The sequence below is a fragment of the Bacillus sp. AFS029533 genome (genome assembly GCF_002585125.1).
GTDB classification, from domain to species: Bacteria; Bacillota; Bacilli; order Bacillales; family Bacillaceae_G; genus Gottfriedia; species Gottfriedia luciferensis_B.
Genome location: NZ_NUQC01000014.1, coordinates 1 through 82938 on the forward strand (window position 1 = coordinate 1; position 82938 = coordinate 82938).

The 82938-nt window shown below is 32.7% G+C and carries 92 protein-coding genes, 1 pseudogene and 1 riboswitch; of the genes and pseudogenes, 29 read left to right on the top strand and 64 right to left on the bottom strand.

Going from position 1 to position 82938, the window contains the following annotated elements:
* The first annotated feature begins 266 nt into the window (after positions 1 to 266).
* Positions 267 to 956, top strand: a complete 690-nt coding sequence (locus tag COE53_RS07220) for an MgtC/SapB family protein (RefSeq protein WP_091023560.1) — start codon at positions 267 to 269, stop codon at positions 954 to 956.
* Positions 957 to 1019: 63 nt separating this feature from the next.
* Positions 1020 to 2012 carry a potassium channel family protein gene (locus tag COE53_RS07225; RefSeq protein ID WP_180242398.1) on the top strand — a complete coding sequence of 331 codons (993 nt, stop codon included), beginning with the start codon at positions 1020 to 1022 and terminating at the stop codon, positions 2010 to 2012.
* A 233-nt stretch (positions 2013 to 2245) separates the two neighbouring features.
* On the opposite strand, the gene COE53_RS07230 is transcribed toward COE53_RS07225, so the two are convergent.
* The gene (locus tag COE53_RS07230; RefSeq protein ID WP_069034796.1) at positions 2246 to 2650 is read right to left on the bottom strand and encodes a YugN family protein; all 405 of its coding nucleotides are present in this window, start codon (positions 2648 to 2650) and stop codon (positions 2246 to 2248) included.
* A 121-nt stretch (positions 2651 to 2771) separates the two neighbouring features.
* Positions 2772 to 4124, bottom strand: coding sequence for a glucose-6-phosphate isomerase (locus COE53_RS07235; RefSeq protein ID WP_069034797.1), 1353 nt, complete (start codon positions 4122 to 4124; stop codon positions 2772 to 2774).
* Between the two features lie 202 nt (positions 4125 to 4326).
* Here COE53_RS07235 and COE53_RS07240 point away from each other — a divergent pair, with 202 nt between their 5' ends.
* On the top strand, positions 4327 to 4560 hold the full coding sequence (locus tag COE53_RS07240; RefSeq protein ID WP_056468643.1) for a DUF378 domain-containing protein: 234 nt from the start codon (positions 4327 to 4329) through the stop codon (positions 4558 to 4560).
* A 71-nt stretch (positions 4561 to 4631) separates the two neighbouring features.
* Here COE53_RS07240 and COE53_RS07245 read toward each other — a convergent pair whose 3' ends face one another.
* Positions 4632 to 5018, bottom strand: coding sequence for a CvfD/Ygs/GSP13 family RNA-binding post-transcriptional regulator (locus tag COE53_RS07245; RefSeq protein WP_056468646.1), 387 nt, complete (start codon positions 5016 to 5018; stop codon positions 4632 to 4634).
* A gap of 321 nt (positions 5019 to 5339) precedes the next feature.
* Between COE53_RS07245 and COE53_RS07250 the strand changes: the two genes are divergently transcribed.
* The gene (locus tag COE53_RS07250; protein ID WP_483295425.1) at positions 5340 to 6176 is read left to right on the top strand and encodes an alpha/beta fold hydrolase; all 837 of its coding nucleotides are present in this window, start codon (positions 5340 to 5342) and stop codon (positions 6174 to 6176) included.
* 37 nt (positions 6177 to 6213) lie between these two features.
* Here the strand turns inward: COE53_RS07250 and COE53_RS07255 are convergent, their stop codons facing one another.
* The 6 genes from COE53_RS07255 to kapD all read right to left on the bottom strand — a co-directional run bounded on the left by COE53_RS07255 (position 6214) and on the right by kapD (position 11593).
* Complete coding sequence (locus COE53_RS07255; RefSeq protein ID WP_286162544.1) at positions 6214 to 7620, bottom strand: sensor histidine kinase; 1407 nt, start codon at positions 7618 to 7620, stop codon at positions 6214 to 6216.
* Entirely contained in the window at positions 7617 to 8291 is a 675-nt protein-coding gene (locus COE53_RS07260; protein ID WP_069034799.1) for a response regulator transcription factor, read from the bottom strand. Before COE53_RS07260 ends, COE53_RS07255 begins: the two co-directional genes overlap by 4 nt.
* Positions 8284 to 9270, bottom strand: coding sequence for a YncE family protein (locus COE53_RS07265; RefSeq protein ID WP_069034800.1), 987 nt, complete (start codon positions 9268 to 9270; stop codon positions 8284 to 8286). Before COE53_RS07265 ends, COE53_RS07260 begins: the two co-directional genes overlap by 8 nt.
* 110 nt (positions 9271 to 9380) lie before the next feature.
* Positions 9381 to 10127: a FixH family protein gene (locus COE53_RS07270; protein WP_069034801.1), complete on the bottom strand. Its 747-nt coding sequence runs from the start codon at positions 10125 to 10127 to the stop codon at positions 9381 to 9383.
* Positions 10128 to 10339: 212 nt separating this feature from the next.
* On the bottom strand, positions 10340 to 10522 hold the full coding sequence (locus COE53_RS07275) for a hypothetical protein (protein WP_069034802.1): 183 nt from the start codon (positions 10520 to 10522) through the stop codon (positions 10340 to 10342).
* Between the two features lie 450 nt (positions 10523 to 10972).
* On the bottom strand, positions 10973 to 11593 hold the full coding sequence (gene kapD, locus COE53_RS07280; RefSeq protein WP_069034803.1) for a 3'-5' exonuclease KapD: 621 nt from the start codon (positions 11591 to 11593) through the stop codon (positions 10973 to 10975).
* 241 nt (positions 11594 to 11834) lie between these two features.
* Here kapD and COE53_RS07285 point away from each other — a divergent pair, with 241 nt between their 5' ends.
* Entirely contained in the window at positions 11835 to 13706 is a 1872-nt protein-coding gene (locus COE53_RS07285; protein WP_091023551.1) for a transglycosylase domain-containing protein, read from the top strand.
* A 51-nt stretch (positions 13707 to 13757) separates the two neighbouring features.
* Here COE53_RS07285 and COE53_RS07290 read toward each other — a convergent pair whose 3' ends face one another.
* The 7 genes from COE53_RS07290 to COE53_RS07320 all read right to left on the bottom strand — a co-directional run bounded on the left by COE53_RS07290 (position 13758) and on the right by COE53_RS07320 (position 18685).
* A complete protein-coding gene (locus COE53_RS07290; protein ID WP_098947619.1) occupies positions 13758 to 14315 on the bottom strand; it encodes a DUF5366 family protein in 558 nt (185 codons plus the stop codon).
* Positions 14316 to 14594: 279 nt separating this feature from the next.
* Positions 14595 to 14981: a PaaI family thioesterase gene (locus COE53_RS07295; protein WP_025671788.1), complete on the bottom strand. Its 387-nt coding sequence runs from the start codon at positions 14979 to 14981 to the stop codon at positions 14595 to 14597.
* Positions 14982 to 15193: 212 nt separating this feature from the next.
* On the bottom strand, positions 15194 to 15655 hold the full coding sequence (locus COE53_RS07300; protein ID WP_098947621.1) for an SRPBCC family protein: 462 nt from the start codon (positions 15653 to 15655) through the stop codon (positions 15194 to 15196).
* A gap of 3 nt (positions 15656 to 15658) precedes the next feature.
* The gene (locus tag COE53_RS07305) at positions 15659 to 16306 is read right to left on the bottom strand and encodes a 3D domain-containing protein (RefSeq protein ID WP_069034807.1); all 648 of its coding nucleotides are present in this window, start codon (positions 16304 to 16306) and stop codon (positions 15659 to 15661) included.
* A gap of 90 nt (positions 16307 to 16396) precedes the next feature.
* Positions 16397 to 16714, bottom strand: coding sequence for a YuiB family protein (locus COE53_RS07310; protein ID WP_056469021.1), 318 nt, complete (start codon positions 16712 to 16714; stop codon positions 16397 to 16399).
* A gap of 94 nt (positions 16715 to 16808) precedes the next feature.
* Complete coding sequence (locus COE53_RS07315; RefSeq protein WP_098947623.1) at positions 16809 to 17288, bottom strand: NUDIX domain-containing protein; 480 nt, start codon at positions 17286 to 17288, stop codon at positions 16809 to 16811.
* Positions 17289 to 17467: 179 nt separating this feature from the next.
* Entirely contained in the window at positions 17468 to 18685 is a 1218-nt protein-coding gene (locus COE53_RS07320) for an NAD(P)/FAD-dependent oxidoreductase (protein ID WP_069034810.1), read from the bottom strand.
* Positions 18686 to 19078: 393 nt separating this feature from the next.
* On the opposite strand from COE53_RS07320, the pseudogene COE53_RS07325 reads away from it, so the two are divergent.
* Positions 19079 to 19243: pseudogene (locus COE53_RS07325) on the top strand (ferredoxin--NADP(+) reductase); the annotation flags it as partial.
* A gap of 379 nt (positions 19244 to 19622) precedes the next feature.
* Here COE53_RS07325 and COE53_RS23890 read toward each other — a convergent pair.
* The 3 genes from COE53_RS23890 to COE53_RS07340 all read right to left on the bottom strand — a co-directional run bounded on the left by COE53_RS23890 (position 19623) and on the right by COE53_RS07340 (position 21417).
* Complete coding sequence (locus COE53_RS23890; protein ID WP_069034812.1) at positions 19623 to 19976, bottom strand: HesB/IscA family protein; 354 nt, start codon at positions 19974 to 19976, stop codon at positions 19623 to 19625.
* Positions 19977 to 20843: a diaminopimelate epimerase gene (gene dapF, locus COE53_RS07335; RefSeq protein WP_098947625.1), complete on the bottom strand. Its 867-nt coding sequence runs from the start codon at positions 20841 to 20843 to the stop codon at positions 19977 to 19979.
* A gap of 337 nt (positions 20844 to 21180) precedes the next feature.
* A complete protein-coding gene (locus COE53_RS07340) occupies positions 21181 to 21417 on the bottom strand; it encodes a YuzB family protein (RefSeq protein ID WP_056468696.1) in 237 nt (78 codons plus the stop codon).
* 196 nt (positions 21418 to 21613) lie between these two features.
* On the opposite strand from COE53_RS07340, the gene COE53_RS07345 reads away from it, so the two are divergent.
* The gene (locus COE53_RS07345) at positions 21614 to 22681 is read left to right on the top strand and encodes an NAD(P)/FAD-dependent oxidoreductase (protein WP_069034814.1); all 1068 of its coding nucleotides are present in this window, start codon (positions 21614 to 21616) and stop codon (positions 22679 to 22681) included.
* A gap of 71 nt (positions 22682 to 22752) precedes the next feature.
* Here the strand turns inward: COE53_RS07345 and COE53_RS07350 are convergent, their stop codons facing one another.
* From COE53_RS07350 to COE53_RS07360, 3 genes are all read right to left on the bottom strand, one after another.
* Positions 22753 to 23718: an SPFH domain-containing protein gene (locus COE53_RS07350; RefSeq protein WP_217493010.1), complete on the bottom strand. Its 966-nt coding sequence runs from the start codon at positions 23716 to 23718 to the stop codon at positions 22753 to 22755.
* A 15-nt stretch (positions 23719 to 23733) separates the two neighbouring features.
* Positions 23734 to 24153, bottom strand: coding sequence for an NfeD family protein (locus COE53_RS07355; RefSeq protein WP_069034815.1), 420 nt, complete (start codon positions 24151 to 24153; stop codon positions 23734 to 23736).
* A gap of 661 nt (positions 24154 to 24814) precedes the next feature.
* Positions 24815 to 25117 carry a YuzD family protein gene (locus tag COE53_RS07360; RefSeq protein WP_069034816.1) on the bottom strand — a complete coding sequence of 101 codons (303 nt, stop codon included), beginning with the start codon at positions 25115 to 25117 and terminating at the stop codon, positions 24815 to 24817.
* A gap of 122 nt (positions 25118 to 25239) precedes the next feature.
* Between COE53_RS07360 and COE53_RS07365 the strand changes: the two genes are divergently transcribed.
* On the top strand, positions 25240 to 25467 hold the full coding sequence (locus COE53_RS07365; RefSeq protein WP_025671774.1) for a NifU family protein: 228 nt from the start codon (positions 25240 to 25242) through the stop codon (positions 25465 to 25467).
* Positions 25468 to 25508: 41 nt separating this feature from the next.
* Here COE53_RS07365 and yutH read toward each other — a convergent pair whose 3' ends face one another.
* Positions 25509 to 26507 (bottom strand): spore coat putative kinase YutH, encoded by a 999-nt coding sequence (gene yutH / locus COE53_RS07370; protein WP_069034993.1) that lies wholly within the window; start codon positions 26505 to 26507, stop codon positions 25509 to 25511.
* Between the two features lie 499 nt (positions 26508 to 27006).
* Here yutH and COE53_RS07375 point away from each other — a divergent pair, with 499 nt between their 5' ends.
* Entirely contained in the window at positions 27007 to 27528 is a 522-nt protein-coding gene (locus tag COE53_RS07375) for a phosphatidylglycerophosphatase A family protein (protein WP_069034818.1), read from the top strand.
* Positions 27529 to 27643: 115 nt separating this feature from the next.
* Here COE53_RS07375 and COE53_RS07380 read toward each other — a convergent pair whose 3' ends face one another.
* Both COE53_RS07380 and COE53_RS07385 read right to left on the bottom strand, forming a co-directional pair.
* Positions 27644 to 28414, bottom strand: coding sequence for a TIGR01457 family HAD-type hydrolase (locus COE53_RS07380; protein WP_069034819.1), 771 nt, complete (start codon positions 28412 to 28414; stop codon positions 27644 to 27646).
* A gap of 78 nt (positions 28415 to 28492) precedes the next feature.
* Entirely contained in the window at positions 28493 to 28942 is a 450-nt protein-coding gene (locus COE53_RS07385; protein WP_069034820.1) for a DUF86 domain-containing protein, read from the bottom strand.
* Between the two features lie 149 nt (positions 28943 to 29091).
* On the opposite strand from COE53_RS07385, the gene glpX reads away from it, so the two are divergent.
* Positions 29092 to 30060: a class II fructose-bisphosphatase gene (gene glpX / locus COE53_RS07390; protein WP_098947627.1), complete on the top strand. Its 969-nt coding sequence runs from the start codon at positions 29092 to 29094 to the stop codon at positions 30058 to 30060.
* Positions 30061 to 30074: 14 nt separating this feature from the next.
* Positions 30075 to 30344: a DUF3055 domain-containing protein gene (locus tag COE53_RS07395; protein ID WP_025672291.1), complete on the top strand. Its 270-nt coding sequence runs from the start codon at positions 30075 to 30077 to the stop codon at positions 30342 to 30344.
* Between the two features lie 271 nt (positions 30345 to 30615).
* On the opposite strand, the gene COE53_RS07400 is transcribed toward COE53_RS07395, so the two are convergent.
* The gene (locus COE53_RS07400) at positions 30616 to 30891 is read right to left on the bottom strand and encodes a YutD family protein (RefSeq protein WP_056468720.1); all 276 of its coding nucleotides are present in this window, start codon (positions 30889 to 30891) and stop codon (positions 30616 to 30618) included.
* A 91-nt stretch (positions 30892 to 30982) separates the two neighbouring features.
* On the opposite strand from COE53_RS07400, the gene COE53_RS07405 reads away from it, so the two are divergent.
* Entirely contained in the window at positions 30983 to 31594 is a 612-nt protein-coding gene (locus COE53_RS07405; RefSeq protein WP_091023535.1) for a YhcN/YlaJ family sporulation lipoprotein, read from the top strand.
* A 41-nt stretch (positions 31595 to 31635) separates the two neighbouring features.
* Here the strand turns inward: COE53_RS07405 and lipA are convergent, their stop codons facing one another.
* Positions 31636 to 32520 (bottom strand): lipoyl synthase, encoded by an 885-nt coding sequence (gene lipA / locus COE53_RS07410; RefSeq protein ID WP_069034823.1) that lies wholly within the window; start codon positions 32518 to 32520, stop codon positions 31636 to 31638.
* Between the two features lie 186 nt (positions 32521 to 32706).
* Here lipA and COE53_RS07415 point away from each other — a divergent pair, with 186 nt between their 5' ends.
* On the top strand, positions 32707 to 33696 hold the full coding sequence (locus COE53_RS07415) for a M23 family metallopeptidase (RefSeq protein ID WP_091023533.1): 990 nt from the start codon (positions 32707 to 32709) through the stop codon (positions 33694 to 33696).
* Between the two features lie 105 nt (positions 33697 to 33801).
* On the opposite strand, the gene yunB is transcribed toward COE53_RS07415, so the two are convergent.
* The 11 genes from yunB to sufC all read right to left on the bottom strand — a co-directional run bounded on the left by yunB (position 33802) and on the right by sufC (position 44786).
* Positions 33802 to 34626, bottom strand: a complete 825-nt coding sequence (gene yunB / locus COE53_RS07420) for a sporulation protein YunB (protein ID WP_175495625.1) — start codon at positions 34624 to 34626, stop codon at positions 33802 to 33804.
* A 68-nt stretch (positions 34627 to 34694) separates the two neighbouring features.
* Positions 34695 to 35798 carry an HD-GYP domain-containing protein gene (locus COE53_RS07425; protein ID WP_098947629.1) on the bottom strand — a complete coding sequence of 368 codons (1104 nt, stop codon included), beginning with the start codon at positions 35796 to 35798 and terminating at the stop codon, positions 34695 to 34697.
* Positions 35799 to 35922: 124 nt separating this feature from the next.
* Positions 35923 to 36225 (bottom strand): YunC family protein, encoded by a 303-nt coding sequence (locus tag COE53_RS07430; protein ID WP_069034827.1) that lies wholly within the window; start codon positions 36223 to 36225, stop codon positions 35923 to 35925.
* Positions 36226 to 36297: 72 nt separating this feature from the next.
* On the bottom strand, positions 36298 to 37701 hold the full coding sequence (locus tag COE53_RS07435) for a bifunctional metallophosphatase/5'-nucleotidase (protein ID WP_091023527.1): 1404 nt from the start codon (positions 37699 to 37701) through the stop codon (positions 36298 to 36300).
* A gap of 17 nt (positions 37702 to 37718) precedes the next feature.
* Complete coding sequence (locus tag COE53_RS07440; RefSeq protein WP_098947658.1) at positions 37719 to 38540, bottom strand: sulfite exporter TauE/SafE family protein; 822 nt, start codon at positions 38538 to 38540, stop codon at positions 37719 to 37721.
* A gap of 221 nt (positions 38541 to 38761) precedes the next feature.
* Positions 38762 to 39286, bottom strand: coding sequence for a DinB family protein (locus COE53_RS07445; RefSeq protein WP_069034829.1), 525 nt, complete (start codon positions 39284 to 39286; stop codon positions 38762 to 38764).
* A gap of 283 nt (positions 39287 to 39569) precedes the next feature.
* Positions 39570 to 40967 carry a Fe-S cluster assembly protein SufB gene (gene sufB / locus COE53_RS07450; RefSeq protein ID WP_025671514.1) on the bottom strand — a complete coding sequence of 466 codons (1398 nt, stop codon included), beginning with the start codon at positions 40965 to 40967 and terminating at the stop codon, positions 39570 to 39572.
* 47 nt (positions 40968 to 41014) lie between these two features.
* Positions 41015 to 41464 (bottom strand): Fe-S cluster assembly sulfur transfer protein SufU, encoded by a 450-nt coding sequence (sufU, locus tag COE53_RS07455; RefSeq protein ID WP_025671513.1) that lies wholly within the window; start codon positions 41462 to 41464, stop codon positions 41015 to 41017.
* Complete coding sequence (locus COE53_RS07460; RefSeq protein ID WP_091023525.1) at positions 41454 to 42674, bottom strand: cysteine desulfurase; 1221 nt, start codon at positions 42672 to 42674, stop codon at positions 41454 to 41456. The genes sufU and COE53_RS07460 overlap by 11 nt, the downstream gene beginning before the upstream one ends.
* Positions 42674 to 43981, bottom strand: coding sequence for a Fe-S cluster assembly protein SufD (gene sufD, locus COE53_RS07465; protein ID WP_091023522.1), 1308 nt, complete (start codon positions 43979 to 43981; stop codon positions 42674 to 42676). Before sufD ends, COE53_RS07460 begins: the two co-directional genes overlap by 1 nt.
* 19 nt (positions 43982 to 44000) lie before the next feature.
* Entirely contained in the window at positions 44001 to 44786 is a 786-nt protein-coding gene (sufC, locus tag COE53_RS07470) for a Fe-S cluster assembly ATPase SufC (RefSeq protein ID WP_091023520.1), read from the bottom strand.
* A 242-nt stretch (positions 44787 to 45028) separates the two neighbouring features.
* On the opposite strand from sufC, the gene COE53_RS07475 reads away from it, so the two are divergent.
* Complete coding sequence (locus COE53_RS07475; protein ID WP_069034833.1) at positions 45029 to 45274, top strand: DUF2164 domain-containing protein; 246 nt, start codon at positions 45029 to 45031, stop codon at positions 45272 to 45274.
* Positions 45275 to 46007: 733 nt separating this feature from the next.
* Here COE53_RS07475 and COE53_RS07480 read toward each other — a convergent pair.
* A complete protein-coding gene (locus COE53_RS07480; protein ID WP_091023516.1) occupies positions 46008 to 46724 on the bottom strand; it encodes a DUF3298 and DUF4163 domain-containing protein in 717 nt (238 codons plus the stop codon).
* 108 nt (positions 46725 to 46832) lie between these two features.
* Entirely contained in the window at positions 46833 to 47936 is a 1104-nt protein-coding gene (locus tag COE53_RS07485) for a serine hydrolase domain-containing protein (protein WP_098947631.1), read from the bottom strand.
* A gap of 268 nt (positions 47937 to 48204) precedes the next feature.
* On the opposite strand from COE53_RS07485, the gene dltX reads away from it, so the two are divergent.
* The 6 genes from dltX (at position 48205) to COE53_RS07515 (ending at position 53861) form a co-directional block, all read left to right on the top strand.
* Entirely contained in the window at positions 48205 to 48348 is a 144-nt protein-coding gene (dltX, locus tag COE53_RS07490; RefSeq protein ID WP_069034836.1) for a teichoic acid D-Ala incorporation-associated protein DltX, read from the top strand.
* 11 nt (positions 48349 to 48359) lie between these two features.
* Positions 48360 to 49874, top strand: a complete 1515-nt coding sequence (gene dltA, locus COE53_RS07495; protein ID WP_098947632.1) for a D-alanine--poly(phosphoribitol) ligase subunit DltA — start codon at positions 48360 to 48362, stop codon at positions 49872 to 49874.
* Positions 49871 to 51022: a D-alanyl-lipoteichoic acid biosynthesis protein DltB gene (gene dltB / locus COE53_RS07500; protein WP_091023510.1), complete on the top strand. Its 1152-nt coding sequence runs from the start codon at positions 49871 to 49873 to the stop codon at positions 51020 to 51022. The genes dltA and dltB overlap by 4 nt, the downstream gene beginning before the upstream one ends.
* A 15-nt stretch (positions 51023 to 51037) precedes the next feature.
* Complete coding sequence (gene dltC, locus COE53_RS07505; protein WP_069034839.1) at positions 51038 to 51277, top strand: D-alanine--poly(phosphoribitol) ligase subunit 2; 240 nt, start codon at positions 51038 to 51040, stop codon at positions 51275 to 51277.
* Positions 51274 to 52491, top strand: a complete 1218-nt coding sequence (gene dltD, locus COE53_RS07510; RefSeq protein WP_098947634.1) for a D-alanyl-lipoteichoic acid biosynthesis protein DltD — start codon at positions 51274 to 51276, stop codon at positions 52489 to 52491. Before dltC ends, dltD begins: the two co-directional genes overlap by 4 nt.
* 398 nt (positions 52492 to 52889) lie before the next feature.
* The gene (locus COE53_RS07515) at positions 52890 to 53861 is read left to right on the top strand and encodes a 2-hydroxyacid dehydrogenase family protein (RefSeq protein ID WP_098947636.1); all 972 of its coding nucleotides are present in this window, start codon (positions 52890 to 52892) and stop codon (positions 53859 to 53861) included.
* Between the two features lie 86 nt (positions 53862 to 53947).
* Here COE53_RS07515 and metQ read toward each other — a convergent pair whose 3' ends face one another.
* The 11 genes from metQ to COE53_RS07570 all read right to left on the bottom strand — a co-directional run bounded on the left by metQ (position 53948) and on the right by COE53_RS07570 (position 64804).
* Positions 53948 to 54769 carry a methionine ABC transporter substrate-binding lipoprotein MetQ gene (gene metQ / locus COE53_RS07520; protein ID WP_069034842.1) on the bottom strand — a complete coding sequence of 274 codons (822 nt, stop codon included), beginning with the start codon at positions 54767 to 54769 and terminating at the stop codon, positions 53948 to 53950.
* 21 nt (positions 54770 to 54790) lie between these two features.
* Entirely contained in the window at positions 54791 to 55459 is a 669-nt protein-coding gene (locus COE53_RS07525; RefSeq protein ID WP_091023502.1) for a methionine ABC transporter permease, read from the bottom strand.
* Between the two features lies 1 nt (position 55460).
* Positions 55461 to 56465 (bottom strand): methionine ABC transporter ATP-binding protein, encoded by a 1005-nt coding sequence (locus COE53_RS07530; protein ID WP_069034844.1) that lies wholly within the window; start codon positions 56463 to 56465, stop codon positions 55461 to 55463.
* A 139-nt stretch (positions 56466 to 56604) separates the two neighbouring features.
* Positions 56605 to 56715: riboswitch (SAM riboswitch) on the bottom strand.
* A 77-nt stretch (positions 56716 to 56792) separates the two neighbouring features.
* A complete protein-coding gene (locus tag COE53_RS07535; RefSeq protein WP_091023499.1) occupies positions 56793 to 57155 on the bottom strand; it encodes a hypothetical protein in 363 nt (120 codons plus the stop codon).
* Between the two features lie 202 nt (positions 57156 to 57357).
* Positions 57358 to 57681 (bottom strand): thioredoxin family protein, encoded by a 324-nt coding sequence (locus tag COE53_RS07540; protein WP_098947639.1) that lies wholly within the window; start codon positions 57679 to 57681, stop codon positions 57358 to 57360.
* A 15-nt stretch (positions 57682 to 57696) separates the two neighbouring features.
* Complete coding sequence (locus tag COE53_RS07545; RefSeq protein ID WP_091023583.1) at positions 57697 to 58047, bottom strand: ribonuclease M5; 351 nt, start codon at positions 58045 to 58047, stop codon at positions 57697 to 57699.
* 214 nt (positions 58048 to 58261) lie between these two features.
* Positions 58262 to 58645, bottom strand: coding sequence for a glycine cleavage system protein GcvH (gene gcvH / locus COE53_RS07550; RefSeq protein WP_069034848.1), 384 nt, complete (start codon positions 58643 to 58645; stop codon positions 58262 to 58264).
* Positions 58646 to 58690: 45 nt separating this feature from the next.
* Positions 58691 to 59047, bottom strand: a complete 357-nt coding sequence (locus COE53_RS07555) for an arsenate reductase family protein (RefSeq protein WP_091023496.1) — start codon at positions 59045 to 59047, stop codon at positions 58691 to 58693.
* A 323-nt stretch (positions 59048 to 59370) separates the two neighbouring features.
* A complete protein-coding gene (locus COE53_RS07560; RefSeq protein ID WP_069034850.1) occupies positions 59371 to 61155 on the bottom strand; it encodes an acyl-CoA dehydrogenase family protein in 1785 nt (594 codons plus the stop codon).
* A 70-nt stretch (positions 61156 to 61225) separates the two neighbouring features.
* The gene (locus tag COE53_RS07565) at positions 61226 to 62401 is read right to left on the bottom strand and encodes an acetyl-CoA C-acetyltransferase (RefSeq protein WP_098947641.1); all 1176 of its coding nucleotides are present in this window, start codon (positions 62399 to 62401) and stop codon (positions 61226 to 61228) included.
* A 21-nt stretch (positions 62402 to 62422) separates the two neighbouring features.
* On the bottom strand, positions 62423 to 64804 hold the full coding sequence (locus tag COE53_RS07570; protein WP_098947660.1) for a 3-hydroxyacyl-CoA dehydrogenase/enoyl-CoA hydratase family protein: 2382 nt from the start codon (positions 64802 to 64804) through the stop codon (positions 62423 to 62425).
* Between the two features lie 249 nt (positions 64805 to 65053).
* Here COE53_RS07570 and COE53_RS07575 point away from each other — a divergent pair, with 249 nt between their 5' ends.
* Positions 65054 to 65194: a YuzL family protein gene (locus COE53_RS07575; protein ID WP_091023494.1), complete on the top strand. Its 141-nt coding sequence runs from the start codon at positions 65054 to 65056 to the stop codon at positions 65192 to 65194.
* A 172-nt stretch (positions 65195 to 65366) separates the two neighbouring features.
* On the opposite strand, the gene COE53_RS07580 is transcribed toward COE53_RS07575, so the two are convergent.
* On the bottom strand, positions 65367 to 66284 hold the full coding sequence (locus COE53_RS07580) for a proline dehydrogenase family protein (RefSeq protein WP_069034853.1): 918 nt from the start codon (positions 66282 to 66284) through the stop codon (positions 65367 to 65369).
* A gap of 188 nt (positions 66285 to 66472) precedes the next feature.
* Entirely contained in the window at positions 66473 to 66736 is a 264-nt protein-coding gene (locus tag COE53_RS07585) for a DUF2573 family protein (RefSeq protein ID WP_069034854.1), read from the bottom strand.
* A 264-nt stretch (positions 66737 to 67000) separates the two neighbouring features.
* Between COE53_RS07585 and COE53_RS07590 the strand changes: the two genes are divergently transcribed.
* The 4 genes from COE53_RS07590 to COE53_RS07605 all read left to right on the top strand — a co-directional run bounded on the left by COE53_RS07590 (position 67001) and on the right by COE53_RS07605 (position 70633).
* Positions 67001 to 67804: a formate/nitrite transporter family protein gene (locus COE53_RS07590; protein ID WP_069034855.1), complete on the top strand. Its 804-nt coding sequence runs from the start codon at positions 67001 to 67003 to the stop codon at positions 67802 to 67804.
* Positions 67805 to 67919: 115 nt separating this feature from the next.
* The gene (locus COE53_RS07595; RefSeq protein ID WP_098947643.1) at positions 67920 to 68738 is read left to right on the top strand and encodes a GDSL-type esterase/lipase family protein; all 819 of its coding nucleotides are present in this window, start codon (positions 67920 to 67922) and stop codon (positions 68736 to 68738) included.
* Positions 68731 to 69648 (top strand): ABC transporter ATP-binding protein, encoded by a 918-nt coding sequence (locus COE53_RS07600; protein ID WP_091023489.1) that lies wholly within the window; start codon positions 68731 to 68733, stop codon positions 69646 to 69648. The genes COE53_RS07595 and COE53_RS07600 overlap by 8 nt, the downstream gene beginning before the upstream one ends.
* Positions 69649 to 69673: 25 nt before the next feature.
* Positions 69674 to 70633, top strand: a complete 960-nt coding sequence (locus COE53_RS07605) for an ABC transporter permease (protein ID WP_286141630.1) — start codon at positions 69674 to 69676, stop codon at positions 70631 to 70633.
* A 59-nt stretch (positions 70634 to 70692) separates the two neighbouring features.
* Here the strand turns inward: COE53_RS07605 and COE53_RS07610 are convergent, their stop codons facing one another.
* From COE53_RS07610 to COE53_RS07640, 7 genes are all read right to left on the bottom strand, one after another.
* Complete coding sequence (locus COE53_RS07610; RefSeq protein ID WP_069034996.1) at positions 70693 to 71577, bottom strand: cation diffusion facilitator family transporter; 885 nt, start codon at positions 71575 to 71577, stop codon at positions 70693 to 70695.
* A 126-nt stretch (positions 71578 to 71703) separates the two neighbouring features.
* Positions 71704 to 72402 carry a tryptophan 2,3-dioxygenase family protein gene (locus COE53_RS07615; protein ID WP_025672328.1) on the bottom strand — a complete coding sequence of 233 codons (699 nt, stop codon included), beginning with the start codon at positions 72400 to 72402 and terminating at the stop codon, positions 71704 to 71706.
* A gap of 13 nt (positions 72403 to 72415) precedes the next feature.
* The gene (gene kynB, locus COE53_RS07620) at positions 72416 to 73039 is read right to left on the bottom strand and encodes an arylformamidase (RefSeq protein ID WP_098947645.1); all 624 of its coding nucleotides are present in this window, start codon (positions 73037 to 73039) and stop codon (positions 72416 to 72418) included.
* A gap of 13 nt (positions 73040 to 73052) precedes the next feature.
* On the bottom strand, positions 73053 to 74327 hold the full coding sequence (gene kynU, locus COE53_RS07625; RefSeq protein WP_091023483.1) for a kynureninase: 1275 nt from the start codon (positions 74325 to 74327) through the stop codon (positions 73053 to 73055).
* Positions 74328 to 74500: 173 nt separating this feature from the next.
* Complete coding sequence (locus COE53_RS07630) at positions 74501 to 75295, bottom strand: ABC transporter permease subunit (RefSeq protein ID WP_069034860.1); 795 nt, start codon at positions 75293 to 75295, stop codon at positions 74501 to 74503.
* A 23-nt stretch (positions 75296 to 75318) separates the two neighbouring features.
* The gene (locus tag COE53_RS07635; protein WP_069034861.1) at positions 75319 to 76116 is read right to left on the bottom strand and encodes an ABC transporter permease subunit; all 798 of its coding nucleotides are present in this window, start codon (positions 76114 to 76116) and stop codon (positions 75319 to 75321) included.
* 6 nt (positions 76117 to 76122) lie between these two features.
* Positions 76123 to 77007, bottom strand: coding sequence for an ABC transporter ATP-binding protein (locus tag COE53_RS07640; RefSeq protein WP_098947647.1), 885 nt, complete (start codon positions 77005 to 77007; stop codon positions 76123 to 76125).
* A 160-nt stretch (positions 77008 to 77167) separates the two neighbouring features.
* On the opposite strand from COE53_RS07640, the gene COE53_RS07645 reads away from it, so the two are divergent.
* The gene (locus tag COE53_RS07645) at positions 77168 to 77761 is read left to right on the top strand and encodes a TetR/AcrR family transcriptional regulator (protein WP_098947649.1); all 594 of its coding nucleotides are present in this window, start codon (positions 77168 to 77170) and stop codon (positions 77759 to 77761) included.
* A gap of 160 nt (positions 77762 to 77921) precedes the next feature.
* Positions 77922 to 78164 (top strand): hypothetical protein, encoded by a 243-nt coding sequence (locus tag COE53_RS07650; protein WP_069034864.1) that lies wholly within the window; start codon positions 77922 to 77924, stop codon positions 78162 to 78164.
* Between the two features lie 38 nt (positions 78165 to 78202).
* Here COE53_RS07650 and COE53_RS07655 read toward each other — a convergent pair whose 3' ends face one another.
* Both COE53_RS07655 and COE53_RS07660 read right to left on the bottom strand, forming a co-directional pair.
* Positions 78203 to 79168, bottom strand: a complete 966-nt coding sequence (locus COE53_RS07655) for an ABC transporter permease (RefSeq protein WP_069034865.1) — start codon at positions 79166 to 79168, stop codon at positions 78203 to 78205.
* Complete coding sequence (locus COE53_RS07660) at positions 79161 to 80084, bottom strand: ABC transporter ATP-binding protein (protein ID WP_091023475.1); 924 nt, start codon at positions 80082 to 80084, stop codon at positions 79161 to 79163. Before COE53_RS07660 ends, COE53_RS07655 begins: the two co-directional genes overlap by 8 nt.
* Before the next feature lie 109 nt (positions 80085 to 80193).
* Here COE53_RS07660 and COE53_RS07665 point away from each other — a divergent pair, with 109 nt between their 5' ends.
* Positions 80194 to 80436, top strand: a complete 243-nt coding sequence (locus COE53_RS07665; protein WP_025671225.1) for a transporter suffix domain-containing protein — start codon at positions 80194 to 80196, stop codon at positions 80434 to 80436.
* A gap of 461 nt (positions 80437 to 80897) precedes the next feature.
* Here COE53_RS07665 and COE53_RS07670 read toward each other — a convergent pair whose 3' ends face one another.
* Positions 80898 to 81482, bottom strand: coding sequence for an LOG family protein (locus COE53_RS07670; protein ID WP_069034867.1), 585 nt, complete (start codon positions 81480 to 81482; stop codon positions 80898 to 80900).
* A gap of 99 nt (positions 81483 to 81581) precedes the next feature.
* Here COE53_RS07670 and COE53_RS07675 point away from each other — a divergent pair, with 99 nt between their 5' ends.
* Positions 81582 to 82568: a Gfo/Idh/MocA family protein gene (locus COE53_RS07675; protein ID WP_098947651.1), complete on the top strand. Its 987-nt coding sequence runs from the start codon at positions 81582 to 81584 to the stop codon at positions 82566 to 82568.
* A gap of 190 nt (positions 82569 to 82758) precedes the next feature.
* Here COE53_RS07675 and COE53_RS07680 read toward each other — a convergent pair.
* The coding region (locus tag COE53_RS07680) for a hypothetical protein (RefSeq protein WP_180242399.1) at positions 82759 to 82938 on the bottom strand (180 nt) is incomplete at its 5' end.

Consider the following 82938-nt stretch of genomic DNA (forward strand, 5'->3'; position numbering starts at 1 on the left):
GTTCACTTTGTCGCGTCATTTGCGACTTTTTCATATTAACATCTCTTAGAAAGCGAGTCAACATTTTTTTTATTTTTTATTACTTCATTTCGTTTTTTGTCGAACCATCTTGGCGACGTATATAAATATAACATCCTAATTAGGTTATGACAAGCCCTTTTTTTCATTTTTTTTTATAAATGATAAAAAAATTATAAATAGTACGAAGGAAGTGTAATACGTAATGTCGAATTAGCAATAAACTATATAGAAAAGGGGTTTAGAAAATGGATCTACAACCAGATATCCTCATAAAATTACTAGTATCAGCAATGTTAGGTTCCGTTATCGGTTTAGAAAGAGAGTTAAAAAGAAAACCTCTTGGATTAAAGACATGCCTTGTTATTTCAATAATGAGTTGCCTATTAACAATTGTTTCTATTAGTTCTGCCTTTTCATTTCATGGAAGTGATTATTTAAATATAACAATGGACCCGTTACGATTACCGGCTCAAATAGTATCAGGAATCGGTTTCGTTGGAGCTGGTGTAATTCTTCGAAGAGGTAATGATACAATAGCCGGGTTAACAACAGCTGCTATGATTTGGGGCGCATCGGGTATCGGAATAATTGTTGGGGCTGGCTTTTACGCCGAGGCTTTAGCAGGTGTAGGTTTATTAATAATAAGTGTAGAATTAATTCCTTACTTAATTAACAAGCTTGGTCCTAAAAGATTAAAAGAAAGAGATATAAGTTTAAAGCTAACAGTAATAGGAAGAGAAAATATAAATATTGTCATTGATCAAATTACCGCTCAGGATATTACAGTTAAAAACATTAAAATAAAAGGATTAAATAATGATGAACATTATGTCCAAATGAAATTATTAGTGTTTAATAAACGAAGAACGACAGAAATTTATTATGATATTGAACAAATAGAAAACATCCGTGGAATTGAGATAGAAAGTATATAGTAGTGATAAGTTATTACTTATTGGTAAAAATAAGTGTTACGAAATTGCGATGGAGGTATAAGCTTGAAAGTATTTCGTAACCAACCAATCTATTTTAAATCCTATACACTATTTAAAATTACGTTAATTCTATTATCGTTGATTGCTATTTTCGGATCAATCATCCATTTCGCTGAGCCATTTACTTTTCCAACTGTTTGGGACGGCATGTGGTGGTCAATAGTAACTACATTTACAGTAGGTTACGGTGATTACGTACCCCTATCTCCAGTTGGACGTTTTTTTGCAGTTATATTAATTTTACTAGGTACTGGATTTGGTTCTTATTATATGATTTCATTTACAGCACAAACATTTAGGAATCAAGACGCGGATTTTAGAGGTGCACTTACATTTACGAAAAAGAACCATATTATAATAGTAGGTTGGAATGAACGAGTTAAAAATGTAATTAAACAACTACGTGCATCTTCAAACCAGGTCTATATTGTATTAATTGATGAAAGTTTAGAGCTATTACCACCTGATTTAGAAAAGGTACACTTTGTAAAAGGCTCTGCCTCCAATGACTCAGTACTAGAAAGAGCAAATATAAAATTTGCCAATACAATCTTAATTACAGCTGATCAAAATAAAAATGAGCAAGATGCCGATATGCAAACAATTTTAACAATCATCGCTACAAAAGGTCTTAATCAGTCAATTAACTGTATCGCAGAAATCTTAACCAAAAATCAAGTCATTAACGCAAATCGAGCTGGCGCGAATGAATTAATTGAAGCGCATTTGTTAACTTCCTTTGTCATGTCAGGTTCGATTATGCATAGAGGATATTCAGATGTAGTGCTTAAGTTAACAAATCAACTAGAAAACTTTACAGTGAAAATATTGGAAGTTGAACAAAAAATGATTGGAAAATTTTATTTTGATATTGTTGTTGAAGAATTAAACAATGATAAAATGATTATTGGAATCATTCGTGATAAACAAACAATCATCAGACCCGATAAAAGTATTAAAATTACAAAAGATGATTTTCTGATCTTACTTACTTAACAATTGCTATCAAAAAAGAGCCAATCCAAAAGGTTTGGCTCTTTTTTGATAGACAAATTCTAAAACTTGATTTTCAGACTGATTGCAAGCGCTTGTCTTTCGAGGCGCGAAGCCTGGTGAGGAGCGGAGTTACCTAAAACGGTAATGAGCACCGCAGACAGGCGAAGCAACGAAGAAAGCGAGCGTTTGGCGGGCAGTCTAAAAGAGCCAATCCAAAAGGTTTGGCTCTTTTTTTATAAAAGTTCGTCCTCAATTCTCTTAAGAATTTCAAACCCTTTTATTTGATATTTTCTAGGAACTTTTCCATCTTTTTCAATTGGTTCTTGGAACTGGTTTAATGATCCAGTTAAATTCCCCTCTAAACCAACATTATCATCTAGCCCCTCATTATAAATATGAGTTAATAAAAAGGGAGTCTCAAATTGTATAACAGCCCCATTCATATCTAATGAACCTGAAGTAACATTAAAAGGTAATCTTAAATATTGATACCCGTCATCATCCTGCATTAATAAGTCAAAACTCCCATGATCATATTCCCAGTTTGCTCCAATTACAAATCCATGATTTTTTAATTTCCCCTCAATGTCATTAAGCGGAAATATTGCATTCTCTAATTTTGATTTTAAAGGATACATGCTTTTCTCCTCCTTTTTTCAATAGTATTTTCTTATTAAGTAAAAACATGAATTTTAATTTTAATTTCAAAAAAAAACCGTTGTTAAAGTCATTTTTAACAACGGTCTTTTAGTCATAATATTATTTTAATCGTTCTTCTAATTGCATTTTTAGTTCTTCAAATCCTGGTTTACCTAATAATGCAAACATGTTCTTCTTGTATGCTTCGACACCTGGTTGATCAAACGGATTTACTCCAAGTAAATATCCACTCATCGCACAAGCTAATTCAAAGAAGTATACTGTATAACCGAAAGTATACTCATCTAATTTTGGTAAAGAAACAATTAGATTTGGTACTCCACCGTCAGCATGAGCTAAGATCGTACCTTCAAAAGCTTTTTTATTAACAAAATCTACAGTTTTACCAGCAAGATAATTTAATCCGTCAGAGTCGTTATCCTCAAGTTCAATTGTTAATTCATGGCGAGGATTTTCAACAGATAAAACTGTTTCAAATAGATCACGTCGACCTTCTTGTACATATTGTCCAAGAGAATGTAAATCCGTTGAGAAGTTTGCTGAAGATGGATAGATACCTTTTTGGTCTTTCCCTTCACTCTCTCCAAATAATTGCTTCCACCATTCTCCAAAATATTGTAATGATGGCTCATAGTTAACAAGCATCTCGATTGTTTTACCTTTGTTGTATAAAACATTTCGAACAACTGCATATTGATATGCTTGATTATCTTCTAATTCTGAAGAGTTATATTCTTTATATGCATCTTGTGCACCCTTCATCATTTGTTCAATATCAATACCCGCTGCAGCAATAGGTAATAAACCTACTGCAGTTAATACTGAATAACGTCCACCTACATCGTCAGGAATAACAAATGTTTCATAACCCTTTTCATCAGCAACAGTTTTTAATGCCCCACGTGCTTTATCAGTTGTAGCGTAAATACGATGTTTAGCTTCTTCAGCACCATATTTTTCCTCTAACAGTTTTCTAAAAATACGGAATGCAATAGCTGGTTCAGTTGTTGTCCCAGATTTTGAGATAACATTAATAGAAAAATCCTTATCCTTTAAAACTTGAGTTAAATCATGCATATATGTAGAACTAATATTATTTCCTACGAAGAAAACTTGAGGTGCTTTTCTTTCTTCTTTAGAAGCGATATTAAAAAATGAATGTTGTAACATTTCAATTGCAGCACGTGCACCTAAATAAGATCCACCGATACCAATTACTAAAAGAACGTCTGAATCTGATTTAATTTTCTCTGCTGCTTTTTGAATTCGAGAAAATTCTTCTTTGTCATAGTCATTAGGTAACTCTACCCATCCTAGAAAGTCGCTACCTGCTCCTGTTTTTTCATGAATTGTATGGTGAAATAATTTCACTGCATCCCTTAAATAAGATATTTCATGATCTTGAAAAAACATTTTTGCTTTTGAATAGTCAAATTTAATATGAGAAGTCATACTTCAAACCTCCTTAAATAGTTGTAATACCTTTACAATGTACCTAATTAAATAATTGAAAGCAAGTAAATGCAATTATATTTATGTGAAAAAATTAACAAAAAATTTAAAGACATTTCTTCTTATAATTTTTTTTGAGTACATAAACAAAAATAAATGAGGAAAGCTATGTTAGAAGGTCATAAAAAGGAGGTTAACCTATATGAGTACATTACAACGTATTGCACTTATTTTTACAATCATTGGGGCTATAAACTGGGGCTTAATTGGATTTTTTCAATTTGATTTAGTTGCAGCAATTTTTGGTGGTGCAGATTCTGCTTTTGCTCGAATTATTTATGGTATCGTTGGTATTTCAGGATTAATTAACCTTGGCTTATTATTTAAACCTTCAGAAGAGCTAGGAACACATCCTGAAACAAATGAAGTAAGATAATTGTAGACGAAATTAGTCTCTTATCTATACTTTTCTAAGAATTAAAAAGGAAGGGTAAATTCCCTTCCTTTTTAATTCGTCATATTTTCTTTCTTCATCTCAACGCGAAGCCATTCATTTAATTTTTTATGCAGGGTGCTAAATCCATCTGGTTTAAGCTCTCTTAATAGTCTAGCTGCATGTTTTAAGTTCTCGTCACCATTAAATCCTTGATCGATACTTGCTCCTTTTAAAGACAAACTTATTTTTCCTGTCATCTCATCAATAGACAGTACACGTACATTTACTAATTGCCCAACAGAAATATAGTCTCGAATATCGCGAACATATCCATTAATAATTTCGGAAATATGTACTAGTCCTTGTGTTTGGTGATCAAGTGAAATAAAGGCACCATACGTTTGAATCCCTGTTACTTTACCAGTGTAAACTTTTCCAATATTGTAGTTTTGTGCCATTCAAAACACTCCTAATTTTCGTTCAATTCCACTAAATAAATTTTAGCACACACAGACCAACTTTTAAAGTTTGCTTACTACTCATAAATGGCACTTCTTTTCTAAAATCCTTTTACTTATTATAGTCACTTTAAAGGTTGGGCTATTTCAATTATTTTAAATAAATACTTGTCTCTATTAGAATTGACGAAAAACTTATAATTTAAAAGTATTTTAGCAATTTGCATATCATATGGTGACATACAGGGCATTACTAGATAAAGCATGTATTCCTTCCGTTTGGACATAATAATCCAAAAAATAAGAAGGAGAGTTTGGATGATGAATCATTCTGGAACAATGCAGTCAACATATAAGGTTTCTGGACTTGATGTATATTATGAACTTTACGGATACCATAATAGCAATAAGCAAGATTCAAAAGTATTTGTATTAATTCACGGTTTTTTATCATCTTGCTTCAGTTTCCGAAGACTAATCCCTTATATCTCAAAAGATCATGTTGTTGTCGTAATTGACCTACCCCCATTTGGTAAAAGTGGAAAACATTTAAATTTTAAATATTCGTATGATAACTTTGCAAACGTCGTTATCTCTCTTGTAAATCATTTAAATTTGCAAAACATTTATTTAGTCGGACATTCTATGGGCGGGCAAATTGCTTTATATGTAACAAAAAAAGAACCGGAGCTTGTAAAAAAAGTGATTTTATTATGTAGTTCAGGTTATTTAGGAAGGGCAAATCCACATTTAATAATTTCATCTTATTTTCCTTTTTTCTATCTATATATTAAAAGGCATTTAGCTAAACAAGGTATTATGAACTCACTCATTTCAGTTGTTCATAATCAGAAGTTAATTGATGATGAGATGATAAACGGATACAAGGAACCTTTTTTGCAAGATGAGATTTTTAGAGCATTAACAAAGATGATTCGTGATCGAGAGGGTGATTTAAGTCCTGAAGATTTACAAAATATATCTGTACCTACATTATTAATTTGGGGTGAAAAAGATAAAGTAGTTCCATTAGAAGTAGGAGAAAGATTGCATCGCGATTTAAGGTATTCAACTTTATATACTTATCCTGAAGCAGGACATTTAATTCCTGAAGAAATTCCTGAACATATTTATGAACGGATATCAAATTTTGTATAAGAAAAAGAGTCCTCAAAATTGGGACTCTTTTTCACATTTATTCTATTTCAAATATCGGCAAAGTAATAATAACCTTCAATCCTTTACCATCTATATTCACAAATTTTATCTTACCTTTGTGTTGGTCAATAATATGCTTTACAATAGCAAGTCCTAATCCGGTTCCACCTTCGTTTCTAGATCTTGCTTTATCTACTCGGTAAAACCTTTCTCCTAAATGCGGAATCTCTTCAGACGGAATTCCCTTTCCTTCATCTAAAATTTCCAACGTGACTTGTTTATCTTGAAATAGTGAAATATAAATCGTTTTACCTGTAGGTGTATAACGAATTGAGTTATCAAGTAAATTGTGGATTACCTGTTGAAAACGGTCTGGGTCAACATTTGCGATAATCGTCTCATCTAAATTCTTTTGAATTTTAATATTACGTTTAATGAGGATTTGAGAATATGTTTCGATTGTATCTTCAATTAACTGAGCAATTACGTTAGGTTCTTGACTAAGTGGAAATTGCTGGCCATCTAATGTAGCCAAGTCAAGTAAATCTCTAACTAATCTTTGCATCCGACTAGCCTCTTTCTGAATGATACCAACATATTTTAGTTGTTGTTCTTGTTTTATTACACCATCTAGTATTGCTTCACTATATCCTTTAACATAACTTAACGGTGTTCTTAATTCATGAGAAACATTGGCTAAAAACTCTTTTCTATTTTCATCTTCTTTTTGTAAAGAATCAGACATTGAGTTAAACGCAGTAGCTAGTTTTCCTATTTCATCACCACTATTGTAGTGGATCCGTTCGGTGTAATCACCATTTGCCATTTTATAAGATATTTGCTCCATTCTTGATAAAGGCTTAATCATTTGTTTTATTATACTTCTGCCAATTAAAAGAATAATGAAGGCAAATAACAATGTACTAATCGTAAAGATCCATTTTGATTGTTGGATTAATTCAGTAACACTCCTTAAAGGTAAGTGTAAGTATATAATCCCTTCTAGTTTTTCTTTTTTTACAACCGGAACAACAACTCCGATTATTTGATGCTTAAATCTTTTTTCAAATCCTGTCTTCGTAATCACTTTTCCTTTTAATAAAGTTTCACGATCGTCTTCAGTAATGAAAGATTCGTGGCTTACATTATAGGGGATACATGCACTTAAATCTCTTGGATTGCTAATAAATAAAACATTAGCATTTGAAACAGCATCAAATTTTGAAACAAATTCTGAAAAGTCATTAACATTATTCGTTTTATGATAATGTTTTACTAAACTTGTACCTTCTTGGATTAAAGTGGAACGAACATACGAAACATATAATTGCTTATATGCAAACTGAAACATTAAAAAGAAAAAGATTGTTGTACAGATTACGATTAAACAAATCGTTAACCAAAGCTTTTGTAAAAACGATAACGAATAGAGTAATTTCCTCATCCGTTTATCCCGAATTTATATCCTACACCCCAAACCGTAGAAATATAATCTGCATCCTGTCCTAATTTAATTCTTAATGTTTTTATATGTGTATCGACTGTTCTAGCTGTACCAAAATAATCAAAACCCCAAACCTTTTCTAAAATTTGTTCGCGGCTAAAAACGTGGTCTTGGTGCTTACAAAAGAAGAGAAGCAAATCATATTCTTTTAAAGTAAGCGATAAAGGTTTATCCGATACAAAAGCATTCCTAGACTTTTCATTTATTTTGATTTTGCCTATCTGTAAAACGGTAGCATCCGTGTTTTTCGTTCTTCTTAAAACTGCATCTACCCTTGCAATTAATTCTCCTGGACTAAATGGTTTTACGATATAATCATCCGCTCCCATTTTTAATCCATTTACCTTATCCCACTCTTCACCTTTTGCTGTTAAGAAAATCACTGGTACATTTGATGTTTCCCTAATCTTTTTACAAAGGGTCCATCCATCCATTATCGGCATCATTATATCTAAAATTAATAAATCATAGTTTGATTGACTTATTTTTAATAATGCGCTCTCACCATTATTTGCTCCATCCCAACTATATCCACTATTTTCTAAATACATTCCAACCAATTGACAAATTTCTTGTTCATCATCAACAATTAATATCTTTCTTTCAATCATGTCGAATACCCTCTCTTAACAATAATTGAAAAGGTCCTCTTCCTACTGCAACTTCTTTTTCAATTTTCATCGTTGTCGTATTTATTTGGTACAGCTTGTTTAAATCATAGCTAGCTGCATATGCGGTATGTTTAAAACCAATAGCCGTATATGGATTCGATCCAACTTCAATAAACTTAGTCTGATTAACTACATTCGGATTTAGCTTATAAATTTGATTTGTTCCATGGGCGATTGTAAATAATCCATCTTCATTTTGAAAAAACGAAATAGGCATTAATGGCGTATGAAGAGTCTTTTGTTGCTTACCAGTGATAGTTGAATAAACTTTTACGTTCTCATTTTCCACTTCACCATTTCCATGTCCCCCAACAAATAGTTCAGATGAGTCTTTGTTTAATAGTAAGCCTACCGATGTGTAAGGCACTTCGATCGTTTGTTCAATTTTAAAACCATCCAAGTTAATACCAATCACTTTTCTCTCGTTAAACAAACTAACATATAATTTATGATGAATCGTATCTTCAACCATCGAAATTGGATTTCTACCTATTTTAATTTTTTTAAGAACTTTACCCTTACGATTAAAAAATGTAATGTTATTCTTCTTTCCATTCGTTACAGCAATCACCTGATTACTTTTTAAAGAAATTATATTAGTAATACCAGTACCAGCATTCCAACTATCGACATGGTCCCCTGTTGAAAGATGATAAATATCTATTTTGGGATTTGTTGGATGATATACGGCAATATCTTCTCCGTTTTGTAATAATACCGCTCCACTTACATCCCTATTTAAATTCCAATCTGTTACTTTATGTAAATCATCTAAATTCAGGAACGTTAAACTTCCCACTTTTTTGTTTACTGAAATTAGGACATTTTCCGAATCCTTAATATGTGACATATTACTTGGCACACAGCCGGTACAAAATAAGAAAAGTAAAATCGTACTGAAAATCGAAATCTTTCTCAAAATATTCACCCCCATAAAAGCGATATCAGTCAGTAGCTCTTGACTTCAAGCTTTTATATAAAAGAGGCTATCCTTCTATTCATCAAAGATCGGATAGCCTTCATTATTATTTAATTTACTGTGACTTCTTTTTCAGTATGGTCATGTAGTTCCCCTTTTTCAACATGAACCTTTACTGTATTTGTTCCTTTTTCTTTAAAGGTATACTTAACATCATATTCACCTGGTGCAACTTCTTTTGCATCAGTATAGTCATGTTTGCCTTGCTCATCTTTCCATGTTTCAATTCGCACATTCGCTTTTTCAAGCGGTTTTCCATCATTCGTCATAAGATGAATCGTAAAGTGATTTTCTTTATTTACATCTATATTTTCAGTGCCCATTAAATGAATCATTACATCGCCATGATGATCATCTCCACTGTGAGTTTCATGCTCACTCTTTTCACCATTACTATTGCTAGTTGAGGTAGTAGTTTGAACTTTAAAATCTTTTTTAGGCATTGAATGTTGATCCCTTGCAGTGACATGTGCAATTACATAATAATCTCCTGGATCAGTAAATTTGTATGTAGCCGAATAAATACCATCTGCACCGTTTTTTGCATCAAGCATGGCAATACTATCTTCACCATTTTTACCAATTTCAAATTGAACTTCATCAGCGTCAGAAACAGCTTTATTATTTTGACTAACTTCAGCCCGTATTGTAATTTCTTTATTTAAATTAATATCGGATGTCGGCAGAAGTATATTTACATCAACTGGTTTTTCGACTACTGGTTCCTTCTTCTTTTCATTAGAACATCCTGCAGTTATCATAATACTTACAATTAATAAACTTAATAATTTTTTCATATGTATTACCTCCTAAGATTCTGCTAAATTTATACAGATCTTAAATTTTAGATCGATAAAGTTAATGTTTAAAAAGCGCTTGGTTGATCAGATTTTAGTTAGTCTATGTAGTTAATAAATTCACAAAAATAAATCTATCACAAAAATGTGATAAAAATGTGATGTAAATAAAAAAAGAGACCTTCCTTAGTAAGTCCCCATTTTGAATTACTTTATTCACGTAATGATTTTTTTTCTTTTGATTCCATTAATTCTGTTATACGCTTTTCTTCTTTCAGCGATGCCTTTTTAATTAAATAAAAAGTAATAAATGCACCGATCATAAAAATGATTAATGAAATAACGGCAGGTATATACTCTGTTTTATCTTCAGGAAAATATAAAAACTCCATCATAGTCCCATCACTCCCACTGCCAATTATACAAAGTATTCTATGATAATCAAAGTAAAATGAAGAAATGTTCAAAGATTTTAATTAAGTTGTTTCTTGTTGATTTCCACTACAGGATGGTCGCTTTCCGTGGGGCGAGACCTGAGCCTCCTCGTCACGTTCGTTCCTGTGGGGTCTCAGCCTTCCCGCACATCCCACAGGAGTCGACCATCCTTTCGTTCCAATCAACTTATTCTTTTAAAAAAGTTATTCTTAAAATATTTTTAATCATTAATCAAATGAATGGCTCTTCATAATCAAGTAGTTAGTGAAATCAACAACGACTTACACATCAAAAATATTTAAAACATTTAAATCAATCCCCTTATTGCCCTTATAAAAATGGATTGGATATTAAACAAAATTACTCTTTTAACAAAAATAAAAACCAACTGATTTAAAATCAATTGGTTTTTAGTATGAAGATATTCTTTTCTTTAGTAATGAAAAATCAATTAAGTCTCCTAAAGTCGCTGGTGCAGGTTTTTTCATGTATTGCTTATCTTTTTCTACTAATTTATAAATATGATATGTTGTTAATGCATCGTCTAGTGCTTTGTGGTGATTTCCAGTTCCATCTTTTCCATACTCTTTCATTGCGTTCCAAAGACCAGTTTGATTTTGGTTACCGAAGAAGGTTTTATACTCTAGACATAAGTCTCTTACTTCCCCATGAATTGGGAATGATATATTCGCAGCCTCGCAATTATGTTTTAATACCCTCATATCCATGTTGCCCCAAGTAATTACCGTGGTTCTATAGTTTTTTGTCGCTTCATTTAATATTTCTCCAAGTTCTTTTAACTGTATTCCATGGTCAACATTTTCTTGAGAAATATTTAGAAACCTTTTGCATCTTGAGGATAACGTTGGAAATTGCAGCGGTTTAACAAATGAAGAATATGTTTGATTAATCTCATCATTAATGACACTTACAAAACCAACTTCAATGATTTCCGGAAAAAATTTAATTCCTTTTGATTTTCCATCGGGCATTGTAAATTCAAAATCAATAAACAGGAACTGCTCTTTCATTTCCTCACCTCCAGAAAAATAAATTTTCTGATTTTTACTTATTGTCTTATATGATTAACGAATATTCAAGTAAGACAAATTTCCTATTTTCTACTTTATTCCTTATTTTATTAATACAACCAATTTGTGTAAAAAATAACATAAGATACCCATCAAGATGAAAAATCGTGTTAAAATAATATCGTTCGTTTAATTAATTCTTTAAACGAATTAAAAAATAGAAAGTATATAGAGGGCTATTATGAAAAAAATTATTGGATTTATTATTATTATAATAAGCTTTCTTGTCTTTTATTTCACATCTCAGCAAGCTATGATGGCATATGAGACCTCAAAACATATTCCCAAAAAGAAGGTAGAAGAACTGCCTGTTGTTTCTTTATCACAGAACAGTGTTTTTTATGATCGAAATAATAATCCTTTTTATATTCCTGCTTCTGGTGATAATAGAATTAATTTAAAAAGCGGTGATATTCCGCAACTAGTAAAAGATATCTTTATTTCTACCGAAGATCGATATTTTTATTCACATAAAGGTATTGATTTATTTGGAGTTGCTAGGGCATTTATGGTGAATGTTTCGAATAGTGGAATAGAACAGGGAGCTAGTACGATTACACAGCAACTTGCAAGAAACTTATATTTAACTCAAGCACGTACAGTCGAACGTAAAATTAAAGAGATTCAAATCTCTTTGCAACTTGAAAGGCAATATTCTAAAGATGAAATTTTAGAAATGTACATTAATACAATTTATTTTGCCAATCGAAACTATGGAATTGAAGCTGCAAGTAAAGCATATTTTAGCAAATCGGTAAAAGATTTGAGTATTGCTCAAACAGCTTTCGTTTGTACAATTCCAAATAACCCAACTTTATATGATCCTTTGAAAAACTTTAATAATGCTAAAAAGCGTCAAGAAAGAATTTTAGGTATACTTAGAGATCAGGGAAAAATCACTGAACAACAGTACACTGCTGCTATGAAAGAAAAAATTACGCTTAAGAAAGATAGTAAAACACAGGAATATCCTGATTACTATTCTTACGTAGATTCTGAGCTAAAGAGTATTTTAGCTGGTAAAAAAGGCAAATTTAATACTAGTAAGCTATCAGCAGCACAACAAACTGAATTAAAAAAATTAAAAACTGTTCCAGAGAGAGCATTATATTTACAAAATCAAGGCTTAAAAGTCTATACAAGCTTAAATCCATCAGTACAACAAGCGACAGTTAACGCAGTTAATCGAGGAACAATTTCAACAAATACACAAGGCGCAGCAGTTGTAGTAAGAAATGATACACATGAAATTATTGCAATTTCTGGTGGAAGAAACTATGAACCTCACAATCTAAATCGAGCATTCCAATCATATAGACAGCCAGGTTCAACAATTAAACCATTACTAGTTTATGCGCCATATATCGAAACCTTTGGTGCTACACCAGATACAAAAGTAAACGCAGATAACTACTGTAAAGGCACGTACTGTCCTAAAAATGATAGTAAAAAAGAATACGGGGATGTAACTATACGTACTGCAATGCAAAACTCATTTAATACGGCTGCAGTTCGATTATATGAGCAACTTACACCACGTATAGGTTATTCATACTTAGATAAGTTTGGGTTTAGAACGATTACAAATGAAGACCGTGTAGAGCTAGGTCGTGCTCTTGGTGGCTTCAATGTCGGTATGTCACCATTAGAAATGACAGATGCATACTCTACATTTGGAAACAATGGAGTATTCTATGAAAATACCGCTATTAAAAAAATCACGTTAAGAGATGGTACCGTATTATACGATAATGAACCTAAAGCAATTCGTGTTTACAATCCATCAACGAACGAAACTATGAGAAGCATGTTAAACTCTGTAGTAAAAGATGGTACTGCTAAACATATCTATATGCCGTTAAACTATATTGGCGGTAAAACAGGTACAACTAACGATAATACGAATCTATGGTTCATGGGATTAACTTCAAACTATACAATTGGTACGTGGATTGGTAATGATAAACAAAGAATTCCAATTCCTAAAAACTATTCTTATCCACCTACTCAACGCATATGGCAAAACATCGTTGTGAATGGCCATTTATATTAATCTATAAACAAAAAAGTAGCACTTTTGAGATACTCAAAAGTGCTACTTTTTTTAAAATGGCATTGAAGTTTTAAATTTAGCTAGAACTGTAAAAGCGCCATATACTACTCCGCTTCCTACTAATCCCCAAATGATTAATTGGATCATTATAAAACCAATGACCCCTACAATTGTATAGTTAGATCTTTGCTTAATTAAAAATAAAATAAAAAATGCAATTACTGATACTATTAAACTAATAGCAATATACACTAAAGATTTATTTAAAAAGATAGCAATTAATCCACCAATTAAAAAGACAAAAGAATATTTCTTAGTTGCTAATAAGTCTATTCCTTCATTGTCCTTTGAGAAAAGTAGTAGCGCAAATTGCCAGATCATATCAGAAATTAATTTGAATCCACTCAAAACTAAATAGAAAAGAAATGCTATACCTAGAAATGTAAGGATTCTAATTTCCTTCTCTGGAAGTAGATCTGTAAGTGGTTGTAGAATACCAGATACTGATAAAAAGTTTATAGTCATTTGAAAGAAGTTTAATGTAATGGCGACCGTAAACATGATAATTGATAAAAGTGCATTAAAGCCTGTGTAATATATATTTTTCATCGAATGTCTCCTTTCTTCTCTATCTCAAGAAATTAAATCCTTAAATAGTGGATGTCTCACTTATCTTCGAAATTTTATATACACAACTTAATTATTTTACCATAAGTTTAAGATAAAATTGATGAGTTTCTATTTTTTCTTTTTAGAAATAATCATTTTAAATTACATTTTAATATTTAAGAAACCTGACTGACCAATTTACCAAGTGTCATTAGTTTGATATCCTCGATCATAAAAAAAAACTGCTAAATTACAATTGTAATTTAGCAGCTCTTTATGTTAATTTCGTTTATCTTTAATCGCGACTGTACATCTTGAGATACAAACTAACTGCTCATCCTCGGAGTAAATTTTTATATCCCAAACCATTGTCGTTTTACCTGTATGTACTGCAGTTCCGATTGCTGTTACGACACCGTCACGAACAGAACGTAAATGATTTGCGTTTATTTCAAGGCCAAAAGCAAGTTGATTCTCTTGATCAATCATCGAAAACGTTCCTACACTCGCAACTGTTTCAGCTAAAGCAACTGAAGCACCACCATGTAAATAACCAAACGGTTGATGTACTTTTTCCGTTACCTCCATTTTCATCACTACTTTGCCTTCCTCAACAGACTCTATCGTCATGCCTAATGCATGCATTAAGGTCATTTTCTCTTCCATAACGCCTCCACCTCTCCATTAAAGCTTACTCACTTTAAACAACTCTGTTTCGTCTTTCTTGTTTGAACAAAAAATTATGTTTAACAATTTCTATTTTATTATAAAATTTTACTTATTTTAAATTCGAGATAATGAAAAGATTTTCCTTTTATTCAAAATAAATTTCCTATTAACGTTGTAAACCCCTTGCTATAAATGCAAGGGGCATGTTTTTATAGTACACCATCAAATCGCTTTTCTGCATATTCTTTTAAACTACTCATTTGTTTTACTACAATTCGTTTTGTGAACCAACTGAATATGAAGCCCGTCATTTTAGCTACTACTGAAGACATATCCAATCTACATTCATAATCTAACCGGGTTTGATTTGATCCAACAGAAAAAAAGCGATAGACTGCATCGGCAGTAAAATTAGTATGCTTTAATCGAATACCTAATTCTTTTGGCGGGCTATAAGAAATGATTTCGCCATCATATTCTCGAATTTCCCCATCTTCTTCTAACTTTTGCTTAAACTTATGACCAACTGGTTTTTCTCTGTTAAAATTTTCGTCATACTTATTCTCTATAAAACCATCCATCCACTTTTTTATATGCTCATCTGAATCAACAACTTCAAATACAGCTTCAATTGGTGCATTAATGGTTAAGCTATAATTTATTTTTTCCATAATCTATTCTCCAATTTGATTCTTTGATTGCTGTCTAAATACTTGTAACGAGTTTTGTTCATTCAATTCTTTAAGATCCGATTCTGTAAATCTTCCTGACCCTTGCTTTATTATATAAACAGCCAATTTCTTCTTTCCCCAATGCTCAAATACATCTCCAACAGTTTGAAAATATAAATCCAAATGATTTCCTTTTACTGCTGCACCTTTATCTGCTACCACTCCATATCCATACCCAGGAATAAATAATACCGTTCCTATCGGAAATACGTTTAAGTCGGCTGCAATGGTTGAAAATAAATCCCTCTTTACTTCCACACCTGAATAAGTAATGCCATAAGAATGGTCTTTAGGACTTTTCCCTGTCGATTCTCTCCCGGCTGTATAACCAGTTGCTGTAACTGTTACTTTTTTATAATTATTCCAATTCGTATTATGTTCGATGTTTTTTGCCATCGTAATCATTATGCTCTCATTTGTGATCGTTTTATTTTCTTCAGCAAATACTTTATTTATTGCAATTGAATCACTAAACCAGCCTTTTATCGTAGCCACTTGAATATTTGCAAGGATTTTTAAAGAAGAAAACAAAGCAATAATGAATAAAATAGATAAAATAACACGTCTAAATAATTTTTTATTTATACCCAATGAATCATTTCACTCCTTTTCATCTTTTCATCTTTCCCTAAAACAAAAAAAATATAAAAAAAACTTTCTCATACTTGAGAAAGTTAGAAGTTAGAACATTTGATATCCATTTTTTCTTAATGAAAGGATTACTACTCCTGACATAATTGCCCCTACTAAACCAGCTGTTAAAATAACAATATCACCAGTTCCTACTGCCATTAAGTTTGTTTTTAATGTCTCAAAAGCTACAGTAGTATTAGTAAAATATTTTACCGTACTAATCTTGTCCACAATCATAACGATTAATAGTGGATAGATTACTACCATAAACCAAGTAGTTCGAAAAAGCATATTTGCAAGGAAACCGATTCCAAAAGCTAATACGAAAAATAACAAAATTGAAATAAGTAAAACTGGAATACTCATCACCATATAAAAAACACCCCACATTTTTTCTATATACAGTGTAAAACCTTCTTGTCCTATCGTCAATTTTAAAAAAATTCAAATTATTGAAAAATCATTTAATAAAATGATAGGTTGTATATTGGAATTGATCTCCTGGGTTTAAACCTTTAACCACATTCATTGGTTTATTCGGAGGATTTTCAATTAAGTATTTGATTAATAATGAAGATGTAGGATCCTTAAGTAACTCTTCTTCAGAAATAAAACGTGCATCTGATAACTCTTCTTCTTGAATCGATATTGCTGTATCATCTGCCTGTAATAAGAAAATTAACATATTATCACTAATTTCTTCACGAATAACGCCAGTCCTAACACCTATTAAACCGATTAAAGTTGCATTTACGCCTGTTTCCTCTTTAATCTCTCTTAAAACTGCTTGGTCAACTGTTTCATCTTGTTTCACAAAACCTGCTGGTAAAGACCATAAACCTTTTAAGCCACTATATTTTTTCTTTACAACTAACCATCTTCCGTTAGAGTCTTTCACTAAACCAGCTACCCCTAGCCATACATTGCTTCTTTTACTCATCTATTATGACCACCTTTACGATAAAGAAAACTCGTCTATTGGCGAGCTTTTAGGAGAAGATAGAGGTGTAGTTACACTTATACTTAATTCCTAAAATGGACAACTACATCTAGAATTCTTCACCTCTGCTAATTTAAAATTTACAAAGAAAAAGCTCGACTTAAGTCGAGCTAATATGCTTATAGTAAGTTTAATTTACCTTTTTTAAGAACTAACATTGGTCCACCAAGTACGAATAAATAACGGTTATCAATTACTTTTTTCATAAAAGAAGCTTTCCAACCAGTTAATTTTTTACCGTAAACTACGCCAATTGCATCATCATGTCCTAATGAACATACTGTACCTTTAATGTCTGGTGTGAATTCTTCTAATTCACCTTTTCCACGAACTAGTACTGCTAAGTTGTGTGCAACATTAAATCCTTGTTGAATTGCAATTTGTGCTGTTGGTGGGTATGGACGGTTACTTGCTTCGTCAATTAATAAAGCAGAGTCACCAACGATAAATACATCGTCATTTCCAGGAACACGCATATCTTTTGTAACTTTTACACGTCCACGCATCGCTTCAAAACCAGATTGCTCTACTAATGCATTTCCACGTACACCTGCAGCCCAAACAACTGTTGCAGAGTTGATTTTCTCTTCTACATCACCTTTAGCAACGATGATTCCATCTTCAGTACATTCTTTAATAGCTGTACCAATTTTGAATTCTACGCCTTTTTTCTCTAATTGAGAAACCGCATAGTCAACTAATTCAGGATCAAAACCTGGTAATACCATTGGTGCAGCCTCTACGCAAATAATACGAACTAAATCACGATCGATATCATACTCTTTGCATAATTCTGGAACACGGTTTGCAAGTTCACCAACAAATTCAATACCAGTAAATCCAGCACCACCAACGATAATCGTTAATAACTCATCGCGCTTTTCAACTGGAGTGTTGTAGTATTTAGAGAAGCTGTAATCAATATGCTCACGAATTTGACGAGCAGCATTGATGTTAGCAATTGAAAATGCATGTTCTTTTAATCCTTTAATTCCGAAAGTTTCTGACTCAAAACCAAGTCCAACTACTAAATAATCATAGTCTAATTCGCCGTTAGAAAGAAATACTTTCTTCTCTTCAGGTTTGATTTGAGTAACAGTATCTTGAATAAAGTTAATTTTATCTTGATTAATCACGTCTTTAATATCAAGTCGTGTACGGTCATGGTGTAATGTACCTGCTGCATTTTCATGTAACCATGTTGCTTGGTAGTGGTAGCTGTTTTTATTTACTAATGTAATGTCCGCTTCATTTGCAGATAATGTTTTTTGAAGTCGAGTTGCAGTAATAATTCCACCGTACCCAGCTCCAAGGATTACAATCTTAGGCTTATTCATGATATACATACCATCCTTTTAAATTATATTAATTACCTACAATTTGCCGTAATATCTCTAAATTTATAACTAAGCTCAATAGTGAGCAATCTAATTCATTATAAAATCAGTACATAAGTGAGCAAACGATTAAATAGGGATATTTGTCTAAATATTTCGTAATAATTGTCACAAAATGTTAACAATTAGCCTATAACAATATTAAAGTTTTTTTTGTAAGATTTCAAGCATAAATCTAATCGGTAGAATTCTCGAAATATTAAGTGAAATTGGTTATTTTTTGATTCACACCTCATATTTTAGAAAAATTTCTACAATGTTTTAACTGCCATATTTTAATTTTATCGGCATAAAATATGATATTATTCTATTATAGATGCCATGCATTTATACATGAGGGGGCTATTCCTTATGAAAGACGAAAAAGTGTATGATATTACAATTATTGGTGGAGGACCAATTGGTTTATTCACTTCCTTTTATGGTGGAATGCGACAAGCAAGTTTAAAAATCATTGAAAGCTTACCACAGCTTGGTGATCAATTATCTGCACTTTGGAATGCACCATTTCCTGCAGTGATGATAATAGCTTTTGTATAATGTTCAAAACCATCATTACAAACTAAATGGAATACTCCAATTCTTTTTTAATATTATTTGTGATATATTGAACAATGTACAGTATGATTCGTGAACCATTTCACAACCAACTTCTTAAAAAACCAATTGAAATTTTTATCTACACTATATAATAGTACACAACTTCAAAAAAGATTCAATAATTTACCCTGAATTTGTAAAAATATTAACAATTAAGAATTTTGCCTAGTTTGTATAATAGAAAAAATAGGATACAAAAGTATCCTATTCATGTGTAGACAAAGTACTAAAAAATGGATTTTCAGACTGATTGCAAGCGTTTGGCTGGCAGTCTGAATTAGCACTCTTCAGGTGTACCTGCATTCGTAGCTGTTCTAAAACTAGAACCACATCCACATGATGCGATTGCATTTGGATTATCGATTGTAAATCCTCCGCCTAGTAATGACTCTTTGAAATCAATTACAACTCCTTTTAAAATAGGAGCACTTTCATTATCAACTAAAAATTTAATGCCATGATATTCTAATTCTGTGTCATCATCATTTTTTTGTGGATCGAAACCAAGTCCATATGAAAGTCCAGAGCAACCTCCACCCTTTACTCCTAAGCGAACAAAAGTGTTTTGATCTTCTTCGTTTTCGATCATTTCTTTAATTTTTAAACCTGCTTGTTCAGTAACTGTAATCATTTATTTCACTCCTCTTTGAGTATAGTATATGCCTTCTGTTATTGTAACTGCTGGGCCTTTCATCCATACATCCCCATCAGTAGACCAAGTAATTTGTAAATCTCCACCTTGTAGGTGAACAGTTATCGGTTCATCTCGTTTATATTTACCTTCTTGTATCATAGCGACTGCTGCAGCACAAGCTCCTGTTCCACATGCTTGCGTTACACCAGAACCTCGCTCCCATACAACGAAATTTATCTCATTATGCGGCAAACATTCGATAAATTCAACATTTACGCTTTCAGGAAATAAATCATGTTTTTCAACAATTGGACCTAAAGTTGTTAATGGTGCTGTTTTTATATCACTTACTTCAAAAACAGCATGTGGATTTCCCATCGAAACTGCTGAAAATTCATAGCTTTTCTCTTCAAATAAAATTCTATCCTTAGCATATTCCTGATCATTACCAATCATTGGGATTTGTGATCTTCGGAATATTGGTTTCCCCATATTTACTGTTACTTGATTAACAATATTGTTTTCAACATGTACTGTTGCTTCAACAATTGTACTGATCGTTTCAATCTTAAATGAAGTATTATTTGCAATTCCATGTTCATATGAATATTTAGCTACACATCTTAGACCATTACCACAATTTTTAGCTTCTGACCCATCATTATTAAATACTCGCATTTTTACATCAGCAACTTCTGATGGACAGATTAATATCATTCCATCACTACCAATTCCTGTATTAATATTTGAAACTTCAACTGCAAGTTTAGAAAGCTCTTCTTCTCTTAAATTTTCTTCAAACATATTTACATAAATATAGTTATTTCCTAATCCATGCATTTTTGTATAACGAAAAGAATTCATTTTCATGACTCCTTACTTTTTTTATTAATACAAGTATAAAATTTAAATGAATTGAGCACAATAAGAACATCCCCCGTTTCTCGATATAGAAACATTTTAAGAGCTTTCACTTAAGTGAATGCTCATTTTTTTTGCATTAACTTTGCGAAAGATTAAAAATAGTGTACGTAATAAAAATAATATTGGTTAACGTAATTTAACGAAAGAATAGTATGATTGAAATGTTTAAAAGGGTATGATTGAGGGATGTAAAACGGATTTTGAGGAAGACTAAAATATTGTTGAAATAGCTCGAAAAATAGAAAAAGCACTGTTATTTATTAACAGTGCGTGCTTCTTATATTAACATATTTTCTTCTAAGAAAATATAAATATTATCTACTAGCTCGGTTGCCGTTTCTCCAGTAACTACTTCCCCTTCAACTAGTGCAAAAAGTGATAGACTACATTTTCCACAATATCCAAGGCAGCCATATTCTAGTATGTCTAGATTTGGATCACGTTCAAGCTGTTCTAAAGCTTTTTGTGCACCGTCTGCTAGGTTTTTTATACAAAATTCGACTAATGGTCTCACTATTTTTCACTCCTTGCTCCTCATAAAGTTACTCTTTTTTTTTTAAAACGTCAATCCTTTTGAGAATAAATGGAATGAGCTTTATTTTACTGAGTTAGGCGTTGTTATTTTAACATAAAATATATATAATATAATTGTCGAAAAATAGAAAAATTTTTTCATTCAACGCTAATAAAACAAAAGGGGAACATCAACTATGAAAAACCTCGTATTACTAGGTGCCGGATATGGAAATATTCGTGCTTTGTCACGTCTATTAACATCTGATTTACCTGAGGATGTTCATATCACATTGATTGATCGAAATTCTTTTCATTGCTTTAAAACTGAGTATTATGCATTAGTTGCAGGTACAGTTCCAGAGCAACACATTAGAATACCATTACCAACTCATGAGAAATTAAAGGTTGTTTATGGAGATATTACCACAATTGATACGGCAAACAAGAAAGTAGAATTAAGCAATGGAAAATCAGTTTCTTATGATGATTTAATTATCGGTTTAGGTTGTGAGGATAAATACCATAATGTACCTGGTGCACCGGAACATACTTATAGTATTCAAACAATTGAAAAAACAAGAAACGCTTATGAAAATGTAAACAGTCTACCTCCTAATTCAGTAATCGGTGTTGTAGGTGCTGGTTTAAGTGGTGTAGAAGTAGCTAGTGAGTTAAGAGAAAGTAGAAGCGATTTACAAATTTTACTATTTGATCGTGGAAGCCGAATTTTATCAATGTTTCCAGAAAAACTTAGTTATTATGTACAAAACTGGTTTATTGAGCACGATGTAAAAATTGTTAGCAATTCAAACATTACAAAAGTTGAGAAAAATACTTTATTTAACCATGATGATGAAATTCATTGTGACGCTGTAATATGGACAGCGGGAATTCAACCAGTTGAAGTTGTCCGCAATTTAGACGTGGAAAAAGACAATACAGGAAGAATCGTTGTAACGAAATATCATCACATGCCAAACGATGAGCATGTTTATGTAGTGGGAGATTGTGCATCATTACCATATGCACCTTCTGCACAGCTAGCAGAAGCTCAAGCAGAACAAATCGTTATGGTTTTACAAAAAAAATGGAAAGGTGAAGACCTTCCAGAAGTAATGCCTAAAATAAAATTAAAAGGTATTATGGGCTCACTAGGTAAAAAACATGGTTTTGGACTATTCAATGAGCGCCCACTACTCGGACGTGTTCCAAGATTAATTAAGTCTGGAATCTTATGGATGTATAAATACCACAATGGTTGATTAACAAAACATCTTTTTAGTTATATTAATATGCTAAAAAGCCCCTTACATAATTGCTAAGGGGCTTTTTTTTATTCTGTTTTGTCAGATTTAATAACTTCTTTTACACTTTCAACCATCCCTAAAAGCTTTGTAGCGTCTGTCGGAATAACAAGTTTTGATGCATGACCGTATGCTACTTTTTCTAAAGCTTCCATTGAACGCAGTTGAACCATTTCTTTAGTTGGCTCTGCATTTCTCCAAACATCTAATACAAGTTGTTCCCCTCTAGCTTTCGCTTCAGCAAGTTTAATGATTGCTTCCGCTTCCCCTTCTGCGCGTAAAACTTGAGAATCTTTATCTCCACGAGCTTTTTCAACTTGGCTTAAACGTTCCCCTTCTGCTTCAAGAATTTTTGATTGCTTTTCTCCTTCTGCTTTCAGGATTTTTGATTCTTTTTCACCTTGTGCATTTAATACTTTTTCACGACGTGTACGTTCTGCTTGCATTTGTCTCTCCATCGCATTTTGTATATCAATTGGTGGAATAATATTTCGGATTTCTACACGATTAACCTTCATTCCCCATTTATCAGTTGCTTGGTCAAGAATTGCACGGAGTTTATTATTAACTGTATCACGACTTGTTAAAGTTTCATCTAAATCTAATTCCCCTATTAAGTTACGTAAAGTAGTAGCAGTCAAATTGGAAATCGCAGACAATGGATTAGCAATTTCGTATTCATGACGCACAACATCAGTTACTTGATAAAAGACAACTGAGTCTACTTGGATACTAACATTATCTTTTGTAATCATCGATTGTGGTGGAAAATCTACCACAGTCTCACGCAATGTTTTTTTACTAGCTACACGTTCAACAAATGGCATTACAACGTGGATTCCACTCTCTAATTTTCGATGGAATTTCCCTAATCGTTCTACTAGATATACTTCAGATTGTCTAACAATGCGGATACTTGATAATAAAAGTAACACAACAAATAAAACAATAATACCAATAATAATCGGACCAACCATAGAACCTACATCAGACATAGCACTTCTCCTCAATTAGTTATTTTTCACGTATAAAGTTGCACCTTCTATTTTTGTTACAATTACCTTTTCATTTAAAATTAATGGTTCTGTAGAACGGATTGTCCATTCGTCACCATAAACTTTAGTCGTGCCTACTGTATCATCATTTATTTCAACAGAAGCTACAACGACCTCTTTACCAACTAATGCATATACTCCATTTTCTATCGTTTTATGCTGGTGGATTCTTTTTGCAAATTTCTTTGTACTAAGCCACAAAATTAATGCACTAATAACAAAAACGATAAAAGTAAAGGTGTTTGATCCTGTAAAATAATTTACAACTGAAGCTAGAATACTCGCAATACCAATCCATAAGAATACAAAGGTTAACGAAAACATTTCGATAATAATTAATAAAACGCCAATTACAAATAAACTAATCGCAACCATTCCACCCCTCCTCCCAATCCTATATATATGCCAAAAATTGTAATTTATTTGTCTTTACACTTCTATTCTATCATGTAAATCTTCTGCATTTTACATAAAATAATGAATTTTATTAAAACATTTTAATTTTTTTGGAAAAGTGTTAATTACAATAAGAAGCCAATAAAAAACAATTTTTAATCAATAAACCCCCTTACATTTTTGTAAGGGGGTTTATTATTGTTGAAAAACAACCTTGTAATTACCAAATTTTCGTAAAAGGANNCATAGGAGTCGAGCACCCCTCCGTTCCAATCAACTTATTCATTGAAAAAAGTCTGCAATAAATCCTAATCAGATTGCCTTTACTAGAGTAACTCAACTATTTTATATTAATCAGCTTGTAGGTCAATAACTTTCGAACATTAATTAAACTAAACAACTGAATTTGTTTTATAAAAATTAGTCCAAATTATTTTTAACTCCTAAAAAAATCATTACTAGTGACTATTGGAATCATGGAATTACTCAACCATGTTAACATTTTAAACCTTAATAGATCATCTCAAAAATGATAATTTCATCATTAAATAAATGTTCATTTAATGTCCGTTTCCCTATTGACCATTTATATTTCAACACTTTTAAAACCCCTTACATTTTTGTAAAGGGTTTTAATTCATTATAGTTCAATAGCGTTATAAACATCTTTTAATTTTGGATTACCTTCACCAACAACAGTTCCATTTACTAATACTACCGGATAGAAAAATTCATCATTTCTAACTCGTTCAGCGAAATCTTCTTTTTCATTATTCTCTACATTAAATATATCAATGTATTGAAAATCAAAGGCTAAGTCAGGATATTTTCTTTGAAGTGCAGCTTGAAGCCATTCAAAAGTTTCAATTGATGATGGCATTCCTACACAACTTGCACATATTACTTCAGCTCCAAAAACTTCCACTAAAATTTTATTACTCATTTTCTCCTCCTAGCATACAATAAGGGTGTGTCCAAAAATAATTTCAAACACACAAAGTACTCTGTAATAGATTTTTTCCTCTTAACTGATTATAATAAAATTAGTGAAAGGAGTCGATATGAATGGACATGAAAGAACAAGTACAAGAAGTTTTAGATAAATTAAGACCGTTTTTACTACGTGATGGTGGAGACGTTGATTTAGTTGATATTGAGGATGGTATTGTTAAACTTCGCCTTTTAGGTGCATGTGGTAGCTGCCCAAGTTCAACTATTACATTAAAAGCTGGTATTGAGCGAGCTTTATTAGAAGAAGTACCTGGTGTAATTGAGGTAGAGCAAGTATTCTAATATATTTTCAATACTAAAAGAGAGGGTTTAAACCCTCTCTTTTATTTTAGCCATTTAATTTCACGAATCCCTAACTTAGCAGTTGGTAGTCCGATCAAATCATAAAATCCACCTAAAAAAGCTTCAAACTCACTAGTATTTTCAAGATAATTAACTAATTTACGCTCATACCTTTTCCGATCCGCATCACTCCTTGCCAAATAATATCCTTCAATTGTTTCAAAATAGTGTACGGGAAAAAGAAGCCTTGCAAATAATAAACGCCACGCAAAAGTAGATAATGGACTTTTCTTTTCATAACCATAAAAAAATGAAAGGATTTTCTTTTGATAATTATCAGGATTCTCTAAATATTCATCCCTAACCCATTCAGCAAGATCTCTGCTTGGATGATCGTAAATCCATTCAATTGGTACTTTCGCAAAATGAATTTCTTTCTGTCTTCGTTCAGTCATTTTTTGATGACAGATTGTTGCTGCATCAATAACTTGAGGAGTATCATCTAGTTCAGTATCTACAACATATTGAATCGCATTTTCAGTCATTCCGAGATAATAAGGAAAAGATTCAATAAATATTTGTTCGAAAAAATTTTCGGGGTGACTATTCACTTTACTTTGCCAAAATCGTTCTAATTGCTCTAAACGTTTTTCCCATAAATTCTTCCATTTCCCGATTCTATTTAATCTTTTCAATTCATCTGAATATTTTTTTCCTCTTAAATGAAAAATCGCAAGTTCTTCACCGTTATTATTACTGCGTTCATTTTGTCTGTTACTTTTAAATAGAGAATAATTATTTCCATCAATCTTACTCACATAATACCCTTGAACATTTTGAACAAAGGTTGCGACCGATTGATCTCCGGTTGAGCTCATAAAATCACTTAAACTCTTCATTTCCTGCAAATCATCTTCTTTTAAATTTCCAATGGGTGCAAGAAAATACACCCTATTCCGCTGCCAAAACATGTAATATGACTGTACTTGAAGTAATTCAGCTGGTTGAATTTGATAATGAGTAAACATGTCTTGAATGATGTTTTGGTTGCGAATAAACATCATCACTCACATCCTTCTTATACCTACTTAATTAATATATATGTCACAAATCTAAAAACCTGTACCCTACTTTTTCACTTTCTATCTAAAACCCGAATGGCCATACACAAAAAGGGAGAGAATGACGTAGTATATATGAAATGTGGAAGCGAGTTGGTCAGCCCCGACAAGCATAAGACAAAGGCCATGAAAGGTCGCTTTTTATGCTTTTTTTTACTTGGGCAGGCTAATCACCAAAAAATATGTAGGAAAGTGGTTCAACAGATAAGGCATAAGTAATAAATTATATGTCTTAAACAATTTTTTACTATGTTTTAACTTTTTTTATAAAGGGGAATTTTGTTCGATATCGAATCATATATAATTAATCCTCTTATTTCTTTAAAAAAATTTAGTAAAAGTTTTAATTATTTTATGAAATCTCCATTTTAGTTATTTTTATAGTAATTAAATCAATCAATAAGGAAAAGGTGATGAAATGGAATATTTAAATCACGATTTAGAAAAGACTGCATTATCGTTATTAGAAAAAAGAGGTGTTACGCTCGATGACATTGCTGATTTAGTTTATTTTTTACAAAGTAAGTACCATGAAAATTTATCTAAAGATGAGTGTAAACACAATGTTGAGAGAGTCTTGACAAAACGTGAGATACAAAATGCCATCATTACTGGTATTGAATTAGATATTTTGGCAGAGCAAGATAAACTACAAGAGCCATTGTTGGCTATTATCAAAAAAGATGAAGGCCTTTATGGAATTGATGAAATAATTGCCTTATCGATCGTAAATGTATATGGTTCAATTGGATTCACGAATTACGGTTACATCGATAAATTAAAACCTGGAATTTTAGAAAGATTAAACGATAAATCTACAGGCTTAGTAAATACATTTTTAGATGATATTGTCGGAGCGATTGCAGCTGCTGCATCTAGCCGACTTGCTCATCGTGCTGCACATAAAAAGGCAGATCAGATTAAAGCTGAAAATGAATAAAAAAGAGTGGTCTCATAAGTCAATCTATATTTGAGACCACTCTTTCATATTGAAATAATACAAAAACCCCACAAGTAAATTAATTACTAGTGGGGTTTTTAAGTTAATTGATTTCTTAAATATATTTAATCCACTCTTCTAATGAGTCAACTGAATAAGTTGGCTGAGTTTCATAATTTGACAACATATCCCTTGTCGTTACACCAGTATGAACAATTAATGTGTCAACACCAGTATTAATCCCAGCCATAATGTCTGTATCATAATAATCACCAATCATTAATGTATCCTCTTTTGCAACACCGAGAACTTTTAATGCTTGTTCCATAATAATTGATTCAGGTTTTCCAATAAAAATTGGTTTTACTGTAGTAGATACAGTAATAACAGATGTTAATGAACCATTGCCAGGTAATAAACCTCTTTCAGTTGGTATCGCTATGTCACCATTAGTAGAAATAAATGTTGCGCCGTTTCTTACAGCTATACAAGCCTTTGCTAATTTCTCATAATTAATACTACGATCTAAGCCACTAATGACAAAATCCGGATTTTCATCTGTGATTGTTAAACCAACTTCCTCTAGGGCATATTGTAAGCCCTCTTCACCTATCATATAAACAGTAGCATCTGCCTTTTGTTCTTTTATGTAGTTTGCTGTGGCATTACTTGTTGTAAAGACCTGTTCTTTTGTAGTTGGAATATTAAAGGAATTAAGTTTATCAGCAACTTGTTCTGGTTTACGTGTAGAATTATTCGTTACAAAAAGATATGGAATATTTTTCTCCTTTAAAGCCTTTATAAAAAGACTTGCTTCCTCTATTTGCTCCTCACCGCGATACATAGTTCCATCTAAATCAATTAAGTATCCTTTATATTGTTTCATATTGCCACTCCTTACTAGTCAGGCTGTTCACTCAGTAATACAAGAAAACAGCGTTATTTTTACATAGAAAAACTAAAATTATTTTTCCTCATCACTACTAAAAGCATTTATTACTCCTAGCTCTTTATCAAGAAAAGCTTGAACCGAAACCGGGAATTCCTTATATGCTTCTATATTTTCGCTTAATGTCGTCACTATTTTTTCTGTAATTGAAGATGTGTAATCTTGTAATAAATGTTTTCGAATTGGAATTAATTTTTTTATGGATTCTCCAATTGATGCAGTAATAACTTTTTCATCCATTAGTATATCAACAATGTCATCATAACTTCCTGGGTCCCTCATTATAAAGCCATCAATCATTGTATTTCCAATATCTAACATACTATCAATCAAAAGATGTGTCATTCTTTCCAAAGCTAATTCTTCTATTTTATTTTTTGGATGGCTGTTTGACGCATATACCTCAAGCATTGAATTTAAAATTTCAATTCGATCTAATATGTTTTGACGATTTACAAAGTACATATGTACACTTCCTTCTCAATTCTATCTTCTACATTTTATGGACTTATATTTATTTTATAGCTAAATTCGAAAAAAATCGACAAATGAAAGCGTTTCTTACCGATTTTTGTTATATTATATAGGTGAATATTTTTCTGGGGGTTGGACTATTGGATCGTGAATTAGCACTTGAGATTGTAAGAGTTACTGAAGCAGCTGCCCTTGCCTCTGCTCATTGGATGGGTCGCGGTAAGAAAAATGAAGCTGATGACGCTGCTACTTCTGCAATGCGTTCGATGTTTGATTCAGTAAATATGGCAGGTACTGTAGTAATTGGTGAAGGTGAACTCGATGAAGCACCAATGCTATATATAGGTGAGAAATTAGGAACTGGTAATGGACCAGAAGTAGACATTGCAGTTGATCCTCTTGAAGGAACAAATATCCTTGCAAAAGGTCATGCAAATGCTATGGCAGTAATCGCAATTTCTGATAAAGGCAACTTATTACATGCACCTGACATGTATATGGAAAAAATAGCTGTAGGTCCTCGTGCTGCTGGTAAAATATCATTAGATGATCCGATTGAAAAAACGATAGATATTATTGCTGAAGCAAACAATAAACGTGTACATGATTTAACGGTAATTGTCCAAGAACGTCCTCGTCATGAGGAAATCATTGAACGAATTCGTGAAAAAGGTGCTCGTGTTAAATTATTTGGTGATGGAGATGTTGGCGCTGTTATAGCTACAGCATTACCTCATACCGGAATCGATCTCTTTGTAGGTACTGGTGGCGCACCAGAAGGTGTTATAGCCGCTGCAGCGATAAAAGCCCTTGGCGGCGACATGCAAGCTCGATTGGTACCAATGAATAAAGAAGAAGAATTACGTTGTATGGATATGGGTCTTAATAATCCAAGACAATTATTAACATTAAATGATTTAGTAAAAGGTGACGATGCAATTTTTGCTGCTACAGGCGTTACTTCAGGTGAATTACTTGAAGGAGTTACTTTCTTAGGTGGAGACTTAGTCGAAACTCATTCAATTGTAATGAGAAGTAAAACGAAAACTGTGCGACATATTAAAGCACATCACCATTTAGGATCCAAGCCAAATCTTATTTTAGTATAATGGAGGAATAAAAAATGTCAGAACGTTTTTTCTTATATGATGACACTATTCAAGCAAAGACTCGTTTTGTAAGCTTTATGGGAGAAGAGCAAAGACATGATCTTGCTTTAGTATATTCTGATCGTCATTATGGCAAAGTTATGATTATGGATATGCAAAGTAATCGATTTGCAATTATCGGTTCAGATGATTTAAAAGAAGAAGGTTACTTAGAATTTGCTTTCGGAATTTCTGAAGAAAAGGCAGCTGAATTATTAGATTTTCTAAGTGAAATTATATTCTAATTTTTCGATCCTGTGGATAAATAAATTATTTTTACTAAATAATCTGAAAAAAAGTGGATAACTAAAAAGTTGTCCACTTTTTTTGTGATTAAGTCTTCACTTATTCACACTTTTGTTGAAAGATTCAAACTTATCCACAAGGTTTTTATTCTTTCAAAAAATCAAAAAATACTTTATCCACAAATTTTTTATGTTCTAGATTAAACAACTTTCTTTAAAATACTGTGCTCCCTTTAAATAAACAAAAAAAAAATGAGGTTTCCCCCATCTTTTAATTTTTTACTTTCTTAACTACAAAATATTTACATCCAAAATTACAATACTCATAAATATACTCACGTAATGTACTTATTTTTGAATCATATGGAACATTTTTTTGAGAATCGTCAAAAAATCCTCTAAGTCTAAGTTGCTCATAGCCCCAATCCCCAACAATGTAATCATACTTTGAAAGGATCTCTGCATATCTCGCTTTAAAGGCTTCTTCATTGAATCCTTCACGGTAATCTTCAACTACTTCATAGCAAATATTTTGTATGCAAACCAATTTGTATTCTCCTTCCTTTTACTCCCATAAATATGTAACAAATATTTTGGCATACTAATTTTACATTGATGATTAAAAGGTGGTATTTAATATGCGTAAATATTTAGTTTGTTTATTAACCTTATTTATATTAACAGGATGTTCATTCGGTCCAAGTCATTCGAGACAGTTCGATTATGAGGACGTAACATATAAAAATGAACATCGAACAAATCCAACACCTAAACAATTAAATACAAAGCCGATGGATTTAGGCGATGTAAATGCTAAAATGTCAAATAACTCTTACAAAGATTATGGCTTTTCTAGACTACAAAAGCAAGATGTTTTAGGTAAAGATGGCGATTATACATTAACGATTGATAAACAAGAAGTGTCAAAATTCATTTCTTATTTAGTTGTTAAGCTTCCTGATATAGACGATGCTGCTACACTAGTTACAGATCAAGAGGTATTGATTGCTTATCGATCAGATGGAGATAAATCATTAGCTAGAAAACAGGTTGAAAAAACTGCTCAATCTGCACTTCCTAGTTACTATCATATCTTTACTTCAAATTCGATACAAAATATTAATAATATTGAGGACCTAAATAAATATGGTCAGCTTAATGATGGACAATTAGAGCAACAAATTAAAGATTTAGCTGCAGGTTTTGATGTAGATAAGCAAAGCATGCATTTCGATCAGATTTCAAAATAATTATCAAAATAAAAGCACTAGCATAGGCTAGTGCTTTTTAATTATGCTTGTTTAGCAGCTTCTACTTGTTCGTCAGCATGGTATGATGAACGAACTAGAGGACCAGCCTCACAGTGTGAGAAACCTTTTCCTAAAGCAATTTCTTTTAGGGCAGCAAACTCGTCAGGAGTATAGTATTTTTTAACAGTTAAATGAGTTTTCGTTGGTTGTAAATATTGACCTAATGTAATGATATTTACACCTGCAGCACGTAAATCATCCATTGCTTCGTAAATTTGCTCATTTGTTTCACCTAAACCAAGCATGATGCTTGATTTTGTAGGAATGCTAGGGTTAATTTCTTTTGCTCTACGTAAAAATTCAAGTGATCTTTCATACGTAGCTCTTGCACGAACACGTGGAGTTAACTCTCTAACTGTTTCAATATTATGGTTCATAATATCTGGTTTTGCATCCATTAACATTTTAAGGTTTTCAAATTTCCCACCCATATCAGATGGTAAAACTTCAATTGTAGTAAATGGATTTGCTTTTCTAACTTCTCTAACAGTTTCTGCAAATACAGCTGCCCCACCGTCTCTTAAGTCATCACGAGCAACCGCTGTAATTACTACGTGTTTTAAGTTCATTTGTGTCACAGATTCAGCAACTCGAACTGGTTCTTGTAGATCAAGTTCAGTTGGTAAACCAGTTTTAACTGCACAAAAACGACATGCACGCGTACAAACTGCACCAAGGATCATAAATGTAGCTGTTTTTCTAACTGCCCAACATTCATGGATATTTGGACAACGAGCTTCTTCACAAACAGTGTGAAGATTTTTTGATCGCATCATTTTCTTTAATTCTGTGTAAGATTCATTTGTGTTTAATTTTATTTTTAGCCACTCGGGCTTTCTCAAATATTCTTCTTTTTTTGATGCCATTTGAAATTCCTCCAACGTTTATTCGTTTACGACATATTTCATTTTCTCTTCCAATAGTATATATATTACTACATTTTTCGCGGATATGAAAAACTTTCGTTTGATTATCCCTATTATCCCTATAATTTCCATTTATGAAAGTCGCTTCTTTAACCAAACTATATATGTAAATCAATTTAAAGGATGATGGTTTTGAAAAAAATAATTGTACTTTTTTGTATGGTGGTTATCTTCATAATGCCATCATTTACAAATGCAGAAGAAATTAATCAAGCTCAGCTTAATAAAGAACGAATGGCCTTATATAAAAAAGGTGAAACCCTGACTTTTATCCCTTGGTATTACTTTGCAGCTATAGATACTTATGAACGTAATGTACGGAGTGTAAGGAACGATATACCAAAACGCGAAAATGGGGTCCTTTCTATCTATATTAAACCAGAGGATTGGAGCGGCCTATCAAATCCAGTTAAGAAAGACACATACGCTCCTACTATCCATCTTTTTAGCGGTATTGGTTTAGATGGAAATAATGATGGAAAAGCTTCACTAGAAGATGATGAGGATATTCTATACACTTTCATTCATCGATTAAATTTTTATGGACCATCCAGGCAATATATTCGAATGATGCTATGGGATTACTACCAAAGAGCCATAACAGTTGATATTATCGATGAGTACGCTAGTTTGTATCAATATTACGGAAAATTAAATATAGAAGGTAATGCATTCCCATTACCAATTCGTAGTACACATAGTTATCGTAGTACATGGGGTGCACCTCGAAGCTTTGGTGGACGAAGAGTTCATGAAGGTACTGATATTTTTGCAAATTATGGTACTCCTGTAAGGTCTACATGCTATGGAGTTATTGAGACAAAAGGCTGGAATCGAATCGGAGGATGGAGAATCGGAATTCGAGACTTAAGTAATAATTATCATTACTACGCTCATCTAGGTGGCTTTAACAAAGACCTTCAAAGAGGGCAAGTAGTAGAGCCAGGAACACTTATTGGCTATGTTGGAAGTACTGGATATGGACCTCCAGGAACATCTGGAAAATTTCCTCCACATTTGCACTATGGTATTTACAAAGACAATGGTTATTCAGAGTGGTCTTTTGATCCTTATCCAAAATTACGTCTTTGGGAGCGTCAGGATAGAAGCAAATAAAGAAAACTGACCAAGGCGAGTTTTTGGGTAAATTGAAACCATTAATGAAAAAAAAGCAGACTAACTTATCGTAGTGTAATAAGTTTAGTCTGCTCTATTTTAAATTTATTTTTTTCCATTTGTTGTTGAAGGAGCTTGTTGAGTATTTGGAGTAAATGGAATATAATTTGGAACTTCCCCATCGATAATTTCAGTAGCAATTGGAACTTCTACCTTCACCTTTGTCGATTTTGTACTAAACGGGATAATTACATTCATATTTACTTCTACATTCATAATAATTTCGACTACAGAATTATCAAATCCAAAAGGCTTAACTTCTTGTGTAACATTAGCCACTGCATCACCGACTACAGAAAAGCGAACTGGTATAGTAGGTCCAATTTTCCCTAAAAGTACTGTATTTGTTACGACCCCAATCGGTACTTTTAAATATAGCCCCTCATGATCCGACTTCATTTTCTTCTTTTCGGCTTTTGATAAAGATAAAAATGATAGATCTCCATTTTCAACTCTACGTATATTTTCTTCAACATGCTGAGTAGTAGAACCAATTATTTTATTGATTAAATATGTATTAGTACTTATTATCGCCTTACCATTCTCATCAACATCCCGAATGATAATATCCTGCCCTTGCAGTTCCTTAGATGCCGATTCATACGCTTCATTGATAACTAAAGAAGCAATTCGTCTTGTTTGTTTCTCAGAATATTTTAAGATTGTAGGTGTGAAAATTTTATCAATTTCCCAGAAAGCATATAAGGAAAAAAATAATAGAACAATACAAATAACTACATATTTATTTGGAAATATATTACGAATTGTTTGTGTTATTTGAGTTGAATTCCTTTTAAATCCGCCAAAAGATTTTCTTTTTGAAACAAAAAGTTTATTTTTTGGAACACGTCTGTACTTAAATCTCTTCATTGTATCCATGCCCCCTTACTAATGGGTATGCATGTCAATGCCTGTTCATTCTTAATGGATTTGTACAATTAAAAATCAACTTTTTTTATTATTTGATTATACTCGATAATCTCTAATTTCAACTCATTATATAAATTCACTTCATAAGGATTGCTTAATTTTATTCCATTTTCTTCAATTATTAGCACAACTGGACGATCTGTAGCAGCATCATTTTGACTAAAAACGATTCCTTGTCTACCATCACTCAATTTTACGTGTAATCCCGTTGGATAAATGGTTAGTAGATCGCTAAATATGCTAATTAATTTAGCATCATATAATTTATCACTCTCATTAATTAATAATGTTAATCCTTCATGCGTGAGCATTGCTTGTCGATATACTCGATTTGAAGTAACAGCATCAAAAAAGTCTGCAATCCCAATAATCTTTGAGAAAAGATGTATTCCTTTACCAATTAAACCTTTTGGATAGCCGCTCCCATTGATCCTTTCATGATGCTGTAATGCACAGTCCGCAACAAGTGGATGAATAGAAGATACTTGTCGTAGCAGATCGTATCCAGCAATTGTATGTTGTTTAATGAATGCATATTCATCTTCAGTTAAACGGCCCCGTTTATTTAAAATCTTTTTGGGTATTGCCATCTTCCCAACATCATGTAAAAGTGCACCTAATCCAAGTAAATTAAGCTGGATTTTACTTAAATCTAATGCCGTTCCAATTCCTAAAGAATAAATAGCTACATTTAGAGAATGAGTAAAGAGATACTCATCATAATGTAATACGTCAATCAATAAAGATAAAACATCCTTCTGTTGCCATAATTCGTTTTGCAGTGATTTTATCGTTTCTTTAAGCCTAGATGAGTTCTTTTCTAAAGATAGCCCTCTTAAATAAAAATCTTCGCTAATTAATTTAACAAAAGCATCTTCTATTGTTTTTGTGATTTCAATGCGAAGTTCGTCTGAAATAATTGTCTTTCCCATTAAAGGTTCTGATGATTGAGCATGTACAAAAACAAATTGAATAGCTAATTTATGTATTCCATTAATCATCTCTTCTGTTAAAGGAATATTTGCATTAACAATCATTTTTCCATGCTCATTATAAATCGGTTTTCTTAAGATCGTACCTGGAACAAGTGTTGATGCTTCAACAACTCTCATTGTTATCTCCTTGAACAATTTTTTAATTAAATATATGGCTCTTCATAACAGTTAATACATTTTAAAATCAATTTTTAGGGCATCGTCTACACAAAAAGCCACTAAAAAAATTTAGTGGCTTTTTTTATATCATCTTTAATAATGCGTCTCTTCCAATCATACCTTTTTGAATACCTAACTTTTCTGCTTCAACAGTAATGGATTCTAAAGGCGCATTTAATAATTCTTCTATTGTTTTTACACCAACTGCTCGGCCTGCGATAATTTGACGATCGCGCAATCTTTCATTTAATAAAGCTACATCTAATGCTCCGCACATAATATATCCGTTATCATTCATAACGACCAATAACGTGGTTTTTGGAAGTAAAACTGTAACAGCATTAAATGTATGATTATCTATTTTAATTGGGCTTAAATTGATCAAGTTCAACGCTCCTTTCTCATTCTAAAATATGAGAAAAAAACAAAAGTGTAACCTGTCTAAACTTGATATATTTTATACATCTTTTAAAGCCGAAAATAACACATCACGAATAAACTCAGGCATAAAAAATCTTTTATGACTAGCATCTCGAATTGTAGGAATTAAATGACCAAACGTAAATAAATCCAAAGTTCCAATCTCATACATTCGATTTAAATCTAACATTTCACCATTAATAAGTAGATCCTCTTTTTTCAAATGCCTTTTCTTATCTTTATTAACAAAAGTGATTCCATCGTAAACCATTTTTCCAATTACTTTCCCTCTAAATCCAAAACCTTTCATCTTTAAATGAGTCAGCTCTTTATCTTCACAACGATTTAAAACATTTAATAATTCCTTACCAGACAAATTAACGACACAAGGATTAATAGGATGTGGGCAAATCCGATGAATGTCACCCTTAGTAACAAGGCCATTATTTAAACCTTCAAGTAAAATACCGGAATTTAGTATACTGATATCTGATTTAGTCCATTGGCGTAGTGCATTTGCTAATAATTTCAGTAATGGACTATCTTTAAACCAATTTACACCCATGTTACTCGGTAGTTGTGTTACTGGTTCATTTAAAATTCCTTTACTTAATCTCATTAAATTAGCCAACATCATTTTCGTCATTTCATCTTGATAATATGTTGGGACTGTATGTACTTCAGTAACTGAAGCTTCAGTATTGATAATACTTTTCGTCTCTTTATTTACAGTAATTAAAACCTCGCCTAAATAGTTACCGTGTTTACCTGTTCCACAAAGTAAAGTTTCACCAGCATACTCTCCATTTGGAAATAAATGATGAGTATGTGCGCCTAAGATAATATCGACTCCTGAAAATTGTTCAGCGATTCTCTGATCGTCTCTCATCCCTAAATGAGAAAGTATAATGACAATGTCTGATTGCGCTTTGACAATTGGCAATATGTTATTTAACATTTCAAACGGATCTTTTATACTCCATCCTAAAGTTTCATAAAACACAGGATAAGCGACTGTTAAACCAATTACTCCTAGCTTTACTCCATTTTTTTCATATATTTCAAAAGGCTTGCTGAAACTCTCGGTACCTTCATCTGAAATGTTTAAATTACCAACTAATACATCAAACTTTGCATCTTCGTAAAGGTTTAACAACTCACCTTTTGATAAGGTAATTCCTTCATTATTTCCTATTGTGATTGCATCAAACTTTGCATCATTTAAAAGTTCCACATTGCCTTTTCCTAAAGTGGCCTCCGAAATTGGATGAAAGCGATCAACGAAATCCCCAATATCAAAAGTAAGAGTAGCTTCACCTTTTCCTGTAGCTAATTCTCTTTTAGACTTCAACAAACCGACGATTGTTGGCCACGTTTCAAAGTGGCTATGAATGTCATTTGTATGGAACAACCGAATATTTATCGTTTGATTTGTTTCCATTGTTCCACCATCCTTTTTTAAATATTTTCTATAATTAATTTTATGCCATAAAATAACACAACTAACCTTAAAATTAATGCGATTGTTTCAGTTTTTAACTTTTGATTAATATATGCTCCAATTTTCCCACCAAACCATGCGCCAGGAATAAGTAGAAGAATGTAGTAGAAATTTACTTCTCCTAATACTATATATGAAATCGAGCTTCCAAGCGTCGTAAACATAACAACAAACATTGAAGTCGCAACAGCTAACTGAGGTGGAAAACCAAATAAAAACGCCATCATTGGTACTAACAATATTCCTCCACCAATTCCAAATAATCCTGAGATGATCCCGATACAAATAGACAATGAAATCGCCAAAGGAAGACTATAGCTATATGTGTATGCCTCGCCTTCTTCATTTGTATATGTTCGTATAACCCCTTTATGTACTTCCTTTGCTTTTTTATTTAATTTTGAAGAAACAAATAGAAAGACTGATATACAGATTAAAAATATACCAAAAAATAAAGTAAAACGCTCCGTATTTAAAAGCGAATTGATGTATGTACCTAGTAAGCTACCAGGAACACTCCCTATTAAAAATAAAATACCACTCTTATAATCGATTCGTTTTTGTTTATGGTACGAAAGGGTGGATGACAGTGAAGAAAACACAATTGTAATCAGTGAAGTTCCAACTGCAACATGAATTGGCACAGTCGAAAAAGCGGATAAAAAGTGATCAATATTAAGTAGCATTGGAACGATAATAATCCCTCCGCCTAAACCAATCAATGATCCGACTGTTCCTGCAGCAAGTCCTATACTGATGAGTATAAGAATTTGTAGAATGATATCCAACCTAAATTTCTCTCCTTTTTAATTACACTAAAAATCTATATTCTCCATGGTTTAAATAATAGTTTAACATAAAAAAACTCGGAATTCCCCGAGTATGAATAATCCTTTATTGTATTGCACTTTGGTGTTTATACATTATTTTTAATTGTTTTTTTAAGTACTTCGTTGATTTCCACACTATAATACCCGATAATTTGTGAATTAAACGCTAACTATTTCTTTAACACACTTAAATTTGCAATCCAAGGACCTACGTCAGTTTTGTATCGTTTTGCCATCACTCTTGCAATTTGAGTTATATGCGTAAGATCATGTACGACAAAAGTGGATAATAATTCTCTTAATTTTACTGTTCCAAGATCTGGGTGAATCCCTTCTAATTCTAAGTGTAATTCAGGGTCAACCAATGATTGTAGTTTTGTAATATTTTCTGCTCTTAAATTCTTGAATTCAAGTAATCTTTCTTCTATTGAGTTCTCATGTTTTTCATTTAAATGCGAAAAACGATCGAATGGTGGGAAATGGTTGTTTCCTTCTTTGTTAAGTATGCAGTTCAACCTTGGAATCCAATTTGTTTTTTCACACTCAATTAGGTGGTCGATTACTTCAGAAGCATTCCAGGTTCCTTCACCTTCATTACAGTTTAACCAAGATTCAGATAAACCCGATAAAAGAGACTCTAATGATTTTGGTGTTCTTTCTAAAACTTCAATCGCTTCTTTAAGGTTAAAATTCATAAAAAACCCTCCCACATATTAAATTCCACAAACATCTCTTTTCCTTCAAGTTAAATTTTACCACAAATAGATCTATCTTATTTTATAAAAACCTTTATTTATCTGAAAAATTAATGAGGTGTAATGTAGAAGGATTTTACTAAAACTAAAAAGCTGCTCTACTTATAGAAACAGAAATCATCTTTAAATATTTATTAAATTATCAAAACAACTGCGGATACTTATTAAATATTTCTAAATAAAAAAGACGAACTTCAAAAGTTCGCCTCCCCTAAAAACTCTATTAACCAATTGAACCTTCCATCTCGAATTTAATCAGACGGTTCATTTCAACTGCATATTCCATTGGTAATTCTTTTGTAAATGGCTCAATGAAGCCCATTACGATCATTTCTGTAGCTTCTTGCTCAGAAATACCACGGCTCATTAAGTAGAATAATTGCTCTTCAGATACTTTTGAAACTTTCGCTTCGTGCTCAAGAGAAATATTGTCGTTTAAGATTTCGTTGTATGGAATTGTATCAGAAGTTGATGCATTATCCATAATTAACGTATCACACTCGATATTTGAACGTGATCCAGCTGCTTTACGACCAAAGTGTACGATACCACGGTACGTTACTTTACCACCATGTTTAGAAATAGATTTCGAAACAATAGTAGAAGAAGTATTTGGAGCTAAGTGAATCATTTTAGCACCAGCATCTTGGTGTTGTCCTTTACCAGCAATTGCAATAGAAAGTGTAAGGCCACGAGCACCTTCACCTTTAAGGATAACTGCTGGGTATTTCATTGTTAATTTTGAACCAATGTTTCCATCGATCCATTCCATTGTTGCGTTCGCTTCACAAACAGCACGTTTCGTAACTAAGTTGAATACGTTATTCGCCCAGTTCTGAATTGTTGTATATCGGCAGTATGCATCCTTCTTAATGATGATTTCTACTACTGCAGAGTGAAGTGAGTTTGTTGTATATACAGGAGCTGTACAACCTTCAACGTAATGTACATGTGCACCTTCGTCAGCAATGATTAATGTACGTTCAAATTGACCCATATTTTCAGAGTTAATACGGAAATACGCTTGAAGTGGCGTATCAACTTTAACACCTTTTGGTACGTAGATGAATGATCCACCAGACCAAACAGCTGAGTTTAATGCAGCAAATTTGTTATCTGTAGGTGGAATTACTTTTCCAAAGTGCTCTTTGAAAATTTCTTCATGCTCACGTAAAGCTGTGTCTGTATCTGTAAATAAGATACCAAGATCAGTTAAGTCTTGTTTCATACTGTGGTAAACTACCTCAGACTCATACTGTGCAGATACACCAGCTAAATACTTTTGTTCTGCTTCAGGAATACCTAATTTATCAAAAGTATTTTTGATTTCCTCAGGTACTTCATCCCAAGACTTTTCTGTTTTCTCTGATGGTTTTACATAGTAAGTAATTTCATCAAAGCGTAAATCTGCTAAGTCTCCACCCCATTGAGGCATTGGCATATCATAGAAATGTTGTAAAGATTTTAAACGGAAATCTAACATCCATTGTGGTTCATTTTTCATACGTGAAATTTCTTCAACGATATCCTTTGTTAAACCACGCTCTGAACGGAAGATTGATACGTCACGGTCATGAAAACCATATTTATAATCACTAATATCCGGCAAATTAGTAGACATTATTCATACTCCCTTCTTATAGAAGAGGAGGATTAAAGCTCAGAGGATTATTCCTCTGATTTTAAGCCCTTCTCCATCGCTTTCCATGCAAGTGTTGCACATTTAATTCGTGCTGGAAACTTTGAAACACCTTGAAGTGCTTCAATATCATCTAAATCGATTGATTCATCGTATTCTTTTCCAAGCATCATATCTGAAAATATTTGAGCAAGCTGTAGGGCTTCCTCTATTTTTTTACCTTTAATTGCGTGAGTCATCATTGAAGCTGATGCCATTGAAATTGAACATCCCTCACCATCAAAACGAGCGTCTGATACAATTCCATCATCAACTTTTAAACGAAGTTCAATGCGATCACCACAAGTAGGGTTATTCATGTTTATTGTTACATCGTTTTCTGATATTGCCCCTACCCCTTTATTACGAGGGTTTTTATAATGGTCCATTATCACTCGACGATATAATGCATCTAGATCAATGTTTCGATTAATAGACATCGCTGAAATACTCCTTCGTTTTAACTAATCCTCTTACAAAAGCATCTACATCTTCTTTTGTATTATACAGATAAAAACTTGCACGAGCAGTAGCAGATACCTTTAACCATCTCATTAATGGCTGAGCACAATGATGGCCAGCTCGAACTGCAATTCCTTCCACATCTAATACAGTTGCAACATCATGTGGATGCACATCTTCCACATTAAATGTAACTAGTCCTGCACGATGCTTTGGACCATAGATTGTTACTCCTTCTACAGTAGATAACTGTTCAAGAGCATAATTCGCAATCTCATGTTCATGCTTTTCGATATTATCCATCCCAATCTCAGTTAAGAAATCAATAGCAGCGCCTAAACCAACTGCACCAGCAATGATTGGAGTTCCACCTTCAAATTTCCATGGTAGTTCTTTCCAAGTAGAATCTTGTAAGTCAACGAAATCAATCATTTCCCCACCAAATTCAATAGGTTCCATGTTTTCAAGAAGATGTTTTTTACCGTAAAGTACACCAATACCGGTAGGAGCACACATTTTATGACCAGAAAATGCGTAGAAATCGCAATCTAAGTCTTGCACATCAACCTTCATATGTGGAGTACTTTGCGCACCATCAACAAGCATGATTGCTCCATTTTGATGAGCAATTGCTGCAATCTCTTTAACAGGATTAATTGAACCAAGTACATTTGAAACGTACATAATCGCAACTATTTTTGTATTTGAGTTAATTGTAGCCTTTGCTTGCTCAACGCTGATTGAACCATCTTCTTCTAGTGGTATATATTTTAATGTTGCGCCAGTAGCTTTAGCAACCTGTTGCCAAGGAATAATGTTACTGTGATGTTCCATATAAGAAATCACAATTTCATCTCCAGCTTTTAAGTTCGTTCTTCCGTAGCTAGCAGCAACTGTATTAATTGCAGTAGTTGTACCTCTAGTAAAAATAATCTCTTCAATTGATGATGCATTAATAAATTTACGTACTTTATCACGAGCTCCCTCGTATGCATCAGTAGCTTTTGTTCCTAGAGTGTGTACACCTCTATGAACGTTAGAATTATATTCTTTATAGTAGTTAGCAACAGCTTCTATTACTTGAACAGGTTTTTGTGAAGTTGCAGCACTATCCAGATATACTAAAGGATGTCCATTTACTTCTTGATTTAATATCGGAAAGGCTTCACGGATTGCTTTAACATCCATTACTTAACCTTCCTCTCAATTACATCAACAAGCATTTTTTTAACTTCTTCAATTGGTAATTCCGAAACTACAGGTGCTAAGAATCCGTGAATAACTAAGCGCTCTGCTTCTTTCTTCGGAATACCGCGACTCATTAAGTAGTACAGCTGAGTTGGATCTACTTTACCAACAGAAGCAGCGTGACCTGCCATAACATCGTTTTCATCAATTAATAGAATTGGGTTCGCATCTCCACGAGCTTTTTCACTAAGCATTAATACACGTGAAGTTTGTTGTGCATTAGACTTAGAAGCGCCGTGTTCAATTTTCCCAATACCATTAAAGATTGAAGTAGCAGCATCTTTTGATACACCATGTTTTAAGATCCAACCTTCAGATCCTTTACCATAGTGAGTAATGTTTGTTGTAAAGTTTTGAGTTTGCTCCCCACGGCCTACAGTAACCATCTTCATGTCACCGAAAGAACCGTCGCCAATTAAGTTTGTAACATTTTCGAAAACTGAGTTTCCATCGTTCATTAGGCCAAGTGCCCACTCGATTTTGCTATCGCGACCAGCGTGACCACGACGAACAACATAAGCAGTAACACCTTTTGCTAAAGTATCAACAGCACCATAACGAACTTTTGCATTATCTAATGTAATTACTTCTGTAATAACGTTAACAACAGCCGCATCTAAATCAGCAGATGTAGAAACATAGTTTTCAACATAAGTAACTTCACTATTTGAATCTGCAACAACAAGAACGTGGTTATATGCAGGTACGTTTTCACCATCAACAACAAAAATAGATTGGATTGGTTTTTCTAATACAACATTTTTAGGAATGTATAAGAAAGCTCCACCATTTACTAATGCTGCATGTAAAGCGATTAATTTATTTTCATCGACTTTTACAGCCTCTGTCATAAAATATTTTTTCACAAGATCTTCGTGATCTTTAATCGCTGTGTGTAAATCTACGAATACTACACCTTTTTCTTTTGCTTCAGAAGAAAGAGAGTGATATACAGCAGAACCATTATATTGTACATAAACTGATTGATCAGTGTCTTCATTCATTAAAGATGTTACTGATTCTGGTAATTGATCTTTTGTAGGAACATTTCCAGCTGTAACATTAAATTCTTTTCCAAAGAAATCCCATTTAGAGATATTTGTTTTATCTGGCTTTGGAAGAGAAAGTGATTCAGCTTTTGCTAGTGCATTTAAACGGAACTCTGTGAAATATGCAGGTTCATTTAGCAATGCAGAAAGCTGCTTAACTGTTTCTTGACTAAATGGAATTGTAGTACCAGTTGTCATGAGAATCCCTCCTATCCGATTAAGCTTCTTGCCCAACAGTCTCGTCTTCGATACCTAACTCTTGTTTAATCCAGTCATATCCTTCAGCTTCTAAACGAGCAGCTAATTCAGGTCCACCTGATTTTACAATACGACCTTGCATCATTACGTGAACGAAGTCAGGAGTGATGTAGTTTAATAAGCGTTGGTAGTGAGTGATGATTAAGCAACCAAACTCTTCTCCACGCATTTCGTTAACACCTTTAGAAACTACTTTTAATGCATCGATATCTAAACCTGAGTCAATTTCATCAAGAATAGCAATTTTAGGTTGGATCATCATCATTTGAAGAATCTCATTACGTTTTTTCTCTCCGCCTGAGAAACCTTCATTTAAATAACGTTGAGCCATTTCTGGATCCATTTCTAAGAATTCCATGTTTTTATCTAATGTACGGATAAATTTCATTAATGAAATTTCATCGCCTTCTTCGCGACGTGCATTCACTGCAGAACGTAAGAAATCTGCGTTTGTTACACCACTAATTTCACTTGGGTATTGCATAGCAAGGAAAAGACCAGCTTGAGCGCGCTCATCAACTTCCATTTCTAAAACATCGTTGCCATCAAGCTCGATGCTACCACCAATTACTTCATATTTTGGATGACCCATAATAGCAGAAGATAAAGTTGATTTACCTGTACCATTTGGTCCCATGATTGCGTGAATTTCTCCACCTTTTACTTCAAGGTTTACACCTTTTAAAATTTGCTTTCCTTCAATTGCTACTTGAAGGTCTTTTATTTTTAATGTAGAAGCTCCCATTTTACACCCTCCATAATATTACATAAAAATTCTATAAAATAGAAAATGGCTATTTTAAGTTCATTCTCATTTTATTCTCATTCTAATCTTAAAGCAATTAAAAAGTATTTTCAAGCTGTGCACTATTTTACCAAAAAAGTTTTATTACGTGTAACATTTTTTCGCAAAAAAAGAATAAATAGAGATACTATATATATAGGAAATAAAAAATCTAATATCACAACTAAAAAAGAGGGAAAAATATGTCTAAAACAACTAAGCTTTCACCAGATCAACAAAAATTTGCGATTAATCAACTACAAACGTATTTCTTACAAGAAAGAGACGAAGAATTAAGTGAATTAAGTTCAATGTTGCTAATAGACTTTATATCACAAAAACTTGGACCTATGTTTTATAATAAGGGAATTGAAGACTCACAAAGATTTATGTCCGAACGAGTTGAAGATCTTTATGCCTTATTGTTAAAAGAACAGATTGAAGATTAAACTTCTTTGCTTTTAGTTTTTAACGACCTTTAGCACTCACTTTAGTAATCGTACATACTCAATTTTAGATTATTCAATATTTATATAGTTGTTCAACTTATTCTTATATTGTTAAAACAAATGAATGTTTTCATTCAGACTCTACCATTATTTACGAAAGTGTTTTATTTCATTAATCAAATTTATTAAATAAATAAAGAAAAGAACCTTATTTATAATGAAGGTTCTTTTTTTGCGTTGTTGAAAAACAATCTTGTTAATTATTAACCAAGTTTTCGTAAAGGAGCCCACGTGGTTGATTTCCACTACAGGATGCTCGCTTTCCATGGGNNCATAGGAGTCGAGCACCCCTCCGTTCCAATCAACTTATTCATCAAAAAAAGTTAATGTTCAAAAGCTAATTCAATATCCTTTACTTAGAGTAAAATAAAAGTTTTTTAATCAGTCTGTAAGTCAATTAAGTTCGAATACCATTTGAAATAATTTATCTAATTTCGTTAAAATTTCAACTTCTGAAAAACAATTAATATAATTGATTGGTATATTAAAATCGTAAAATCATTAATAGATCATCAAACAGTATTTAAGCATCAATAATGTTCTTTTTAATGTTTCCCTATAGACCGCTTAACATTTCAACACTCTGAAGAAAAAAGGTTTTGATCAATTAAATAAATTTACTTCCTTAACTATTTCAAAAACATTTTCCTATATATTCTAAAAATCGGTTTTATTATTGATAAACTTGCACTGGTATAAAGACTTCGGGCATGCCAGCAGCATATGCGGCTACTTCATATTCTTTAAAGATTAATTTTATTCCTGCGTGGTCAAATGCCCATAGTCGATTTTTGTCACTTAAGTCAATTTCGTTAGGAGATTTTATTAATACATATCCTTTATATTTCTTTTGTAATTGCTGATAAGCATATTCTTGTACGGATTTTGTATTTTCGTTTATTAACTTAGATAGTGGAACGATATCACCTGTTTTTACGTCAAAATTAAATGTAGTACCCATTGTCATTCCGTGTGCCCCACCTGTATATGAATACTCATTATAAATAACACTCAATTTATCAAGATTATTGTATAGTACCTTATAAGTAAATACATATTCATAAGGTCTCCACTGCCCTTGGCTAGCATCCCATTTTGACTTAGCTTCTTTCTCATCTTCTAATAGCTTCAAACGATTACTATTCGCTACATCAGCACCTTGTTTTAAGATACTGTTGATCTTTTGTTGTGCAGTTGAATTAGATGCTCCACTTATTTGTGGATACTTAATCGGCGCATCATTTAGTTTTTGTTCAGTAATTTTAATATGTCTCGTTAATGAGTTTTCATTGATCCCGGCTTTCGTTTCCGCACTAACAAATTTAATAGAGCCCAAATTAATACTACTAGTCATTATCATTAATAAGAAATAATATAGAAACTTTTTCACTAGACTCCTCCTATTTTCTTTATCAAAAAATAGTATGAGTATCTTTTAAATTATTTATGAAATATTTTATAAGAGTCTAGATTCTTATAATCAAAAAGCTAACTGTTCTCAACTCATTTTGTTAACTAGTTTAAATAAGTTCATTGCTATCTTAAAAGTGTTTGGTTTCACCTTTTGACTATTAGAAAACACAATTACATATGTTTTCGAAACTGGATCGAATACATTCATACAATTAATTCCTGGAACTACCCCATGATTGTATAAATACTTTCCTTTATTATAAATTCCGTATGCATAATGATTTTGATACGGCTTAATAAATTGAGTAAAACTTTTACTCAATATAAGTTTATTTGAAATAAGTGCCTCGTCCATTTTTTGTAGTCCTGAAACCGTTGCATAAATATCTCCACAACCTAATAAATGGTTAAAATTTGGTATTCGTAATTGCTTCGGAGCATTTTTAGATTGAATTAATAAATAACCTAGTGCATGATTTCCTTTTTTATAAAAATCATTACCCTGTCCAATTTCAGTCATATTCGCTTTATTGAAAATATGTGTTTTTATATATTCTCCATAAGGAATTCCAGTTACTTTTTCAATAACGTAAGCAAGTAAAACATAATTTGTGTCATTGTAATCCCATTTGTTCACCGGTTTATAGTGAGCATTTGATTTAACTATTTCCTTTATTAAATTAGTCGATGAAATTGGATTAAATAACTCTTTTTGTCTCCTAATCCCTGAAGTATGAGAAATTAAATGAAATAATGTTAATTTTGATCCATTCGGAAATTCTGGTATATATTTTGAAATCGGATCGTTAAACGATATTTTGCCTTTTTCTTTTAATTCCATTAACAACGTTGAAACAAAAAATTTAGAAATTGAGCCAACTGGATAATACGTATTTGGTGTGTTCTGTAACTGATTTTGGATATCTCGATAACCGTATCCTTTATTAATGATATTTTCTTCATTCTTCCTAACAAGAACAACTCCATTAAAATGAATTTGCTGTAAGTAGCGATCAATCTCTCTAGAATTCTCATTTTGAACATTAGTAACTTTAACGGTATTCACAGTAGGGTAATTCGGAACTGTCCCTTTCGCAGCGTTTTTATTCCAGATAAAACTACAAAATGGAGACATTATTAAAACAGTTAAGAAACTAGGAATCAAGAACAAATAAATCTTTTTCATCATTTACAATCTCCCATAGAGCAGGGCCAATAGGATTTTCCCATTTCCCCATTATTTTTACTTCCCTCTATTTTTTTGTTCATTATTACTACCTTTTCCTAATTATATGAACAATCTTGTCCATTAATCTTTAAAATTTAATTAGAAAAAATTTACTTAACCTTTAATAATTTATTATCTGTTTGTAATTTTAAAAGGTGTTTGGTTAATTTTTCATCTTTTTTTCGGTGTTATAATACGTCTAGCTAAAAATTAAGAAAGGTGAAAACAAATGGGTAAAATCCATATTTTCCGTTCAAAGACTTTAAGATTTTTATTCTATACTGCGTTTTATTTATCAATTTTACTTGCACTACTTTACCTATATGGATTTAAAGATTCATTTACTGGGAGCTTTATATATAACGATTTTTAGGACGTGAGCTGATGAAATCAATTATTGAACAAATAGATTATTGGGCAATTAACACCCCAAACACGATCGCATTTCAAAATAGTGATTACTCTTTAACATATAAAACTTTAAAGCAACAATCAGATGCGATTGCTAGCTGGATGATTAAAAATAATTTTACGAATAAGCCTATTATTGTGTATGGGCACATGCAGAAGGAAATGATTTCCATTTTCTTAGGAAGTGTAAAAGCAGGTTGTGCATATATTCCCGTTGATGAGTCTATTCCTTTTGAAAGGCTCAAAAAAATGATTACTAATTCTGGAGCAACTTTATTAATTACACCAAAAGATATTACTTTAGAGTTTGAATCCATTAAAATCATAAATTTTGGAGAACTACAGGAGATAATTGATTCTACTGATCTAGTCAATTCTTTAACTGATTTTAATGTTAAAGACGATGATACATTTTATATTATCTATACTTCCGGCAGTACTGGAGATCCAAAAGGTGTGCAAATTAGTGAAAAAAACTTACGTAGTTTTACCGATTGGATATTGAAGGATTTTAATATACACAATGGACAACGATTTTTAAATCAAGCACCTTTCTCTTTTGATTTATCAGTAATGGATTTATATCCATCTTTATTGTCGGGTGGCACACTCATTGCTGTTGAAAAATCTTTGGTTGAGCGACCAAAAGTATTATTCGATTATTTAATGGAAAGTGATATTGAGGTTTGGACTTCTACACCATCATTTATAGAGATGTGTATGATGAATCCAAATTTCAGCGAATCCTTACTACCAAGCTTAAAGACTTTCCTTTTCTGTGGTGAAGTACTATCGAATAATAGTGCTAAACAGCTTTTATCTAGATTTCCTAAAGCAGAGATCTATAATACTTACGGTCCAACAGAAGCAACAGTTGCTGTAACATTCGTTCAGATTACCGAAGAAATCATAAACCAATATTCCCCATTACCGATTGGAACTCCGAAAGACGATACAATCATTTACATTATGGATGAATTGGGAAACCCACTTCCAGATGGTGAAACAGGGGAAATTATTATAGCTGGTCCAAGCGTTAGTAAAGGTTATCTTAATAATCAGTTAAAAACTGATGCAGCCTACTATCAAATAAATGACATGCGCGCCTATAAAACGGGTGATTCTGGTTACTTTGATCAAGGACTATTGTTCTATAAAGGTAGGATCGATTTCCAAGTAAAACTACACGGTTATCGGATTGAAATTGAGGACATTGAAAATAACATTAGAAGATTACCATTAGTTCATTCTGCAGTTATATTACCGGAGATGAAGGATGGTAAGTGTATAGATTTACATTGCTTAGTAGTCGTTAAAGAACACGATTTCGAAAAGGAATATCACTTAACACGTTTTTTAAAACAAGAACTAAATAAATATATGCCGACTTATATGATTCCAAGAAAATTTAGTTTTTTACAAAGTTTACCAATGACAACGAACGGTAAAGTTGATCGAAAAAAATTATTGGAGCATGCTGATCAATGATCCCATACGGTAGTTTTACGTTCTTCGGTATTTTAATTGTTTTATTAATCCCAGCAGTAGTATTAGGGTTTTTAGGAAAAAGATTAACTACCTACACAACATTTCTTTCTTTTGTGTTTTTATTATTAATCTTTTCCTCTTCTAAAATACAAACCTACTACCTAGTTGCTTTTATAATTTGGGTAGTTATTTTAATAAAAGGTTACAGTGTTTATCGGAAGAATGCGAACCATTCAACTGTTTATTACTTAAGTGTTTTTCTATCAATTTTACCTTTAATAATTGTAAAGGTTTCACCGATATTTGAAAGTACTACCCTTGTAGGCTTTTTAGGAATTTCGTATTTAACATTTAAAGCAACACAAGTCATTATTGAAATTCGCGACCACAGTATAAAAGAAATAAGCATTGTTGATTTCCTTAAGTTTTTATTATTTTTTCCAACGATCTCTTCTGGACCAATTGATCGTTTTAGGAGATTTCAACAGGATAGTCAAAAAAAGCTAACGGCTAGTGAATACCAGGAGTATTTTCAAATTGGTGTTCATAAAATTTTTATTGGTTTTCTCTATAAATATATAATTGGTTATTTAATTAACGTTCATATACTTGAAACACAGCTTGTTGTAGGGCATACTTTCGTCTCAAATCTAACGTATATGTATGCATATAGTCTGTACTTATTCTTTGATTTTGCAGGTTATAGCGCATTTGCAATCGGCGTTAGTTATTTAGTAGGTATTAAAACACCTGAAAACTTTAATATGCCATTCATTAGTCGAAATATAAAGGACTTTTGGAATCGCTGGCATATGAGCTTATCATTTTGGTTTCGTGACTATGTATATATGAGAATGGTATTCTTACTGACTAAGAAAAAAGTGATAAAAAATAGAAGAAATATATCTTATATCAGTTACACTACTTTATTTTTACTAATGGGTGCTTGGCACGGGATCCAAATAAATTACCTATTATATGGTTTATACCAAGCTTTATTGATGTGTAGTTTTGATTGGTTTGAACAATTCAATAAGAAAAAAAAGATTTGGAAAAATAATAAACTAACACATGTATTAGCGGTTATTATTACATTCCATTTTATTTGTTTCGGATTTTTAATATTTTCAGGACATCTAGTTAACTAAAGGAGAATGAGTATAATGGAAAATTTAAGAGCAGAGGTTTTAAAACTTTTAGCAGATTTATGTAATACAGATGAAGTGATTGAAAATCCAGATATTCTGATTTTTGAAGAAGGATTATTAGATTCATTTGGTACAGTTAGCTTATTAGTTGAAATCGAAGAACAAATCGGTATCAACGTAACGATTTCTGACTTCGATCGTGAGGAGTGGGCAACACCAAATAAAATCATTTCGATTTTAGAGGCTAGAAAATGAAAAAAGTTCAATTTTTGGGGATGATAACAGCTATTTCCATTTTTTTACTAGCTTTATATCTTCCAAATTCTTTTTATGAACTATTTATTACAAAAGAACGATTAAATAATACTGCAGCGTCTTTAAATCCTGAAACATTTCAAGGGACATTACTTCAAAGTAAAATGTTAAAAGACCCAAAATTCTTACCTATTTTTGGGTCTTCAGAACTTGCTAGAAGAGACCCCTTCCATCCTTCTAGATTTTTTATGGGAGAAAAAGATGAATTTACTCCCTATCTAATTGGTCGAGGGGGATCACAAAGTCTCGTTCATTTTCTAGACTTAGCATCTTTAGGTGATGGAATAAAAAATAGAAAAATTGTATTTGTTTTATCTCCACAGTGGTTTATTCCACATGGCATTGACGATACTCATTTTTCACCTAATTATTCTGCGCTTCAAACTTATTCATTCGTTTTTAATAATACAATTGATATTTCAGTAAAGAGACAAATTGCAAAGAGACTTTTAACGCTATCAATTATCAAAAAAGACTCTTTATTAGTAACCCAATTAAATGCTTTTATATCAAATAACAAAAAAGTTAAGTTCAAGGCAATGGCTGAAAAACCGTTAGCTTACACATATTTAAAAATTCTCGAAAAGAAAGATCTTTTCGAGACCGTTATAATGGATCCAGATAAAAACTTCCGATTAAAAAAATCAAAATATGAAGATTTATCCTGGGATCGAGTAGCTCAAGTTGCCGATAAAATTGGCAAACGAGAATCAACTACTAACCATTTCGGTATAATTAATAAATACTATATAAAACACATTCAAAAACGTCTTCCAGCTTTAAAAAATTATAAACGAAATAGTAACTATGGTGTATCGCCAGAATATGATGACCTTCAAATGGTATTAGCATTACTAAAAAAAGAGCACACAAAAGCGTTGTTTATTTCCGTTCCAGTAAATGGACCATGGTATGATTACGCTGGATTCCCTAAAGAAGGTAGAGAAGTATATTACAAAAAAGTAAAAAAACAAATTGAAGATGCTGGCTTCCAAGTAGCTGATTTTTCTTCACATGAATACGATGAGTTTTTCCTAAAAGATACAATCCACTTAGGCTGGAAGGGCTGGGTATATGTAGATCAATCTTTAAATAAGTTTTATTCAGTAAATCACACTCCCCCTACCGCAAGTTTAAATCATAGATATCAATGAAAAAAGCAGACAAATGTCTGCTTTTTTTACGCTGTTGAAAAACATCTTAAATTACCAAATTTTCGTAAAAGGGTATAGTGAGGTTGATTTCCATTACAGAATGCTCGCTTTCCATGGGGCGAGATTCTTTAGCCTCCTCGNNTCAGGCTTCCCGCATATCCCATTTTCCCTAATGACCATTTTATATTTCAACACTCTGAAAAAGCAGACAAATGTCTGCTTTTTTATCTCTAAGAATACTTCCTATTAATCAGTAAGAATTAAGTAGTTGATGAACACTCGAAAAATTAATATATTCTTTAAACTGCCAAATACTAAATTAAAACATAAACTTGAAACTTCATTTATAATAAAAACGTTAACATTAATTATTAAACTGTTGAAAGAAGGTTTCTAATTTGGCACATATTTTGGTAGCGGGAAAAATCCCAGAAAAGGCTGAGGAATTATTAAAAGATCATCATGTTATTGTTTATGAAAATGAGCAATTAATTACAGAAGATGAATTGTGTGAACTTGTTGGTGGGGTAGATGCAATTTTAAGCTTACTATCCACTCCAATCACAAAAAGAGTAATTGATGCTGCTACAAATGTAAAAATTATTGCTAATTACGGAGCAGGATTTAATAATATCGATGTAGATTATGCAACTAGTAAGGGGATTCACGTTACAAACACTCCACTTGTTTCAACAGACGCAACTGCTGAGCTAACTTTAGGAATTCTCTTAGCTATTTCCAGAAGAATAGTCGAAGGAGACGAACTTTGCCGTACAAAAGGTTTTGAAGGATGGGCTCCATTATTCTTTAGAGGAACAGAAGTAACAGGAAAAACTTTAGGTATTTTTGGTTTTGGAAATATCGGACAAGCAGTAGCTAAGCGAGCTAGGGCGTTTAATATGAAGATTATTTATCATCAACCAAGAAGATTAAGCAAAGAGCTTGAACAAGACTTAAATGCCACTTACGTATCACTGGAGGAATTATTACAGACTTCTGACTATATTACCCTTCATTGTCCTTACAAACCTGAGCTACACCATTTATTTGGAAAAGAAGAGTTTTACAAAATGAAAGACACTGCGTTTTTTATCAATGCAGCTAGAGGTCCTTTAGCCAACGAACAGGAATTAGTAGACGCATTAAAGGACGGTGTTATTGCTGGTGCAGCTCTAGATGTATTTGAATTCGAACCTAAAATAACAGAAGAACTAAAATCACTTACAAATGTTGTATTAACACCTCATATTGGAAATGCAACATTTGAAACTCGTGAAGCTATGTCTGAAATAGCAGCTAAAAATATTATTGAGGTTATGGCTGAACGCCCACCAATCTCATCTGTAAATCAAGTTTTTGTAAAAAGTTGATAAAACGCGCAAGGAAATGTCAGTTTAATAAACAAACATAAAAAAAAGGGTGTCTCAAAACTTATGAGACACCCTCTCTTATGTGATTATTGACTTACAGGTACTACAGCACCTTTATATTTTTTAATGATGAAATCTTGAATTTCTTTAGAGTGTAATACTTTTACAAGCTCTTTAATTTCTTTTTTATCTTTATCACCTTTACGAACAGCAATAATGTTTACATATGGAGATTCTTTACCTTCTAATGCAATAGCATCTTTCATTGGGTTTAACCCAGCATCAATCGCGTAGTTTGTGTTAATTAAAACTGCATCGCCTTCATTGTTTTGGTAAACTTTTGGAAGCATTCCAGCGTCTACATCAGCTTGGAATTTTAAGTGTTTTGGATTCTCAGCAATGTCTTTAATTTGAGCTGTAGTTGGATCAATTCCAGCTTTAAGTTTAATTAAACCTTCGTGTTGTAATAAGCTTAACATACGACCATGGTCAGCTACTGAACTACTCATGATAATTTTAGCTCCATCTGGTAGATCATCTAAGCTCTTATATTTTTTAGAGTAAACTCCGATTGGCTCAATGTGGATCCCACCAGCGTTTTCAAATTTATAACCATTTTCTTTCATTTGAGACTCTAAATATGGAATGTGTTGGAAATAGTTTGCATCTAATTCTTTTGAAGCTAATGCTTTATTTGGTAGAACATAATCTTGGAATTTAACAATCTTTAAGTTAATCCCCTCTTTTTTAAGAAGCGGTTTAGCTTGTTCTAAAATAACTGCGTGCGGTACATTTGATGCACCAACAACTAATTCTTTATTTTTATCTTCTCCACCTTTATTACATGCTGCTAAAGATAATGCTAAAACACCTGCTCCTAATAAACTTGCGATTTTTTTGAATTTCACTGTTAGTTCCTCCCTTATATGTTAAGCTCTTTTATCTATTTTTGTTGTTACTAAATCTCCAATAAATTGAAGAATGAATACGATTAATAAAATAATTACTGTCGCAACAAGCGTTACTTGGTTATTAGAACGTTGGTATCCTTCCATAAATGCTAAGTTACCAAGTCCGCCACCACCTACTACACCAGCCATAGCTGTATAACCAACAATTGCGATTGTAGTAACAGTTAAACCTGAAATTATTGCTGGTAATGCTTCTGGAATTAATACTTTCAAGATGATTGTAAAGGTACTAGCTCCCATTGCTCTTGCAGCTTCGATTACACCTTTATCAATTTCTCGTAAGCCGATTTCGACCATCCTTGCATAGAATGGTGCAGCACCAATTATGAGTGCAGGTAATGCTGCTTTTGCTCCAAGCATAGAGCCAAGAATAAAGATCGTAAATGGAATTAATAAAATAATTAAAATGATAAAGGGTATTGAACGAAAAATATTTACAAACGCTGCTAGGATAGTATTAAAAAATTTATTTTCAAGTAACTGATCTTTACTAGTTAAAAATAAGAATAAACCTATTATTAGTCCAAAAATGAACGTTGCAAGCGCAGCTATTACTGTCATGAATAATGTTTCTTGAGAAGCTAAAAGCATTGCATCCCAATCAACATTCGGAAAAAGTTGTGTCATCTTATGCTACCTCCACTTCAACTTGTTTTGATTCTAAATAAGTGATTGCCTCTTTGATGTTATTTATGTCTCCAACAAGTTGAATCTTCATTGTCCCATAAGAGCCTTCAGCAGTTTGAACAATTTTTCCTTGCAAAATGTTAATCTCAATATCAAAGTGCTTAACTACTTCAGAAATATGTGGTTGATCTGCTTGACCATTTTTAAAGGTTAGCTTGTAAGTATTATCCTTCCCATCACCTTGAGAAATTACTTCACCTTCATCATTACCTTTGATTTGCGTCACAAATTTCTTTGTAATTGCTTGTTTAGGACGAGTAAATACATCAACAACATGGCCTTCTTCCACTACATTTCCGTTTTCCATTACAGCTACTCGTTGGCAAATCTTTTGAATAACATGCATTTCATGAGTAATCAGGATAATTGTAATACCAAGCTGTTTATTAATATTTGTCAATAAAGATAATATTGAATCTGTTGTTTCTGGATCTAATGCAGATGTCGCTTCATCACATAAAAGAACATCAGGGTTATTAGCAAGTGCTCTTGCAATTCCAACACGTTGCTTTTGACCTCCACTAAGTTCAGAAGGATAAGCATTTTCTCTTCCTTCAAGACCTACAAGTTTGATTAATTCTTTCGCACGATTAATGCTTTCCTTTTTTGAAACTTTAGCAATTTCAAGTGGGAAAAGTATATTTTCTAATACAGTTCTCGACCACAATAAATTAAAATGCTGAAAAATCATTCCTATTTTTTGTCTTGCTTTTCTTAATTGACTAGATGAGCATTTAGAGATCGATTGACCATTAATAATTACTTCACCTGATGTAGGGGACTCAAGTCCATTTAGCATACGTAATAACGTACTTTTCCCTGCGCCGCTATATCCGATCATGCCAAAAATTTCACCTGCTTCAATATTTAAAGAAACATTTTGTACTGCGGTAACTGTGCCTTTTTTACCTTTGTAAGTTTTGCTTACATTATTTATTTGAATCATACACTTGATCTCCTTTCAAAACATTCTAACAACTTATCTTTCAATTTTTTGTAAGTAAGTACTTTTTTAGTCGGATAAAACAAAAAAACCTTTCAACTCACATGAGCAGAAAGGTTTAACATACAAAAAGTATTCCTTTCTCTCATCTCTCAAAGCATATGCTTTGCAGGAATTAGCACCATTTCAATGACGATCATTGACGGTTGCTGGGTTTCACAGGGCACAGTCCCTCCACCTCTCTCGATAAGAGCTAACTTACGATCTATTAAGTTGTTTAACGTAATTTCTTTAACGTAAGTCCAATTCTACAAAGTTAGACAGTAGTTGTCAACAATTTTCTAAAAGTTTTTTTTCGTTTTCAACGCTCGTATATTGAAAAATCGTTTCCATTAGTAGTAATAATCGATAATTCCCTTCAAAAGAAGCATCATTCAGTTTTAATAAAAGTCCTAACCTTTGCGAACCTGAATATAGATATTCCCATCCATCTTTTGAAAAATTAACTCTAAGTTGCGGAATCGAACGATCAATTACCTCGATAAAAGGAGCCTTTTTACTTAACTTTATAAAAACTTTTTCATTTAGACAGTTAAATTCTACAATCCTTTCTTCGATTGGCAAAATGATTTGTAAATATTCTTTTTTTATAAATAAGTTTCTAGCTAGTCCAATCCACTCCTTGATTTCCATAATAAACACCTCTTCTTGGATTCTTTATCTTATTTTCTCATAGATAAGAGGTGTATTCTTTATATTTCGCTCGACATTTACCTTGATAAAAATCTATATTTTAATTTTATTTCTACAGCATTCAACTCATTTCCCGAGAAATATGTCTAAAATCAGGAAATATTTTAAGACATATAAAAAGAGTGCAACATACTGAATGCACTCATCGTTTAATATATAAATTATATTTTTTTAACAATTCATGTAAATATGGTACCGATTGGAAAGCGTAGATTTTTTGTCTCATTTCCCCATTCTCAAAAATAAGTAAACAAGGTACACTTTCAACCTTCCAACTTTGAGCTTCTTCCACTATTTCATTAATATTCACCTTACTTATTGGTAAGTTTGGCAGAATCTCATTTACAATTTCTAGCATTTTAGAAGCTACTTGGCATGTACCACACATTGCGGTATAGATATAAATAACTGTAGTCTCTTTTGATTGAACTCTTTGCATTATTTCATTCTTTGTCCATTGCTGCATGATCTTAATTCCTCTTTAATTTGTACGTAAATAATCTGTAAATACCGAAATATCCGCTCCTAATAATACACTAGCTAAATGTTGACTCGGAGCTGTTGCCACTTCTCGATAACTTCTATCAATGTACAGATGCTCTGCCTGTGGAAATTCTCTTTTTAACAATCTTCTAAGTTTTTCACCAGCCTCATCTGCATCGACTAATACATAAATTTCTCTTAAATCTAACATTTCAGCAAGCTCATCTAGCTTTGAAGTACCAACTGTACCATTCGTACAGATAATATCTACAGGCTCCTTTATGATTGTCTGTATTTTCCTCTTATCAGTAGTACCTTCGACAATGATAACTTTTCTTTGATCTTCAATATTCACTGGGCATCACCTAATGTATAAGACTCAAAAACTTTTGACTAAAAATCTTTTGTATATAGTATATTCGATTTTGCCTTTCTTGTTTCCTTTTTTTCCCTAAATGAAAATGTCCCTTTAAATTATGTTTTATGTAAATAAGTTAAGCTTTATTACTTTTATTATACACATAAAATAAAAAAGCGCCCAAAAAGGACGCTTAATTAGATAATTAATCTTGATTAATCATTTCTTCGTATTGACCAGCAGTCATTAACTCATCAAGCTCTGAAGCATTTGTTGCTTCAACAACTACCATCCATGCTTTTTCGTATGGAGATTCGTTTACGAATTCAGGATTTTCATCTAGATCAGAGTTTACTTCAATTACTTTACCACTGATTGGAGCATATAGTTCAGATACTGTTTTTACAGATTCAACACTACCGAATGGCTCATTAATAGTAAGTTCATCGCCTACTTCTGGTAGCTCAACAAATACGATATCTCCAAGCTCTGATTGAGCAAAATGAGTAATACCGATATAGTATTTATTACCTTCAACTTTTACCCACTCATGTTCTTCTGAATAACGTAGTTCATTTGGAATTGACATTGTGAAATCCTCCTCTGATTAATTACCTTAAATTATATAGTTATTTTATAACCAAACCTTTTCAAATACTTCCTCATTAAAACCAACTGTCGCTTGATCTCCATTAAAAAGTAGAGGTCTTTTAATTAGTTTACCATCTGTACTTAATAGTTCTAAAAGCTCGTCCTCTGTTTTTGTTGGAATAACATCCTTCAATCCAAGCTCGCGATATTTAACGCCACTTGTATTAAATAATTTATTTATTGAAATTCCACTTGCTTTAAAAATATCAGCAAGTAATTCCTTTGAAGGTGGATTTAATGTAATATCAACTGCTTCTACTGGAATATTATGCTCTTTAAGCCATGAAGCAGCTTTTCGACAAGTTCCACATTTTGGATATGTATAAAAAATGATACTCATTTAGCAACTCCTCCCAAAATCTATTTTATCACAGGGAATAAGTTAGTTTAAATAGTTCCGTTCGAAAATTCTGTAATAATTTGTCGTCCAACCCATTATAGCAATATTAGTAGTACTAAACCAGTAGAACGTTCGTGTTTTTCGGTGTATTTCAACAAAAAATTTACTTTTTTAAAAAATACTAAGTAATTCCTTGATTTCCCCCAATATAGTTAAATATTATTCAACATATACTAGTATGGCACAACTCATGGGAAAAATATCCTATCTATCGAATGAATTAAGAAAAAACTGCCAATCAACAGATCGGCAGTTTTTTTAGATTAAACAGTATAACGCTCATCAGCTAATACATTAGCTGCAATTTCACGCTTCTTCGCAATTACATTAATTGGCGTATGACGTGTAAACTTACGAAGTGCTGAAGTCATCATTCTTAATGTATCACCAGTCTCAACAGCAACAAGTGTTTCCTTCGCATGAGCTTCGATTTCATTAAATGCTTCTTGGCAGAATACTTGAGTATAAAGTAATTTTTGGTTTGATTTTGCTAAGCCTACTTTATTGATCGCTTTTTCAGTACGTAGAACTGTAGATTCCATCGCGTAAATATTGCTTACGATATCTGCAATATTGACTAGAATCTCTTGTTCATTACTTAATGCTTTACCGAATTTTTGAACGGCTAATCCAGCAATCATGATTGCGATTTTTTTCGCATTTCGAACTAAATATTTTTCTTGCTCTAGAGGAGCGTCTCCAACTTCTTCAGGCATTAACATCATTAGTTCTTCTTGAATTTGTTGTGCTTGTTGAAGTAATGGTAGTTCTCCGCTCATTGCTTTTCGTAGGTAAGTGCTTGGTACGATTAAACGGTTAATTTCATTTGTTCCTTCAAAGATTCGGTTAATACGAGAATCACGGTAAATACGCTCAATTTCATATTCAGCCATGAAACCATATCCGCCATGGATTTGTACACCTTCATCAGCTACATAGTCTAATACTTCAGAACAGAAGAATTTATTTAGTGAACATTCAATTGCATACTCTGCTACAGCAGCTGCTACTGCTTTTGGATCTTTTGCTTGCTCTTCAGTTAATTGACTGAAGCGATCCTCAAAAAGTCCTACAGTACGATATGCTGAACTTTCACTTGCATAAATTTTGGTAGCCATACTTGCTAATTTTTCTTGAATTAAACTAAATTTAGCAATTGGTGTTTTGAATTGTTGGCGTTGGTTAGCATACGTTGCTGATAATTCTAATGCACGTTTTGAGCCACCAACTGTACCTACTGCTAATTTATAGCGACCAATATTTAAAATATTAAATGCAATAACATGACCTTTTCCAATATCACCTAAAAGGTTTTCTACAGGAACTTTCACATCTTCTAAAATCAATGTACGAGTTGAAGATGATTTAATTCCCATTTTCTTTTCTTCTGGACCAGTCGAAACACCTTCATAATCTCTCTCAACGATAAATGCTGAGAAGTGCTCTCCATCAATTTTTGCATAGACAACAAATACATCTGCAAAAGCAGAGTTTGTAATCCATTGTTTTTCACCGTTTAAAATGTAGTGAGTTCCTTCAGCATTTAATTTAGCGACAGTTTTTGCTCCTAATGCATCTGATCCTGATCCTGGCTCAGTTAATGCATAAGCTGCAAATTTCTCACCTGATGCTAATCCAGGTAAATAACGTTGCTTTTGATCATGATTTCCAAATAATACGATCGGAAGTGTACCGATCCCTACGTGCGCTCCTTGAGAAAGTGAGAATCCACCACCACGTGCAATTTTTTCTGTAATTAATGCTGAGCTAATTTTATCTAATGCGATTCCACCATACTCTTCTGGAACATCTGCAGCTAATAATCCTAGCTCACCAGCTTGTTTTAATAATCTTACAGTGCGATCAAATTCGTGTTGCTCTAAATATTCTAATTCAGGTAAAACTTCATTAATTACAAAATCTTCAGTTGTTTTTGCAATTAATTTATGCTCATCCGTAAAATCCTCTGGTGTAAAAACTTTATCAAAAGTCACTTCTGTTGTTAAAAAGCTTCCGCCTTTAAGTAAGTTACCGATTGTTTTTTCCATCAATAATTCCTCCTATTTTCTATTTACTAGTTTGAAGACATGATACTAACAATCTATTTCCGTACATCTATTAAACTAATTCAAATACTCCGGCAGCACCCATTCCGCCACCAACACACATCGTTACGATACCAAACTGCTCTCCACGTCGCTTCATCTCATGTAATAGAGATAAAGTTAATTTAGTGCCAGTACAGCCAAGTGGATGCCCTAATGCTATCGCTCCACCATTTACATTTACTCGGTCTTCATCAAGACCTAAGTGACGAATAATTTGAATTGATTGAGAAGCGAAGGCTTCATTTAATTCAAAAATTCCAATGTCAGATAAACTTAATCCTGCTAATTTAAGAGCTTTTGGAATTGCTTCAACTGGTCCAATTCCCATCACTTCAGGAGCTACTCCAGCTACTGCAAAAGAACGGAATTTTAATAACGGACTTAGTCCTTCAGCTTCTGCTTTTTCACGATCCATTACTAATACTGCTGCTGCCCCATCACTTGTTTGTGAAGAGTTTCCAGCAGTTACAGAACCTCTCACATTAAATGCTGGTCTTAATTTAGCTAATACTTCAGAAGAGGTTCCTTCACGAACACCCTCATCTTGAGAGAAAGTAAAATTCTTCTCTTCTAATTTATTGTTTGAGTTAACCGAACGTAGCGTTACATCAACTGGAACGATTTCGTCTACAAAACGCCCTTCTTTAATAGCCGCTGCTGCGCGCAGATGACTACGTACCGCAAAAGCATCTTGATCTTCTCTTGAAATACCGTAGCGATTGGCAACTTGCTCAGCAGTATGCCCCATACCCATATAATACTCTGGTGCATTTTCTACTAATCTACTATTTAAACGAGCAACATGCCCTCCCATTGGAAGTAAACTCATTGATTCTGCTCCGCCTGCAATTATAGCTTCAGAATGACCTAGCATAATTCGTTCACTTGCATAAGCAATACTTTGTAGACCTGAAGAACAATAACGGTTCACTGTAATTCCTGGAACTGAATGCGGTAATCCAGCTAGTGCTCCAATATTACGCGCCATATTAAATCCTTGCTCGGCTTCCGGCGATGAGCAACCAAAAATGATATCATCGATTGGACCATCATAATTTCCCGCACGCTTTAATGTTTCTTTTACAACTAATGCCCCTAAATCATCCGGACGTACTGTTGCTAGTGATCCTTTTTTCGCCTTACCTACAGGTGTTCTCGCACCCGCTACAATAACAGCTTCTCTCATGTTCTTCCCTCCATCTTTCGATTAATTACGTAACGGTTTTCCTTTTACAAGCATGTGTTGCATACGAGCTTGAGATTTCATTTCTGAAATTAAACTTAAAAATGCTTCACGTTCAATATTTAATAAATACTCTTCGTCTACTAACGTTCCAAATGGCACTTTTCCACCTGCAATGACATACGCTAGTTTCTTAGCAATTGTTAAATCATGTTCACTAATATAGCCAGAATAGTACATTGAGTTTGCACCAGCTAATAATGTTGCATAACCAGACTCACCAACTACTGGTACTTTCTCACGAATTGGCGCGCTATAACCTGCTTCATATAACTCAAGTACTCGTTGTTTTGCTTCATAAATTAAGTGATCTGCATTAAATACTTTGCGATCATCATGATTTAAGAATCCATTTTCAAATGCTTCTTGAGCAGAAGTCGATACTTTTGCCATTGCAACAGTTTCAAATACTCGATTTGCAAGACTTTGCAAGTCAAACTCAACACCTTCTGGGAACTGTTTTAATTGTTTAATATAAAGCTCTTTACTACCGCCCCCACCTGGGATTAAGCCTACGCCAACTTCAACTAAGCCCATATAAGTTTCAGAAGATGCAACTACGCTAGCAGCTGGTAAACAAATTTCAGCACCGCCGCCCAGTGTCATACCGTAAGGAGCTACAACTACCGGTTTATCTGAGTACTTAATTTTCATCATTGCTTGTTGGAATCCTTTAACAACCATTTCAATTTCAAAATAGTTGTCATCTTGCGCCTCCATTAAAATCATTGCTAAATTAGCACCGACGCAGAAGTTCTTAGCTTGATTACCAATAACTAAGCCTTTATAATTTTTTGAAACTTCATCAACTGCGAAGTTAACCATTTGCGTAATATCCATGCCAATTGCATTGCTCTTTGTATGGAATTCTAAACATGCAACTCCATCTCCAAGGTCAATTAAACTCGCACCTGAATTTTGTTTAATAATTCGACCTTGTTCTTTTAAAACACTTAATTTAACTTCTTTATCATTTCTTACTAGCTCTTCAAATTGGCCATTATGATAGAAGCTAGTCACTCCATTGTCGTTTTTATAAAATGTTTCGTTACCACTATCGATCATATTCTTAACCCAGTTCGGTACAGTTAAGCCTTCGCTTTCCATTCGTACGACTGATTTAGACACACCAATTGCATCCCAGATTTCAAATGGTCCTAAATCCCAGCCAAATCCCCACTTCATTGCTTGATCAATTCCGACGATGTTATCAGAAATTTCACCAGACAATTCAGCTGAATAGACTAATACCGGGCTAATAATGCTCCATAAGAAATTACCAGCACGATCATCAGCGTATACAAGCGCTTTCAACTTATTCGCTAAACCTTTAATTTGCTTGATGCTTTCAGTTGAAGCTGTTTTCAAGCTTTTTCTTTCTCCATATTCAAATGTGCTTGGATCTAATTCTAAGATTTCTCTACCTTGCTTTAAGAAAAATCCTTGCCCAGACTTACTTCCAAGCCAATTACGATTAGCCATTTCTTTCATAAATTCTGGAACTTTAAAAACTTCTTTCTCTTCGCCTTCTACTAGCTCATAAACATTGTTTGCAACATGGATAAATGTATCTAGTCCAACTACGTCCAATGTACGGAATGTAGCACTAGAAGGACGCCCAATCATTGGACCAGTAATTGAATCAACTTCTCCAACACTGTATCCGCCTTTTAGCATTTCTTGTACAGTTACAAGTAATCCGTAAGTTCCGATACGGTTTCCAATAAAGTTTGGAGTATCTTTTGCTAATACAACGCCTTTACCTAAAACGTCTTCTCCAAAACTTTTCATAAATGTAAGTACTTCTTCAGATGTATGTTTAGTAGGAATAACTTCTAATAATTTCAAATAACGTGGTGGGTTAAAAAAGTGAGTGCCTAAGAAATGTTTCTTGAAGTCATCTGAACAATCTTCAGACATTGCTTCAATTGAAATACCTGATGTATTTGAGCTCACGATTGAGCCTGGTTTGCGGTATGCATCAACACTAGCTAATACTTGTTTTTTAATGGCTAAATTTTCAACAACTACTTCAATAATCCAGTCAACTTCGCTTAAACGACTCATGTCATCTTCAAAGTTACCTGCTTGAATTAACGTTAAGTTTTTCTTAGATGCAAGAGGAGCTGGCTTTTGTTTCAATAATTTCTGAATAGCCGTTTGACTAAATCGATTACGAAATTCTTTGGAGTCAGTAGAAAGACCTTTTGCAGCATCTTCCTTAGATAGTTCTCTTGGGACAATATCAAGTAGTAATGTTGGAATACCTATGTTTGCCAAGTGTGCAGCGATACCAGATCCCATCACACCAGAGCCGAGTACAGCGGCTTTTTTAATTTTTTGGATCATATGCATTTCTCCTCCTCATATCTTGAATGAATACTCATTCACTTTCTGGATAAAACAATCCATTATCAATGAGCCCTCTTCTTCCACTATATGATAAATTCTTATTTTTCGCAATAAACAAAAAGTTCAAATTAATAAAATTTTATTTATGATGTAAAATCCTTCCTCTGCTTTTTTTATCACACTCCATTTTTTACTAATAAGTTTATTTAAATAGGTTAGTCTAAGAAATGGAGGTGATAAGATATGAAACGTGAAAGAAATCCATCAAAGGGTGGAGTTAGTGCAGCAAGTGTTCAAGGTAATGCAAGTCATGGAGATCAAAAAGAAGAAAAAGGTAGACAAAGTAACAATCAGCAGTACGGTAAAAAAAATATGGGTCAGTAAGCTTTTTTCACTCAAGTTTAATATTAAAACTAGGACCTCGTGTCTAAAGCAATTATAAGAATAATGTTGTTTTACTAATAACTACTTATCACAAAAATCCTGTATAAAGAGAAAAAGGCTGACTAAAAAGGATCCTCACTCAATCCTTTTTAGTTAGCCTTTAATTTTAAAATTATTTACTAAACATACCTTTTAATACGAACGCAACGTTTGCAGGACGTTCTGCAAGACGACGCATGAAGTATCCGTACCAGTCAGTACCATAAGGAACATAAACTCGCATATTATAGCCTTCTTTAACAAGCTCTAATTGACGCTCTGTACGAATTCCGTATAACATTTGGAACTCAAATTGATCGTTTGGAATATTATGTTCTTTTACTAATTGTTTTGTATACTCAATCATTGCTTCATCATGTGAAGCGATTGCAGTAAAGTTGCCGTTTAATAAGTGCATTTTAATGATTTTTTTGAAGTTTTCATCCACATCTTTTTTCTCTGGGAATGCTACTTCAGCAGGCTCTTTATAAGCACCTTTTACTAAACGTAAATTTGGTTTTAAGCTGTTTAAATCTGTAATATCGTTTTCAGTTCTGTATAAATAAGCTTGGATAACTGTTCCGATATTATCGTACTCAGATCTTAATTGCTTAAAGATACGAATTGTTTTTTCACAACGAGTGAAATCTTCCATATCAATTGTAACGAATACACCATTCTTTTTAGCTGCCTCTAAAATACGACGCATGTTTGATAAAACTAACTCGTCAGAAATATCAAGACCCATAGAAGTCATTTTTAGAGAACATTGTGAATTTAATTTTTCTTTTCCAATCGCTTCAATCGCTTCGATACAGTGATCAGCCATTTCATTTGCTTCTTCAACCGTGTCAACGAATTCCCCAAGATAATCAATTGTTACTTTTAAATTCTTTTTATTTAAGTCCTGAATAACTTTTGTAGCTAAATCGATTGTTTCGCCTGCAACAAAACGTCCTGCACCAAATCTTAGGCCATATTTTTTAGCCATTTTAGTCAAAAACTTATTTTTAGACATAAATAAAAAAGCATTCTTCATAACTTGTTCCATTACTCTACCCCCAAAATTAAACTTTACTTTTCTCTATATATATTACTAATGTATCATCTATTGAAATTTGTTAAAACAATTATTTAATAATTTGTCGAATTTTGTTTATTGAAAAATGTATGCCCTTACTTAATATTATATTATCATAATTTATATATGCCGTCATCTTTGAAAATTATGGATAAATATTATTGCTTATTTTTGTTAGCCATAGCTTCTCTATGCTGGTCATTTAACGTTTTAATCTCTTTAATTAAATTAACAACCTCATCTTTTGCTTGAGGATATGTTTCGTTCCAATGTTTTACTAATGCGGGCATTGATTTTGATATGTATGTATACATAACCCACTTTTCCACTTTTGCTTGTTTTTCCTCAGACCAATCTCCTAATAACAATTCCGTATATTTTTTTAGTAACGCATCAAATTTTGCTTCAAATTCATTTTCCAAACGAAATCACCTCTCCATATAATTATTAATTTTCAACATTCTAATTTGAATCTTTCCTTTTTTACCTAAACCTGTTTACTATGAAATTATATTATATCTTCAACCAGTTTTAAGGTGATTATTTAAAAATGTAAAGTAAAAATAATAAATAGTATCTAACTTGTTCAATTTCATAATTTGTTCATAACTTCACAAACTTATCGTCATATTTTCTTTGTATACTATGAATGTGTTAATCAAAGAGCGCATAGGGAGTGAAACCATTTGGAACGAGATAGTATCCAATATTGTATTGATTTAGCTCTTAAAAAAAAGAAAATACTAGATCAAAGCTTATTTAAATATTTAACTCGTGCTGCCTTAGCATCTATTTATATAAGCTTTATTCTCATTGTCTGTTTAAAATTAGCTGAATTATTTAGATTGCAAAATTCACCATTTTCATCTGTAGCTTATCCACTCGTTTTCTCTACAGCATTAATTATGATTATTTATGGTGGTGGAGAATTATTTACTAGTAATACGATGTATTTTACCTTCTCAACATTAGCTAAAAAAACTTCAAAACTAGATTTAGTAAAAAACTGGATTACATGTTATTCAGGTAATATTATTGGAGCATTTATTTTTGCGATCATTTATTTTTTAACAGGTTTGGCAAAAGACTTTCCCGCCGATCATTTTTTAACAGGTGTAGTTGACCATAAAATTCACGCATCATTTTTCCACTTATTTTTTAAAGGTATTTTATGTAATTGGCTTGTCTGTCTTGCTTGTTTCTTACCGACTAGATTTAAAGATGATTTAGCAAAAATGTTACTGATTTTTTTATTAGTATTTGCTTTCTTCTTCTCTGGTTATGAACACAGTATCGCAAATATAGCTGTCTTTACATTATCCTATATTATGCCTCATAATGTAGCCTTTACATTTGGTGATGTATTGCATAATTTAATTCCAGTTACACTTGGAAATATAATTGGTGGATCAGTTGGTGTCGGAATGGCATATTACTTCTTGAATAATGAACAAAAATTAGAAGTAAAAGAATTTAAACGTGCTTCATAAGACTAATCGACCTGTCTTCTTTTTTTTGAAGACGGGTTTTTTCGTGCAAATCTAATTTTATTATGGTAATAATGATTTTATAATGAAAATTTTTCCTTTTATGGTGGTGTGAAATATGAAATACAATCATTTTGTTCGGTTTATCATGTTCATTTCATTGCTTTGTTTTCTTTTATTATCATATGGCTTCGTAAAAGGTGCTTATTCAGTTTTAAATCCTCAAAAAAGCAAACTTATCGTGAATAATAATACACAGAAAAATAATCAAAATGACATTGTTCACAAAAACAATAAACTGAAGATTGTTGCATTAGGAGATTCACTTACGCGTGGTGTCGGGGATGATGAAGGAACAGGTTATGTAGGAAGATTAAAAACCATTCTACAAAAAGAGTATAAACAACCAACAACGATCACGAATTTAGCTGTTAGTGGCGCAAAAACATCAAATTTACTTAACGATTTAAAGAAAAAAAATATACAAGAAACGATTGGCTCAGCGGACATAATCGTACTTTCCATAGGAAGTAATGATTTATTTCCTGGCGCTAATCAATTAAACGAAGAATTTTTAAAGACATATCGACCAGATGAAAAAACGTTTAAAAATAATCTACAATCAATCTTTAAACTAATACGTCAAAAAAATCCTACAGCTTCTATTTATGCGTTTGGTTATTATAACCCATTTCATAATGTTCAAGGTTTAGATGCATCGTCAAGCTTTGTATCTAGATGGAACAATCTACTTGAATTATCGGTACTTCAAACGAATAATGCATACGTCATTCCAACATTCGATTTATTTTTTAACGAAGAAAAGAAATATTTGTACACTGACCAATTTCATCCGAACAAAGACGGTTATATTGAAATGTCAAATCGTTTAACTAGTAAAATAGGAAGTCAGCTTCGAGGTGCGTCGAATGAATAAAGTTCTTAAATTAGAAGGTGTTACAAAGAGCATTAAAGGAAAAGTACTAGTCGATAACGTTTCATTTGAAGTTAATGAAGGTGAAGTATTTGGCTTTCTTGGTCCAAATGGAGCTGGAAAAACAACAACTATTCGAATGTTAGTCGGATTAATCAAACCAACAAAAGGAACAATTGAAATCGCTGGTTATCCAGTTAAGACTCATTTCAAAGAAGCAATGCGACAAATTGGATGTATTGTAGAAAATCCAGAATTATACGGTTATTTAACTGGATGGGAAAATCTTAATCAATTTGCGAGAATGTTAGGCATTAGAGATGATAAGAAAATAAGTGAAGTCGTAAATTTAGTAAAATTAACCGATCGAATTCATGAAAAAGTAAAGACGTATTCACTCGGAATGAAGCAAAGATTAGGAATTGCCCAAGCGTTACTTGGAGGCCCTAAGCTTCTTATTTTAGATGAACCTACTAATGGACTAGATCCAGCCGGTATTCGTGAATTACGTGAATTTATTCATATGCTTGTAAAAGAGCAAAATATAAGTGTTTTTATTTCAAGCCATTTATTAAGTGAAATCGAAATGATTTGTGATCGCGTAGGAATTATAAATAAAGGGAAAATGGTTAGAGTTTCAACAGTAAAAGAATTAGTAAAAGAAGCTGCTGAAAGAGTTGAATGGCGAGTTTCTCCAATACAAAAAGGGCTAGATTTATTAAAAAAGGATTCTACGATTCAAGATATCTTGGTAAAGGATGAGCTTATACTGTGCAGAATGTCGCCGCTCAAAATAAATGAGGTCATTCAACAATTCGTAGCAGCAGATGTGCAAGTAAATGGCGTTAAAACAATGTCTGAAACATTGGAAGATTTATTCATGGAAATGACTGGAGGCGAAGTTCGTGGCTGAACTAATAAGACTCGTCTTTAACGAAATTGAAAAAATGGTAAGGAAAAGAAGAATACTTGTTATCTTTTTCATTTTAGCAGTGCTAATCCCTATTTTTGTTTATGCTCAACTGCAGCAAACTGAAGAAACGATTAAAAGACTTGGTACTGATAATTGGAAAGTAGCACTTCAGCAAAAAATAGTCGACCAACAAAATAGATTAAACTCATCAGGAATACCTGAAGAATGGAAAAGTTGGTTAAAGGTTCAAATTGATCAAGAGCAATATTATTTAGATAACGACATAAATCCTACCACACCTGGAGCACCTACATTTATACGAAAATTAATTGAACAAAGTATTGGGTGGCTTCTTCTACCTTTATTGGTCATGGTCATCACAATCGATATTATATCTGGTGAGCGAAGCGACGGTACGATAAAAATACTACTAACCCGTCCTATCAAAAGATGGAAGGTCTTACTTAGTAAATACATATCCATTTGTTTATTAATCTCTTTTCTTCTCGTTCTATACGGCGTATTGGCATATGTCGTTTCAGGATTTGTTTTCAGCTTTAAAGGCTGGACAGTACCTGTGTTAACAGGATTTGTCATTAAAAATAACCAGCTACTAACTGATTCGGTTCAACTGATTCCCCAATGGCAATACATCATAATGGCCTTTGGACTTGCTTGGTTTGTTTGTATAATAATTGGAACTCTTTCATTTATGGTATCCGTATTAGTTCGAACTACACCCGCTGCAATGGGCATTATGCTAGCCGCATTAATAACAGGAAGCGTTCTAAGCGGACTAGCTACATCATGGTCAGGAGCAAAATACTTCTTTAGTGTAAACCTTGGACTAACTGACTACTTAGCCGGTCAACTCCCTTCCATTGAGGGATTAAACATGCACTTCTCTCTTATGAATTTATCGATATGGGGAATTTCAGCATTATTAATCTCTTTCATCGTATTTATTAAGCAAGATATGAATTAAATAGAACGGGGATTGAAAAGTTTAGATTCTTTTCAACCCCCTTTCCTTTTTTATCCACCTTAATCCTTTCCTCCTCTCCCTGACCTTAATGGCTCAACATGAATGTGAGTATATTGAATACCATGTTGTTGGCTTAAAATCATTTCGATTTGGTCTGTGATGCCGTGACTTTTACTCACATCTATTCCGCCGTCTACTTCAATGATTACATCTGCAATTGTTGTATTCCCGTACATTCTTGCTCTTAAATCTACTACTTTATGTACACCTGGCACTTTATCAACTGTTTCAGTAAAAAGATTCATTTCTTCTGGATCGAATCCATCCGTTAATAGGAGAGTTGCATCATAAAAAATCTCCCATGCTGTTTTGCAAATAATGACACCTACTAAAATGGCCGCAATTGGATCGATAATAGGAAAACCAATCGAAGCACCTAAAACACCAATCGTCGTTCCGAAGCTAACTAATGCATCGGAAAAATTATCTTTTGCTGATGCCTCAAGCCCTTTACTCTTCGTTCTCTTAGCAACTTTATTATTATAAAAGTAAATGCCAAACATAAAAATTCCAGAAGCAAATGCCACTACAGCTGCTAGTCTATTCGGTGTCTCATATTCTCCTACGAATAGTGATCTTATATTTTCAATAATAACCTGTAAACCAACCGACATCATAATAAAAGACGCAATTAGAGTAGCTATTTGCTCTGCTCTTGAATGTCCATAAGGATGATCTAAATCTCTTGGTTTTCTTGCGATTCTTATACCGATCAAAACAGCCAAAGTCGCACCAATATCAGTCACATTGTTAAGCCCATCAGCTAAAAGAGCACTAGAATTTGTATAAAAACTAACAAGTACTTTTACACTCGCAAGAACTAAGTAGGAAATAACACTTAAAAAAGCAGCAATGTCTAATTGCTTTTGAAGATTTTTATCCATGAATTCACCCCGCTCTAATAAAAAATCATATGGCCTTATCATACCCATAATGCAATTTTTCCATTTTAAGTAAAAAAAAACAGATTTGAATAATCAAATCTGTTTTTTCTTATCATACCTCTTTCATTAAAGTGGCTTTGGATTATAGCTTGATCCAGTTAAATCTGTTAAGTCACAAACCGTTTGCCATAATTCAGGATAAAATTCAAATCTTACAGCACGTTCTAAAGCTTCTGCTGGTACTCCTTTTAAGCTCTTCGTATTCATACCAATCATGCGGCGAACAAGTTGAATATGTTGTCTGCGGAATGATTGGAATCTTTCATCAAAGCAAGTTAATTCTTGCATTAATTGGAATAACTCAAAGTTTTTAGCTGCATCTTGATGTAATTGAACCGGTGTAAGTAAATTTTCATCTAATAAATCTTTAAAAGGCTGCCAAAGTGTTGGACCTAATTTTAAGATTTCATTAAATCCTGGAGAATCTTGACCGCTTCCTCTTCCTAAAGCTAAACGAATAATATGATAGTCACTTGGACTTACTAGTTTTACCATATCAAAAACTGCTGGTAAATGTACTAGGTGATTATTAATTCGTTGTAAATGATGTGTTGCTTTTGTAACCTCTTTTGCACGCATATGTTTATCTGCAAAATGAATAGATTGGATGATTAATTTAAAATGTAACTCGGCAATTTGATGAACCGTTTGAAATGTTAATTCATCTGGACAAAATAATTCTTCGTCAGGTTTTTGTAAACTTAATAATTCTTCTGTTCGAATATACTTCTCGTAATCTGTCAGTTTTTTTTGCTCTTGTGTCATTTCCCTTTTCCCCCTAAACTAATTTACGTAAAACTGCTCGTACAGGACTACCATCTGCATCTGTTAATGGTAGTGGTAATGCAATAAGCTCATACTCACCTGGAGTTACATTTCTTAAATCAATCGATTCGAGAATATGAATACCGGCATGATGAAGAGCATGATGTGCTTCAAGCTCCTTACTATCAAGTGGGTCTACTGAAGGTACATCTACTCCAACTAATTTAACGCCTTTTTCATGTAAAAACTCTGCTGCATCCTTTTCAATGTGTGGAATTCTCTCTGGGAAAACGCTATCATTTTTCCATGAATTTGTTTTAATTAATAAACGTTCTACACCATCGAATCGAAAAGCTTCTAAATCCGACTTTTTAATGCAATCTACTTCAATCAGTTCGATTACTTTTGCAATCCCTACATATAAATTAGGATCTAAATCTATGACTCTCTTACCATTTTCATCAAAATGAAATGGCGCATCAATATGCGTTCCTGTGTGAGTACTTAAAGTTAGCTTCCCAACATTAACGGAGCCACTTTCCTCTTTTGTCCAGCTCAATTGAAATGAAAAATTTGTATCACCTGGCCATACAGGCATACCATTTTCCAGTCTTCTTGATATATCAATTAATGTCATTTGGCATACCCTCCTAAGCGATGATTTCTCTTTCATTCTTAAACTGTTCATATTGTTTCTCAACCATGATTTTTTTTAAGATTTGTACACTATTCCAAACATCTACATAAGAAGTATAAAATGCGATTGGTGCTAATCTGATTACGTTAGGTGCTCTAAAGTCTGGAACAATCCCATTTAACTTTAATGCTTTACAAATCCTTGCAGCGTCATCATGTTCAAGACAAACATGTCCACCTCTATTTGAATCCTCGTGTGGATTACCAATTGTAAAACCTAAGCCACTTAATTCTTCATTGATTAAACTCATTAAATAAGCTGTACTGTGTAAAGACTTTTCGCGAATTCTCTCAATTGTAGCTTCTTTATACATTTCAAGTGAGCCAACAAGCGGTGCCATGCTTAAAATATGCGGAGTACCGATTTGATAAGCACCAACTGTATCAGACGGAACAAATTCATGCTTCATATCGAACTGCTTTTCTTTATTTGAACCGAACCAACCAGCTAATCCAGGCATTGTCCCTAAATGCTTTTCGTGAACGAATAGGCTTCCTACTCCACCAGGTCCACTATTTAAATATTTATAATTACACCAATAAGCAAAATCCACATCCCATTCATGGAACTGATGAGGAATTGCGCCAACAGAATGACATCCATCAAAACCAATTATTATTCCACGCTCATGTGCAGCTTTTGTTAATCTTTCTATATCTAATAATTGACCGCTTCGATATAACACAGTAGGAAGAATAATTAATGCAATTTCATCAGTCATTGCTTCGATAATATCTTCTTCTCTAATTGTTCGACCATCACGGCTTTTAACTTGAATTAAGTGAGTTGCTGGATCAAAGCCCTTTAATTTCAATTGACTTTGAATAGCATAAATATCTGACGGAAAGTTTAATTCATCCGCTAATATTTTCGTTTTTTGACCATTTGGGTGATAAAAAGATGCAATTAATTGATGAAGATTTGAAGTAGTCGAACCAGTTACGATCACTTCATTCTCTTTTGCCCCGACTAACGGTGCACTTAATGCTCCCAATTTTTCTGCAAAATAATACCATGGATGATCGCCCTGCATCCATCCATCGATTGCAAGTGTCTTCCATGAATCTAATAAATCTAGTAAACTTTGTTCTGCTCTTTTTGAAAGAAGTCCTAGCGAATTTCCATCTAAATAGATAGTACCTGGTTGTAAGTAAAACTCATCTCGATAATTTGATAATGAATCTTTTTGATCTAGAAATTCTGCAAATTCTTTTGTTGGTTGAAACATCCCCCTGTTTTACCCCCTTGCAAGAAATAACCTACTATATTAAAGGTATTGCGATTAATAATATATGTCAATATTTTCTGAATATAATATTTAATAAAAAAAGTGTCAATTAATCCAAAATATCCCTATCTTAGATTTTGACACAATTTCTTCTTCTATTTAATTGCTTTTCCCTACAAATGTAGGTCCCGTTTCTTAAACGAAACAAACGTGACAATCGTTAATATAATAATTAATCCGATCGAAATAGTTGTATAAATACCGTCAAATCCTCCACCATACATAATATCTTTCGCTTCAAAATACTTAAACGGTGTAAAATATTTCAAGCCTTCAATCTGCTCATTTAAATCAATTGCGATTGATAATATAAATGTGATTAATAGAATCCCAGTTGCATAAGAGGCAGCCTTTTTGGAATTTTTACAAACTGCAGCTATAGCCGAACCTATTACTAAAAATAATAGCTGTAAAATAAACATCCCGACCATTACCACTGCTATATCGCCATTTACATTCTCACCTTTACTATACTTTCCTACTATTAGTACACTTGATATCCACGTAATACCGTTAAAAATAAGGATGTTTACTAGAGCACTCATTAATTTAGAAGTTATGATCTTAATTCTAGAAATAGGTTTTACAAATAAAAACTCAGCTGTTTTATCTCGCTCTTCTTTAGCAATTATATTAGCGCCTAGCATTGCCGCGTGAATCGTTGCCATTAAATATAAATATAAAACTAAGATGCCAAAATATCCGCTTGCCTTTGATAAATCTAGTGCTCCTGAGCCCATGATCGCTTGAAGGGATTTCGGCATTTGATTAAAAAGGTCAGTTATTTGGCCATTGGAAGCTGTAGCTTTATATTTCGCCATTCCGCTACCTACTAAAAAAACAATTCCGATACACCAAAAAATAATCGATTTTCGATATGTCTTCATTTCTCTTAAAAATAGATTCATTTCCACCCTCCCTTTCCTTTAAGTTATACCGCGTGAATATCTCTTTTCTTATAAATCATATAGCTTGCAAAGATTGAAACGATGATTATCCCAATTGACATAATCAAAAATTGTGATTCAAATTTCGAATGAGCAATGATATATCTCGGTTCAAAATATTTAAAAGGTGATAGAAAACGTTTGACATTGCTTTCGTCTGTAGCTACTACCATACCAATTACGAAAAAACCAAAAACAATCGCAAGAGAAATTGATAGTACCGCTTTGATCTTTGGAAATACAACTGATATTAAAATACCGATTCCAAAAAATAGTAATTGTGTAATAAACAACGATACAGAGAGTAATATAATTGACTTACTACTATAATTCGCTGTTTTTACGTGCTGAGCCATCATCATAGTTGCGACTAAATAAAATATATTTGTAATCGCTAAAGAAACCATACCGGCAAATATCTTTGAAGTCATAACTTTTGTTCTAGTTACTGGTTTTGTTAGAAGAAAATCAGCTGTTTTTTCACGTACTTCCTTTGAAATAATTGAAGTACCTAGAATCATGGCCTGAATCGCTCCACAAAGAGAAATATAAATAAATACATAGGAATAAAATCCTAAAACATTTCCAAAACTCTCAATTTCAAGTCCAAGTGCTTTTCTTACCCCTTCAGGATAACCTTCTAACACTTTTGAGAATTCTACATAGTCCTTTGCAATTGCTGGAAATAAAGATAAGAAAAAAACGACGATTGCCATTAAAGAAGCTGTCCAAATAAAGGTGGATTTCCGATAAGCTTTTAATTCATGTAAAAAAATATTCATTGCTTATTAGGCCTCCTTTTCATAATAATGTAAGAAAATTTCCTCGAGGTCAGGCTCTTCAATCCACAAATTTTCAATTTCGATTTCTGCTATTTTCTTTAAAACTTTATTTATATTGCCTTTAAAAATAAAGCTAATCGTTTTCCCTTTGATTTCAATATTGTTTACCCCCGGCATATTGAAGTAATTTGGATCCAGTCTATTTTGAATATCTACTTTAAATCGTTTGTAATTATTTTCTTGTAATGTACTTATTTTTTCTACTGTCACAATCTTACCTTCTTTAATAATTGCAACTCGATCACATAAACGCTGAACTTCACTTAAAATGTGAGATGAAAATAAAATCGTTGCTCCTTTTTTGTTTTCCTCCTCTAATAAGTCAAAAAATCTTTGTTGCATTAAAGGGTCAAGACCACTTGTCGGTTCATCCAATATGATTAACTTCGGTTCATGAAGTAATCCTTGGACAATCCCTACCTTCTTTTTATTACCTAAAGATAAATCATCAATTTTCTTCGTTAAATCGAGGTCCATTACTTCAGCTAATTCTTTTATTCGTTTCGTGCAATCTTTTTTATAAAAACTAGCTGAGTATTTTAATAAATCCATTACTTTCATATTGTCATAGTAAAAAACTTCAGATGGCAAATACCCGATATCTTTTTTAATTTCTGGAGCAAACTGTATACAGTCCTTTCCAAATATTTTAGCATTACCACTCGTAGGATAAATTAACGAAAGTAAAGTTCGAATTGTAGTTGATTTACCCGCACTATTTGGACCAATGAATCCGAATATTTCTCCCTCTTCTATATTGAAGCTTATATCTGTGATTCCCCTTGAATTGCCATAGGTCTTCGTTAAATTATTAATTTCAATCGCGTACATAAATGAACCTCCCGCTTTGTTTTGAAATATTTCGTTATGATTATTACAAAACTAGTATATACCTCAATTCTAAAAAAGAGAATATGTTTTGAAATAATTTTAATAAAATATTTCAAAACATGATATACTATTGTATAGATAATGACGGAGGTATCGATATTTGGACGGTTATAAAAAACGAACTCTGCAGAAAATGGAGAGCATTGAAAAAAGTACAACTAAATTATTGTCATTACCATTAAATGATATAAAAATAGCAAATATTGCAAAGTTAGCGAATGTATCACAAGTATCAATTTACAATTATTACGGTAGTAAAGAAGCCCTACTGAAAGCTACAATTATTCGATTAATGGATCATCAATACGAAGAAACAAAACAAATGCTTTCAAGTGATATTCCTTTTAATGAAAAAATTAAGGAATTATTTATTCGTAAGAAAAACGGTCTTGATATCATTAATCTTGAGATGTTTACAGCATTAATGAAAAAAGACCCTGAACTTCAAGAATTAGTTTTAGATTTTACAATGAACAAATCATTCAAATTGCTGATTTCCCTAATCGATGAAGGACGTTCACTAGGTTTAGTTCGAAATGAGGTTCAAAACAAAACATTATTAATCTATATCCAAGTCTTGAGCCAGGCTTTTTTAAATATGGACCAAACAACCTCACAATATATCCAACAAAAAGAAGTAGTAGATGAAATTATGAATATATTCTTATATGGATTACTAAAGCAAGAGGACTAAAATAGAATAGTTATAAAAAAAGGCATCTTTGCTTAGGCAAAGATGCTTTTCTATTTGGAATATTCTTCTAGGTAAACCTTATCCATAGATTTGTATTATCTTACACTCTTTGTTCATACAATGAATTACTTATCTATATTTTAAACTCTTGGAGGAGTATATGCGCAAAACTATTCTATGGCTTAAAGAAAATTGCGATGAAATTAAACGTGGCCTAATTGGTGGATTTACTATTTTTAGTCTAGCTGTTATTTTTTCCACAACAGATTCATCTGTAGAATACAACCAAAACGCATGTCTAAAATGGGAGTATAACAAATCTGCACAAGTCAACGTCTGCTCGATTTATAAAACATCTAATACTAACACCATTCCATACGGTTCAATGGTGAAGGAAAGATAAGAATAGAAAAAGGATAAGGCATGCACCTTATCCTTTTTCTATTGCCCAGCTACGTCTCTCTTCTTAAAGAGCTCTCCAGCAGTAACAAGAAATAACAAAATATAAATGACCAGTACTGCTATAGAAAATTCAATTCTCATACCGTTTTCTATATTAATCCCCTTTGTGTAAACCGTTAAATCAGTGTGCATAAATGGTAAGAACTTAGACCAGCTTTTCTCTCTTAATAATGTTCCTATCCCATCGGAAGTTGCTAGTAGGATTATGCTTATTAATAAAGAAATACTGCTTGTCCTTAAAACAGTTGATAAGAAGTAAGCAACGGCAACAAAGAACAAGTATGGTAGTAAATTTATTAAATAATCGTTTAATAAACTTGGTAAAATACCTTGCTCTACTACATGGTTATTTACATATTGTAATACCGGTTGAGCACTAAAATTTAAGCCATTTAATGCACTACCTATAATAAATGAGTAGATGATGATTGCAAAAGAAAAAATGAAATATAAGATTACCAAACTCAAAAATTTTGCATAATAGATCATTCGTCTTGTTGATGGTTTAACGAGCAAGAAATTAATCGTTTTCCATTGATGCTCTTTTGACATCATATTACTTGCAAAATAAATAAGAAGGATTCCAATAAAGTTCGTTACGATCGCACCTTTTTTCATAAAGTCCAACACAGTGTGTTGTTGAATTGGTGAAATATTATGCGCAAGTCGATACTTATTAATCTCATATGTCTCTTTTTGTTCTTTAGCAAATGCTGGTAAGTCTGAAGAGTTTTGCCCTGCTAGTACTTCTTCTATCTTTTTATTTTCTACTTTTAGTTCTGTTCTCCAGTTTTCAGCCTTTGCTGCTCCGCTTTCCTTTTCTACATAATCCCATCTTCCTAGAACAATAATCGGGATAAATAGTAAAATTAACGTTATGACAAAAGATTTTTGGACGAATATTTTACGTAATTCGTTCTCAATTAATCGTATGAAATTACTCAATGACATTTCCTCCTGTCAATTGAATGAACAAATCTTCTAACCTTTCTTTTTTACGAGTTACATAATAAATCTCTATTCCTGCCAGTACCAAATCTTTCATTAGTGAAGGAATCTCTTCTTCATCAATTTCAAAAATAATTGCGCGATCATTAATAATGTCAAATTTGTACTTGTTATCTCTATTTGTAAAACTACTTTCAAAAGCTTTCGTGCTTTTAACGACTATTTCAATGAATAAGTTCTCACCACTTTTATCATTCAGATCAATTGATTCAACGAATTGACCATTTTGAATAATAATTGAGCGATCACAAATCAATTCTATTTCAGATAATAGATGACTAGAAAGTAGGATTGCTGTTTGTTCGACCTCAGCAATACGTTTTAAATAATCACGGATTTCCCTTACTCCAGCCGGATCTAATCCATTAGTTGGCTCATCTAAAATTAATATTGAAGGATTATGTAATAACGCTTGAGCAATTCCTAATCTTTGCTTCATCCCTAAGGAATAGGTTGAAAACTTTTTATGTATGGCATTCGAAAGTCCAAGTAAATCAATAACCTCAAGAACTCTATCCTTTGAAACACCATCTAACATTCGAGCAAAATACATTAGATTTTTATACCCACTATAAAATGGATAAAATGCAGGAGTTTCAATCATTGCTCCGATCTGTTTGATCGATTCTTTAAAGTTTTCCTTAATCGAATTGCCTTGAATATAGATTTCACCACTCGTGATACTCATAAGTCCAACAATCATTCGCATTGTCGTAGTTTTTCCTGAACCATTTGGCCCAAGTAGACCTAAAACTTCACCTTTGTATAATTCAAAGCTAATATCTCTAATAATCTTTTGATTACTAATCGTCTTATTTACGCTTTTTAGCTCAAGAACAATATCTCGATTCATCTTGAGGCCTCCTATATGTGCAATAATCTCTTATTAACTATAAAGTTTTCCCCTTCCTTTTCTGAATAATTAATGCTATTCTCATGGAAGGAATTGAAAGGAGAACTTTATGAAAAGAATACCATATTACTTAGTATTTGGCTCATTTATCCCATATTTATTAATCTTTGCTTTACCCTTTTTACCTGTTTCTGGGAGCTTTAAAGCTGGTCTGATTGCTCTATTAGTTATTCTTGGAGAAGGAATGTTTTGGATTGGTGGAGTATTTGTAGGTAAAGATGTTATGACGAACTATCGTAAAAAATTGAGCCCGGCAAAATGGTTTAAAAATAGAAGAAAGCAAGAAAATTGATGTATAAAGGGATGCTCTCATAAGGAGCCCTTTTTTTTATGCAAAATGTAGGTTGTGGATAGAATGCAACATAATGTTAAATATGTTGATAAAGTTGTGAACAATGTTTATAAAGTAGTCATAAAGTCATTGGATTCAATTTCAGTTGGATTTTGTGTGTTGATAACTAGTGAATTCAGACTGAAAAGGACTGATTTGTATTGAACATTGTTGATAAAGTTGTGAACACTTCGTTGACCTAGTAATCCTTTAAATCTGTAAGAATTTGATTAAATCTCATCATAAAACGCAAAAAACCCACAAACATTGTGGGTACACAAACATTGTTTCAGACTGATTGCAAGTACTTGTCTTTCGAGGCGCGAAGCCTGGTGAGGAGTGGAGTTACCTTAAACGGTAATGAGCACCGCAGACAGGCGAAGCAACGAAGAAAGCGAGCGTTTGTCAACAGTCTGAAAAACTTATTTGCCTTCTAATTGCTTCCATTTATTTTCCATAACAGGTGGCTCATAGTTTTGCATTAGTTTTAGTAGGTCGTCTGCATTTTCTGCAACAACAAATAATGATAGAGTATTTTCGTTCATAAATCCTTCTTTTACAGCATGTTTAAGCAAATCTAACACAGGACTAAAGAAGTTATCAACATTTAATAAACCAATTGGCTTATTGTGGATTCCAATTTGTGCCCAACAAATAATTTCAAATAATTCATCGAAAGTTCCAATTCCGCCCGGCAGTGCAATAAACCCATCGGACATCTCGTTCATTAAAGCTTTACGCTCATGCATTGATTCAGTCTCAATGAATTGCGTTAGTCCTTTATGGGCAACCTCTCCACGAAATAATCCACCAGGCATAATGCCAATGACATTTCCACCTTGTTTTAATACTTCATTTGCGATTTCTGCCATAATCCCTAATCTTGATCCACCATATATTAAATCTATATTATTACTAGCAAATAAGGAACCTAGCTTTTTTGCTTGAAGACTAAATGACTCTCTATTCCCAAGATTTGAACCAGCATAAACACAAATTTTCTTCATAAAATGTCACTTCCTTCGATGTATTTTACTTTATTTTAACATATCTTTCGATTAGGATTGTAAAGATAAAGTTAACCAATTTTTTTAGGAGTTGAAAAAATGAATTTAGGTACCATTGGAACAAGCTGGATTACAGAAAGTTTTATCGAAGCTTCAAAGGATAGTAAATTGCTTAATTTAACTGCGATCTATTCTAGAAATGAAGAAACTGCAAGAGCATTTGCTACAAAGCACAACGCTCCTAAGTTTTTTACAAATATCGAAGAATTAGCAACAAGCCCTGATATTGACGTAGTATACATAGCATCACCGAACTCTTTGCACTATGAACAAAGCATCTTATTATTAAAGAATAAAAAACATGTTATTTGTGAAAAACCAATTTTTTCAACAATTAATGAATTAGATCATGCCTTTAAAGTTGCAGAAGAAAATGGAGTTTATTTATTTGAAGCAATTCGTAACTTCCACTCACCAAATTTTACAGCTTTAAAAGAAGGTCTAGAAAAAATCGGCCAAATTAGAAGTGCTAATCTGCATTATTTACAATACTCTTCTAAATATGATGCATTTCTTAGAGGCGAAAATCCAAATGTTTTCTCTCCCGAATTTTCTGGTGGGGCATTAGTCGATTTAGGAGTTTATCCAATTTATGTAGTGATTGGTTTATTTGGAAAACCAACCTCAGTAAATTACACACCTGTTAAATTGCGTACCGGTATAGATGGTAGTGGAACATTAGTATTAAATTATGAAAACTTTACTTGTAGCATCCAATGCTCTAAAGTCTCTCAATCATATATTGAAAGTGAAATTACAGGTGAAATTGGAACTTTAGTTCTTGATAAACCATCTCCAATTTCAAAAATCACTTTAATTAACCATAAATCTAAGCAACGAGAGTCATTAGAAGTTAGCCAAGTATCAAATGATATGCTGTATGAAATCCAAAATATTACTAGCATAATAAAAGAATCCAATCAAACAGAATATGAAAAATTAAAAGAGCTTAGCAAGCTAGTATTAACAGTAACCGAATCTGCGAGAAAGCAAGGCGGAATTGTTTTTGGAGTTGAAAGAAATTAATAAAAATACCAGTTATCCAATCAGTTGGATACTGGTATTTTTTCTTATTGCTTATTAAGCAATAGTGTTTTCTTCTTAAAAGTCCAAAAAGTAAACCTTGGTTATCAATAAAATAGGCGAAATAACCCATTTGAGGTATAGATTATTTATGTAGAAGCTGATTAAAAAGATTAATCAGCTTTATGATTTTTTAATATACAACAACCCATCCAACCCCTGGCACAAAGTACCATCTTCTACCATTCAGGATATAATATCCTCCATGCCAATAACCTCCTGGTCCAGGAAACCCATGTCCCGGCCCATATCCAGGTCCGTGCCCATGTCCCGGTCCATATCCAGGTCCGTGCCCATATCCAGGTCCATGTCC

Bases quoted from the DNA above. Each gene is read 5' to 3' on its own strand.
- COE53_RS07220 (WP_091023560.1), top strand. From the start codon at position 267: ATGGATCTACAACCAGATATCCTCATAAAATTACTAGTATCAGCAATG.
- COE53_RS07230 (WP_069034796.1), bottom strand. From the start codon at position 2,650: ATGTATCCTTTAAAATCAAAATTAGAGAATGCAATATTTCCGCTTAAT.
- COE53_RS07235 (WP_069034797.1), bottom strand. From the start codon at position 4,124: ATGACTTCTCATATTAAATTTGACTATTCAAAAGCAAAAATGTTTTTT.
- COE53_RS07240 (WP_056468643.1), top strand. From the start codon at position 4,327: ATGAGTACATTACAACGTATTGCACTTATTTTTACAATCATTGGGGCT.
- COE53_RS07245 (WP_056468646.1), bottom strand. From the start codon at position 5,018: ATGGCACAAAACTACAATATTGGAAAAGTTTACACTGGTAAAGTAACA.
- COE53_RS07250 (WP_483295425.1), top strand. From the start codon at position 5,340: ATGAATCATTCTGGAACAATGCAGTCAACATATAAGGTTTCTGGACTT.
- COE53_RS07255 (WP_286162544.1), bottom strand. From the start codon at position 7,620: ATGAGGAAATTACTCTATTCGTTATCGTTTTTACAAAAGCTTTGGTTA.
- COE53_RS07260 (WP_069034799.1), bottom strand. From the start codon at position 8,291: ATGATTGAAAGAAAGATATTAATTGTTGATGATGAACAAGAAATTTGT.
- COE53_RS07270 (WP_069034801.1), bottom strand. From the start codon at position 10,127: ATGAAAAAATTATTAAGTTTATTAATTGTAAGTATTATGATAACTGCA.
- COE53_RS07275 (WP_069034802.1), bottom strand. From the start codon at position 10,522: ATGATGGAGTTTTTATATTTTCCTGAAGATAAAACAGAGTATATACCT.
- kapD (WP_069034803.1), bottom strand. From the start codon at position 11,593: ATGAAAGAGCAGTTCCTGTTTATTGATTTTGAATTTACAATGCCCGAT.
- COE53_RS07285 (WP_091023551.1), top strand. From the start codon at position 11,835: ATGAAAAAAATTATTGGATTTATTATTATTATAATAAGCTTTCTTGTC.
- COE53_RS07290 (WP_098947619.1), bottom strand. From the start codon at position 14,315: ATGAAAAATATATATTACACAGGCTTTAATGCACTTTTATCAATTATC.
- COE53_RS07295 (WP_025671788.1), bottom strand. From the start codon at position 14,981: ATGGAAGAGAAAATGACCTTAATGCATGCATTAGGCATGACGATAGAG.
- COE53_RS07300 (WP_098947621.1), bottom strand. From the start codon at position 15,655: ATGGAAAAAATAAATTATAGCTTAACCATTAATGCACCAATTGAAGCT.
- COE53_RS07310 (WP_056469021.1), bottom strand. From the start codon at position 16,714: ATGAGTATTCCAGTTTTACTTATTTCAATTTTGTTATTTTTCGTATTA.
- COE53_RS07315 (WP_098947623.1), bottom strand. From the start codon at position 17,288: ATGAGTAAAAGAAGCAATGTATGGCTAGGGGTAGCTGGTTTAGTGAAA.
- COE53_RS07320 (WP_069034810.1), bottom strand. From the start codon at position 18,685: ATGAATAAGCCTAAGATTGTAATCCTTGGAGCTGGGTACGGTGGAATT.
- COE53_RS23890 (WP_069034812.1), bottom strand. From the start codon at position 19,976: ATGATTACAGTTACTGAACAAGCAGGTTTAAAAATTAAAGAAATGATC.
- dapF (WP_098947625.1), bottom strand. From the start codon at position 20,843: ATGAATTCTTTTCGTTATACAAAAATGCATGGATTAGGAAATAACTAT.
- COE53_RS07345 (WP_069034814.1), top strand. From the start codon at position 21,614: ATGAAAAACCTCGTATTACTAGGTGCCGGATATGGAAATATTCGTGCT.
- COE53_RS07350 (WP_217493010.1), bottom strand. From the start codon at position 23,718: ATGTCTGATGTAGGTTCTATGGTTGGTCCGATTATTATTGGTATTATT.
- COE53_RS07355 (WP_069034815.1), bottom strand. From the start codon at position 24,153: ATGGTTGCGATTAGTTTATTTGTAATTGGCGTTTTATTAATTATTATC.
- COE53_RS07360 (WP_069034816.1), bottom strand. From the start codon at position 25,117: ATGAGTAATAAAATTTTAGTGGAAGTTTTTGGAGCTGAAGTAATATGT.
- COE53_RS07365 (WP_025671774.1), top strand. From the start codon at position 25,240: ATGGACATGAAAGAACAAGTACAAGAAGTTTTAGATAAATTAAGACCG.
- COE53_RS07375 (WP_069034818.1), top strand. From the start codon at position 27,007: ATGGAATATTTAAATCACGATTTAGAAAAGACTGCATTATCGTTATTA.
- COE53_RS07380 (WP_069034819.1), bottom strand. From the start codon at position 28,414: ATGAAACAATATAAAGGATACTTAATTGATTTAGATGGAACTATGTAT.
- COE53_RS07385 (WP_069034820.1), bottom strand. From the start codon at position 28,942: ATGTACTTTGTAAATCGTCAAAACATATTAGATCGAATTGAAATTTTA.
- COE53_RS07395 (WP_025672291.1), top strand. From the start codon at position 30,075: ATGTCAGAACGTTTTTTCTTATATGATGACACTATTCAAGCAAAGACT.
- COE53_RS07405 (WP_091023535.1), top strand. From the start codon at position 30,983: ATGCGTAAATATTTAGTTTGTTTATTAACCTTATTTATATTAACAGGA.
- lipA (WP_069034823.1), bottom strand. From the start codon at position 32,520: ATGGCATCAAAAAAAGAAGAATATTTGAGAAAGCCCGAGTGGCTAAAA.
- COE53_RS07415 (WP_091023533.1), top strand. From the start codon at position 32,707: ATGGTTTTGAAAAAAATAATTGTACTTTTTTGTATGGTGGTTATCTTC.
- yunB (WP_175495625.1), bottom strand. From the start codon at position 34,626: ATGAAGAGATTTAAGTACAGACGTGTTCCAAAAAATAAACTTTTTGTT.
- COE53_RS07425 (WP_098947629.1), bottom strand. From the start codon at position 35,798: ATGAGAGTTGTTGAAGCATCAACACTTGTTCCAGGTACGATCTTAAGA.
- COE53_RS07435 (WP_091023527.1), bottom strand. From the start codon at position 37,701: ATGGAAACAAATCAAACGATAAATATTCGGTTGTTCCATACAAATGAC.
- COE53_RS07445 (WP_069034829.1), bottom strand. From the start codon at position 39,286: ATGAATTTTAACCTTAAAGAAGCGATTGAAGTTTTAGAAAGAACACCA.
- sufB (WP_025671514.1), bottom strand. From the start codon at position 40,967: ATGTCTACTAATTTGCCGGATATTAGTGATTATAAATATGGTTTTCAT.
- sufU (WP_025671513.1), bottom strand. From the start codon at position 41,464: ATGTCTATTAATCGAAACATTGATCTAGATGCATTATATCGTCGAGTG.
- COE53_RS07460 (WP_091023525.1), bottom strand. From the start codon at position 42,674: ATGGATGTTAAAGCAATCCGTGAAGCCTTTCCGATATTAAATCAAGAA.
- sufD (WP_091023522.1), bottom strand. From the start codon at position 43,981: ATGACAACTGGTACTACAATTCCATTTAGTCAAGAAACAGTTAAGCAG.
- sufC (WP_091023520.1), bottom strand. From the start codon at position 44,786: ATGGGAGCTTCTACATTAAAAATAAAAGACCTTCAAGTAGCAATTGAA.
- COE53_RS07475 (WP_069034833.1), top strand. From the start codon at position 45,029: ATGTCTAAAACAACTAAGCTTTCACCAGATCAACAAAAATTTGCGATT.
- COE53_RS07485 (WP_098947631.1), bottom strand. From the start codon at position 47,936: ATGATGAAAAAGATTTATTTGTTCTTGATTCCTAGTTTCTTAACTGTT.
- dltX (WP_069034836.1), top strand. From the start codon at position 48,205: ATGGGTAAAATCCATATTTTCCGTTCAAAGACTTTAAGATTTTTATTC.
- dltA (WP_098947632.1), top strand. From the start codon at position 48,360: ATGAAATCAATTATTGAACAAATAGATTATTGGGCAATTAACACCCCA.
- dltB (WP_091023510.1), top strand. From the start codon at position 49,871: ATGATCCCATACGGTAGTTTTACGTTCTTCGGTATTTTAATTGTTTTA.
- dltC (WP_069034839.1), top strand. From the start codon at position 51,038: ATGGAAAATTTAAGAGCAGAGGTTTTAAAACTTTTAGCAGATTTATGT.
- dltD (WP_098947634.1), top strand. From the start codon at position 51,274: ATGAAAAAAGTTCAATTTTTGGGGATGATAACAGCTATTTCCATTTTT.
- COE53_RS07525 (WP_091023502.1), bottom strand. From the start codon at position 55,459: ATGACACAACTTTTTCCGAATGTTGATTGGGATGCAATGCTTTTAGCT.
- COE53_RS07530 (WP_069034844.1), bottom strand. From the start codon at position 56,465: ATGATTCAAATAAATAATGTAAGCAAAACTTACAAAGGTAAAAAAGGC.
- COE53_RS07535 (WP_091023499.1), bottom strand. From the start codon at position 57,155: ATGGAAATCAAGGAGTGGATTGGACTAGCTAGAAACTTATTTATAAAA.
- COE53_RS07540 (WP_098947639.1), bottom strand. From the start codon at position 57,681: ATGCAGCAATGGACAAAGAATGAAATAATGCAAAGAGTTCAATCAAAA.
- gcvH (WP_069034848.1), bottom strand. From the start codon at position 58,645: ATGTCAATTCCAAATGAACTACGTTATTCAGAAGAACATGAGTGGGTA.
- COE53_RS07555 (WP_091023496.1), bottom strand. From the start codon at position 59,047: ATGAGTATCATTTTTTATACATATCCAAAATGTGGAACTTGTCGAAAA.
- COE53_RS07560 (WP_069034850.1), bottom strand. From the start codon at position 61,155: ATGGAAAAAACAATCGGTAACTTACTTAAAGGCGGAAGCTTTTTAACA.
- COE53_RS07565 (WP_098947641.1), bottom strand. From the start codon at position 62,401: ATGAGAGAAGCTGTTATTGTAGCGGGTGCGAGAACACCTGTAGGTAAG.
- COE53_RS07575 (WP_091023494.1), top strand. From the start codon at position 65,054: ATGAAACGTGAAAGAAATCCATCAAAGGGTGGAGTTAGTGCAGCAAGT.
- COE53_RS07580 (WP_069034853.1), bottom strand. From the start codon at position 66,284: ATGGAACAAGTTATGAAGAATGCTTTTTTATTTATGTCTAAAAATAAG.
- COE53_RS07595 (WP_098947643.1), top strand. From the start codon at position 67,920: ATGAAATACAATCATTTTGTTCGGTTTATCATGTTCATTTCATTGCTT.
- COE53_RS07600 (WP_091023489.1), top strand. From the start codon at position 68,731: ATGAATAAAGTTCTTAAATTAGAAGGTGTTACAAAGAGCATTAAAGGA.
- COE53_RS07610 (WP_069034996.1), bottom strand. From the start codon at position 71,577: ATGGATAAAAATCTTCAAAAGCAATTAGACATTGCTGCTTTTTTAAGT.
- COE53_RS07615 (WP_025672328.1), bottom strand. From the start codon at position 72,402: ATGACACAAGAGCAAAAAAAACTGACAGATTACGAGAAGTATATTCGA.
- kynB (WP_098947645.1), bottom strand. From the start codon at position 73,039: ATGACATTAATTGATATATCAAGAAGACTGGAAAATGGTATGCCTGTA.
- kynU (WP_091023483.1), bottom strand. From the start codon at position 74,327: ATGTTTCAACCAACAAAAGAATTTGCAGAATTTCTAGATCAAAAAGAT.
- COE53_RS07630 (WP_069034860.1), bottom strand. From the start codon at position 75,295: ATGAATCTATTTTTAAGAGAAATGAAGACATATCGAAAATCGATTATT.
- COE53_RS07635 (WP_069034861.1), bottom strand. From the start codon at position 76,116: ATGAATATTTTTTTACATGAATTAAAAGCTTATCGGAAATCCACCTTT.
- COE53_RS07640 (WP_098947647.1), bottom strand. From the start codon at position 77,007: ATGTACGCGATTGAAATTAATAATTTAACGAAGACCTATGGCAATTCA.
- COE53_RS07650 (WP_069034864.1), top strand. From the start codon at position 77,922: ATGCGCAAAACTATTCTATGGCTTAAAGAAAATTGCGATGAAATTAAA.
- COE53_RS07660 (WP_091023475.1), bottom strand. From the start codon at position 80,084: ATGAATCGAGATATTGTTCTTGAGCTAAAAAGCGTAAATAAGACGATT.
- COE53_RS07665 (WP_025671225.1), top strand. From the start codon at position 80,194: ATGAAAAGAATACCATATTACTTAGTATTTGGCTCATTTATCCCATAT.
- COE53_RS07670 (WP_069034867.1), bottom strand. From the start codon at position 81,482: ATGAAGAAAATTTGTGTTTATGCTGGTTCAAATCTTGGGAATAGAGAG.
- COE53_RS07675 (WP_098947651.1), top strand. From the start codon at position 81,582: ATGAATTTAGGTACCATTGGAACAAGCTGGATTACAGAAAGTTTTATC.